The 112656-nt window shown below is 63.0% G+C and carries 113 protein-coding genes and 3 pseudogenes (1 of these 116 only partly in view); 51 read left to right on the top strand and 65 right to left on the bottom strand.

The window, feature by feature from the left end; translation table 11 throughout:
• The 4 genes in view from leuS to IVB22_RS40950 are tightly spaced (at most 5 nt apart) and all read left to right on the top strand, a layout consistent with a single transcriptional unit that may run on beyond the window.
• On the top strand, positions 1-564 hold the 3' portion of the coding sequence (gene leuS / locus IVB22_RS40965) for a leucine--tRNA ligase (protein ID WP_247522805.1). It extends 2073 nt beyond the left edge of the window; 564 of the gene's 2637 nt are visible here — the last part of the coding sequence; its start codon lies off the left edge, out of view; its stop codon occupies positions 562-564.
• Positions 551-1102, top strand: a complete 552-nt coding sequence (gene lptE / locus IVB22_RS40960; RefSeq protein ID WP_247522804.1) for an LPS assembly lipoprotein LptE — start codon at positions 551-553, stop codon at positions 1100-1102. The genes leuS and lptE overlap by 14 nt, the downstream gene beginning before the upstream one ends.
• A gap of 5 nt (positions 1103-1107) precedes the next feature.
• The gene (holA, locus tag IVB22_RS40955; protein ID WP_247522803.1) at positions 1108-2136 is read left to right on the top strand and encodes a DNA polymerase III subunit delta; all 1029 of its coding nucleotides are present in this window, start codon (positions 1108-1110) and stop codon (positions 2134-2136) included.
• A gap of 2 nt (positions 2137-2138) precedes the next feature.
• Complete coding sequence (locus IVB22_RS40950; protein ID WP_247522802.1) at positions 2139-2495, top strand: ADP-ribosylation/crystallin J1; 357 nt, start codon at positions 2139-2141, stop codon at positions 2493-2495.
• A 109-nt stretch (positions 2496-2604) separates the two neighbouring features.
• Here the strand turns inward: IVB22_RS40950 and IVB22_RS40945 are convergent, their stop codons facing one another.
• From IVB22_RS40945 to hemJ, 7 genes are all read right to left on the bottom strand, one after another.
• The gene (locus IVB22_RS40945) at positions 2605-3492 is read right to left on the bottom strand and encodes a ParB/RepB/Spo0J family partition protein (RefSeq protein WP_247522801.1); all 888 of its coding nucleotides are present in this window, start codon (positions 3490-3492) and stop codon (positions 2605-2607) included.
• 147 nt (positions 3493-3639) lie between these two features.
• Positions 3640-4491: a ParA family protein gene (locus tag IVB22_RS40940; RefSeq protein ID WP_247522800.1), complete on the bottom strand. Its 852-nt coding sequence runs from the start codon at positions 4489-4491 to the stop codon at positions 3640-3642.
• Entirely contained in the window at positions 4488-5186 is a 699-nt protein-coding gene (rsmG, locus tag IVB22_RS40935; RefSeq protein WP_247522799.1) for a 16S rRNA (guanine(527)-N(7))-methyltransferase RsmG, read from the bottom strand. The genes IVB22_RS40940 and rsmG overlap by 4 nt, the downstream gene beginning before the upstream one ends.
• 139 nt (positions 5187-5325) lie before the next feature.
• Positions 5326-7209: a tRNA uridine-5-carboxymethylaminomethyl(34) synthesis enzyme MnmG gene (gene mnmG, locus IVB22_RS40930; RefSeq protein ID WP_247522798.1), complete on the bottom strand. Its 1884-nt coding sequence runs from the start codon at positions 7207-7209 to the stop codon at positions 5326-5328.
• Between the two features lie 129 nt (positions 7210-7338).
• Entirely contained in the window at positions 7339-8664 is a 1326-nt protein-coding gene (mnmE, locus tag IVB22_RS40925; protein ID WP_247522797.1) for a tRNA uridine-5-carboxymethylaminomethyl(34) synthesis GTPase MnmE, read from the bottom strand.
• A gap of 299 nt (positions 8665-8963) precedes the next feature.
• A complete protein-coding gene (gene rho, locus IVB22_RS40920; RefSeq protein ID WP_108520089.1) occupies positions 8964-10229 on the bottom strand; it encodes a transcription termination factor Rho in 1266 nt (421 codons plus the stop codon).
• A gap of 259 nt (positions 10230-10488) precedes the next feature.
• A complete protein-coding gene (hemJ, locus tag IVB22_RS40915; RefSeq protein ID WP_247522796.1) occupies positions 10489-10935 on the bottom strand; it encodes a protoporphyrinogen oxidase HemJ in 447 nt (148 codons plus the stop codon).
• A gap of 453 nt (positions 10936-11388) precedes the next feature.
• Here hemJ and IVB22_RS40910 point away from each other — a divergent pair, with 453 nt between their 5' ends.
• From IVB22_RS40910 to dnaQ, 4 genes are read left to right on the top strand one after another with little or no spacing between them, the layout of a single operon-like run.
• Positions 11389-12228 (top strand): pyruvate, water dikinase regulatory protein, encoded by an 840-nt coding sequence (locus tag IVB22_RS40910; RefSeq protein WP_247522795.1) that lies wholly within the window; start codon positions 11389-11391, stop codon positions 12226-12228.
• A gap of 10 nt (positions 12229-12238) precedes the next feature.
• Positions 12239-12847 carry a nucleoside triphosphate pyrophosphatase gene (locus tag IVB22_RS40905; RefSeq protein ID WP_247522794.1) on the top strand — a complete coding sequence of 203 codons (609 nt, stop codon included), beginning with the start codon at positions 12239-12241 and terminating at the stop codon, positions 12845-12847.
• 18 nt (positions 12848-12865) lie between these two features.
• Positions 12866-13465 (top strand): dephospho-CoA kinase, encoded by a 600-nt coding sequence (coaE, locus tag IVB22_RS40900; RefSeq protein ID WP_247522793.1) that lies wholly within the window; start codon positions 12866-12868, stop codon positions 13463-13465.
• Positions 13466-13494: 29 nt separating this feature from the next.
• Entirely contained in the window at positions 13495-14193 is a 699-nt protein-coding gene (gene dnaQ, locus IVB22_RS40895; RefSeq protein ID WP_247522792.1) for a DNA polymerase III subunit epsilon, read from the top strand.
• A gap of 35 nt (positions 14194-14228) precedes the next feature.
• On the opposite strand, the gene secB is transcribed toward dnaQ, so the two are convergent.
• A complete protein-coding gene (gene secB / locus IVB22_RS40890; RefSeq protein ID WP_214488193.1) occupies positions 14229-14717 on the bottom strand; it encodes a protein-export chaperone SecB in 489 nt (162 codons plus the stop codon).
• Positions 14718-15154: 437 nt separating this feature from the next.
• Here secB and IVB22_RS40885 point away from each other — a divergent pair, with 437 nt between their 5' ends.
• The 3 genes from IVB22_RS40885 to IVB22_RS40875 are packed head-to-tail and all read left to right on the top strand — an operon-like array spanning position 15155 to position 18028.
• Positions 15155-15859: a Tim44/TimA family putative adaptor protein gene (locus IVB22_RS40885; protein ID WP_247522791.1), complete on the top strand. Its 705-nt coding sequence runs from the start codon at positions 15155-15157 to the stop codon at positions 15857-15859.
• Complete coding sequence (locus tag IVB22_RS40880; protein ID WP_374207863.1) at positions 15837-17438, top strand: murein transglycosylase A; 1602 nt, start codon at positions 15837-15839, stop codon at positions 17436-17438. Before IVB22_RS40885 ends, IVB22_RS40880 begins: the two co-directional genes overlap by 23 nt.
• The gene (locus tag IVB22_RS40875) at positions 17435-18028 is read left to right on the top strand and encodes a Smr/MutS family protein (RefSeq protein WP_247522789.1); all 594 of its coding nucleotides are present in this window, start codon (positions 17435-17437) and stop codon (positions 18026-18028) included. Before IVB22_RS40880 ends, IVB22_RS40875 begins: the two co-directional genes overlap by 4 nt.
• 5 nt (positions 18029-18033) lie before the next feature.
• Here IVB22_RS40875 and IVB22_RS40870 read toward each other — a convergent pair whose 3' ends face one another.
• The 6 genes from IVB22_RS40870 to hslV form a co-directional block, all read right to left on the bottom strand.
• The gene (locus IVB22_RS40870; RefSeq protein ID WP_247522788.1) at positions 18034-19158 is read right to left on the bottom strand and encodes a hypothetical protein; all 1125 of its coding nucleotides are present in this window, start codon (positions 19156-19158) and stop codon (positions 18034-18036) included.
• 146 nt (positions 19159-19304) lie between these two features.
• On the bottom strand, positions 19305-20606 hold the full coding sequence (gene hslU, locus IVB22_RS40865) for an ATP-dependent protease ATPase subunit HslU (protein ID WP_247522787.1): 1302 nt from the start codon (positions 20604-20606) through the stop codon (positions 19305-19307).
• Between the two features lie 53 nt (positions 20607-20659).
• Complete coding sequence (locus IVB22_RS40860) at positions 20660-21268, bottom strand: DUF2585 domain-containing protein (RefSeq protein WP_247522786.1); 609 nt, start codon at positions 21266-21268, stop codon at positions 20660-20662.
• Positions 21265-21774, bottom strand: a complete 510-nt coding sequence (locus IVB22_RS40855; protein ID WP_247522785.1) for a GNAT family N-acetyltransferase — start codon at positions 21772-21774, stop codon at positions 21265-21267. The genes IVB22_RS40860 and IVB22_RS40855 overlap by 4 nt, the downstream gene beginning before the upstream one ends.
• Positions 21767-22249 carry a GNAT family N-acetyltransferase gene (locus IVB22_RS40850; RefSeq protein WP_247522784.1) on the bottom strand — a complete coding sequence of 161 codons (483 nt, stop codon included), beginning with the start codon at positions 22247-22249 and terminating at the stop codon, positions 21767-21769. The genes IVB22_RS40855 and IVB22_RS40850 overlap by 8 nt, the downstream gene beginning before the upstream one ends.
• Before the next feature lie 9 nt (positions 22250-22258).
• Complete coding sequence (gene hslV, locus IVB22_RS40845) at positions 22259-22810, bottom strand: ATP-dependent protease subunit HslV (RefSeq protein WP_247522783.1); 552 nt, start codon at positions 22808-22810, stop codon at positions 22259-22261.
• 192 nt (positions 22811-23002) lie between these two features.
• Here hslV and hisB point away from each other — a divergent pair, with 192 nt between their 5' ends.
• From hisB to coaA, 7 genes are all read left to right on the top strand, one after another.
• Entirely contained in the window at positions 23003-23596 is a 594-nt protein-coding gene (gene hisB, locus IVB22_RS40840; RefSeq protein ID WP_028348312.1) for an imidazoleglycerol-phosphate dehydratase HisB, read from the top strand.
• Positions 23597-23635: 39 nt separating this feature from the next.
• Entirely contained in the window at positions 23636-24169 is a 534-nt protein-coding gene (locus IVB22_RS40835; RefSeq protein WP_247522782.1) for a DUF2628 domain-containing protein, read from the top strand.
• The gene (hisH, locus tag IVB22_RS40830) at positions 24166-24816 is read left to right on the top strand and encodes an imidazole glycerol phosphate synthase subunit HisH (RefSeq protein WP_247522781.1); all 651 of its coding nucleotides are present in this window, start codon (positions 24166-24168) and stop codon (positions 24814-24816) included. Before IVB22_RS40835 ends, hisH begins: the two co-directional genes overlap by 4 nt.
• Positions 24804-25553, top strand: a complete 750-nt coding sequence (hisA, locus tag IVB22_RS40825) for a 1-(5-phosphoribosyl)-5-[(5-phosphoribosylamino)methylideneamino]imidazole-4-carboxamide isomerase (protein ID WP_247522780.1) — start codon at positions 24804-24806, stop codon at positions 25551-25553. The genes hisH and hisA overlap by 13 nt, the downstream gene beginning before the upstream one ends.
• Positions 25554-25563: 10 nt before the next feature.
• Positions 25564-26340 (top strand): imidazole glycerol phosphate synthase subunit HisF, encoded by a 777-nt coding sequence (hisF, locus tag IVB22_RS40820; protein ID WP_108520051.1) that lies wholly within the window; start codon positions 25564-25566, stop codon positions 26338-26340.
• 83 nt (positions 26341-26423) lie between these two features.
• Entirely contained in the window at positions 26424-26747 is a 324-nt protein-coding gene (locus tag IVB22_RS40815; protein ID WP_247522779.1) for a phosphoribosyl-ATP diphosphatase, read from the top strand.
• A 15-nt stretch (positions 26748-26762) separates the two neighbouring features.
• Positions 26763-27719: a type I pantothenate kinase gene (gene coaA / locus IVB22_RS40810; protein WP_247522778.1), complete on the top strand. Its 957-nt coding sequence runs from the start codon at positions 26763-26765 to the stop codon at positions 27717-27719.
• Between the two features lie 124 nt (positions 27720-27843).
• On the opposite strand, the gene IVB22_RS40805 is transcribed toward coaA, so the two are convergent.
• The 9 genes and pseudogenes from IVB22_RS40805 to IVB22_RS40765 form a co-directional block, all read right to left on the bottom strand.
• Entirely contained in the window at positions 27844-30078 is a 2235-nt protein-coding gene (locus IVB22_RS40805; RefSeq protein WP_247522777.1) for a PAS domain-containing hybrid sensor histidine kinase/response regulator, read from the bottom strand.
• A 143-nt stretch (positions 30079-30221) separates the two neighbouring features.
• Positions 30222-30689: a hypothetical protein gene (locus IVB22_RS40800; protein WP_247522776.1), complete on the bottom strand. Its 468-nt coding sequence runs from the start codon at positions 30687-30689 to the stop codon at positions 30222-30224.
• Between the two features lie 462 nt (positions 30690-31151).
• Positions 31152-31844 carry a cytochrome c3 family protein gene (locus IVB22_RS40795; RefSeq protein ID WP_247522775.1) on the bottom strand — a complete coding sequence of 231 codons (693 nt, stop codon included), beginning with the start codon at positions 31842-31844 and terminating at the stop codon, positions 31152-31154.
• Positions 31845-31852: 8 nt separating this feature from the next.
• Complete coding sequence (locus IVB22_RS40790; RefSeq protein ID WP_247522774.1) at positions 31853-32350, bottom strand: nitrate reductase cytochrome c-type subunit; 498 nt, start codon at positions 32348-32350, stop codon at positions 31853-31855.
• Entirely contained in the window at positions 32323-34818 is a 2496-nt protein-coding gene (napA, locus tag IVB22_RS40785; RefSeq protein WP_247522773.1) for a periplasmic nitrate reductase subunit alpha, read from the bottom strand. The genes IVB22_RS40790 and napA overlap by 28 nt, the downstream gene beginning before the upstream one ends.
• A 3-nt stretch (positions 34819-34821) precedes the next feature.
• The gene (locus IVB22_RS40780) at positions 34822-35085 is read right to left on the bottom strand and encodes a chaperone NapD (RefSeq protein WP_247522772.1); all 264 of its coding nucleotides are present in this window, start codon (positions 35083-35085) and stop codon (positions 34822-34824) included.
• The gene (locus IVB22_RS40775; protein ID WP_247522771.1) at positions 35082-35363 is read right to left on the bottom strand and encodes a 4Fe-4S binding protein; all 282 of its coding nucleotides are present in this window, start codon (positions 35361-35363) and stop codon (positions 35082-35084) included. Before IVB22_RS40775 ends, IVB22_RS40780 begins: the two co-directional genes overlap by 4 nt.
• A gap of 4 nt (positions 35364-35367) precedes the next feature.
• Positions 35368-35559 carry a periplasmic nitrate reductase, NapE protein gene (gene napE, locus IVB22_RS40770; RefSeq protein WP_247522770.1) on the bottom strand — a complete coding sequence of 64 codons (192 nt, stop codon included), beginning with the start codon at positions 35557-35559 and terminating at the stop codon, positions 35368-35370.
• Positions 35560-35828: 269 nt separating this feature from the next.
• Positions 35829-37280: pseudogene (locus IVB22_RS40765) on the bottom strand (YifB family Mg chelatase-like AAA ATPase); the annotation flags it as partial.
• A gap of 278 nt (positions 37281-37558) precedes the next feature.
• On the opposite strand from IVB22_RS40765, the gene IVB22_RS40760 reads away from it, so the two are divergent.
• On the top strand, positions 37559-39193 hold the full coding sequence (locus IVB22_RS40760; protein WP_247522769.1) for a recombinase family protein: 1635 nt from the start codon (positions 37559-37561) through the stop codon (positions 39191-39193).
• Between the two features lies 1 nt (position 39194).
• Positions 39195-40097, top strand: a complete 903-nt coding sequence (locus tag IVB22_RS40755; protein ID WP_247522768.1) for a ParB/RepB/Spo0J family partition protein — start codon at positions 39195-39197, stop codon at positions 40095-40097.
• 151 nt (positions 40098-40248) lie between these two features.
• Here IVB22_RS40755 and IVB22_RS40750 read toward each other — a convergent pair whose 3' ends face one another.
• From IVB22_RS40750 to rsmI, 13 genes and pseudogenes are all read right to left on the bottom strand, one after another.
• Positions 40249-42510 (bottom strand): hypothetical protein, encoded by a 2262-nt coding sequence (locus tag IVB22_RS40750; RefSeq protein WP_247522767.1) that lies wholly within the window; start codon positions 42508-42510, stop codon positions 40249-40251.
• Between the two features lie 49 nt (positions 42511-42559).
• Entirely contained in the window at positions 42560-42949 is a 390-nt protein-coding gene (locus tag IVB22_RS42255) for a Rap1a/Tai family immunity protein (protein WP_374207864.1), read from the bottom strand.
• A 42-nt stretch (positions 42950-42991) separates the two neighbouring features.
• The gene (locus IVB22_RS40745; RefSeq protein WP_247522766.1) at positions 42992-43756 is read right to left on the bottom strand and encodes a hypothetical protein; all 765 of its coding nucleotides are present in this window, start codon (positions 43754-43756) and stop codon (positions 42992-42994) included.
• A gap of 6 nt (positions 43757-43762) precedes the next feature.
• Positions 43763-44503, bottom strand: coding sequence for a DUF4393 domain-containing protein (locus IVB22_RS40740; RefSeq protein WP_247522765.1), 741 nt, complete (start codon positions 44501-44503; stop codon positions 43763-43765).
• Positions 44504-44792: 289 nt separating this feature from the next.
• Positions 44793-45266 (bottom strand): tetratricopeptide repeat protein, encoded by a 474-nt coding sequence (locus IVB22_RS40735; RefSeq protein WP_247522764.1) that lies wholly within the window; start codon positions 45264-45266, stop codon positions 44793-44795.
• Positions 45267-45519: 253 nt separating this feature from the next.
• Positions 45520-45618 (bottom strand): annotated as a pseudogene (locus IVB22_RS42250) (ATP-binding protein); the annotation flags it as partial.
• A gap of 80 nt (positions 45619-45698) precedes the next feature.
• Positions 45699-46010 (bottom strand): hypothetical protein, encoded by a 312-nt coding sequence (locus IVB22_RS40730; RefSeq protein WP_247522763.1) that lies wholly within the window; start codon positions 46008-46010, stop codon positions 45699-45701.
• Positions 46011-46154: 144 nt separating this feature from the next.
• Positions 46155-46337 (bottom strand): hypothetical protein, encoded by a 183-nt coding sequence (locus IVB22_RS40725; RefSeq protein WP_247522762.1) that lies wholly within the window; start codon positions 46335-46337, stop codon positions 46155-46157.
• 263 nt (positions 46338-46600) lie between these two features.
• Complete coding sequence (locus tag IVB22_RS40720) at positions 46601-47572, bottom strand: MBL fold metallo-hydrolase (RefSeq protein ID WP_247522761.1); 972 nt, start codon at positions 47570-47572, stop codon at positions 46601-46603.
• A gap of 233 nt (positions 47573-47805) precedes the next feature.
• Positions 47806-48669: a hypothetical protein gene (locus IVB22_RS40715; protein WP_247522760.1), complete on the bottom strand. Its 864-nt coding sequence runs from the start codon at positions 48667-48669 to the stop codon at positions 47806-47808.
• A gap of 315 nt (positions 48670-48984) precedes the next feature.
• Entirely contained in the window at positions 48985-49932 is a 948-nt protein-coding gene (gshB, locus tag IVB22_RS40710; RefSeq protein WP_247522759.1) for a glutathione synthase, read from the bottom strand.
• Between the two features lie 32 nt (positions 49933-49964).
• The gene (locus IVB22_RS40705; RefSeq protein ID WP_247522758.1) at positions 49965-50378 is read right to left on the bottom strand and encodes a YraN family protein; all 414 of its coding nucleotides are present in this window, start codon (positions 50376-50378) and stop codon (positions 49965-49967) included.
• Positions 50365-51318: a 16S rRNA (cytidine(1402)-2'-O)-methyltransferase gene (gene rsmI / locus IVB22_RS40700; protein WP_247522757.1), complete on the bottom strand. Its 954-nt coding sequence runs from the start codon at positions 51316-51318 to the stop codon at positions 50365-50367. Before rsmI ends, IVB22_RS40705 begins: the two co-directional genes overlap by 14 nt.
• A 233-nt stretch (positions 51319-51551) precedes the next feature.
• On the opposite strand from rsmI, the gene IVB22_RS40695 reads away from it, so the two are divergent.
• Positions 51552-52760 (top strand): penicillin-binding protein activator, encoded by a 1209-nt coding sequence (locus tag IVB22_RS40695; protein WP_247522756.1) that lies wholly within the window; start codon positions 51552-51554, stop codon positions 52758-52760.
• A gap of 86 nt (positions 52761-52846) precedes the next feature.
• Here the strand turns inward: IVB22_RS40695 and IVB22_RS40690 are convergent, their stop codons facing one another.
• The 5 genes from IVB22_RS40690 to rph all read right to left on the bottom strand — a co-directional run bounded on the left by IVB22_RS40690 (position 52847) and on the right by rph (position 57553).
• A complete protein-coding gene (locus tag IVB22_RS40690) occupies positions 52847-53722 on the bottom strand; it encodes a hypothetical protein (RefSeq protein WP_247522755.1) in 876 nt (291 codons plus the stop codon).
• Positions 53719-54828, bottom strand: a complete 1110-nt coding sequence (locus IVB22_RS40685; RefSeq protein ID WP_247522754.1) for a hypothetical protein — start codon at positions 54826-54828, stop codon at positions 53719-53721. The genes IVB22_RS40690 and IVB22_RS40685 overlap by 4 nt, the downstream gene beginning before the upstream one ends.
• A gap of 208 nt (positions 54829-55036) precedes the next feature.
• Complete coding sequence (gene hemW, locus IVB22_RS40680) at positions 55037-56206, bottom strand: radical SAM family heme chaperone HemW (RefSeq protein ID WP_247522753.1); 1170 nt, start codon at positions 56204-56206, stop codon at positions 55037-55039.
• Positions 56199-56828, bottom strand: coding sequence for an RdgB/HAM1 family non-canonical purine NTP pyrophosphatase (gene rdgB / locus IVB22_RS40675; protein ID WP_247522752.1), 630 nt, complete (start codon positions 56826-56828; stop codon positions 56199-56201). The genes hemW and rdgB overlap by 8 nt, the downstream gene beginning before the upstream one ends.
• A gap of 11 nt (positions 56829-56839) precedes the next feature.
• Positions 56840-57553 carry a ribonuclease PH gene (rph, locus tag IVB22_RS40670; protein ID WP_247522751.1) on the bottom strand — a complete coding sequence of 238 codons (714 nt, stop codon included), beginning with the start codon at positions 57551-57553 and terminating at the stop codon, positions 56840-56842.
• Between the two features lie 258 nt (positions 57554-57811).
• On the opposite strand from rph, the gene hrcA reads away from it, so the two are divergent.
• Entirely contained in the window at positions 57812-58900 is a 1089-nt protein-coding gene (gene hrcA, locus IVB22_RS40665; protein ID WP_214488160.1) for a heat-inducible transcriptional repressor HrcA, read from the top strand.
• A gap of 118 nt (positions 58901-59018) precedes the next feature.
• On the top strand, positions 59019-59624 hold the full coding sequence (grpE, locus tag IVB22_RS40660; protein WP_247522750.1) for a nucleotide exchange factor GrpE: 606 nt from the start codon (positions 59019-59021) through the stop codon (positions 59622-59624).
• A 12-nt stretch (positions 59625-59636) separates the two neighbouring features.
• Here the strand turns inward: grpE and IVB22_RS40655 are convergent, their stop codons facing one another.
• The 3 genes from IVB22_RS40655 to IVB22_RS40645 form a co-directional block, all read right to left on the bottom strand.
• Complete coding sequence (locus IVB22_RS40655; RefSeq protein WP_247522832.1) at positions 59637-60020, bottom strand: VOC family protein; 384 nt, start codon at positions 60018-60020, stop codon at positions 59637-59639.
• Positions 60021-60144: 124 nt separating this feature from the next.
• Positions 60145-60996 carry an AraC family transcriptional regulator gene (locus IVB22_RS40650; RefSeq protein WP_247522749.1) on the bottom strand — a complete coding sequence of 284 codons (852 nt, stop codon included), beginning with the start codon at positions 60994-60996 and terminating at the stop codon, positions 60145-60147.
• 37 nt (positions 60997-61033) lie between these two features.
• Positions 61034-61984 carry a hypothetical protein gene (locus tag IVB22_RS40645; protein ID WP_247522748.1) on the bottom strand — a complete coding sequence of 317 codons (951 nt, stop codon included), beginning with the start codon at positions 61982-61984 and terminating at the stop codon, positions 61034-61036.
• Between the two features lie 593 nt (positions 61985-62577).
• On the opposite strand from IVB22_RS40645, the gene dnaK reads away from it, so the two are divergent.
• From dnaK to IVB22_RS40605, 8 genes are all read left to right on the top strand, one after another.
• Complete coding sequence (gene dnaK / locus IVB22_RS40640) at positions 62578-64479, top strand: molecular chaperone DnaK (protein ID WP_247522747.1); 1902 nt, start codon at positions 62578-62580, stop codon at positions 64477-64479.
• A gap of 142 nt (positions 64480-64621) precedes the next feature.
• Positions 64622-65755 (top strand): molecular chaperone DnaJ, encoded by a 1134-nt coding sequence (gene dnaJ, locus IVB22_RS40635; RefSeq protein WP_247522746.1) that lies wholly within the window; start codon positions 64622-64624, stop codon positions 65753-65755.
• 211 nt (positions 65756-65966) lie between these two features.
• Complete coding sequence (locus IVB22_RS40630) at positions 65967-66566, top strand: class I SAM-dependent methyltransferase (RefSeq protein WP_247522745.1); 600 nt, start codon at positions 65967-65969, stop codon at positions 66564-66566.
• A 52-nt stretch (positions 66567-66618) separates the two neighbouring features.
• The gene (locus IVB22_RS40625; protein ID WP_247522744.1) at positions 66619-67197 is read left to right on the top strand and encodes an NADPH-dependent FMN reductase; all 579 of its coding nucleotides are present in this window, start codon (positions 66619-66621) and stop codon (positions 67195-67197) included.
• A gap of 6 nt (positions 67198-67203) precedes the next feature.
• Positions 67204-67914 carry an orotidine-5'-phosphate decarboxylase gene (pyrF, locus tag IVB22_RS40620; RefSeq protein WP_247522743.1) on the top strand — a complete coding sequence of 237 codons (711 nt, stop codon included), beginning with the start codon at positions 67204-67206 and terminating at the stop codon, positions 67912-67914.
• A 32-nt stretch (positions 67915-67946) separates the two neighbouring features.
• Positions 67947-68249 carry a DUF1330 domain-containing protein gene (locus IVB22_RS40615; RefSeq protein WP_247522742.1) on the top strand — a complete coding sequence of 101 codons (303 nt, stop codon included), beginning with the start codon at positions 67947-67949 and terminating at the stop codon, positions 68247-68249.
• A 77-nt stretch (positions 68250-68326) separates the two neighbouring features.
• Positions 68327-69142: a 4-hydroxy-tetrahydrodipicolinate reductase gene (dapB, locus tag IVB22_RS40610; RefSeq protein WP_247522741.1), complete on the top strand. Its 816-nt coding sequence runs from the start codon at positions 68327-68329 to the stop codon at positions 69140-69142.
• Positions 69143-69175: 33 nt separating this feature from the next.
• Positions 69176-69799, top strand: coding sequence for a 2,3-bisphosphoglycerate-dependent phosphoglycerate mutase (locus IVB22_RS40605; RefSeq protein ID WP_247522740.1), 624 nt, complete (start codon positions 69176-69178; stop codon positions 69797-69799).
• 103 nt (positions 69800-69902) lie between these two features.
• On the opposite strand, the gene IVB22_RS40600 is transcribed toward IVB22_RS40605, so the two are convergent.
• The gene (locus tag IVB22_RS40600; RefSeq protein ID WP_247522831.1) at positions 69903-70799 is read right to left on the bottom strand and encodes a bifunctional helix-turn-helix domain-containing protein/methylated-DNA--[protein]-cysteine S-methyltransferase; all 897 of its coding nucleotides are present in this window, start codon (positions 70797-70799) and stop codon (positions 69903-69905) included.
• A gap of 55 nt (positions 70800-70854) precedes the next feature.
• Entirely contained in the window at positions 70855-71376 is a 522-nt protein-coding gene (locus IVB22_RS40595) for a DUF2244 domain-containing protein (RefSeq protein ID WP_247522739.1), read from the bottom strand.
• 22 nt (positions 71377-71398) lie between these two features.
• Between IVB22_RS40595 and nth the strand changes: the two genes are divergently transcribed.
• A complete protein-coding gene (gene nth / locus IVB22_RS40590) occupies positions 71399-72187 on the top strand; it encodes an endonuclease III (protein WP_247522830.1) in 789 nt (262 codons plus the stop codon).
• Positions 72188-72205: 18 nt separating this feature from the next.
• On the opposite strand, the gene IVB22_RS40585 is transcribed toward nth, so the two are convergent.
• Entirely contained in the window at positions 72206-72952 is a 747-nt protein-coding gene (locus IVB22_RS40585) for a sulfate transporter family protein (RefSeq protein ID WP_247522738.1), read from the bottom strand.
• A 241-nt stretch (positions 72953-73193) separates the two neighbouring features.
• On the opposite strand from IVB22_RS40585, the gene IVB22_RS40580 reads away from it, so the two are divergent.
• Positions 73194-74363 carry a CaiB/BaiF CoA-transferase family protein gene (locus IVB22_RS40580; RefSeq protein ID WP_247522737.1) on the top strand — a complete coding sequence of 390 codons (1170 nt, stop codon included), beginning with the start codon at positions 73194-73196 and terminating at the stop codon, positions 74361-74363.
• A gap of 7 nt (positions 74364-74370) precedes the next feature.
• The gene (locus IVB22_RS40575; RefSeq protein WP_247522736.1) at positions 74371-75315 is read left to right on the top strand and encodes a hydroxymethylglutaryl-CoA lyase; all 945 of its coding nucleotides are present in this window, start codon (positions 74371-74373) and stop codon (positions 75313-75315) included.
• A 2-nt stretch (positions 75316-75317) separates the two neighbouring features.
• Here the strand turns inward: IVB22_RS40575 and IVB22_RS40570 are convergent, their stop codons facing one another.
• Positions 75318-77705: a heavy metal translocating P-type ATPase gene (locus IVB22_RS40570; protein WP_308200517.1), complete on the bottom strand. Its 2388-nt coding sequence runs from the start codon at positions 77703-77705 to the stop codon at positions 75318-75320.
• A gap of 50 nt (positions 77706-77755) precedes the next feature.
• On the opposite strand from IVB22_RS40570, the gene IVB22_RS40565 reads away from it, so the two are divergent.
• Positions 77756-78031 carry a metal-sensitive transcriptional regulator gene (locus IVB22_RS40565; RefSeq protein ID WP_108512737.1) on the top strand — a complete coding sequence of 92 codons (276 nt, stop codon included), beginning with the start codon at positions 77756-77758 and terminating at the stop codon, positions 78029-78031.
• 132 nt (positions 78032-78163) lie between these two features.
• Here the strand turns inward: IVB22_RS40565 and nikR are convergent, their stop codons facing one another.
• A complete protein-coding gene (gene nikR / locus IVB22_RS40560; RefSeq protein WP_247522734.1) occupies positions 78164-78610 on the bottom strand; it encodes a nickel-responsive transcriptional regulator NikR in 447 nt (148 codons plus the stop codon).
• 125 nt (positions 78611-78735) lie between these two features.
• On the opposite strand from nikR, the gene IVB22_RS40555 reads away from it, so the two are divergent.
• Positions 78736-80946: a TonB-dependent receptor gene (locus tag IVB22_RS40555; RefSeq protein WP_374207862.1), complete on the top strand. Its 2211-nt coding sequence runs from the start codon at positions 78736-78738 to the stop codon at positions 80944-80946.
• A gap of 105 nt (positions 80947-81051) precedes the next feature.
• Here the strand turns inward: IVB22_RS40555 and IVB22_RS40550 are convergent, their stop codons facing one another.
• On the bottom strand, positions 81052-82056 hold the full coding sequence (locus tag IVB22_RS40550) for a YiiX/YebB-like N1pC/P60 family cysteine hydrolase (RefSeq protein ID WP_247522828.1): 1005 nt from the start codon (positions 82054-82056) through the stop codon (positions 81052-81054).
• 189 nt (positions 82057-82245) lie between these two features.
• Here IVB22_RS40550 and IVB22_RS40545 point away from each other — a divergent pair, with 189 nt between their 5' ends.
• The gene (locus IVB22_RS40545; RefSeq protein ID WP_247522733.1) at positions 82246-83640 is read left to right on the top strand and encodes an NAD(P)/FAD-dependent oxidoreductase; all 1395 of its coding nucleotides are present in this window, start codon (positions 82246-82248) and stop codon (positions 83638-83640) included.
• Positions 83640-84308, top strand: coding sequence for an adenine nucleotide alpha hydrolase (locus IVB22_RS40540; protein ID WP_247522732.1), 669 nt, complete (start codon positions 83640-83642; stop codon positions 84306-84308). The genes IVB22_RS40545 and IVB22_RS40540 overlap by 1 nt, the downstream gene beginning before the upstream one ends.
• A 106-nt stretch (positions 84309-84414) precedes the next feature.
• Here the strand turns inward: IVB22_RS40540 and IVB22_RS40535 are convergent, their stop codons facing one another.
• The 6 genes from IVB22_RS40535 to rpmI all read right to left on the bottom strand — a co-directional run bounded on the left by IVB22_RS40535 (position 84415) and on the right by rpmI (position 89922).
• A complete protein-coding gene (locus IVB22_RS40535; protein WP_247522731.1) occupies positions 84415-85185 on the bottom strand; it encodes a sulfite exporter TauE/SafE family protein in 771 nt (256 codons plus the stop codon).
• Between the two features lie 6 nt (positions 85186-85191).
• Positions 85192-87600 carry a phenylalanine--tRNA ligase subunit beta gene (pheT, locus tag IVB22_RS40530; RefSeq protein ID WP_247522730.1) on the bottom strand — a complete coding sequence of 803 codons (2409 nt, stop codon included), beginning with the start codon at positions 87598-87600 and terminating at the stop codon, positions 85192-85194.
• Positions 87601-87609: 9 nt separating this feature from the next.
• Positions 87610-87999: an ASCH domain-containing protein gene (locus IVB22_RS40525; RefSeq protein WP_247522729.1), complete on the bottom strand. Its 390-nt coding sequence runs from the start codon at positions 87997-87999 to the stop codon at positions 87610-87612.
• The gene (gene pheS / locus IVB22_RS40520; protein ID WP_247522728.1) at positions 87996-89078 is read right to left on the bottom strand and encodes a phenylalanine--tRNA ligase subunit alpha; all 1083 of its coding nucleotides are present in this window, start codon (positions 89076-89078) and stop codon (positions 87996-87998) included. Before pheS ends, IVB22_RS40525 begins: the two co-directional genes overlap by 4 nt.
• A 205-nt stretch (positions 89079-89283) precedes the next feature.
• The gene (rplT, locus tag IVB22_RS40515; RefSeq protein ID WP_108512729.1) at positions 89284-89643 is read right to left on the bottom strand and encodes a 50S ribosomal protein L20; all 360 of its coding nucleotides are present in this window, start codon (positions 89641-89643) and stop codon (positions 89284-89286) included.
• A gap of 78 nt (positions 89644-89721) precedes the next feature.
• Positions 89722-89922 (bottom strand): 50S ribosomal protein L35, encoded by a 201-nt coding sequence (gene rpmI / locus IVB22_RS40510; protein ID WP_008539890.1) that lies wholly within the window; start codon positions 89920-89922, stop codon positions 89722-89724.
• Positions 89923-90185: 263 nt separating this feature from the next.
• Between rpmI and IVB22_RS40505 the strand changes: the two genes are divergently transcribed.
• Entirely contained in the window at positions 90186-90617 is a 432-nt protein-coding gene (locus IVB22_RS40505; protein ID WP_374207861.1) for a hypothetical protein, read from the top strand.
• 160 nt (positions 90618-90777) lie between these two features.
• On the opposite strand, the gene infC is transcribed toward IVB22_RS40505, so the two are convergent.
• Positions 90778-91317, bottom strand: a complete 540-nt coding sequence (gene infC / locus IVB22_RS40500; protein ID WP_057849055.1) for a translation initiation factor IF-3 — start codon at positions 91315-91317, stop codon at positions 90778-90780.
• 222 nt (positions 91318-91539) lie between these two features.
• On the opposite strand from infC, the gene IVB22_RS40495 reads away from it, so the two are divergent.
• Together IVB22_RS40495 and IVB22_RS40490 are read left to right on the top strand one after the other, a co-directional pair.
• The gene (locus IVB22_RS40495; RefSeq protein ID WP_247522727.1) at positions 91540-92334 is read left to right on the top strand and encodes a carboxylesterase; all 795 of its coding nucleotides are present in this window, start codon (positions 91540-91542) and stop codon (positions 92332-92334) included.
• Between the two features lie 185 nt (positions 92335-92519).
• Positions 92520-92990, top strand: a complete 471-nt coding sequence (locus tag IVB22_RS40490) for a nuclear transport factor 2 family protein (RefSeq protein ID WP_247522726.1) — start codon at positions 92520-92522, stop codon at positions 92988-92990.
• Positions 92991-93094: 104 nt separating this feature from the next.
• Here the strand turns inward: IVB22_RS40490 and IVB22_RS40485 are convergent, their stop codons facing one another.
• From IVB22_RS40485 to IVB22_RS40475, 3 genes and pseudogenes are all read right to left on the bottom strand, one after another.
• A complete protein-coding gene (locus IVB22_RS40485; protein WP_247522725.1) occupies positions 93095-93901 on the bottom strand; it encodes an acyl-CoA thioesterase domain-containing protein in 807 nt (268 codons plus the stop codon).
• 107 nt (positions 93902-94008) lie between these two features.
• Positions 94009-94609 (bottom strand): annotated as a pseudogene (locus IVB22_RS40480) (PhoD-like phosphatase N-terminal domain-containing protein); the annotation flags it as partial.
• A 131-nt stretch (positions 94610-94740) separates the two neighbouring features.
• The gene (locus IVB22_RS40475) at positions 94741-96162 is read right to left on the bottom strand and encodes a TAXI family TRAP transporter solute-binding subunit (protein WP_247522724.1); all 1422 of its coding nucleotides are present in this window, start codon (positions 96160-96162) and stop codon (positions 94741-94743) included.
• Between the two features lie 217 nt (positions 96163-96379).
• Here IVB22_RS40475 and IVB22_RS40470 point away from each other — a divergent pair, with 217 nt between their 5' ends.
• On the top strand, positions 96380-96685 hold the full coding sequence (locus IVB22_RS40470) for a 4a-hydroxytetrahydrobiopterin dehydratase (RefSeq protein ID WP_247522723.1): 306 nt from the start codon (positions 96380-96382) through the stop codon (positions 96683-96685).
• 99 nt (positions 96686-96784) lie between these two features.
• Positions 96785-97171, top strand: a complete 387-nt coding sequence (locus IVB22_RS40465) for a YkvA family protein (protein ID WP_247522722.1) — start codon at positions 96785-96787, stop codon at positions 97169-97171.
• Positions 97172-97239: 68 nt separating this feature from the next.
• On the opposite strand, the gene IVB22_RS40460 is transcribed toward IVB22_RS40465, so the two are convergent.
• From IVB22_RS40460 to IVB22_RS40450, 3 genes are all read right to left on the bottom strand, one after another.
• On the bottom strand, positions 97240-98418 hold the full coding sequence (locus tag IVB22_RS40460; RefSeq protein WP_247522721.1) for a TAXI family TRAP transporter solute-binding subunit: 1179 nt from the start codon (positions 98416-98418) through the stop codon (positions 97240-97242).
• A 33-nt stretch (positions 98419-98451) separates the two neighbouring features.
• Positions 98452-99564, bottom strand: coding sequence for a hypothetical protein (locus tag IVB22_RS40455; RefSeq protein ID WP_247522720.1), 1113 nt, complete (start codon positions 99562-99564; stop codon positions 98452-98454).
• A gap of 352 nt (positions 99565-99916) precedes the next feature.
• Complete coding sequence (locus tag IVB22_RS40450; protein ID WP_247522719.1) at positions 99917-100891, bottom strand: NADPH:quinone oxidoreductase family protein; 975 nt, start codon at positions 100889-100891, stop codon at positions 99917-99919.
• A gap of 120 nt (positions 100892-101011) precedes the next feature.
• On the opposite strand from IVB22_RS40450, the gene IVB22_RS40445 reads away from it, so the two are divergent.
• The 7 genes from IVB22_RS40445 to IVB22_RS40415 all read left to right on the top strand — a co-directional run bounded on the left by IVB22_RS40445 (position 101012) and on the right by IVB22_RS40415 (position 109022).
• Positions 101012-101851 (top strand): SDR family oxidoreductase, encoded by an 840-nt coding sequence (locus IVB22_RS40445; RefSeq protein WP_247522718.1) that lies wholly within the window; start codon positions 101012-101014, stop codon positions 101849-101851.
• A gap of 186 nt (positions 101852-102037) precedes the next feature.
• Positions 102038-102670: an invasion associated locus B family protein gene (locus tag IVB22_RS40440; protein WP_247522717.1), complete on the top strand. Its 633-nt coding sequence runs from the start codon at positions 102038-102040 to the stop codon at positions 102668-102670.
• A gap of 172 nt (positions 102671-102842) precedes the next feature.
• Positions 102843-104042, top strand: a complete 1200-nt coding sequence (gene rlmN, locus IVB22_RS40435; RefSeq protein WP_247522716.1) for a 23S rRNA (adenine(2503)-C(2))-methyltransferase RlmN — start codon at positions 102843-102845, stop codon at positions 104040-104042.
• Between the two features lie 156 nt (positions 104043-104198).
• Positions 104199-104690 carry a hypothetical protein gene (locus IVB22_RS40430; protein ID WP_247522715.1) on the top strand — a complete coding sequence of 164 codons (492 nt, stop codon included), beginning with the start codon at positions 104199-104201 and terminating at the stop codon, positions 104688-104690.
• A gap of 210 nt (positions 104691-104900) precedes the next feature.
• A complete protein-coding gene (locus tag IVB22_RS40425) occupies positions 104901-105656 on the top strand; it encodes a phosphatase PAP2 family protein (RefSeq protein WP_247522714.1) in 756 nt (251 codons plus the stop codon).
• A gap of 122 nt (positions 105657-105778) precedes the next feature.
• Entirely contained in the window at positions 105779-107125 is a 1347-nt protein-coding gene (gene argG / locus IVB22_RS40420; protein ID WP_247522713.1) for an argininosuccinate synthase, read from the top strand.
• A gap of 136 nt (positions 107126-107261) precedes the next feature.
• Positions 107262-109022, top strand: coding sequence for an alkaline phosphatase (locus IVB22_RS40415; protein ID WP_247522712.1), 1761 nt, complete (start codon positions 107262-107264; stop codon positions 109020-109022).
• A gap of 22 nt (positions 109023-109044) precedes the next feature.
• Here IVB22_RS40415 and IVB22_RS40410 read toward each other — a convergent pair whose 3' ends face one another.
• Positions 109045-109665: a TetR/AcrR family transcriptional regulator gene (locus tag IVB22_RS40410; RefSeq protein WP_247522826.1), complete on the bottom strand. Its 621-nt coding sequence runs from the start codon at positions 109663-109665 to the stop codon at positions 109045-109047.
• Positions 109666-109893: 228 nt separating this feature from the next.
• Between IVB22_RS40410 and IVB22_RS40405 the strand changes: the two genes are divergently transcribed.
• Complete coding sequence (locus IVB22_RS40405) at positions 109894-110850, top strand: homocysteine S-methyltransferase family protein (protein WP_247522711.1); 957 nt, start codon at positions 109894-109896, stop codon at positions 110848-110850.
• Between the two features lie 179 nt (positions 110851-111029).
• On the opposite strand, the gene IVB22_RS40400 is transcribed toward IVB22_RS40405, so the two are convergent.
• Positions 111030-112656 (bottom strand): OmpA family protein (locus tag IVB22_RS40400; RefSeq protein WP_247522710.1); only part of this gene is annotated, 1627 nt, incomplete at its 5' end.

Below are 112656 nucleotides of genomic sequence, written 5' to 3'. Positions count from 1 at the left end.
GCAGACCTGCTGCCCAGTGTTCAGGCCCCCACCCAGCCATTCGGTCCGGATGCCACCCGAATAAGGAAAGTGGCCCATCGCGCTCTGGCCCGATACGGCGAGGACATCCGGCGCCTTCGTTTCAACGTCTGTGTCGCGAATATCTACGATCTGGTAAACAAGCTTGACGAGGAGCATCGGGCGGCCTTTGGCCCGAATGATGAAGGGCCAGATTTTGACGTCTCCACGGCCTTGGTTGAGGCCGCCGTCATCCTCGTTCAATTGTTCGCGCCGATGATGCCGCACCTGGCCGAGGAGTGCTGGCAGGTCCTGGGGCAGCCCGGGTTGATTTCGGAGGCCAACTGGCCCCAAATCGAACGCGATTTGCTGGTTGAAGACACCGTGACGCTGGTGGTCCAGGTCAATGGCAAAAAACGGGGTGATGTTACCGTGCCACGGGTCGCCCAAAATCCGGAAATTGAGGCTGCCGTTTTGGCGCTCGATGCGGTAAAACTCGCTCTCGGCGGCAAGGCCGTCCGCAAGGTAATCGTAGTTCCCATGAGGATCGTGAATGTCGTTGGCTAGGACCCGGATCGCCGTTCGGCTCATCGCCGTCGCCGCTCTGGCGGCGCTTACGGCCGGCTGCTTCCAGCCGATGTATGCCGAACGTAACGATGGCAAGCCCGGCCTGCGCGAAAAGCTGATGGGCGTGGAAATCCCGCCGGTGGACAAGCCCAATGCCTCCCGCGAGGCCCGGATCCAGGTGGAGATCCGCAACGCGCTGGCGTTCAAGCTCTACGGCAACGCCACCGGCATGCCGCCGACGCATCGGCTGGTGCTGCGCTTTACCAGTTCGCGCTCCTCGCTGATGCTCGATCCCGCCACGGCGCTGCCGTCGAGCGAGAATTACGGCATCGACGCGCAGTACAATCTGATCGACCTCGCAACCAACAAGTCGGTCATGACGGGCACGACCTTCTCCCGCGTGTCCTATGACATCCCCGGCCAGTTGCAGCGCTTCGCCCGCGCCCGCGCCTTCCGCGACGCCGAGGATCGCGCCGCCAACGAAATTGCGGAAAACATCCAGACCCGGCTGGCGTCCTACTTCTACGCCGGCACCTGATCCCGTTGGTCGCGCTCCGCGGAAAAGATATCGACGCTTTTCTCGCCCGGCCCGATGCCGGCCGCCCCATCATCCTGCTTTACGGCCCGGATGCCGGCCTGGTCCGCGAGCGCGCCGACGCGCTGATAGCTTCCGCCGTCGATGACCCCAACGATCCCTTTTCGCTGGTGCGGCTGGATGGCGATGAGCTGTCGGCCGAACCATCGCGGCTGGTCGACGAGGCCATGACGATCCCGATGTTCGGCGGCCGCCGCGCCATTCGTGTGCGCGCCGGCTCCCGCAGTTTTGCCAGCGGCGTCGACACGCTGGCTGATTCGCCGGTGAAGGATTGCCGCATCGTGATCGAGGCCGGCGAGCTGCGGCCGGAATCGCCGCTACGCAAGGCCTGCGAGCGCGCCAAGACCGCGGTCGCCATCGCCTGCTATCCCGACACCGAGCGCGACTTGGCCAGATTGATCGATGAGGAACTGCGGTCTTCCGATTTGCGCATCGCCGCTGACGCTCGCGCCGTGCTGATGTCATTGCTCGGCGGCGACCGCCAGGCCTCGCGCAACGAGCTTCGCAAGCTGGCACTCTACGCCCACGGCAAGGGCGAGATCGCGCTCGACGATGTCATGACCGTTGTGTCCGACGCGTCCGAGCTGAAGCTGGACCCGATCGTGGATGGCGCCTTTGCCGGCAAGCCGGATCTGGTCGAAAGCGAATTTGCCAAGGCGATGGTCGCCGGCACCTATCCCGGCGTGATCATCTCGGCCGCGCAGCGCCAGGCGGCGTGGCTGCACAAATCGGCGCTTGCGGTGGCCGAAGGTACGCCAGTCTCGACCTTGCTCGAAAGCGGATATCCGCGCCTGCATTTCTCGCGCAAGGGCGCCGTCGAAATCGCGCTGCGCAATTTCAGCGCGGCGCGACTTGTCGCCATCATCGATCAGCTCGGGACCGCCGCACTCGACATGCGCAAGCAGGCATCGCTGGCCTCCGCCATCGGGCTGCGCACCTTGCTGTCGATTGCCGCGAACGCGAAGCGGCGAGGGTGAGGATGCCGGGCGAGCCTGCAGACGTCGTAACTCTTTGGCGCCCGGTTGGACCGGTCGAGCTGGAATTGATCCGAAAGAGCGGAATGCGCGCATTCCCGCCACGGCTTCCGGAACAGCCGATCTTCTATCCTGTGCTGTCTGAAGAATATGCGGTGAAGATTGCCCGCGACTGGAACGTCCCGGCCAGCGGCTCCGGCTACGTCACCCGGTTTGAGGTCAGGCGCAATTTCCTGGAAAACTACCGCGTGCAAAAAGCCGGCGGCTCCACGCATTTGGAGTACTGGATTCCGGCCGAGGAAATGACTGCCTTCAACGAGGCCATCGTGGGCGAGATCGAGGTCGTCGCGGAGTTTCGTTGATGATTCGCTCTCTCTCAGCTCCCCTTCGCCAGACGGCTATCGCGCCGGTGCGCGGGGCGCGTCGGAAACAAAATCGCGAAAACAACCCCATGCAAAGTAGGTGCGCCCGTCAATTCCCCTTCGCCAGCCGCCGCATCACCTCGTCGAGTTGTTCGAGATTGCGATAGCTGATCTGGACGGAGCCGCCTGGGTCGCGATGATTGACGGTCACGGCAAGACCGAGTGCATCGCTGACACGCTTTTCCAGTGCGATCGTGTCGGGATCCTTGACCTTCCCGCCGCCGCCGCTACGCGCCTTCTGCGGCTTGCGTTCCGGGACGCCCTCCTCATGTGCCAGCGCTTCGGTCTGGCGCACGTTGAGGCCCTCCTCAACAATGCGTTTCGCCGCGGCCAGCGGATCGGGCACGCCGATCAGGGCGCGGGCGTGGCCTGCCGTCAATTGGCCGTTGGCGATAAAAGCCTGCACCTCCGCCGGCAATTTCGTCAGCCGCATCATGTTGGCGACGTGGCTGCGGCTCTTGCCGACTTCCTTGGCGATGTCTTCCTGGCTGCGTTTGAACTCGTCGGCCAGCGCGTGATAGCCCTGCGCCTCTTCCATCGCATTGAGATCTTCGCGCTGCACGTTCTCGATGATCATGATCTCGAGCGCGTCGCTGTCGCTGACCTCAATGGGGACGATCGGCACCTCGTGCAAACTGGCCAGTTGCGCGGCGCGCCAGCGGCGTTCACCGGCGATGATCTCGTAGCGATCCTGCGAACCCTTCACCGGCCGCACCACGATTGGCTGGATCACGCCGTGCTGCTTGACGGAACTGGCGAGCTCGCCGAGTTCGGTATCGGAAAAGGTCCGGCGCGGGTTGCGCGGATTTGGTTTCAAAAATTCGATCGGCACCTTGCGCTGATTGCGCGGCCGTTCGACATGCGCCGCCTCGCCGCCGACATCCCCGATCAGACTTGCGAGACCACGACCCAGTCGCGAACGCGTTTCGTCGGCCATCGCCGCCAACTCCCTAGGATTCACTTACGCTACTCCGGAACAAAATTCGGTTGCCTGTAGAATGGGCAAAGCCAAGCGTGCCCACCGATTTTCGCGACAGACATAATGGTGGGCGCGGCGAAGGCGCCTTTGCCCACCCTACGCCCGCTAATGCGTCCTCAGCTCGCGCTCGCGCTGGATCACTTCCGTCGCAAGCTTGAGATACGCTTCGCTGCCGACGCATTTGAGATCGTAGACCAGCACCGGCTTGCCGTAGGACGGCGCCTCGGAGATACGCACGTTGCGGGGGATCATGGTGTCGTAGACCTTGCCGCCCATGAACTGCCGCACGTCGGCGACAACCTGGTTCGACAAATTGTTGCGCGAGTCGAACATGGTCAGCACGATGCCGTGGATCGACAGGTTCGGATTGAGCGTCGAGCGCACCTGCTCCACCGTCTGCAGCAATTGCGACAGACCTTCGAGCGCGAAGAACTCGCATTGCAGCGGCACCAGGATCGCATCCGACGCCGCCATCGCGTTGACGGTGAGAAGGTTGAGCGAGGGCGGACAATCGATCAGCACATAGGTGTATTCGGTGTCCGGCGCCGCGTTCTTGTTCAGCGCGGCGATCGCATCGCGCAGGCGGAAGGCGCGGCCGGGCGTCGCGCCGAGCTCGAGCTCGAGGCCCGACAGGTCCATGGTCGAGGAGGCAATGTGCAGCCGCGGCACCGCGGTGGCGACTACGGCGTCGCGCAGCGGCGCTTCGCCGATCAGCACGTCGTAGGTCGAGCAGTTGCGGTTGCGGCGGTCGATGCCAAGACCGGTTGAAGCATTGCCCTGCGGATCGAGATCGACGATCAGCACGCGCTCGCCGATCGCGGCGAGTGCTGTGCCCAGATTGATCGCTGTGGTGGTCTTGCCGACGCCGCCCTTCTGGTTGGCCAGCGACAGGATACGCGGATGAGGCGGTGGAGTTGGCTCCCTATCCTCTTGATATAGCTCGTCTAATTCGCTCATGCCCGATCGCCATCTGTGATCGCGGAGGAGTTGCGCCGCTCGATCCGATCGAGTTCGACGATCCAGCCGTGCCCGCCCGTGCGGCTGGAATGGAGTCGCGGTTCAATATTCCAATATTTAGTGGCCTCGGTCAATTCGACCTCTACATCTTGACCCTTAAGAAACAACGCTTTCGCGCCGTTGCTCACAAACGGTTCCGCGAAACCGACAAGCTGATGTAACGGAGCCAGCGCCCGCGCAGTGACGCAATCGACGCGGCTACCGATTCTATCCACAATATCCCCGATCCCAGCCAAATGCACGGTCGCAGCCGCGGAAGTTACGCGGACTGCCTCACGCAGAAACGCCGCCTTCTTGGCGTTGCGCTCGACTAAATGGACATTGGCGCCCGGCGTCTCGGCCAAAGCGCAGGCCAGGACCACACCCGGAAAGCCGCCGCCGCTGCCGAGGTCGACCCAGATCTTCGCGGATGAGGCCAGACTCAGAAGCTGGAGCGAATCGGCAACGTGTCGGGTCCAGAGATGCGGAAGCGTCGACGGCGCGACGAGATTGGTCTTGGCTTGCCACTCCACGAGGAGGCCGACGTAGCGATCAAGCCGTGCCTCCGTTTCACGTGAAACGGGGGTGAGGGCCAAAGCAGCGGTCTTGTCGGATGGCATGGTCGGCGTGGTGGCTTGGCCGGCGGCTTTCGCCATGAGCGGTCTCGCTGTCCGTCGTCTTCGAATCGTAGGATGGGTGGAGCGAAGCGATACCCATCAACGCCCCGCACGTTTGGGCGATGGGTATCGCTTCGCTCAACCCATCCTACATCAACGTTTCACGTGAAACAGATTCTTAAGCCGTCGCCTTCGAAGTCTTCCGCCGCGCCTCACGACGCAAATACGCCGCCAGGATGCCCAGCGCTGCCGGTGTCAAACCATCAAGCCGTCCCGCCTGCCCCACCGTCCGCGGCCGCGCCGCCTCTAGCTTTGAGCGCGCCTCGTTGGAAAGACCGGGCACATCGGCATAGTCCATGTCGGTCAGGACCAGCCCCTCGTCGCGCCTGAAGGCATCGACGTCGGCGGTCTGACGCTTGAGATAGACATCGTACTTGGCGTCGATCTCGAGATGCACGGCGATGGATGGATCGACGGCCGACAGCTCCGGCCAAATGCCGCGCAGCACGTCCCATTCGATCTCGGGATAGGCCAGCAACTCAAACGCCGAACGCCGATGGCCATCCCGGTTCAGAGCCAGGCCATGCTTGGCTGCTTCGTTGGGAGTCATCGTCAGCGACTTTGCCAATGCCTTCGCCGCAGCTAGCGCGGCCATCTTCGTCGCGTGTCGCTGCGAGCGCGCCTGCCCGACGCAGCCCAAGGCGATCCCCTTATCGGTCAGACGCTGGTCGGCATTGTCGGCCCGCAAGGTCAGACGATACTCCGCCCGCGAGGTGAACATCCGGTACGGCTCTGATATCCCTCGGGTCACGAGGTCGTCGATCATCACGCCGAGATAGCCATCCGCCCGATCGAACACGATCGGGTCGGCGCCTCCTGCTGCCAATGCCGCGTTCAGGCCCGCGACTATTCCCTGAGCCGCCGCCTCCTCATATCCGGTAGTGCCGTTGATCTGTCCGGCCAGGAAGAGACCCGGCAGGCGCCTGGTCTGCAGCGTCGGCTCAAGTTCGCGCGGGTCGACATGGTCGTATTCGATGGCATAGCCCGGCCGAACCATCCTCACCTGCTCAAGTCCGGGAATGGTCGCGAGGATCGCGAGCTGAACTTCTTCCGGCAGCGAGGTCGAGATGCCGTTGGGATAGACCGTGGAGTCGTCGAGTCCCTCCGGCTCCAGGAAGATCTGGTGGCCGTCGCGATCGCCGAACCGGACGATCTTATCCTCTATCGAGGGACAGTAGCGCGGACCGCTGCTCTTGATCTGGCCGGAATACATCGGCGAACGGTGCACGTTGGCCCGGATGACTTCATGGGTCGCCGGCGTCGTCCGCGTGATCCCACACTGGATCTGCGGCGTCGTAATCCGATCGGTCATGACCGAGAACGGCTCCGGCGGATCGTCGCCGGGCTGCATTTCAACGGCGGACCAGTCGATGCTCGTGCCATCGAGCCGCGGCGGCGTGCCGGTCTTCAGACGGCCCAGCGTAAAACCGGCGCGTTCGAACGAGGCTGAAAGCCCCATCGCCGGCGCCTCCCCGACCCGTCCGGCCGGCCAGTTCTTCTCGCCGAGATGGATCAGACCACGCAGGAAGGTCCCGGTGGTGATCACCACCGCACCCGCATTCAACTGGCGGCCGTCGCCCAAGCGAATTCCGGTGACTCGGCCGTTCGAGACGATCAGATCATCCGCCTCGCCTTCGATCACACAGAGATTGGCGGTCTCCCGGATCGCGGCCTGCATGGCGGCGGCGTAAAGCTTGCGGTCCGCCTGGGCCCGTGGTCCGCGGACCGCCGGACCCTTGCGGCGGTTCAGCATCCGAAACTGAATCCCACCGGCATCAGCCACGCGGCCCATCAGGCCGTCCAAGGCATCGACCTCGCGGACCAGATGACCCTTGCCGAGACCTCCGATGGCGGGATTGCAGGACATGGCCCCGACGGTGGCGCACTTGTGAGTCACCAGCGCAGTCTTGGCACCCATCCGCGCAGCGGCACTCGCGGCTTCGCAGCCGGCATGGCCGCCGCCGATGACGATGACGTCGAAAGAGTCCGCTTGGGAAAGCATGCGGGGACTTCTATCCCGGAGTCGTTGGACCCGAAAGCAGAAGTTTGAGGAAAGTGTTTCACGTGAAACACGGGATTCGCCCGGGCCCTTGTTTCACGTGAAACATGGTTAGCAAAAGGTAAGCAAACGTCACTTACCTACGCAGAACTCCCGGAAGATGACGTCGAGAATGTCTTCGACATCCACGCGCCCGAGCAACCTTCCCAGCGAAAGTGTCGCCGTCCGGAGTTCTTCCGCCGCCAGCTCCTCGCCCTGCCCGACCACCGCGATACAGCGTTGTAGTGAAGCCGCCGTCTCCTGCAGCTGTTTCCGTTGACGGGTGCGGCTGATCAGTCCGGCCTCGGTGCCGCCAAAGTAGCGCTGGGCGAAACCGACCAACGCCGCGATCAGCTCCGGCACGCCATCGCCGCGACTCGCCGAAATCTGGAAGGCACGGCCTTCGGCCGACTCTGCCAATGGCCGACCGGCCATCTCGAGATCAATCTTGTTGCGCACCAGCCAGATCGGTGCGGTCCTCTCGGTCTCGACTCCTGACGAGTCCGCCAGCCACAGCACGAGGTCCGCATCAGCCGCCCGGACACGGGCGCGGCGAACACCCTCCTGCTCTACTGGGTCATCGGTCTCCCGAATGCCCGCGGTGTCGATCACCGTCACCGGATAACCATCGAGGTCGAGCTGTACCTCGATGACGTCGCGCGTGGTGCCGGCATGTGGCGACACGATCGCGACCTCACGGCGCGCGAGCTGATTCATCAGCGTCGACTTGCCTACATTCGGCGGGCCGGCGATCGCGACGACGAGACCATCGCGAAGCCGCTCACTCCGCCCCTGCCCCGCCAGGACTTCCTCGATCTCGGCCAGCAGCACTTTGACCTTCGCCATCGCCGGCGCGATCAATTCCGCCGGCACGTCGCCCTCGTCCGAAAAATCAATCCCGGCCTCGATCAACGCAGACGCTTCGATGATCCGCGCGCGCCAGTCGCGCGCTCGGTCGCCAAGCAGTCCCTTCAGTTGGCGCAGCGCCTGGCGCCGCTGCCGATCGGTGTCGGCATGAATGAGATCGTCGAGACCTTCGGCCTCCGTCAGATCGAGCTTGCCGTTCTCGAAAGCGCGCCGGGTAAATTCCCCAGGCTCGGCCGGTCGAACATCTTCCAATGCGGAGAGCGCGGCGAACAAGGTGGCCAACACCGCGCGTCCGCCATGGACGTGAAACTCCGCGACGTCTTCCCCGGTCGCGCTGGCCGGGCCTGGAAACCACAGCACCACCGCATCGTCGATCGGCCGCTGGCCGACATCCCGAAGCAGTGTGCGGGTGGCCATTCGCGGCGGCGGCAATTTGCCGGCCAGCGCCGTCACGATCTTTCCAGCCTGCGGTCCCGAGACGCGCACCAAGGCGATCGCGCTCGGTGGCCGGCCGGACGACAATGCGAAAATGGTCTGATCCCGCGGATGCATGGCCTATTTGTGCGGGAGGTTTTGAAAAGGCAACGCGATTCGATTCGAAGCCTGAACGCGCAGGCCATATCGCGGCTCTACCGCGGACCGGCGCGGCAAAAAATGCTGCAAAATCCGGAGAGGCGCCCTCCCCCGGACGCCGAGGTTCAAATAAAGAATATAAAATTCAGTATGTTAGATGGTTAACTAATCACTAAGGCAAATCATCCGTTGCTGCATTCGCTTCGCAGCGACGCTCGCAACATGAAAAAGGCGCCCCGCGGTGCGAGGCGCCCTCTCCCAAAGCCCAGCCTGGCGGCTCAGGTGTTCATCGAGTCGAAGAACTCCGAGTTGTTCTTGGTGTTGCGAAGCTTGTCGAGCAGGAAGTCGATCGCGTCCATGGTGCCCATCGGATTGAGGATCCGGCGCAGCACGTACATCTTTTTCAGGAGTTGCGGATCGGTGATGAGCTCTTCCTTGCGGGTGCCGGAGCGCGAGATGTCGATCGCCGGGAAGGTCCGCTTGTCCGAGACCTTGCGGTCGAGAATCAGTTCGGAGTTACCGGTGCCCTTGAATTCTTCGAAGATCACTTCGTCCATGCGGCTGCCGGTATCGACCAGCGCGGTTGCGATGATCGTAAGCGAACCGCCCTCCTCGATGTTTCGCGCGGCGCCGAAGAATCGTTTCGGCCGCTGCAGCGCGTTGGCGTCGACACCGCCGGTCAGCACCTTGCCGGATGACGGCACCACGGTGTTGTAGGCGCGGCCCAGACGGGTGATCGAGTCGAGAAGGATGACCACGTCGCGACCGTGCTCGACGAGCCGCTTGGCTTTCTCGATCACCATCTCGGCGACCTGGACGTGACGCACGGCGGGTTCGTCAAAGGTGGACGACACCACCTCGCCTTTCACCGAACGCTGCATGTCCGTGACTTCTTCCGGACGCTCGTCGATCAGCAGCACGATCAGATAGCATTCCGGATGATTGGCGGTGATGGAGTGCGCGATGTTCTGCATCAGCACCGTCTTGCCGGTGCGCGGCGGCGCCACGATCAGGGCGCGCTGGCCTTTGCCGATGGGCGCAACGATGTCGATCACCCTTGCAGAAAGGTCTTTTCGCGTCGGGTCCTCGAGCTCGAGGCGGAAGCGCTGATCCGGAAACAGCGGAGTCAAATTGTCGAAATTGACCTTGTGCTTGGATTTTTCCGGATCCTCGAAATTGAGGGTGTTGACCTTCAGCAGCGCGAAATAGCGTTCACCTTCTTTCGGGCTGCGGATATGGCCTTCGATGGTGTCGCCGGTGCGAAGACCGAAGCGGCGGATCTGCGACGGCGAGACGTAGATGTCGTCGGGGCCGGGCAGGTAGTTGGCGTCGGGCGAGCGCAGAAAGCCGAAGCCGTCGGAGAGAACCTCAACGACGCCTTCGCCGATAATATCGATTTCCTGGATCGCGAGCTGCTTGAGAATGGCGAACATCAGCTCCTGCTTGCGCATGGTGCTGGCATTTTCGACCCCGTTCTCTTCCGCGAACGAGACGAGCTCGGCCGGCGTTTTCGATTTGAGGTCCTGGAGTTTCATTTCCCGCATTGGGGTGGTCCTGTGGAGTGTTCTTTAGGGAAGGGGTGCGAGGTGGCTTGAAGAAAAAGCGGACACGAAAAAGGGAAGGTCCGCAGGTCTAAGCAAGGAAAGCGCCGGTGAGGCTTCAAACCTGATGCGGCGGCCGGTCCAATGAAGGAGCCGGAACGCAACCACATCCGCCTGCGTGGGGTGGGATTTCGACAATATAGAAAATCGCCCGGCGCTTCGCAAGCAGGTGGAAAACCGGATCATCGTGGAAAGCTCAAGCCTAGAACGGCTTTACGATCACCAGGATGACGATAAAAATCATCAGGACGGTAGGTACCTCATTGATAATACGATAGAATTTCTGACTTCTGGTATTCCGGTCGGCGGCGAAATCCTTGACCCAGCGGGAAAAAAAACCGTGGACACCCGACAGGACCAGCACCAGCGTCAGTTTGGCGTGAAACCAGCCGTATATGTACCAATCCCCACTCCAGGCCAGATAGAGCCCGGCCAGCCAGGTGATGATCATCGCGGGATTGATGATCGCCTTCAGCAATCGCCGTTCCATCACCTTGAAGGTCTCGGACTGCTTCGATCCGACCTCGGCCTCGCAGTGATAGACGAACAGCCGCGGCAGATAGAGCATGCCGGCCATCCAGGAGATGACGGCAATCACATGCAGCGCCTTGATCCAGGGATACGCCGTGAGGATGGTGAACTCGTACATTGCAGTCGCCAGGCCTTGCTCGTCTCTGGAACGTTCCGATCATCCCGACGTTGCGAAGAAGCGCTGCCAACGTGGGACGCAAGACATATCCGCAAAGCACCGCTTCTCTAAACTAATAATTTTAGAATCTTAGGTTTGAGTCTAAGTGACCGTGATTATGACTCACACAAAACGATCCCGCATGTTTGCGAGGCTTGTTCACAGCCGTCCCCAATTCCGGCCGGACATTGCATCATCCTGATAACGCCACGCGCATCAATTGCTTGCGCCGTTTCGTGGCCAGCTTATGAAGAGACAAATCCACACCTTCCCACTATCATGGCGATGAGCCGGTGGACTTGTCCTCTCGGGGAGCCCTGTGAAGAAAAGTCCGGGTTATCCCTGACGTGACGACCCAGGGCCAAATATCTTGGTCAAGCTCCACAGGGATTCACAGGATACACAGGGGTTCTGGTGCCCACGATCGGCAATTATTTTCATCTTCATCTGGTCTCCGACTCGACCGGCGAGACGCTGATCACGGTGGCGCGCGCGGTCGCCGCGCAATACGCCAACGTGACCGCGGTCGAACATGTCTATCCGTTGGTGCGCAGCCAGAAGCAGCTTGACCGCGTGCTCGACGAAATCGAGGAGGCGCCGGGCATCGTGCTCTTCACGCTGCTGGAAAAGGATCTGGTCGGCCGGCTGGAGGCCAAGTGCAGGGACATCAACATCCCGAGCCTGTCGATTATTGGCCCGGTGATGCAAATGTTCGAAGCCTATCTCGGCGCGGCGACGACGGGCAGGGTGGGGGCCCAGCACGTTCTGAACGCGGAATATTTCAAGCGCATCGACGCCTTGAACTACACCATGATCCATGACGACGGCCAGCACGTCGAAGGTCTGGAAGATGCCGACGTGGTTCTGGTCGGCGTGTCCCGTACCTCGAAGACGCCGACCTCGATTTATCTCGCCAACCGCGGCGTCCGCACCGCGAACGTGCCGCTGGTGCCGGGCATTCCGTTGCCGCACCAGCTGGAGACGTTGAAGAAGCCATTGGTCGTCAGCCTTCATGCGACGCCGGAGCGGTTGATCCAGGTCCGGCAAAACCGGTTGCTAAGCATGGGCGCCGATACCCCCAACGATGAATACATCGATCGTCAGGCGGTAACCGATGAAGTCGCCTACGCCCGGAAACTAAGTGCCAAATTCAGTTGGGCGCAGCTCGACGTGACGCGCCGCTCGATCGAGGAAACGGCTGCCGCCGTGCTGAAACTGTTCACCGATCGTCAGCGGCAGCGGCTTCCGGAATGATGTTTTCGCGATGACTATCTGGCGTGGAAAAGATCCGCTGATCCTGGCCTCGCAGAGCCGCGCGCGGCAGATGTTGCTTGCCAATGCCGGGATTTCCTTCGATGCCGTTCCGGCCGATATCGACGAACGCGCGTTGCAGAAGAATTCCGGCCTTTCCGCGCCGGGTGAAATCGCGGGCCTGCTGGCGCGCGAGAAGGCGGGCTTCGTATCGTCAAAAAATCCCGGCCGTTATATTGTCGGCGCCGATCAGACGCTGGCTTTGGGAAGCCGCCTGTTCAGCAAGCCTGCCGACCGCGCGCAGGCCGCAGAGCAACTGCGCCTGCTTGCCGGCCATACGCACGAACTGCACTCCGCCGTTGCGGTTGCCCGTGACGGCAAGATAGTGTTTTCCAATGTCGTCGTTGCCAGAATGACGATGCGGCGTTTGGACGAAAGCGAGATCGAAGCCTATCTGGATCAGGCCGGGCAGGCGGTCACGACCAGCGTCGGCGCCTATCAGCTCGAAGGGTTGGGCGTGCATTTGTTCGAACGCATAGAGGGCGACCACTTTACGATCCTCGGCCTGCCGCTACTGCCGCTGCTGGCGTTCCTGCGCGGTGAGGGCCTGCTCAATGTCTAGAATGGAAACGGCGATCTGATGCGCATTCTCGGACTGACCGGCTCTATCGGGATGGGAAAATCCACCACCGCAAAGCTGTTCACTGAGGCGGGCGTTCCGGTTTATGACGCCGATGCCGCCGTTCACAAAATCTATGAAGGCGAGGCGGCACCCGCGATCGAGGCGGCGTTTCCCGGAACGACCGTCGATGGCAAGGTCGATCGCGCCAAACTTTCCGCCAAAGTGGTGCATGATCAGGCCGCGATCAAACAGCTCGAGCAGATTGTTCACCCGATGCTCGGCGCCTCCCGCCAGAAATTCCTCGACGAGGCCGAACGGTCCGGCGCGCCGGTCGTGGTGATGGATATCCCGCTATTGTTCGAGACCGGCGGCGAGAAACGCGTCGATGCCGTCGTCGTGGTCTCTACCGATCCGGCGACGCAGCGCGAGCGGATTTTGGCGCGCGGCACCATGACGTCAGAGGCGCTCGACGGCATTCTGGCGCGGCAAATGCCCGACGCCGAAAAGCGCAAGCGTGCGGATTTCGTGGTGGATACGTCGCATGGATTGGACCCCGTGCGCACAGCAATCCGCGACATTCTGGCCGAAGTCGTTAAAATGCCGCAGCGGCGAACCTGATTCGCAACAAGCTCCGGTCTTTCACATCCATGCGCGAAATCGTTCTCGATACCGAAACCACTGGCCTCGACCCGCTGCGCGGCGATCGACTGGTCGAGATCGGCTGCATCGAAATCTACAACCGCATGCCGACGGGGCAGACCTTTCACCGCTACATCAATCCCGAGCGCGACATGCCGGCGGAAGCGTTTGCCGTGCATGGCCTGTCCAGCGAGTTTCTTTCCGGCAAGCCGCTGTTCACGGAAGTGGTCGAGGAGTTCCTGGAATTCATCGGCGACGCGCCGCTCGTCATCCACAACGCCTCATTCGACGTCAGCTTCATCAATGCCGAGCTTGACCGCATCAAACTGCAGCCGATTTTGCGCGACCGGCTGGTGGATACGCTGCTCCTGGCCCGCCGCAAGCATCCGGGCGTGTCGAACCGGCTGGACGATCTCTGCTCGCGCTATGCTATCGACAATTCCCGCCGCACCAAGCACGGCGCACTGCTCGACGCCGAGCTATTGGCCGAAGTCTATATCGACCTGATCGGGGCGCGGCAGTCGCAACTGATCCTGGCGTCGGAAACCCGCGTCACCATCAGCAACGGATTTGGCGAAACGCCGCGCCGGCAGCGCGAGGTGCCGCTGGCGCCGCGAATCACCGAGGCGGACCGCGACGCGCATCGCGCCTTCATCGCCACTTTGGGCGACAAACCGATCTGGAACGATTTTCTCGGGGCGGCCTAGCGGCGTTTGGCCGCTGGGCTGCCTTGAATTCGGCTTTAGCTCGGCTTCGCGCCGGAAGCGGCCTGTGCCGCAGCCTGCCGTTCCATATTCTGGCGGTACAGGCCGACGAAATCGACGGGATCGAGCATCAGGGGCGGGAAGCCGCCGTCGCGCACCGCGGTCGCGATGATTTCGCGCGCGAACGGGAACAACAGCCGCGGACACTCGATCATGACCAGCGGGTGCAGGTTTTCCTGCGGCACATTGACGATGCGGAACACGCCGGCATAGGCCAGCTCGAAGCTGAACATCACCTTGCCGGCATTTTCAGCCTTGCCTTCGATCGAAAGCGTCACTTCGAACTCGTTTTCCGAGAGATTATTCGCGGAAACGTTGATCTGGATGTTGATCGCCGGCTGCTGCTGTTGCGGTGCCAGCGAGGAGGGGGCGTTCGGATTCTCGAACGACAGGTCCTTGGTGTACTGGGCCAGCACGTTGAGCTGGGGAGGGGCCTGTTCGGGAGGTGCGCCGTTGCCGTTGGTCATGAAACTCTCTCCTGAAGCTGGCGAGCGGAGCCCGTTTTCGTCTGAATTCGCTCGATGGGCGGGATGCCTTTTCCGGGCGAGTGGCTATCATAGCCCCGCCTCGTTCCACAAGGACGACGGCCCGGCCGACTGGACCCTTGGCGAAATGTGGCAGATATGCCTAATACGGCCCCGCCGGCCACTCAATACGTACCCTAAATAATTGAATGTGCGTGATTTCCGGACAGGATCGGGTTTCCCCTCGCCCCCAAAACGCGCTACAATTCACCCGCGCCAAAACGCGCCATTGGCCGGGCGTAGTTTCATGCCTACATGCTGCAGTCTCAATCGATGATGTCTCTGCCGTTCTCAGGGAAAACTCGTAAGAGAGCTTCCCATCAGGGAACGCTCGACCGCCGGGCCCGTTGCCGGCGTTAGAACCAGAAAGCGAATACGACGTGGATATTTACACCATCATCTTCCTGGCGCTGGCGGTCTTCATCTTCCTGCGCCTGCGCAGCGTCCTCGGACAGCGCACCGGGAGCGAACGGCCGCCCTATGATCGCGCCGCGCCGAACGTCGTGCAGCGTACGCAGGACAACAACAATGTCGTTCCGATGCCCGGTGCGGTGATCGATCAGGCGCCGCTGGCGCCGACCGCCGATGTCGCGCCGGCCGATCGCTGGAAGGGCGTCGCCGAGCCGGGCACCCCGCTGGCTGCCGGCCTCGATGCCATTGCCGCCCAGGACTCCTCGTTCGATCCGCAGCATTTCATCTCCGGCGCGCGCGGCGCCTACGAGATGATCGTGCTGGCCTTCGCCAATGGCGACCGCCGCGCCCTGAAGGATCTTTTGTCCGGCGAGGTCTATGAAAGCTTCGAGGCCGTGATCAAGGATCGCGAGAAGCACGAGCAGAAAACCGAAACGCGGTTTGTTTCGATTGACAAGGCCGAGCTGGTGAGCGCGGAAGCCCGCGACCGCGCGGCGCAACTGACCGTTCGCTTCGTGTCGCAGATGATCTCGGTTACCCGCGACAAGACCGGCGCCATCGTCGATGGCAATTCCGATAAGGTCGCCGATATCACTGATGTCTGGACATTTGCCCGCGACTCGAGCTCTCGCGATCCGAACTGGAAGTTGGTTGGCACCGGAAGCGCTGCCTGAGACGCGACGCCTTGCGAGGCTCGCGTTTGGCGTGTTCGCTTTGGCGTGTTCGCTAGCTCCGGTAGATGCTCTTGCGGCACGTTATGCGCGTTCGCAAAAGCCTCCGCTTCCGCCATCAGTCCGACAGCTGCCATATCCAGAGCTTGAACTCCCGTTTCAGATTAACGGCGGCCAGTATGCACCGGTCGCCTGGTCCGAGATCGCGGGCTGGCGCGAGGACGATCATCTCGCCGCATACCAGGCGTTTAGAGTAAGCTGCAGGCCAATAGTGGCGCAGCAAAAGCCACCTTCCGATCCAAAGGCACTCGGTACCTCGCTGCGCGATCCCTGCCGTATCGCCAGGAGCATCGAACTATCCGATAGCACGAAGGCCAGGGCTTTCTTCGAAGAACACTTTCTGCCCTTGCGCATTTCGCGGCTCGGCGAAGGCGAGGGTTTTGTCACCGGCTATTACGAGCCCATTGTCGACGGCTCGCGGACGGAGAACGAGGTCTACAAGGTGCCGGTCTATCGCCGGCCGTCCAATCTGTTCGTCCGCGGCACCACACAGAGCTCGGCCGGCTTGCCCAACAAGGGCCAGGTGTTCCGCAAGATCGGCCGCCGCAAGCTGGTGCCCTATTATGATCGCGCCGAGATCGAGGATGGTGCGATTGCCGACCGCGGGCTCGAAATCTGCTGGCTGAAGGAACAGACCGACCTGCTGTTCTCGCAGATCCAGGGTTCGGCGCGGGTCAGCCTCGACGACGGATCGACCGTTCGTATCAATTACGACGCCCATAATGGCTATCCCTATACGCCGGTCGGCCGCATCCTGATCGAGCGCAACATCATCCCCAAGGATCAGATGTCGATGCAGAAGATCCGGGAGTGGATGGAGCAGAATCCTAATGAGGCCGACGAGCTGCGGCGGCAGAACAAGTCCTACGTCTTCTTCCGCGAGGTGCAGCTTTCCGACAAGGACGAGGCGGTCGGCGCCCAGGGCGTGCCGCTGACGCCGGGGCGCTCGATTGCGGTTGACAAATCGCTGCATGTCTATGGCACGCCGTTCTTCATCGAGGGCGAACTGCCGATCGAATCAGAACTGTCGAAGACGCCGTTTCGTCGCCTCATGATTGGGCAGGACACCGGCTCCGCCATCGTCGGTCCTGCACGCGCCGACCTTTATTTCGGCGCCGGTCTCGAAGCCGGCAAGGTTGCCGGCCGCCTCCGTCACAATGCGCGCTTCGTCATTCTGGTGCCGAAGAGCCTCGATCCGGTGGCGCGCGGCCGCAAGATGCCGGTGCCCGACGAGCGGCCGTCGGAGACGATCGCCAAACTGTTCCCGCAAACCGCGCCGTTGAAAGATCCGTCCAGGGAGCAGACGAACGCTGCGAGGCCGCCCGAGGTTACGGCGGCGACCAACACCAGGCCCGCCGGTCAGGCAGCACCGCCGTCGCCAGCAGCGGTGCCTTCGCAAACCCCGGCGATTCAGGCTGCGGTGGCGAAGCCGGTGCCGCTTCCCGAGCCGCGGCCCCAGGTTGAAGCGGTCTCTGTAAAGCCGCATCAGCGTCACCTGCGCCGCTATCGCCATCGTCGATGAAACGCCGGCGGTCGAGCTTGATTCCCGAACTGCCGGAGCCGCCACGACGCAAGCGCGGCCTGAGCGAAGAGGAGCGCGCTCTGTGGGAGAGCGTCGCCAAGCAGGTCAAGCCGTTGCGCAAGCGCCGCGCCTCGAAACCGTCGGTCGCCTCGACGGAAGACGATACCAAACTCGCGCCGAAACCCGCCGCTTCGCCGAGGCACGCCGCGAAGCAACGAATCGTTGCTCCTTCAAAGCCGGAGCCGCCGCCGCTGGCACCGATCGGCCGCCGCGAGCGGTCGCATCTGTCGCGCGGGCGAAAGGAGATCGATGCCCGGCTCGACCTGCACGGCATGACGCAGACGAGGGCGCATCGCGCGCTGTTCGGTTTCCTGCAGCGCGCCCATCATGACGGGCTGACCTTCGTGCTCATCATCACGGGCAAGGGCAAGATGGGTGCTGAGTCCGAGCGTGGTGTGTTGCGCCGTCAGGTGCCGCAATGGCTCGGCCTGCCGGAATTCCGCTCGCTGGTGGTCGGCTTCGAGGAAGCCCATATCGGCCATGGCGGCGAGGGCGCCCTGTATGTCCGGGTGCGAAGATCGAGAATTTAGGCCTGTCAGAACGGCCTCACGATTCCGACTCGCGGAATCAGCGTCACGATCCAGCCGGACGCCATTGTCTTCCGGTCATCGCCCGATATCGGCGGCACCTCCTTTGAAGCCGGCAGCGTCTTCACCGCGTGCAGGACCAGGAACAGACACACCGCCCAGTTCGAAATCCACCTCGAGTAATCGAAGATCATCGCGAACATGATGAGATAGCCGAGGCTGACGACGACGATCGCGGCCGTGACGATGCGGCGATGCGCTTCAATCGATAGCGCGGTGATCAGATTGCGGAAATATCGCCAGAGCGGCGCGTGCAGCCAGATCAGGAGCGCAAATACGGGAATGCCGAGGACGTTGTGCGGCAGGCGCTGCCAGGTATCCAGAACTTCCTTCGAGAGTGGCTGGTACCAGATATAACCAAAGCTCAGCAGCTTGGCTTGCGATGGATCCGCCATCCGGCTCTGCAGATAGGCGACGAGCTCCGGTTCCGGTACCGCCATCGTGCCGTAGAATTGCGCGGCGATGAAGAGCAGGCCTATGGCCGCGAGCGATGCGATGCCAACGGCGACGTTCTGCCGGGTCACGCCCTGCATCAGGTATTGCCGTAGCACCACGATGACGGCGATGGTTGGCACGTACATCAACATATGGATGTGGTGGATCAGGATTAAGACGGCCGAGAAAACCGCTGCGAGCAGCACGTAGCCAAGCGAACGTGCAGGGATCAGCAGCAGGCAGATCGCGAACAGGCATCCGTAAATATCGTAATGCCCGAGCGTGTGCATGAAATTCTTCAGGAAGAACGGCGAGCCGGCCATGAAGACGAACAGCGGCAGATGTTTTTCGTCAAACCCGAAGGTCCGCCGGAACAGTTGAACGAACAGGCCGGCGGTGATCAGCCACACCGTGCCGCCGAGCGCGAAGACCGCCCACACCGGCACCTTGGTGTCGAACAGCGATACGATCGCACCGATCAGCGCACGCTTGGTGAAGCCGAAATGATAATCGACCAGGAGATGGATGTAGGGGACGTAGGGCGGCAGCGCGATTTTGTGCAGGAATACCCCGAAGAATACGGCGACATTGACGGCAAGCATCAAGCGCCAGGGGTTTTCCCATAGCCGCAAATTCATTCGGCCCCCACCCGTCTTCCGTCGTCCCTGCGAACGCAGGGACCCATAACCACCGCAACGGGATAGCGGCCCCAGCGGATGCGTACAACCGACATTTGTGGCTATGGGTCCCTGCGTTCGCAGGGACGACGAATGGAGCAGTTTTACTACAATATAAACCGGCTCAAATCGGCATTCTTGGCGAGATCGCCGATGTGCTTCTGCACGTAGTCGGCATCGACCTTGATGGTCTCGCCATGACGGTCCGGCGCGGCGAACGAAATCTCGTCGAGCACCCGCTCCATCACCGTCTGCAGGCGCCGCGCGCCGATATTTTCCACCGTCGAATTGACGGCGACCGCGATGTCGGCCAGCGCGTCGATGGCGCCGTCGGTGATGTCGAGGGTCACGCCTTCGGTCTGCAGCAGCGCGACATATTGCTTGATCAGCGAGGCCTCCGGCTCCGTCAGGATGCGCCGCATGTCGTCGCGCGTCAGCGCTTCCAGCTCGACGCGGATCGGCAGGCGCCCCTGCAATTCCGGCAACAGATCCGAGGGCTTTGCGATATGGAACGCGCCGGACGCGATGAACAGGACGTGGTCGGTCTTGACCGCGCCATGCTTGGTCGAGACCGTGGTGCCTTCGATCAGCGGTAGCAAATCGCGCTGCACGCCCTCGCGCGAGACGTCGCCGCCAGTACGGCCGTCGCGTACGCAGATCTTGTCGATCTCGTCGAGAAACACGATGCCGTTGTTCTCGACCGCGTTGATGGCTTCCAGCACCAGCTGATCGCTATCCAGCAGCTTGTCGGATTCCTCGTTGACGAGAATCTCGTGCGAGCTTTCGACCGTCAGGCGGCGGGTCTTGGTTCGTCCGCCCATCTTTCCGAAGATATCGCCGATCGAAATCGCGCCCATCTGTGCGCCCGGCATGCCCGGGATTTCGAACATCGGCATGCCGCCGGACGATTGCGTCTCGATCTCGATTTCCTTGTCGTTGAGCTCGCCGGCGCGCAGCTTCTTGCGGAAGGAATCGCGGGTGGCGGGGCTCGACGCCGGTCCGACCAGCGCATCCAGCACACGCTCTTCGGCGGCCTGCTGCGCGCGGGCCTGCACGTCCTTGCGCTTGCGCTCGCGGACCTGCACGATCGCGACTTCGACGAGGTCGCGGATGATCTGCTCGACATCGCGGCCGACATAGCCGACTTCGGTGAACTTGGTGGCTTCGACCTTGATGAAGGGCGCGTTGGCAAGCTTCGCCAGCCGCCGCGCGATCTCGGTCTTGCCGACGCCGGTCGGCCCGATCATCAGGATGTTTTTCGGCAGCACCTCTTCGCGCAAGCTGCCGGTGAGCTGCAGCCGCCGCCAGCGGTTGCGCAGCGCGATCGATACCGCGCGCTTGGCGTCGGCCTGGCCGACGATGAAGCGGTCGAGTTCGGAGACGATTTCACGGGGGGAGAAGTCGGTCATGTTTCCTAGGTAGGTCTCCAATGTTGCGAGAGCAAGCCGTGCACGAGGGCAACTCAAATGATCGGCGGCCCGCCTTGCCAAGCCTTGATCGCCTCGAAGGGGTGAATCAGCATGATGATGTTGAGCGTCAGATTGTCGCGAATGTGAAGCGCCAGCACGAGTTCGAACAACAGTGCGAGCGCCACCGTAATGGCTACCGGAAGCTTTTTCGCCAGCAGGAAGCCGCCGATCATGGCAAACATGTCGGCGATCGAGTTCACGATGGTGTCGCCGAAATAATCCAGCGAGATCGTACCGGCGCGGTAGCGGTCGATAATCCAGCTGGAATTCTCGACCAGTTCCCAGCCGCCTTCGACCAGCATCGCGAGGATCAGGCGGCCCTGCCAGGTGAGGCGGGGGAAGGCGAGGAACGCGGCGCCGTAGAACAGGAAACCGTGCAGAATGTGCGACAGCGTGTACCAGTCGGCGATGTGCTGCGAATTCTCCGAGCTCAGCACCACGCCATGCCAGAGTTTTACATAGCCGCAGGCGCAGATCGGCAGCCGGCCCATCGCGTACAGAATGGCGGCCTGAAGTGCGACAATGCCGGCCGCGATCAGCATCCAATGCCAGGTTGTGACGCCAGTGGTCGGAGACTTTCCGGCGATGTTCTCGGCGGTCATGCGTTGCGTACCATCAATAGAGCGGGACCATCAGGTGTATCGACCATACCAGCTTCTTCAAATCCCGCCTTCTCATAGGCGCGAACGGCCCGGGTGTTTGCCGGATCCGGATCGGTGACGATGCGTGGCGCGCCATTCCGCAACCGGTCGTCGACGAAGGCGCGGATGAAAGCCGATCCATGGCCGCGTTCGATCATGCCGGGCTCGCCGATGAAAAGGTCGATGCCGCGGGTGCCGCCCGGATGTTCGCCAAATCCCGAATTCCAGGCGGTCAGGTCGTAGCACTGCAGATAGGCAAAATCGCTGCTTCCTGCCGAGACGATGAACTGATCCATCGCGGGTTCATCGAGATCGCCGCTGACGAGATCATATTGCTCGGCCGGATCGCCCCACCATTGCACGACATGCGGCTCCGCCAGCCAGCGCCGAACCAGCGGCAGATCTGCAGATGTCATCGAGCGAAACTGATAGGGATCATCCGGCATCGCCTGCCTTATATCACGCATCGCGCATCATCAGCAGCGCCGGGCCATCGGGCGTTTCCACCTCGCGCACGCGACGGCAGCCGGCTTTCTCATAGGCCCTGATCGCACGCGAATTGGTCGGGCTCGGATCGATCACGATCCGCGGTACGCCCTTCCTGATCAACCGTTCAATGAAAGAGCGGATGAACGCCGATCCGTGGCCGAGCGCAAGCTTGTCGGCTTCGCCGATAAACTGGTCGATTCCCCTTGTGCCGGCGGGCTGCGGTCCAAGGCTGCTGTGCCATTCGCCGATCTGGTAGCACTGCAGATAGCCGAGAGGACGATCATCCAGCGTCACAATGAACTGCGCTACGTCGGGATGGTCGAGATCGCCGCTGACGAACTCAAACGTCTCAGGATCATGCCACCATTCGGCGACATGCGGTTGCGCCAGCCAGTGCCGGATTAGTGGGAGGTCGGCCGGCGTCATCGGGCGGAAGGTATATTCCGGCGCCATGGGTACTTCCTACAGCGTTTCGATCGTGACGTTGCGGTTGGTGTAGACGCAGATGTCGGCGGCGATATCGAGCGCGCGGCGCACGATGGTCTCGGCATCCTTGTCGGTGTCGACCAGCGCCCGGGCGGCTGCCAGGGCGTAATTGCCGCCGGAGCCGATCGCCATCACGCCCGATTCCGGCTCCAGCACGTCGCCGGTGCCGGTCAGGACCAGCGACACGTCCTTGTCGGCGACGATCATCATCGCCTCCAGCCGGCGCAGATAGCGGTCGGTCCGCCAGTCCTTGGCGAGTTCGACGGCTGCCCGGGTCAATTGTCCCGGATATTGCTCCAGCTTGCTTTCCAGCCGCTCGAACAGGGTGAAGGCGTCGGCCGTGGCCCCGGCAAAGCCGCCGATCACGTCGCCCTTGCCGATCTTGCGGACTTTTTTGGCGTTGGCCTTGATGACGGTCTGGCCGATCGAAACCTGGCCGTCGCCGCCGATTACCACCTTGCCGCCCTTGCGGACCGTCAAAATCGTGGTGCCGTGCCAGACCGGCAGGTTGTTTTCAGATGCTTGCATGAATTGCCCTCGTTCCCATCAGATTTAGGGGCTGGCGGGGAGGGTTACAATCGCGGCATTTCGGCCGGGATTCCGGTCACCATGAGCCGAAGATCAGCCCTTTAAGCGTCATCCCGCAGTAGCGAAGGCGACATCCGCCTGTTAAAAGGGCCGCGTTTTCGGCCCCCGAGCGGCCCAAGGGAAGCAGTTTTCATGCGCACAGCGTCCATCAAGCGCAAGACCAAGGAAACCGACATCGAGGTCGCGGTAAACCTCGATGGTACGGGCGTGTCCAAGGTTTCGACCGGTATCGGCTTTTTCGACCATATGCTTGACCTGCTGGCCCGGCATTCCCGCATCGATATCACCGTAAAGGCCGATGGCGACCTCCACGTCGACCATCACCACACCACCGAGGACGTCGGCATCGCGCTGGGGCAGGCCGTGAAGCAGGCGCTCGGCACCATGGCCGGCATCACCCGCTATGCCTCGATCCACATGCCGATGGACGAGACGCTGTCGCGCGTCGTGATCGACATTTCGGGCCGGCCGGTGCTGGTGTTCAAGGTCGATTTTCCGCGCGACAAGGTAGGTCAATTCGACACCGAGCTGGTGCGCGAATGGTTCAATGCCTTCACCATCAACGCCGGCGTGACTTTGCACGTCGAGACCCTATATGGCGAGAACAGCCATCATATCGCCGAATCCTGTTTCAAGGGTCTGGCGAGGGCGCTTCGTGCCGCGGTTGCGATCGATCCGCGTGCGGCCGGCGAAGTGCCTTCCACCAAGGGTCAGCTCGGCGGCTGATTTCTTGTTTGCGTTTTTCGCTCGCGGCGGAGAGGTTCGATGCCGGTCTACACAGTGCATGCTCCCGTAGCCAACGGCGCCGATCTCGCCGCGTCCGACAGATTCGTCTTTGTCCGTGATGGCTTCCATTTCTGGGCTGCGGTCGCGAGCGTGATCTGGCTGTTGTGGCATCGGCTGTGGCTGGCGCTGATCGGCTGGATCGTTGTCATGATCGCCATCCAGTTCGGGATGTCGGCGCTGGGCGCCAGCCGCGGCACGATCTTCGTGGTCGACCTCCTGATTGCGATCCTGATGGGCTTCGAAGCAGCCAGCCTGCGGCGCTGGACGCTGTCGCGGCGCAAATGGCGCCAGCTCGATATCGTGGTCGCCGACGACGAGGAAACGGCCGAACGCCGATTCTTCGAGCGCTGGACGGCCCGGCAGCGTGGCCTGACCAACGACCAATGGGCGGTCGATCGCGGCGCACCGCCGCCGACCCGCAACATTCCGGGCCAGCCGTTCTCCAAACCGCCGCCGCCATTGCCGCAGGGCGGGATCATCGGCCTGTTTCCGGAACCGGGAGGGCCGCGATGACCGTTGCGATCGTCGATTACGGCTCCGGCAATCTTCACTCGGCGGCAAAGGCCTTCGAGCTGGCCTCGCGGAGCATGGAAGATCCGCAGAAGGTCATGGTGACGCGCGATCCGGACGCAGTCTTTCGCGCCGACCGCATTGTGCTGCCCGGCGTCGGCGCCTTCGCCGATTGCCGCAGGGGGCTTGATGCGGTGAACGGCATGCTGGAAGCGATGACCGAAGCGGTGCGCGTCAAGGCGCGGCCGTTCTTCGGCATCTGCGTCGGCATGCAGTTGATGGCCACGCGCGGCAAGGAGCATGTCGTAACCGAGGGCTTCAACTGGATCGAGGGCGACGTCGAGAAGATCGCGCCGCGCGAGGAGAATCTGAAAATTCCGCACATGGGCTGGAACACGCTCGACATGATCCGCGAGCACCCGGTGCTGGAGCGGCTGCCGCTCGGGCCGAAGGGACGCCACGCCTATTTCGTGCACTCCTATCATCTCAATGCCTCCAATGAGGCTGACGTGCTGGCGCGCGCCGATTACGGCGGGCCGGTGACGGCGATCGTGGGCAAGGACACCGCGATCGGCACGCAGTTTCACCCCGAGAAGAGCCAGCGCTTCGGACTGGCCCTGATCTCGAATTTCCTGAAGTGGAAGCCGTGATTCTCTTTCCCGCCGTCGACCTGAAAAACGGCCAGTGCGTGCGCCTTGAGCAGGGCGACATGGCGCGCGCGACCGTATTCAACCTCGATCCCGCGGCGCAGGCGCGGTCCTTCGCCGAGCAGGGGTTTGAATACCTGCATGTCGTCGATCTCGACGGCGCCTTTGCCGGCAAGCCGATGAATGCGCTTGCCGTCGAGGCGATGCTCAAGGCCGTCACCATGCCAGTGCAGCTCGGCGGCGGTATTCGCGATCTCAAGACCGTAGAATCCTGGCTCGACAAGGGCATTGCGCGCGTCATCATCGGCACTGCCGCGGTGCGTGATCCCGAACTGGTGAAGAGCGCCGCGAAGAAATTTCCGGGCCGTGTCGCTGTTGGCCTCGACGCCCGCGACGGCAAGGTTGCGGTGGAAGGCTGGGCCGAGACCTCGCAGGTGACCGCGCTCGAAATCGCAGAGCGCTTCGAGGATGCCGGCGTCGCCGCCATCATCTTCACCGACATCGCGCGCGACGGCCTGCTGAAGGGCCTCAACCTCGATGCGACGATTGCGCTGGCCGATCGCATCTCCATCCCCGTGATCGCTTCCGGCGGTTTTGCCTCGATCGAGGACGTCAAGGCGCTGCTGCAGCCGCGCGGCAAAAAGCTCGCCGGCGCCATTGCCGGCCGCGCGCTGTATGACGGCCGGCTCGATCCCGCCGCCGCGTTGACGCTGATCCGCAACGCGCGCGCCGCGGCCTAGGAGAATTCTTATGTTCAAGGTCCGCGTGATCCCCTGTCTTGATGTGAAGGACGGAAGGGTCGTCAAGGGCGTCAACTTCGTCGACCTGCGCGACGCCGGCGATCCCGTCGAAGCGGCGATTGCGTATGACGCCGCCGGCGCCGACGAATTGTGCTTCCTCGACATCACCGCCACCCATGAAAACCGTGGCACCATGCTGGATGTCGTCCGCCGCACGGCGGAAGCCTGCTTCATGCCGCTGACGGTCGGTGGCGGGGTCCGCACCATCGACGACATCAAGACGCTGCTGCGGTACGGCGCCGACAAGGTTTCGATCAACTCGGCCGCAGTCAGCAACCGCGAATTCGTCAAGCAGGCTGCTGAAAAATTCGGCGAGCAGTGCATCGTGGTCGCGATCGACGCCAAGCGGGTCAAGCGCGCCGGCGGCGGTGAGCGCTGGGAGATCTTCACCCATGGCGGGCGCAACTCCACCGGGATCGATGCGATCGAATACGCGCAGGAAGTGGTGTCGCTTGGCGCCGGCGAAATCCTGTTGACGTCAATGGACCGCGACGGTACCCGGCAGGGCTTCGACCTGCCGCTGACGCAGGCCATCGCCGACAGTGTCCCCGTACCGGTCATCGCCTCCGGCGGCGTCGGCAATCTCGACCATCTGGTCGACGGCATCCGCCAGGGCCATGCCACCGCGGTGCTGGCGGCCTCGATATTCCACTTCGGCGAATTTACCATACGCCAAGCCAAGGAGCACATGGTGCGCGCGGGCCTGCCGATGCGGCTCGATCCCTGACGACTCCCTGTCACAAAAGTGCTAAGTCCCTCTCTGGGACGGTGCCGCGGCCTTTGGCCGGGCGCGAGTGTTGAGTTCGGTTGATGTCGCGTTTCACGATCCATGATCTGGCCGCCACCATCGATGCAAGGGCCGCATCGGGAGGAGAGGCGTCCTACACCCGCAAATTGCTCGACAAGGGTGCGGAGCACTGCGCCAAGAAACTTGGTGAGGAGGCGGTCGAGACCGTGATCGCGGCCGTCGAGAACGATCGGGACCACCTGATCGCCGAAAGCGCCGACCTGCTGTTTCACCTGCTGGTGCTGTTGAAGGCGCGCGGCATCAAGCTCGACGAGGTCGAGGCCGCGCTGGCGCAGCGGACATCGATGTCCGGGCTCGAGGAAAAGGCGTCGCGCAAGCGCGACTGACCGAGAGGGCAGCTCATGGATATCCGGACCCCCGACCAGCAATACAATCCCTACCGTATCTTCACGCGCGAACAGTGGGCTCGGTTGCGCGACGATACACCGATGACGCTGGAGCCGGGCGAGTTCGAGCGGCTGCGTTCGATGCACGATCGCCTCGACATGCAGGAGGTCGAGGACATCTACCTGCCGCTGTCGCGCCTGTTGTCGATCTATGTCGACGCCACCGATCGGCTCTATCGGGCGCAGCGTCAGTTCCTCGATATCCGTGATCGCAAGGTGCCCTACATCATCGGCGTCGCCGGCTCGGTCGCGGTCGGCAAATCGACCACGGCGCGCGTGCTGCAGGCACTCCTGGCGCGCTGGTCGCCGCGGCCCAAGGTCCAAATGGTGACGACCGATGGTTTTCTGTTTCCCAATGCCGTGCTCGAGCGGCAGGGGCTCATGCAGAAAAAGGGCTTTCCCGAGAGCTACGATCTGCCGATGCTGCTGTCGTTTCTCTCCGACATCAAGGCCGGCCGCCGGCCGGTGCGCGCGCCGGTTTATTCGCATCTGGTCTACGACATCGTGCCGAACCAGTGGATCGAGGTCGATACGCCGGACATCCTGATCGTCGAGGGCGTCAACGTGCTGCAGACAGGCCGCCTACCGCGCGACGGCAAGGCGGTGCCCGTGGTGTCCGACTTCTTCGACTTCTCCGTCTATATAGATGCCGATGAGCCGGTGCTGCGCGAATGGTATGTGCGGCGCTTCCTCGCGCTCAGGGATACCGCGTTCACCGATCCCAAATCGTACTTCAATCGCTACGCAGTCTTGTCGGACGAGGAGGCCACGGCGACCGCGATCGCGATTTGGGAGCGCACCAACCTCGCCAATCTCGAGGACAACATCCTGCCGACCCGGCCGCGCGCGACGCTGATCCTGAAAAAACGCGCCGATCACCTGGTCGAGACGGTGGCGCTGCGGCGGCTGTAATTCGTTTGCGTAGGGTGGGCAAAGGCGCATCGCGCCGTGCCCACCATCTATCCTCACTCGCTGAATGGTGGGCACGCTGCGCTTTGCCCACCCTACGATTCTTTTCCCACCTTACAAATTCACTTCACGCCGCGATGTGTCGTGACGCGACGAGGCCAGCGAGCGCGTCGGCGAGCTTTTCGCGGTCGAGCGGCTTGATCAAAAATCCGTCCATGCCGGCCTCGAAGCAGGCGTAGCGGTCTTCCACCAGCGTGTTGGCGGTGAGTGCGAGGATCGGCGTCCGGCCTCCCGGCTCGCCGGCCTCGAGGGTGCGAATCCGCTTGGTGGTTTCGATGCCGTTGAGCTGCGGCATCTGGATGTCCATCAGGACGAGGTCGTAGGGGGTATCAGCGGATTTTGCCGACAGCCAGGACTCCAGCGCCTCGGCGCCGTTGGTGGTGATGACGGCGTGATGGCCGAGGCGGCCGAGCAGCGAGCGGATCAACAGCGCATTGATCTGGTTGTCCTCGGCCACCAGGATCGACAGGCCCTTGGCCGACGCCGCGGCTGATGTCTCAATCGGGTCGATGGCTGGCTCAAGGCTCGGCGCGGCCACTTCCGGCGCGGTCGTCAGCCGCGCCGCGAGCGAAGCCGCGCGGAGCGGCTTGACCAGATAGCCGGTGAGAGCGGAGGTGGCGGACGGCTGCAATTCCTGCCGCGTCGCCGGCGTGAACATTACGATACGCTGTGTGGCATGAAGGCGCGCAGCTTCGCCGAGCCGTTCGATATTGGCCAGCCCCAGCGCGTGATCGATCAGCACGGCGTGCCAGGGCCGCTCGGGCAGCAGGGCTTCGGCGACATCGGCGTCCGATACCATGCAGGTCTGTCCGCCCCAGCGCTGCAGTCGCCGCGTGGTCAGCGAGGCCTCGATGCTCTGTGGCGAGACCAGCATGATCGACTGGCCGGAGAGATCCGGCGCGGCGAAGGAGATTTGTTCGCCGTCGGCGGCGATGAGCGGGATCGACACTTCGAATGTCGAGCCGGCGCCCGGCTGGCTTTCCAGCGAGATGCGGCCGCCCATGCGCTTGACGATGCGATCGGAGATGCTCAAGCCAAGCCCGGTGCCGCCATAGCTGCGGGCGATCTTGTCGTCGGCCTGTTCGAACTCGCGGAAGATCCGCTCGCGCGCCTCGGGCGCGATGCCGATGCCGGTGTCGCGCACCAGGAAACTGATTTCATTGGGCCAGATGCCAGGCTCGACGATCAGCGCGACGCCGCCGGCCGAGGTGAACTTGATGGCATTGCCGGCGAGATTAAGCAGCACCTGCCTCAATCGCGCCGCGTCGCCGATCACGTGCATCGGTAGCCGCTCGTCGACATAGGCGGCGATCTCGATTTTCTTGGCCTCGGCGCGCGGCGCGAGCAATTCGGTGATGTCCTCGATCATGCCTGACAGCGCGAACGGGCGATGTTCAAGATCGATCTTGCCGGCCTCGATCTTGGAATAGTCCAGCAACTCCTCGATCAGCGAGAGCAGCGCGTCGCCGGAAGTCTTCACCGCCTTGACATAGGTCGTCTGTTCCGGCGTCAGCGGGGTATCCATCAACAGCCCGCTCATGCCGATGATGCCGTTCAGCGGCGTGCGGATTTCATGGCTCGCCATCGCGAGGAAGCGCGACTTGGCGCGGCTTGCCGCATCGGCCTGGTCGCGGGCTTCGGCCAGCGCGCGCTCGCTTTCGGTGCGATCGGTGACGTCGCGGCCGACGCTTTGCATTTCCGCCGGTCCCCCGGCGTCGTTGCGTACGAGACCCTCGCGCCACGCGATCCAGCGCGGACCGAGTGGACCCGCGACCTGCTGGTCGTGAACCCGGGTGCCGTTCGGTTCGAGCGCGGTGTCGCCCTGTTCGAGTACTTCAAGCGTGAAGCACGTGCCGATCAGCGCGCCGCGCGGCATTTGCGCGAGTTCGCAATAGGCATCGTTGGCATAGGTTATGTGGCCCTCGGCGTCGCGCAGCACGATCAGATCGCCCTGCGATTCGAACAGGCGGCGGGCGCGCTGCTCGGCTTCCTGCAATTCCCAGTTCCGGTCGGCCAGCGCTTCATTATGCAGAGCGACCTTGCGCATTTTCTTGCGTATCAGGCGGAGCCGGACGCTGAACGTGGCGAGCGCAACGCAGGCGATCGCAAACAGGAAGGCGACGCCGATCGCAAAGGCGTGCGGGTCATAGCCGGAAATTTCCGTCCGGCTTCCGACAATAAATCCATAGGCGCCGCCGAACACGATCGAGAAGATCATGAAGGAGCGAAGCGCGAAGGTCAGCCAGGGATGCCGGCGGCCGAAACGGCGAAAGCGAAGTTTGATCCGGAAGGTCCGTCCCATCGCCAATGACCCTGAGCTTGCTGCTTGAATTGAGTTGGCCCGACTAGCCGTGTGCTGGAAGCAGACGATGCGTCGCCGACATTGCAAAGTGCTTGAGGTTAACCGCGGTCGTCGGCCGCGATGAGAACATGGTGAATGAAGTGTTAAAGCGACGCCGCCTCGACGCGGTGGCGCTCGCCTCGGGCGCCGACGATCAGCGCGGCGGCGTCGAGCAGCGAAAAGTTCTTCGAGGAGACGAATATCCGGTAGTCGGCCGGTCCGTCCCTGGAAAGATAGATGACGGGGTCGGAGAGCGAGGGATTGCGGGAGATCGCGACCAGCCGCGACGGGGCGCTGCTCTGGCAGGCGCCGGCTTCGGCCGTATCGATGTCGTCGATCACGGTGAAGTCGGCCGCTTCCGCGTTGTCGGAAATCTGGACCCGCACTGTCGCGCGGGAGGGATCGTTGGTGAAACCGACGTACTGCTGCGCCTGCCAGGAGAGCGCGGCGATCTGGACGGACGTGCCTGCTATCTCGATGCAGGCCCGAGGTCCGGTTAAAAACTCGCCGCGCGCGAACAAAGCGACAATCGCCAGCGGAACCGCCGAGGCCAGGATCTTCAAACGCAACATGACACGCTACTCGCCAAGCCCGCGACAGGGGGCTTATGGTTGGCAGAGGGTAAAGGAAACTAGTTACCGCGGTGTTGACGCCAGTTGTTTTTGTGCGGCCCGGCATCCTCGTCGCGAGCGCGTCAATGAGCCGAGGCTGTAGCCGCACGGAAGGCCGTCATGTCCCGCGAAGGTAGTGTATCCGGCGAGTGGCCCATCCACGTCATTGCGAGCCAACGGGTCGGCGCCAAGCGCTGCCCGATGACAGGCTCCGTGAAGCAATCCATTCCTTCTTTATTGTCGCTACATGAAATTGCGCTTGCGCGGCAAGCAAATCAGTTCGCGATCCGTAGGATGGGCAAAGCGGAGCGTGCCCACCATCTATCTGGATCATCGCGTCGACAATGGTGGGCAGGCTACGCTTTGCCCATCCTACACTTCTTTGCTCGGCATCGCTCAATGCTTCAAACGCCCGAACGCGCACTACCGCTCCGATCCGGTCGCTGCGAGATACCGCACCAGCTCATCGCGGGGATCCTCTCGATAACTCTGGCGCTGCCTCAACTCGGGCGGCTCCCGCCAGCCCGGTTCGATGCCGGTCATGTCGGGAAGCTCATGCGCGATACCCTTGTGACAGTCGATGCAGGTTTTGTCCTTCGTGACGAGAAACTTGGCGTGGATTTCCGCGGCGCGCCGCGTCTGCTTGTTGAAGTCCATCGCCGCCGAGGAATGGCAGTTGCGACACTCAAGGGAATCGTTGGCCTTCAGCCTCGCCCATTCGTGCTTGGCGAGCTCGAGCCGATGATCCAGAAACTTTTGCCTGGTGTCGATCACGCCGAAGATCTTGCCCCAGACTTCCTTTGAAGCCTGCATCTTGCGGGCGATCTTGTCTGTCCACTCGTGTGGAACATGGCAGTCGGGGCACGTCGCACTGACTCCCGAGCGGTTCGTGAAATGGGGGGTGTGCTGCAACTCCTGAAACACGTTGGCGCGCATTTCGTGACAGGAGGTGCAGAACTTTTCGGTGTTGGTGATTTCCAGCGCAGTGTTGAAGGCGCCCCAGAACAGCACGCCGCAGACGAAGCCTCCGAGCGCGAGAAACCCCAGGCTCAAATGCGTGCTTGGACGGCTGGCTATCTGCCAGAACCAGATCAGGAGTGCCTTGAGCCGCTGCATCGATGCTCTCACTTCTTTCCGGGGTCGATGAGCAGCATGTCCTTGAACGTGCTCGGAACCAGCGGCTGAGCATCATTTTGCTGGACGTGGCACGCCGTGCAGAAGTATCGGCGAGGCGTCACATCGGCGAGAACCTGACCGTCGCGGTCCATGAAGTGGGTGACGCTGATCATCGGCGCACCCGAGCCTTCCGTGAATTGCCGGCGATGACAGTCGAGGCAACGATTGGTCTTCAGCGTGAGCTGGTAGTTATCGATGGAATGCGGAATGATCGGCGGCTGCTCCGGATAGTTGCGCATCAGCCGCTTGTCATCCGTGACCGGCCGCGCCAAAGGCGGCGCCGGCACATCTCCCATCGGCGCTGCGGCTCCGGTAACGCGCGGCACGATCTGCGGCGCGTTCTGTGCGTAGATCGCACCGCAGACGAATACCAGCATGCCGCCGAGCAGCGCGCCCGCTACGGAACTTCGAAATCTCTTCAGACCGGGATGATCTTGACCGCGCATTTCTTGAAGTCCGTCTGCTTGGAAATGGGATCGGTTGCGTCCAGCGTCACCTTGTTGATGAGCTGGCTGGCGTCGAACCACGGCACGAACACGACGCCGCGCGGCATCCGGTTGCGCCCCTTGGTATCCACCCGGCTCCTGATTTCGCCGCGCCGCGACACCACCCGCACCTCGGCGCCCTGATTGATGCCTCTGGCGTAAGCGTCCTCGGCATGCATGTAGACCCTGGCGCCGGGATACGCCTTGTAGAGCTCCGGCACCCGCATGGTCATCGACCCCGAGTGCCAATGTTCGAGCACGCGGCCGGTGACGAGCCAGACGTCGTATTCCCTGTCGGGAGGTTCCGCCGGCGGTTCGTAAGGGACGGCAATGATCCTCGCCTTGCCATCCTTGTTGCCGTAGAACTCGACGCCCTTGCCCGGCTTCACATAGGGATCCAGGCCTTCGCGATAGCGCCACTTGGTCTCCTTGCCGTTGACGACGGGCCATCGCAGCCCCCGCACTTCGTGAAGGGTGTCGAAAGCCGCCAGATCGTGGCCATGGCCACGGCCGAATTCGGCGTATTCCTCGAACAGGCCTTTCTGCACGTAGAATCCGAAGGCCTTCGCTTCGCGGTTCTCGTACTCGGCCGGAATTTCGGTCGCGGCAAACTTGTCGACCTTGCCGTTGCGAAAGAGAACATCGAACAGTGTCTTGCCGCGATAGTTGGGGTTTTCAGTCAGGATCTGCGCCGGCCACACCTCATCGGTGGTGAAGCGCTTGGAGAACTCCATGATCTGCCAGAGATCGGAGCGCGCCTCGCCGGGTGCATCGACGAGCTGCCGCCATACATGGGTGCGGCGTTCCGCGTTGCCGTAGGCGCCTTCTTTTTCGACCCACATCGCGGCGGGGAGAACGAGATCGGCGGCCATCGCTGTGACGGTCGGGTAGGCGTCAGAGACGACAATGAAATTGGCCGGATTCCGGTAACCGGGATAGGTCTCGCGGGAATTGTTCGGCGCGGCCTGCATGTTGTTGTTCACCTGAACCCAGTAGAAGTTCAGCTTGCCGTCGTGAAGCATCCGGTCCTGTTCGACCGCGTGGTAACCCGGCTTCTCCGGAATGATGCCGTGCGGGACGCGCCAGATTTCCTCGGCGTGCTTGCGGTGTTCCGGGTTGGTGACGACCATGTCGGCCGGCAAACGGTGCGCGAACGTGCCGACCTCGCGCGCGGTGCCGCATGCGGACGGCTGCCCCGTCAGCGAGAACGGCGAATTGCCGGGCTCGGAGATCTTTCCCGTCAGCAGGTGCAGATTATAAAGTAGCTGATTGGCCCATACGCCGCGAACGTGCTGGTTGAAGCCCATCGTCCAGAGCGACATCACTTTGCGCTTCGGATCGGCATAGAGCTCGGCGAGCTCCTGCAGGAAGCCGCGTTCGACTCCGGTCAGCTCCGATACCTTCTCGAGCGTGTAATCTTTCACGAAGGCGGCGTACGCGTCGAAGTCAATCGGCTGGGTCGCGCCGGGCGCGGCCGCGCCCTTGGCTTTGACTTCAAGCGGATGGTCCGCGCGCAAGCCGTATCCGATATCGACGGCGCCCTTCACGAAGGTGGTGTGGTTCTTGACGAAGTCCTGGTTGACCCGCCCGGTGGTGATGATGTGGTTGGCGATGTAGTTCAGGATCGCGAGATCCGTTCCCGGCTTGAAAACGATCGGGATGTCGGCGAGGTCGGAGCTGCGGTTCGTGAACGTCGAGAGAACCGCTACCTTCACATGCGGGTAGCTCAGGCGCCGGTCGGTGAGCCGTGTCCAGAGGATCGGATGCATCTCGGCCATGTTCGCGCCCCACAGCACGAACGCGTCCGCAGCCTCGAAGTCGTCATAGCAACCCATCGGCTCGTCCGCACCGAAGGTACGCATGAAGGCAACCGCCGCCGACGCCATGCAGTGGCGTGCATTCGGATCGAGGTTGTTCGAGCGAAAACCGGCCCGCATCAGTTTGGTGGCGGCGTAGCCTTCGTAGACCGTCCATTGCCCCGAGCCGAACATGCCGAGTGCAGTCGGGCCTTTGTCCTTCAGCACCGCCTTGGCGCGGGCGGCCATCACGTCGAACGCTTCATCCCAGCTTACCGGCGTCAGTTCGCCGTCCTTCGCGAAGACGCCGCCCTTCTTGCGCAGCAGCGGCGTGGTCAGGCGGTCGCCGCCATACATGATCTTGGAGAGGAAATAACCCTTGATGCAGTTCAGTCCGCGATTGACTTCGGCGAGCGTGTCGCCGTGGGTCGCGACGACCTTGCCGCCCTTGACGCCCACCATCACCCCGCATCCGGTGCCGCAGAAGCGACAGGGGGCCTTTGACCATTTGATCTCCAGCGATCCGACGCCGCCCGCCACCGGCTGCGCCACCGCGGGAACGGTGATGCCGGCAGCCGCGGCGGCGACGGCGGCGGCTTGCGCCTTCAACAGTTCGCGTCGCGAGAGTGACATGTTCTAGCCTCCGATATCGGCGAGCCGCTCGACCTGCTCGAACACCATGTTGGCCGACAGGACGCCTTGCCAGGATGCGATTTCAGCGAGACGGCTTCCGAGGATTCCACTCTCGGTCGCCTCCATCACGATCACGATCTTCGAGGTCTCGGCATGATGTATCTCAACGTCGGGCAGGGCGACGAGTGCGTGCAAAACTTCGTCCCGGCACTGCGGCAGCACCGATACCACCGCGCTCGAAATGTGAATGGTGGCTTCAGCCGTCATGAGGCGTCTCCGCGGCGCGCGGCGCCCAGCGTGATGGCCTCGCCTGGGCACGCACCGACGCATTCGCCGCATCCGGTGCAGGTAGTTTCATTGACGATGGCCTGCGGCGGCAGTCCGATGCGGGGGCGGAAACGAATGGCTGACTCAGGACAGGAATCGCCGCAGGAACGGCAGACGATGCCGGCTTCGACGAAGCAGTCGTCGCCGATTACGGCGACCGGCTTGGAGAGAAGCTGACCGCGAAACAATGCGCGGCGCGAGGGTCCCTGGGTTTCCATGGCCTCATCCTCCCGGAGGGCCGGGTGGTCCCAGGATCACCTGGGACATCCAGACGAGAAAGCCATATCCGCCGACCACGCCAACGGCGACCACAGGCCAGATGAAGGCGGCGATTACGGCGAATACGAAGAGCTCAGCACGCCGCCCATGTGCCTTGTTCGGCTGCGCAACATCTTTACCTGGCGCGTCGAGCATAAATCGACCTGTCGCTTCGCAATCGAAGATGATTGAGCCGGCTCCACGCTCCCGTGGGCGCCAACAATTCTCTTGTCTGCCATCGCCATCGGACGGAACGCACGGCCTCGCGTCTGCCCCGTTGCAGGATACGCCGCCGCGCGCGTAGCTAGCCTACCGGCGCCCGGGAAATCCTTCATTGATCTGGATCAAACAAAGAAGGACAAACGCTTGGATCATTTGATGATATTTCGGCGCGCCCTGCGTCAGGCAGGGACCGTGCGATGCACCTATGCCGCCCGGCGCAGATCTTCCGCCAGTGCGCGATAGGACAGCGCTTCGGCCAAATGAAGCCGGCCGATTTTTTCTGCGCCGTCGAGGTCGGCAAGCGTGCGCGCGACGCGGAGCACGCGGTGATAGCCGCGCGCGGTCAGCTTCATGGTTTCAGCGGCGTCGCGCAAAAGTTTTTGCCCGTGCGCATCGGGTTGCGCGATCGTTTCCAGCAGCGAAGCCGGAGCTTCGGCATTGGTGCGGATATGCGGCATGCCGGCGGCGGCATAGCGCGCGAGCTGGAGGTGGCGGGCGGCCGCGACGCGGGCGGCGACTTCCGCGGAGCCTTCGGAAGGCGGCGGCAGGATCAGGTCGGCGGCGGTCACCGCCGGCACCTCGATGCGCAGATCGATGCGGTCCATCAGCGGGCCGGAGATGCGCATCTGGTAATCTGATGTGCAGCGGTCGACCGGTGCGCGCCTGCAGGAATAGCCGGGATCATAGGCATGGCCGCAGCGGCAAGGGTTCATCGCCGCGACCAGCATGAAGCGGGCAGGGTAGGTGACGCGGTGATTGGCGCGGGACACCGAGACCTCGCCGTTCTCCAGCGGCTGGCGCAGCGAATCGAGCACGCGCGCATCGAACTCTGGCAATTCGTCGAGGAACAGTACGCCCTGGTGTGCGAGCGAGATTTCGCCGGGTTTGGCGCGCATGCCGCCGCCGGTCAGCGCAGCCATGCTGGCGGAATGATGGGGTGCGCGGAACGGCCGCCGTGCCGTCAATGCGCCGTCGCGGATCTCGCCCGCGACGGAGGCGATCATCGAGACTTCCAGCAACTCCGATGGCGACAGCGGCGGCAGGATCGACGGCAGCCGCGCCGCCAGCATCGATTTGCCCGCGCCGGGCGAGCCGATCATCAGCAAATGATGTCCGCCGGCCGCAGCGATCTCCAGCGCGCGTTTTGCACTTTCTTGGCCCTTGATGTCGTGCAAATCGAGATGCGTCGCCTCCGGCTCGTGCACTTTCGGCTGCGGGCGCGACAGCACCTGCGTGCCCTTGAAGTGGTTGGCGATCTGGATCAGCGATTTTGCCGCGATGATCTGGATATCGGGGCTCGCCCAGGCGGCTTCCGTGCCGCACGCCGCCGGACAGATCAGGCCTTCCTCGCGCGCATTCGCCCCGATCGCGGCCGGCAGCACGCCCGCCACGGGCGCGATCGATCCATCGAGCCCGAGTTCGCCGAGCACCGTAAAGCCGCTGAGCGCATCCGGCGGAATGGCGCCGATCGCGGCCATCAGGCCGAGCGCAATCGGCAGATCGTAATGGCTGCCTTCCTTCGGCAGATCGGCCGGCGCGAGGTTGACGATAATCCGCCGCGCCGGCAGCGCCAGCCCCGAGGCGATCAGCGCCGACCGCACCCGCTCGCGCGCCTCGGACACCGCTTTGTCGGGCAGGCCCACGATCGCCATTGCATGTTGTGAATGCCAAGTGCATTGAAGGGCGGTGTCCGCCTTTCCTTGGCTTTCACAAGGAAAAGCAATGACCCTCCCGCACACCATGATGATTTGGACATTGACGCAAGGCTTTCGCCTCGCTTGGGCGATGGCGCATGCAGCAAAGCGCCTTGGGGACGCGGGGGAGCGCCTTGAGGCCCGGCTGGACGGCATGGCGGTGGCGCGGGGCGTTGACATACTGGACGTGCTTGAGCCGCTGACGAGTCACCCCAGAGCAGCTGGGGAGGCCTGAGACCGTGAACCAGCCCGTGCTCGCTGTCACCAAAGCCTATTCCTACGTGCGCTTCTCTACGCCACAGCAGGCGTTGGGAGACAGTCTCCGCAGACAGACTGAGAAGGCGGAACGGTACGCCATTGAGCACGGGCTGACGCTCGACACAGACTTGAAGATGACTGACGCGGGCGTGTCTGCGTTCCGAGGGAAGAACGCGACCACAGGGGCACTTGGGGGGTTCCTGAGCGCGGTGGAGAGCGGCTATGTGTCCCCGGGAAGCTATCTGCTCATTGAGAACATCGATAGGCTCTCACGGGATCACGTGTTGGAGGCACAGACCCTGTTCGCCCGGCTGATCTTGGCGGGAATAATTATCGTCACTCTGACAAACGGTGAGGCCTATTCCAGACAGCGGCTCAATGAGGAACCGCATGCCATGCTCATGATCGTGCTGGAGCAGATCAGAGCGAACCAAGAGAACGTCCGTAAGTCGCAGTTGATTGGGGACGCCAAGGCACGAAAGAAACAGCAGCTCGCTGCGAACGGTTTGAACGGGAAGCCGTATACAAGGCAGACACCGGCTTGGATCACTTGGTCCGACGAGAGCAAGGCCTACGAGCTTCTGCCTGAGCGCGCCGCAATTGTCCGCGAGATATACGAGAGAACGGACGCGGGCGACGGTATTGACCGGATTGCAAAGGACCTCAACCAGCGCGGTGTTGAGACGTGGGGTGGTCGGCGGGGGCAACGCAAGGCCAATCACTGGAGGGGCAGCTACATGCGCAAGATACTGATGAGCAGCGCCCCGATTGGATCATTTACACCCCGTTATGTCGAACACGATGAGGTTACGCGCGCTCGGCGGGACATCCCAATGGACCCGATTGTGAACATGTTTCCTGCAGTGGTGGAGGAGGAACTGTACTGGCGCGTCAATCGCAGGTTCGCGACCACCGCACCGCGCGGGAAGAACGCACGCCATGATCCGAAGTCGATTGTCGCTGGGATCGTGCGGTGTGCAACATGCGGGAATGCGGTCACACGGGTCTCCAAGGGGGCCTATGTCTATCTGGTGTGCTCACGGGCCAACATGAGGGCGAAGGGCTGCAAGTACCTTGCTGTGCCCTACAGTGCCGTTGAGACAGCATTACGCGAGAACGTGGGATGGTTGATTGAGGAAGCTCCTCGGGGGAAGAACACAGCTGCGCTGGATCGCGAGATAGCCGGACTGGTCACGATGGTCGGCCACTATAGCGATGAGGCGTCGGACCTTGCTGATCTCGCAGCACAAGAGAAGACCCCAGTTGCCCGTAAGCGGCTACGCGAGAAGTCGCGAGAACTGGGGGAGGCTCAAGCGCTCTTGAGGACCATCACGGCGCAGCGCGACACGCTCACTACCGCGAGTGTGCGCGACAGACTTAGGGCTGTGAAGAAGGCGCTGGGGCCGGACACTGTGAACGTCGTGGGAGCCAATCAAGCGCTTAGGCAGGCCGTGGCGCGAATTATCCTAGACCCTGAGAACGCGCGGCTTGAGGTGTATTGGCATCACTCGCCCGGGGACGTGCAAGTCATCAATTTTCATACGCGGCACAAGCGGTGGGTCGAAGGCTCCCATGAGCTTAGTGACCACGCGCCCTCTGACGCGAAAGCAAGTTGAGATGGCAAAGAACCGGCCGCTGAAGGTGACCGCGCGCGTGGTGGAAGCAGCGTTGGCAAAGGCTGAGGAGGCGTTAGTTCGGCCCACTGGCAGGGATGCACCCTTTGTGGACCTGAAGCCTTCGGAGGTCGAAACTCGCACGGAGCTATTCCAGCCCCGGAAGTTCTCTGAGGGCCTCAGGGACGTCGATCCTAAGCATGTGAAGGACCTTGGCATTCGCATCGGAAAGAAGGGCGAGCTTGATCCCATCACCGTTGTGAAAATCGGCACGGGATGGGTCTGCGTGGACGGACACCACCGTCTGGCGGCATATGTTGCTCGGAAATGGACGGGGACTATTCGCTGCGAGTGGTTTCCGGGGAGCGCCACGGAGGCAAGGGATGCTGGCCTTCTCAAGAACGAAGTGGCGAAGCTCCCGATGCAGCAATCGGACAGATTTGAGGAGGCTTGGAAACGGGTCGTGATGCAGCAGGGGAGCAAGCGAGAGATAGTCCGCATCACGGGTGCGAGCGACGGGATGGTCGCATTGATGCGGCGAGTGGTGGCCAGCTACAGAGCGCAGGACCTTCCTGGCCAAAGGCTCAAGAAGCGGATCAATGACCTTGGCGCGGAGACGTGGAGCAGCACGAGGGCGGCGTGGGTAGGGCTTGAGGCTGGAGAGTTTGACGCTCAGGAGGAAGCTGCGAAGCTGGCGCGCATCCTCGCCAACAGGCTCACCAACAAGCTCTCGAAGAATGCCGAGGTCACCGCGAGAGCGCTGTGGATGTATGACCCTTTGCTGTGTGAACCGCTTTCGCGCGCCCTGATCAGCGTGATGGACGAGGATGCTGACCGCGAGGCCGTGGAGCGCATGGAGCGGCTTACGACACCTGAGGACGATGAGTTGGTCGAAAGCGGGACTTAAGAGCCCCTGAGACCGCCGCCGGGTGCAAGAAGGACCATGCCTATGCATGTGCATAAGGCCATTTGTTGCATTATTGTCACAGTCCAATGGGGGGCAGCCGCTTTGGTGCGACAGGTTCACAAGCTGCGTGCTCGTACTAGGTTCCGAATGCTCACGGTTGACGCGAGCGGTAAATGGCCACGGGCCCGTTTGACGGCTTCCCGATGAGACCCATGACACTGAAGGCCTGAGGGGGATGCTCCACATCAAATCCAACGACCAAACAATCATTGGTTCCAGCCATCTCCATCGCTTGCACTGCGTGAAGGAGCAGACGCTCACTCCGAGACTCTCGGGTGGGGCATCGGTACCACACGAACGCGATGGCCTCTTTTCGCTGCGGGGGGCCATTTGACAGTTGGCCTGACCAGCTTTCGCTTGGCGCCGGCGAACGTTTCACGGTCGAAATCGATGATTTGATGCTCCCCTCGATAGTGAGCTGATCACCCATTGCAACGTTCAAGAGCCGGTATGCTCTTTCCAACCAGCCCTCGCCCTTGCTCGCTTCAATGCCTGCGATGAGCCGCTTGAAGAGAGCGCTTCGCGCAGGAGCGCGAGGGGTTATCTTTTCCCCTTGGGCTCTCCTTTTATAAAGCGAATTTAGCTCATCGGAGCCGCCGTAGAGGTTCAAGTAAAGGCCGTTGAACTCCTCCTCACCTATGTTGAAGCCAGTGTCCAAATAGAACGCGAGCAAGTCTATCTCGTCTGCCTTGTAAAGGGCGTTCACTTCGAACGACGCCCTCCGCCTAAGATAGTGAACGATGGTCGATTGTTCATGAAGTACCTCACAAACAGTATCGAGGTCAGCGATGCTCATCGTTGGCACAGGTTCAAATGAACTCGCGATCAATCCGGCCTCGACAAGCTCCGGCCAGCGTGAGGATACGGCTCCAATCACGGAGAAAGTCACGTTGAGCCGGATGAACGTATCAATACGCGTGCTGTTGATTACTCGCTCGCCGTCGGGGGTGTCAAAGGTGTGCCGTCCTCGCACGTCGGTCAAATGGCGCAACAACCTTTGTGATTGTTGGGCAGGCTCTACCATGAGCTTCTCCACCTCTCGAAGTAGGCGTAGGTCGGCACCGCGTTTGGCTTCAGGTGCAACCTTTCCTGACTTTGCCTCGATCAAGATGGCCACTCTGTCGATCAAGATAACGAAATCGTTCTCATACTCTTGTCCATCGTCCCGGCTCACCCACTTCAAGTTCCGAAGTACTTCGCTAGCTGGAAAGGCCCGGGCCGCGAGCGTCCTGACTTCCTCTTCAAGCGCGACGGCCCGAGCATCTTCGTAAGCCACAAGCAGGCGAGCGTCGGACGACATGATCCGTTCGAACATTTCGAAGGCGAACGAGTGAAAAGATGCAGGGTTAGGCCAGAAATAGCGTCCATCTTCGAGAAGGATGAACGGACGCGCCCACACGGGATTGGCCATGTAGAGGTGGTCGATGGTGGCCTCCTCTAGAGCGCCGAACTCGATCGACCATTCTCGCATCAGGTTAAGCATTGCAGGCGCGTGCCCTTGCGGAGCCAAGGCAGCGATTTCTGCCTCACTGAAAGTGAATACCTCGGATACGTAGTTGTCGCTCTCCTCGTACAGAAAGAACCGCATCAATTCCGGAACTACATAGTTGTCCGCAGCGGCCTGCAGGATTGCAGCGCGGCGCCCTTCGGCTTCCGGAAAGTTGCTAAAGAACTCCTTGATTGCCTTTTCTGGCTTCCGTACCCGCATGATCCGACGGAGTTTTGTTAGGTGGGCATTCAACCTCGTTTCCAGCAGGCCGAATGTCGCTTGGAGGGTTGAAAGGACTGCGGTTGCCGCGATGCCATGCACCCGCAAGAACTCATGATCTATGCGCCGGAAAATCGAGCGCAGGTACTGGTCAAGTTGATGGCTGTGATAGTCTCCTCGAACAAACTGCGTCTCGCTTCGGAGGGCTTCCTGGACGTGCCCCAAGCTGCGTTTGGGATCATCCAAAGCGGAGCCGCTTACCCTACTCAAGCTAAATGTCGCGGTGTTCCGATCAAGCAGTTCGATCACTTTTTCAACGACCAAAGCTGCTCTACCGTCTACAACCCCTGTCCTACGAGGCGTACGCAGAGCAAAGGCGTGAAGCATTTCCAAATGGTGCTGATGGCCCGCAGGAACGTGCTGTTTCGCGTTCCACACACCATTGGCAACGAGAAAACGCAGGCCCATCCGTGATAGTATCGCGATGGCGTCGTTTGCTTCGAGCAGATCAACTAGCTTCTGTCGCGTCTCTGCGTGCATGGACCGCGACTTGGCCCCAATCGCCTCAAGAGCCGATAGTCTTTCCTCTCGGGTTAAATCATGGGTGCCAAAATTGACCTCTACGTACTTAGATTTCTTTGTCATGCCTTCACCGCCAACCACAGCACGCTCAGGATGCTCTCTCTGCGCCTACTTAGGACTTTCGACATGGAAACGCGGCCTGAAGGGCTTCGAGGGCGACCAAGCCAGCTCTTTGATGTAGGTCCTCGGGATGCTTTTGAGCATAAGACACGAAGACCCTTATGAGCTGAACTAACGAACTCTCTGCCGGTAGACAGGCGCGCGTAATTGGGATCTTTTCGCCATCGTGGCGAATGGCTGACAACTCCTGAAATGCGCCGAGGTATCCCCAGCATTCGAAAGCTGGCGGCTCATTTCTTGTCATGGAGACACGGTTTCCGTCTATCCGAGCTATCGCAAGGAAGCGCTCGCAACTGCTTAGAAGTTCGTTTGCGCTCTCAAGGCTGTGAGCGGGGGCGGCAAACGAAAGCGACGATGCCACAACAATCCAAACAGCGCGCATCTGCCAAGTCCTCAATTGGTTCAATCGAGCTTCCGCTTGTGATTACTCGTCCTCTGGCGGCTTTACCCGCCGTCTGCGGGGCGACTTTTCAACGGCGACGCCTCCGCCTGTTCTTCTCTGCAAAGTTTGCGGGCCTTGAATTGAAATCGGCTCGTCTGACTTCGGCAAAGTCAAGAGCCCTCTATTTTGCAGATCGGCGAGCTTGCGCGCTTCGTTAGCCGCCGCCACGAGATACTTCAGCGCGGATATGGGATTGCCCGTGATGTTAATGAGGGTGTTGCAAGTCTGCCCGTCGAACCCCAGCAGCTTGCCTGCTTCGTAGACTAGCTCGCGCGCATCATCGCTATTGTCTGCGAGTTCGTCGTCCATCTCGAACTTCTTGGCGGGACGGCGCAACGCCTTACGCTTGGCAAAGAACGCGTCGACTTTCTTCCACAGGTCAATACCAGCGCTTCCGGTAGCTATCCACGAGCGCGCTACCCGAGACAAAAGCAAGAGCACCATGAGGACCCCGGTCAATTCCATAATGCCGGGCGACGCGTAACGGAAAGACTTGAGTTTAAGGCCCTCATCGTTCGGGACGGATCGATAGAGCCTCTGGCCAAAGTGCCGAGTAGCAATGTCTCCAGACCAGAACTGCTTGCGTATTAGCTCCTGCAATCGTTCGCGAGTTGCCTCATCTTGGGCAAGCAGCGGGTAAAACAGCCCGTAAGTTTCGGAGAGGCTTTCCGAGAGCGCGCGGAGGTCTTCAATGTCCCACGCGCCGTCTACGGGGATCGTGATAATGCCTATCTGCGAGGTTGCCATTTTCCGCTAGTTGCGTTTCGCGTAGCGCTCGAACCCAGCTGCAGGGATAGCAGCTTTGACAAAGAGCTTCCCAAGGTCCGTGAGTTTCATCGAACTATCGCGTGTAACGCCAACCTGCACGTTTGCTGCGATGATAGGAGTCTGCTTCAATACCGGCCAAGCGACCAAGCCGAGTGCCTCTAAGTGCGCAAACGACAGCTCGAACTTGTCTCCCATAAAAAGTTCGTTGCTGGGAAGGGTGCTGCTCACGATGACCCTATTTAAAAACTGGTTCGTGGCGCGGTCGTAATCCAAACGATCGACCACAGCGAAGCTTGTTTCGCTCAGTCTGAAGAGGATCCACGCTTCGTCTCGGCTAAGCTGCGAGATGATTTGCGGAAACGCCGGGTGAACCTTTTCCTGACCATCCTTGTCAATTGAGTTGGTGAGGATTTCTTCGAACATTGCCGACAAGGGGCTGTCCTCATCGATAAACCGCAGGTGTTCAATTACGGGCCCAACGACCTGCGCAGGAGGATCGATACGGCGCTCCGGCGGTACATTCTTCGATATCCGCTCTATCATGGCGGCAAAACGATCCTGGGCGAGGGCAGCAAGCTGTAACGGAGCGAGCAGCAATCTCGCGGCCTTCATGGCGTCCTCGCCAAGCTTCCCTATCTGCTTCGCTGGGGCGGAAAGCGCGTCGTCATAGAGCTTGTTGAGCGCTTCCTTAGGCACAAGCTTCCCGAGATTTTCCATATCAATCATGCCAGCCTCGTAAGAGCGGGTGGGAATGCTTTTTCTCGCGCCATGACGGAAGGTGGATGAACTCGACGTAATTGAAGTTGCCGTCAAATTGGCATGCAGCTGGAAGCTGATCAAGTAACCAGTCTTGCGTATCCCCTGATCCGGCCTGAGACCCGTATGCTCAGAGCCGAGCAGCAGCGGGCCTTTACTCCGAACGCTTTGAAGCCATAGCCCGACCAAACATAAGGATTTCAGGGACGCTCATGGGACCCGCTATTGGCCCGGTCTGGGTCTTTCAATTGAAAGGGCCCTACTTTGGGCGCCACTCCCGAGCCAATGTCTGCGCTTGCGCTATCTGGGCCGCCGTCATTTCCTTCGCCAAATTATCACGCGCTTCCGCAGCTGCAGAATTCTCGGGATTTGAAGCGGCGAGGTTTAACCACATGTGTGCGAGCACTTTGTTCGCCTGAACGGCTTCACCATCTTTGTACATAAATCCGAGATTGCTTTGGGCATAAGAGTGGCCGCGATCAGCCGCCATGCGTAGCCATTTATAAGCCTCCTCAAAGTCCTGTGGCGCTCCCCATCCCACGCGGTAAAGAAAGCCAAGCGTGAACTGAACCTTAGCATCGCTGTGTTTTGCAATTGGACGCCATAGCCTAATGGCTGTTCGAAAGTCCTTCGATGCAAACGCGTTCCAACCAGCTTCAATGTCTCCACCTGCGAAGCAGGCAGAGCTCGCGAGGGACCAGAGCAATACCGTGAGCGGCGCGAGCCGTCGCATTCCCATTCCACCCGGTTACCTATCGAAGTTTCGTTATACACAGGGGGGCTCGCTCGCAAGAACCATCTGGCAAGGACGCGCCCCAGTCCTCAGCCGAGCAGCAGCGGCCTAAAGGGTCCAAGATTTTGAAGCCCGCATACGGGAAGGCTTGGGGATTTTAGGCTCCGAAAGGGGACCCATTCACGCGGTGCGCCGGCATACCTCGAACATCCTGACCGGCTGAAACGCATAGCTTTTGTCATTGACGCATCGCAATGGCAAACGCCGGCAATCCAGGCGCGACCTGCACCTGGACGTCGACCGCGCGGGCCTCGATCCCCTCAAAGGCTACGGTAGAAACCCGCGCAACCATCCCTGCCCCTCGTTCCGCAATCGAAGGTAGCGGGGAACCGGAGGGTAAGTCAAGAACATTAAGGGAACAGAAGAGGGCGCTTAATTCAGCTTTCCTGCCGCGATCGCCGCCGCGCTGGCTTGCGGTTGCTCCAGCATCTTCAATGCCGCATCGAGGCCATTGCGCAGATTGGTGGCGGCGTTCGCGCTGCAGCGGAGGCGGCCGGAGGAGATGAATTTGACCTCCGTCGATCCGTCAGGCTTCGGCACCAGAATGCGGGTCGCCAGCTCGACCTCGACCGAACCGTTCATGGTGCCGTAGGCGCCGACGATATCGAAATAGACCAACGGCGCCGCGGCCCCGGTGTCCTCGTAAATCAGGTCGGACGGTTTGGCGGGCGGCTGGTCGGTCAATGGGCTTCTCCGGGATCGCATAGGTCATGATTCGCTGACCAAGACTTACGCTAAACGGAGTTCGCTCCCTAGCGCTGCAGGGCGGCTTCCGGGGCGGGCCAAACCGGCCGCCGGATCGTCGAGGCATTGTCGCCTCGCTCCTGCTTAGCGCTCCGTCCGCATGTACGGGTTCTTCTCGGAGACAAGCTTCTGCGCCGGATCGCCGGCGAGAATGCGCGCCTCCTGCGTCTCCGCAGGTCTCGCGTTCTGCGGGTTACCCCACAAGCTCCACACTCCCAGCCCCACGACGAGCATGCCAGCGCCAATAGCTACGAAGTCTTTGGTCATTTGCTGGGCCTCCATACCGGCTGCCAAGCTGTCGAGATTCGGGCTGCATTATTTGGGCAGCGCGCACAGGATCACGACGAGTTTCATGCTGCTTTCTCGCTCAGGCAAAACAAATTTCGGCGATCCACGATTGTTCCTAAGGCAGGCCCTTTCGATAGAATCCTCTGAAGAGACGTCCAAGCGGCGCACACGAGCGCTTCCGGCGGCGCATTGCCCGATCAGGGGGCCGGCCGTGTCGATCAGCCCCCCGGGACGTCGGCTCCCTAGAGCTGCATGTTCATCGGCTCGGGATAGTAATGGAAGCCGTCGCCCGCCTTGGCGACGTGGCCGTAGCCGGGCCAGGCGAAGTGATAGGACATGACCGGGATCTTCTGGGCAGCCAACATGTCCAGCATCTTCACCCGCGAGGAGGCCGCCTGCTTCGGATCGCTGTCGTAGGAGAATTCCATCCGCGGCTTCTCCAAAAGCAGCACGGCGTGATGGGAGAGGTCGCCGAGGAAGCAGAAGGATTTGCCCTTCGAGCTCACCATGAAGATGGTGTGGCCGACGGTGTGGCCGGGGGCGGCGAGCGCGGTGACGCCGGGCAAAAATTCCTGGTTGTCCTTGATGAACACGATGCGGTCGCGCACCGGCATCAGGTTCTTGCGGGCGTGGAGGATGAAGTCCTTCAGCGGGCTGCCGAGCTTGCCTTCATCGGTCCAGAAATCAAAATCGCTCTGGGCGATGTAGACCTGCGCGTTCGGGAACAGTGGCTTGTCGTCGGCCCCCACAAGACCGCCGATGTGGTCGATATGCGCGTGTGAGCACACCACCGCGTCGATATCGGAGGCCTTGATGCCGGCTGCCGCCATGTTCTTCTGCTGCTGGCCTGTGGTCGGGCCGAACGCTTTCGAGGTGCCCATGCCGGTGTCGAACAGGACCAGTCTGTCGCCGGTGTTCACGATCGGCGAGTTCTGCTCCAGCACGACATTGTCCGGATTGAGGAAGTTGTCGGAGAGCATCTTCTTCACTTCCTCCTTCGGCACGCCGGTGAAGGTGCCGGAGGGATCGCCAAGCGGCAGCGGGCCGTCGGAGACCACGGTCACTTCGGCGTCGCCGAGGATGAAGCGGTGCCAGTAGGGCGTCTGCGTTCCGAGTTTTGGCGCCTTGGCCAGCGCGCTGCCGCCGAGAAAGGTCGAGGCGCCCAAACCGGCGCCAAGCGCAAGCAAAGACCGTCGCGAAACGTTCATCGTCATACGTCTTCCTCCACTGTTTTTATGAATTGCAGCATGCTGCCCGGACGGATTCATCCGCGGCTACAGGCTGCTCCCGCTTCCCGAAATTGGCAAGTAGGGTGAGAGAGCACGACAGGAATGTAAAAATGCGATGGCTGCAGCGCAGCGTTATTGCGTGCCGCGCTTCTTCTCGATGGCATCCCGGATATTTGCCGCGACGGCCGCGCCGTTGTGGCGAGCGATGCAGATGATGGCTACCAATCGTCGTACATCCACTCCCGTGGGTATCGAGGTCGCGCTCGCGCCTGCGGCCGCTCGGGCTTGCGCAGCGTTGGGGTCGGCGGCGATGGAGACTGCGAAGTCTTGGGCGGGTTCTGCTCGGAAACCTTCGCGAGCACGCGCTTTATCTCTTCCTGGCTCGCCTTGAGCTCCCCAATGGCTTTTGAACTGTCGCTGGCTATTTGCTGCTGGTTCGCTTTGAGCTGTTCGATGCTTCGCTCCAGATTCGCGAGGTCGCGAGCCATCGTTTGCAGCAACTGTGTGTGATCGGGAAGCGCCGCGGGTGCTGCCGGCGCAGCGCCTTGCGGTGCGGCTTGTGCCAAGGTTGTTGCTTGCGGTGGTGTTGCTTGCGCTGGCGCTGACTCCGCCGCGGCCACCTGGAAGGTAGATGGAGCGGGTGGCGCGGGAGACGGCAGATTTTCCAGCGGCAATGATGGCGTTGAAACGGGCTGCGGCGCCCAACGGGCGACAATCAGCGTGGGCCCGTCGCCATAAGATAACAGCAAAACCACAAGGGCAACGACAGTGATGCACGCCGCCAGGGACAAGCCGACGAGGGTCAGGAGCGCCGGCCTTCCTCCTGGTGGTGGTTGCGGGCCAGGTTCGTGCGAGCCAAGTCCTTGCGAGCCAAGTCCTTGCGAGTCAGGTCCTTCCGAGCCAGGTCCGGCCGCGGGTGGACGCGCGTCATCGCGCTCCATTCTTGCAAGCTGTTCAGTCAGACGCGTGAGTTGTTCGTCCGCGCGCTTGATCTGTTCGTGGGCGTGCGCGAGCCCTTCATCGGCGGGCGCGATGGGGGCATCGTCGGGTTTGTTTTCTTTCGGATCAGGTGTGGAGTTCATTGGCGCTTTCCGTTTTTCGTCCAATGTCATCCGAAGGTGGCGGTCGACACTCCGTCAGGTCGACCGGCCGCCGGCACTGTGCCCAGTCTTGTCCAAAGAATGGCCGAATGATGGAAGAATATAGGATGACATGGCGCTGGCGTCCTGGAATTCGGCGGGCCACTGCCGGCGGCGCAGTCGAACGACACGGCGACTCTCCGATTCGGCTCCATTTTAGCCGGCAGCAGGCGCCCGCACATCATGCCGTCAAGTTAGGTCGCAGCGAACCAGTCGGCTGAAGACGTCACTTCATGTGCACGATAGTTGCGAGGGAAATTATTTTCCGCTGCGCTTCTTCTCGATGGTATCCCATATCTTTGCTGCCACGTCCGGGCCGTTGAGCCGCTGGATCGCGCGGATGCCCGTCGGCGACGTCACGTTGATCTCGGTGAGGTTGCCGTCGATCACGTCGATGCCGACGAACAATAATCCCAGCTCGCGCAGTGCCGGGCCCAGCGTGTCGCAAATCTCGCGTTCGCGCGGGGAGAGCTCGGTCGCCTGCGCGGCGCCGCCGCGAACCATGTTGGAGCGCAGATCATCGGGGGCCGGCACGCGGTTGACGGCGCCGGCGAATTCGCCGTCGACCAAAATGATGCGCTTGTCGCCGTGCTTCACCTCGGGGAGGAAGCGCTGGATCACCCAAGGCTCGCGGAAGGTAACCGAGAACATGTCGAACAGCGAGCCGAAATTCATGTCCTGCGGCATCACACGAAACACCGCCGCGCCGCCATGGCCGTGCAGCGGTTTCATGACAACGGCGCCGTGTTCATCCCTGAATGAATTGATCTCATCCAGATCGCGCGAGATCAGCGTCGGCGGCATCAGATGCGGAAAGTTCATCACGAACAGCTTTTCGGGCGCGTTGCGCACCGAGGCCGGGTCGTTCACCACCAGCGTCTTGGGGTGGATTCGCTCGAGGAAGTGCGTCGAGGTGATGTAGGCGAGGTCGAAGGGCGGGTCCTGGCGCAGCAGGATGACGTCGAAATTGGTCAGCGGCTCACGCTTCGCTTCGCCCAAGGTAAAATGGTCGCCGATCTCGTCGCGCACCGTAAGCTTTTGCACCGGCGCCGCCAGCTCCTCGCCGCGCAGCGAGAGCTTGTCCGGCGTGTAGTAGGAAATGCTGTGGCCGCGCTTCTGCGCTTCCAGGAGCAGCGCGAAGGTCGAATCGCCGCGGATGTTGATACGCGCGATGGGATCCATCTGGACGGCGACATTCAGTTTCATAGGGAGGGTCCGGGTCTCTGGAGGAATTCTTATTAAGGGCTGGCGTCGAATGCCGCTAACAGATGGCGTGGCAGACGCCGCGGCGCAATCAGGACGGCGTCAAATCGCAGCTCAAATTCGGCATGCTCGGGATGCGCCATCAGCCAGGCCTGGGCGGCATCGATGATGCGCCCCTGCTGGCGCGGCGTCACGGCGTAGGCGGCGTCGTCAAGGCTGGCGCGGGCCTTGACCTCGACGAAGGCAACCAGATTGCGCTTCCTCGCCACCAGGTCGATCTCGCCATAGGGCGTACGGAAGCGCTTTGCCAAAATGCGGTAGCCTTTGGCCATCAGAAAGGCGGCGGCGCGGCTTTCGGCGGAAAGTCCGGTGCGGAAGGCCGCGACCCGCTCGGGCGCGGCGAGCTTTGCCGCAGCGTCCGGCGGTAACGTGCCGTCAGTCTTCACCATGCTCGCCTCTGGTTTCTTTTGCGAGTTCAAGCGCGCGGGCGTAGACCTCGCGGCGCGGCCGCCCGGAAAGCTCGACCGCATGCGCCACGCTATCCTTGACGCTGTCGCGCGCAAGCGATGCACGCAAGAGGTCGTCGAGATCGTGCTGCGTCATGACCCCTTCGTCGGCGCGCGGCGGGCCGACCACGAGGACGAACTCGCCGCGCGTCTCCAGCGCGTCGGCGGCTTTCGCAAGATCGGCGATCGGGGCGCGCGTGATGTCCTCGTGCAGTTTTGTGAGTTCGCGGCAGATCGCGGCGTCGCGCCCGCCCATGATGTCGGAAAGATCGGCCAGCGTGTCCTGCACGCGGTTGCCGGATTCGAACATCACCAGCGTGGCGTCGATCCGGGCAAGCTCCGTGAGCCGCGTCCGCCGCGAGACCTCCTTGGCCGGCAAGAATCCCTCGAAGAAAAACCGGTCGGTGGGGAGTGCTGCGACCGAAAGCGCCGTCAGCACCGAGGACGCGCCCGGCACCGCGATCACGGCATGGCCGGCGGTGCAGACCTCGCGCACCAACTTGAAGCCGGGGTCCGATATCAAGGGCGTGCCGGCATCCGACACCAGCGCGATCGAGGCGCCCTGCGCCAGCTTTTCCAGGATTTTCGGCCGCACCATCGCCGCGTTGTGCTCGTGATACGGCTTGAGCTCCGCCGAGATCGCATAGCGCTCGGTCAGGCGGCGGGTGATGCGGGTGTCCTCGCAGGCGATGATGTCGACGCCGGCCAATGTCTCCAGCGCGCGCAAGGTAATGTCGCCGAGATTGCCGATCGGGGTTGCCACCAGATAGAGGCCGGGAACCGGCTTCGGGGCATTCAGGATGTGGTCGCCAATCAAAAATGTTCTGTTGGCCGAACCCGGTTCGGTGTCAGGCCCGTAGTTGGAACTGGGTTTTGCGCGCATAATGGCAATCTAGAGGGGTCTTGGTGCAAGCGCCATATCCGGCGGGCGCGGAGGCAAGGCGGAAGTTCCACGCAACTTGCGAATGGCCGACGGCGGCGTAATCCTTTTGTTTTGGTTAACTAATCCTCGACAATATTGCAGAATCCCGTGTGTGGGTTCAGTAGCGGTTCAGGTGCCTCGGCCCAGAAAGCCGGAATCCTGGCCGACGGCGGTCGGTCAAGAGAAGAGACAAGATGGTAGGCCCGCTCAATCCCAAGCCTGGATCCCCGGATGCTCGGCTGTCAGGACCGACCCGGCGGACGGCGGTCGGACTTATTCTCGGCGCGCCGCTGCTCGGCGCCTGCTCCGGCAGCCAGATTTCCAACCCGTTCGGCCCCTCTCAGCCCGAGGGGCCCCCAGGTCCGCAGCAACAGCCGCTTGCGATCGGCACCGGTCAGGTCAAGGTCGGCCTGATTCTGCCGCTGTCGGCCGCCGGCAATGCCGGCGTCGCCGCGCAATCGATGAAGAACGCGGCCGAGATGGCGCTGGCGGAATTCCAGGATCCGAACATCCAGCTTCTGATCAAGGATGACGGCGGCACCCCGCAAGGCGCCCAGCAGGTCACCCAGCAGGCGCTCGGCGAGGGCGCGGAAATCATTCTGGGGCCGCTGTTTGCAGCCTCGGTGCCGGCGACCGCGCAACTGACGCGCGCGCGCGGCGTTTCGGTGATCGCGTTCTCAACCGACTCGAGCGTCGCCGGACGCGGCGTCTATCTGCTCAGCTTCCTGCCCGAATCCGACGTCAACCGGATCGTCGATTATTCCGCCGGCATCGGAAAGAAATCTTTCGCGGCGCTCTTGCCCGACAACGCCTACGGCAATGTGGTGGAAGCAGCCTTCAAGCAGGCAGTCGGCCGCAAGGGACGCCTCGTCGCCTTCGAGAAATATAGCGTCGATCGCTCGGCCGCGGCGCGGACGGTGGCGCAGTCGCTCGGCTCGGCGGATGCGCTGTTTATCGCCGACGACGGCGAATCCGTCGTGGCGACGGCGGATGCGCTGACGGCGGCAGGTGCGAACTTGCGCAACATCCAGTTGCTCGGCACCGGGCTGTGGGACAATCCGCGCGTCTATGCTAGTCCCGTGCTGCAGGGCGGGCTCTATGCCGCGCCGGATCCGTCGGGCTTCCGCGCCTTCTCCGGCCGCTACCGCGCCAAATATGGCGCCGACCCCGTGCGCACCGCAACGCTGGCCTATGACGCGGTCGCGCTCGTCGCCGCGCTATCGAAGCAGGGCGGCCAACGTTTTGCGCCGGAGACGCTGACCAACGCGTCGGGCTTTGCCGGCACCGACGGCCTGTTCCGCTTCCGCTCCGACGGCAGCAATGAGCGCGGGCTTGCGGTGATGAAGGCCGCCAGCGGCGGCAGCACGCCGGTTGCGGGATCGCCGAAAAGCTTTGGGGCGTAATTTTTTCGTAGCCCGGAGGGAGCCAACGGGTCGCGCGAATGCGCGCCCGATGACAGGCTCCGCGTAATCCGGGACCGCTGGTAGATTTACCCCGGATAGCGCGTCGCTCCATCCGGGCTACGCATCTTCGTCGCGGTCGCGAATTCGGCTTCGTAGCGACGTCGGTTGCTCCAGTAGATATTTGCGAACAGCGCCGCTTCCTGACGATAGGGGATGTGATCGTCTGCGTCCTGCGCCGCTTGCGCCTCGATCCATGCGGCGTGCTGCTGGATGGCGCCTGAGCGGTCGCCTTGCAACGCGCGGATCTGAAATTCGAACATGTGCTGCTCGATCTCGCCGTAGCGATCGTACCAGCACGTCGACCACTGACGGTTCTGCAGCGCAAAGCGCCGGATCCAGCGCTCGGTCAGATCCATTTCATGCTCGGGCTTCGAGAACATCACGTCGCGCCGCGCTTCCTGCAGCGTCTCGATCGCGACCGGCTTGTTCTTATGCCAGAGCGTCTGCATCGACGCATCGGACAGGAAACGGTCGGCGTAGATCGGATACGGAAAGGCGATTTCGCGCAAATGCGGCAGTTCGAAATAGACCCGGATCTCCGAACAGACGCTGGCCTTCAGCTCGTTGTCTTCCATCTTGCGGTGGAAAGCGTCGAAGCCGATGCCGGGAAAATAGGGCATGAAGGCCGCGTGGAACATCTCGTGCAGGCGATAGAGATCCTCGATGGCCGGATTGTCGTAGGTGCGATTCATGGTGACGCCCCACCACGAGCAGAAATGGGCGCGCTCGAGCCGGTCGTCGGTCGAGTTGCAGAACAGCCGCGGCAGGCTAGCGAACTGTTCGACGATGTCGTGAATGAAACCGCCCTCGGCGTGCGAGGCGCTAATCGGCGCGCTGCGCCAGAGCCCGTGCGCGTGCCGGTGAATCTCATCACGGCTCGTCAGGATGATCGGGTTCTTCACGGCGTGGCTCCGGGAGTAGCGATCGGCCCGGCCGTGTCGATCATTTCGGCCATGGTCGGCGTCAGGCAGAGCCGCAGCGATGCATTGGTATCGCCGACCGGCCGGCGCAGAAATGCGGCGAGTTCGCGGTCGGTGGTCGCGTGAGCCTCCGCCTGCGCCAGCACGCTCACATCGCTCGTCGATAACTTCAGCCCGAGACGGTGGCCAATGCGCGCGGCGGCCTCGCGCTGCACGGATTTGTAACGGCGGGGCAGGTCGAACACGTCGTGACGATCGAGCAGCGCTGTGCCTAGCTGCAGCGACGTCAGGTTCTTGAACCATTGATTGCCGAACAGGCTCGGCATCGCCTTGCGGCACAGCACGCCGCCGATACGGTCGTAGTAAACCCCGAACGGTTTTGACAGGCTGAACGCCAGCGACTGCACGGATGGGCTGTCGGCGGCAATGCGGACAGACGGTGTCTCGGCGATCGACCCGACATAGGTGACGTCGAGCAGCACGCGGGGTTGCTCGCTTGCGGCAGCGAGCAGAGAAAGAAATTCGTTGGCCTCCGGCCACATATTGCCGTCGATTGCGGACGGCTGGCTCAGACAGAACAGCGCGGTTGCGGGAAGCGTCCGGCCGATCGTTCGCCAGTCGGCGCGGGGATGTTCGACCACGGCGATGCCGCAAGCTTCGGCATAGGCCTTGTAGCCTTCATACTCGCCGGCCAAGACATGAACTTCCGGATTGAAGCGCTCGCCGCGGGCGCGGTTGCCGTAGGCTGCGATCACATGAAACAGCGCTTCGCTGCCGCCGGCGGTCGGGTAACGCCATGCGAAACCTCCCGCATCGATGGCGACAACAGGTGCTGCCCATGCCATCCAGCGCTCGATAAAGGCTTCATGCGAGGCGTACTGTTTGCCGGTCCACGCGTCGCGGAATTGCTCAAGATGGTGACGGCGAGCCGCATCGGGTCCATCCACCGCATTGCCGAGGATGAAATTCTTCGCCGCTTCCGTCTCTGGTGTGACGAGGGCGTAAACGGTCTTGCTCGCGCCGGCGTCCTTGACGCGGCGGTCGAGGTCGGGATCATGGATCGGGGGAGCTATGGTCCGGTCGTTCACGATCATCGTTCGGGCAGGGCGGGGCAATCGGAACCGATCTACCACACTCTGTCAGGCAATGCCCGAAGTCCCTGCGCGTTGGCTTATCAAAGCCTTTATGCCGCCAAGCTTGTAGCCCGGTGGAGCGAAGCGTAACCCGGGGACGGTCTCGCAAGCGGATATACTTGTCCCGGATTGCGCTGCGCTCCATCCGGGCTACGGTTTCTTGCTACGCCGCGAGGTCCGCCACCACGGCGTCGAGCACCGGGAATCCGTCCTTTGTCACGCGTAGTCTTCCGTCGGCGTCGACGATGATCGCGCCTTCCTCGCGGAGCACGGCGATCCGGCTCGGGTCGAGTGCGCGGCCGGACAAGGCCGCATAGCGTTTGGGGTCGATGCCCTCGGCAAGCCGCAATCCCATCAGCAGGAATTCATCGGCGCGCTCTTCGCTGTTGAGAAAATCGTCGGTCACAACGCCGTGGCCGTTGGCCTCGACGCGCATCAGCCAGGCCTCTGGACGCTTTTCGGTCGCGATCGCGTGCCTGATACCATCGATGTCGAGGCGGCCATGCGCGCCCGGGCCGATGCCGGCATATTCGTCGCCCCGCCAGTAGACCAGATTGTGCTGGCATGCGGCGCCTGCGCGCGCGTGGTTGGAAATCTCGTAGGCCGGCAAGCCGTGATGCGCGCAGACTTCCTGCGTTACATCGTAGAGCGCGCGGGCAACCGCCTCGTCCGGCGTCTTCAATTTGCCCGCCGCATGCAGGCCGAAGAACGGCGTGCCTTCCTCGATCGTGAGCTGGTAGAGCGAGAGATGTTCGGCGGCCTCGGAAATCGCGAGCTTCAATTCGTCCGCCCACATCTGCGGGGTCTGGTCAGGGCGGGCGTAGATCAGGTCGAACGAGTAACGGTCGAATGCGGCGCGCGCGATCGCGACCGCGTCCAGCGCTTCGCGCGCGCTGTGCAATCGTCCGAGCGCCTTCAGCGAGGCGTCATCGAGCGCTTGCACGCCGAGCGAGACACGGTTGACACCGGCGGTGCGATAGCCGCGAAACCGGGTCGCTTCGACGCTGGTCGGATTGGCCTCTAATGTCACCTCGACATTGTCGGCGACGCGCCAATGCTTGCCGATCGAATCCAGGATGGCGCCTACGGTTTGCGGCTGCATCAGCGACGGCGTGCCGCCGCCGAGAAAGATCGACGTGACGGTGCGTCCCGGCGCGCGCGCTGCTGACGTTTCGATCTCGCGCGCAAACGCACGGGCAAATCTTTCTTCGTCGATCGGCGCGTGGCGGACGTGGCTGTTGAAATCGCAATACGGGCATTTCGACAGGCAGAACGGCCAGTGCACGTAGACGCCGAAGGCTTCTTTGGGGCGGGGTCGCTCGCGACTAGCCAAGACAGATCTCCGCCAGTTTGACGAAGGCGCGCGCCCGGTGCGACAGGCCGAGGCCGATCGGCGGCAGGCCGTGTTTCTCGATCGAGGTCATCTCGCCAAAGGTCCTGACGTGCCCGTCGGGCTGGAACGCCGGATCATAGCCGAATCCGGCGGTGCCGCGCGGCGGCCAGACCAAAGTTCCATCGGCGCGGGCCTCGACCTCTTCGAGATGACCGTCGGGCCAGGCGACGCACAGCGCAGACACGAAATGCGCCTTTCGCTTGTCGGGCGTGGTCGCCCCGCGTTCCTGCAGCAGCCGCTCGATCCGCGTCATCGCCGCCATGAAATCCTTGCCCTCGCCGGCCCAGCGCGCCGAGTAGATGCCGGGCGCACCGTCCAGCGCATCGACCACGAGGCCGGAATCGTCGGCAAAGGCCGGCAGTTGGGCAGCTTGGGCGGCCGCGATCGCCTTGATCGCCGCATTGGCGCGAAACGTCTGGCCGGTTTCCTCGGGCTCGCCGAGGCCGAGTTCACCCGCGGAAACGGCCTCGACGCCATGGGGCGCCAGCAATTCCCGCATCTCGGCGAGCTTGCCGGGATTGTGGGTCGCGATCACGAGGGCGCCGGTGATTCGACGGTGCATATGCGATCAGACTACGCGACGGCCAGCTTCTGCAAGTCCACCAGACGCGCAACACCCTTGCGTGCCAGTTCCATCAGCGCCAGGAACTCGTCCTGCGAGAACGGCGTCTTCTCAGCGGTGCCCTGCACCTCGATGATGCGGCCGTCGCCGGTCATGACGAAATTGGCGTCGGTCTCGGCCTCGGAATCCTCGGCATAGTCGAGGTCGAGCACCGGCGTGCCCTGATAGATGCCGCAGGAGATCGCGGCGACATTGTCGCGCAGCACGTTAGCCTTGATCATGTTGCGGCTCTTCATCCACGCGATGCAGTCCGCCAGCGCCACCCAGGCGCCGGTGATCGAGGCGGTGCGCGTGCCGCCGTCGGCCTGGATCACGTCGCAATCTACCGTGATCTGGCGCTCGCCCAGCGCTTCGAGGTCGACGGCTGCGCGCAAGCTGCGGCCGATCAGCCGCTGAATCTCGACCGTGCGCCCGCCCTGCTTGCCGGCGGCGGCCTCGCGGCGGGTGCGTTCCAGCGTCGCGCGCGGCAGCATGCCGTATTCGGCCGTGACCCAGCCGCGGCCCTGGCCCTTCAGCCAGGGCGGCAGCCGCTCTTCCAGTGTTGCCGTGACCAGCACATGGGTGTCGCCGAATTTCACCATGCAGGAACCTTCGGCATATTTGACCACGCCGCGTTCCAGCGACACGGGGCGCAGCTGATCGGGCGCACGGCGGCTTGGCCGCATGGGAAGTCCTTTCGAAATCGAGCGAAAAACCGTTTGCGGTGCTTGTAGGTGGGGGCGTCCGCAGCGGCAAGGGCTTTTGGCCCCGTTTCGGGGACTAGAGCCTTTCCTGTTTCGATGGAAGCGAAACGGGGCTCTAGATTCTTGATTTGACGCGTTTTCTCGACGCGAACCGGTTTCCACTTCGCTTGAAAACGCTCCAATGCATGCTTGTCATCGGCCCTCCGGAGCGACAGATTAGGGGGTGTGAGGAGTTAAATGGTGGCCCACCACGATCCGATTGGCCTGATCGCGCCGCATGCCGGGCTCGCCCAGCTCAACGAGCGATCACGCGACATTTTTCGTCAAATCGTCGAGAGTTATCTGGCGACGGGCGAACCTGTCGGTTCGCGCAATATTTCCCGCCTGATCGCGGTGCCGCTATCGCCAGCCTCGGTCCGCAACGTGATGTCGGACCTCGAGCACCTCGGGCTGATCTACGCGCCACATACCTCGGCCGGGCGGCTGCCGACCGAACTCGGCCTGAGGTTCTTCGTCGACGCCCTGATGCAGATCGGCGACCTTACTGAACCGGAACGGGAATCCATCCAGAGCCAGCTTGCTTCTGTCGGGCGCGCGCAATCGGTCGAGGCGGCGCTCGGCGAGGCGCTGACGCGGCTGTCCGGCCTGACCCGGGCCGCCGCCGTGGTGCTGACCGCCAAATCCAATTCGCGGCTGAAGCATATCGAATTCGTCCGGCTGGAGCCGGAACGCGCGCTGGTGGTGCTGGTCGGCGAAGACGGCCAGGTGGAAAACCGCGTGCTGGCGCTGCCGCCCGGCGTTCCCTCGTCCGCGCTGACGGAAGCGACCAACTTCCTCAATTCGCGGATTCGCGGCCGCACGCTTGCGGAAGCGCGGCTTGAACTCGAAACCGCGCTGACGCAGAGCCGCGTCGAACTCGATCAGCTGACGCAAAAGGTGATCGCGGCCGGCATTGCAAGCTGGTCGGGCGGCGACAACGACGACCGGCAATTGATCGTGCGCGGGCATGCCAATCTGCTGGAAGATCTCCACGCGCTGGAGGATCTCGAACGCGTCAAGTCGCTGTTCGACGATCTCGAAACCAAGCGCGGCGTGATCGATCTGTTGGGCCGGGCCGAGCGCGCCGAAGGCGTGAGGATTTTCATCGGATCGGAGAACAAGCTGTTCTCGCTGTCCGGCTCCTCCACCATCATCGCCCCCTATAGCGACGCCGCGGGCCGTATCGTCGGCGTTCTCGGCGTGATCGGGCCGACGCGGCTGAACTATGCAAGGGTGATTCCGACGGTGGATTACGCCGCCCGGATCGTCAGCCGGATGCTGGGCGGCTAATCGGCCCCAAATTGACCCCAATCCGGTGTGGTTGCGCTTGATTTTCGGCCATTAAAGCACGATATCCCGCCCAGAAAATCCCCATCGAACCCAATACGTTTTTTGAGAAGGCAGTCTTATGACCGATCCGAACCGGCCGAGTGATGATGCGGTGAAACCGGCCCAGACCGGCGAGCCCGTGGTCTCAAAACCCTACATCATGCCCGACGATCCCGAGGAAGGATCGAATGAGGCACTGACCAGGGAACTGGCCGAGGCGCGCGACAAGATGCTGCGCACGCTGGCGGAAATGGAAAACCTGCGCCAGCGCACCAGGCGCGAGGTTGCCGATTCCAAGATGTACGGCATCACCGGTTTCGCGCGCGACATTCTCGATATCGCCGACAATCTGCAGCGCGCGCTCGACGCCATTCCGGCCGAGGCCCGGGAGACCGCCGATCCCGGCATCAAGGCCTTCATCGAGGGTGTCGAGCTGACCGAGCGTTCGCTGCTCAACACGCTGGAGAAGAACGGCGTCAAGAAGTTCGATCCGTCGGGCGAGAAGTTCGATCCCAACTTCCAGCAGGCGATGTACGAAGTGCCTGACCCGTCCGTTCCGTCCGGGACGGTGGTTCAGGTCGTGCAGGCCGGCTTCATGATCGGCGAACGCGTGCTGCGCCCGGCGCTGGTCGCCGTCTCCAAGGGCGGCGCGAAGGCCGCGCCGGCCGCCGACGTCACGAACTGATCCGGCCCGAGCCTACAGCGGTTTCTCGGTCGTCTTTGGCCAGTAGGTGCCAAAGCTCCAGAGGTTGCCTTCCGGATCTCGGCAGGCAAAGTCGCGGCTGCCATAATCGGTGTTGTGCAATTCCATCTCGATGCTGGCGCCCGATGCCTTGATCCTGGCGTGCAGTGCGTCCGGATCGTCGACCGCGACATAGAGCGAATCCGTCCGGCGGCCGCCGATGTCACCGACAAGCTTGCCGTATTCGTCGTCGCGGCTCTGGCCGAGCATCAGCAGCGAGGAGCCGTAGGCAAGTTCGGCATGCTGGACCGCGCCGTCCTTGCGGTAAACGACGTACTCGGTGAAGCCAATCACGTCCTTCAACCAGCGGATCATGGCCTCGGCATCGCGACAGCGCATCGTCGGATAAAGGCGCGGCGCTTCGATCTTGCTTTGCTCGGTCACGGAAAACTCCTCCCTCATGGCTGTTGCGCCAATATGCGCGGACGCGTCAGCACAGGCTTGAAGATTTGTTACCGGACCGTCAGGCGTCGAGCCCGTCCAGCGGGCGCAACAGGCGGAGGTCGGTGAAAGCTAGCCGGCGAGCCCAGGCTGTCGGGGTTTCACCGGCAAGAGTTGAAAATTCGCGGGCGAGATGCGCCTGGTCGGCATAGCCGCTTTCAGCCGCAATCGCTGCCCAGCCGCGCGCTTCTCCTGTATGTGCGAGCCGACAGGCTCGATGGAAACGCATGATGCGGGCAACCGGCTTCGGCGCGAGACCGAGTTCGGATCGAAAACGGTTCACCAGGTGCTTGCGGCTCCAGCCGATCTCTTTCGCCAGCGCTGTGATCCGCGTGCCGCCAGCACTGCGCGCCAGCCGGCGATAGGCAAATTCGATCTCGGGTGAGGGCAGATGGTTGGCGCGACCGTCGACAAAATCCTCGACCAGATCGAAGCGGCTCTGCCAGCCGGATGCAGCCCCGAGCCGTTCGCGCAGCGCCCGGCCTTCGCGGCCCAGCACGTCGCCGATGTCGACCATGCGCGCGGCGAGATCGACGACGGCGCTGCCAAAGAAGCGGTAGGCGCCGAGCGGCGTGAAATCCACCTGCACGCATTCGGCGCCGCCATCGGATTCGATAAAGACCGGGCCGGCATGAAGCCCGGCGGCAAAGCTCGGCTGCCGGTCGGCGGCGTCGGGCTCGCGGTCGAGCGCGATCAGGAACGGCGTGCCGAAGCTGATGATGAGCGGCACCACCATGCCTGCGGGCTCGCGCTGGAAAAACCGGCCACGCGCCGTTTCACGGTAACCGGTCATTCCGGAGATGAGACCAGCCGTGCGCTGTGACGGCGCACGACGGGTCAACTCGAACGCGACCGGAGCCGTCACATCGGACATCCCTGACCTCTGCGAGAGGATACGGCGTTAAGTCGCTTCAGCCGCGCGGATGAATTCCGTCGCGCACCGCGCGGAAGCGCGGAAAGGCCTTGGTCCAGTCGTCGCGCGGCGAAGAGCCGATGATACGCATCGAGCTCTGGGAGCCGAACCGCAGCCATTGCACGATGGTAACGGGGGTATTGTCCTTGCCGCTGGTGGCGTCGATCCGCGTCTCGTAGCCGGGCTGGCCATCGATGCGGACCGGCTCCGACATCGTGATCCTGCCGTCGCGCACGCCGGGAATCGTGGTCGCGATCTGCTGGGCAAAGCGGCCGCGATCGTCGGGCGAAGCTGCCGTCGAGCCGATCAGGCCGATGATCATGAAGGGCGCGATTTCGAAGCCGGTCTTTTCGTCACCGTCGGAGAGAATGAGGGCCGCGCCCGGCGCCAGCATGCGGATGTTCTTGAAGCTCGAGAGCTCGCTGACCTTGAACGGCATCAGCCCGAGCTGCTCCTCGACCGGCACCTCGGTGCGGATCACGGCGGAAGCGAACATCTGGCGGATGGCGTCGTCGGTATAGATCCTGGAAGCATTTTCGGGCACCTGCACGGCGACATAGCCGGAGAAGGTGGGGCCGGGCAGGATCATCGAATAGCGGCGCACATTGGTGGCGCCGTCTTTGCCGTTTTCGACGGTGTAGTAGGCGAGCCCTGCGGCGGTCTCGATGCTCTCCGGTTTGATGCCGCCGGTGCCGCCCGGGTTGGCCTTGAAGGCATTGGAGACTTCGCCATAGGCGGCCTCCGGCAGGTCAGCGATCAGGACCTTGACCCCCTGATCCTCGGTCTCGAAGCCGACGAATGTTCTGGCCTTGCTGAGGCCGACCAGTGGCGTCATGCCCACCCTGGCGCCCGGCGGGAAGACCGGGTCGGCGGCGAACGCGGAGGAGAAGACGGTAGAATTGGCGGCAACGATCAGGGCAACCGCAGCGAAGTATCGAAGGAGCTTCATGGTGGATCTACCGGGTTTGCATGGGGGCCGTACAGTGGTCCGACGATGCAGCTTGCGAATCTCTAGTGGAATCATCGAGCCTTGCGGGCACGACAGGGGTCGTTCCAGTCGGCCCGCTTTTAGCGGTTTTGATGTCCCTGCAACAGGGCAGGGTGGGCGTCCGTTCCACCGTTACGTTCCGATATGTCGGCCATTTTGCGGGATTTTGCCCGGTATCCGAGCTCTTTTTGGGGCGCTTCCAGCGGCCAAATACCGCTCCCCCTTCCGCAATGGTTGGGCCCCTCGATGGGGAGGATGCCGCATTGCTGCGCAGCGCTCCGGCGGTGCGATCGAGGAGCGGCCTTCGATCAGCGGCCTTGCCGATTTCTTAACGCCGCTCCAGCCACTGATGCGCCCCCGCCCCGGGCTGACACAATCTTTCAAACGTCAGCCTTTTCAGGCCCTAAGCTTGCGTTCGGTCCTTGCAGGCCAGACCCCCCCTCCTATATGAGGCTCACCGTCGCAATATCGCGAGTATTTGATCGTTGGGGGTTCGGTTAGGTGCGCCGTCCAGGGCCCAGCCAACCTGCCGCAACAAGAAGGATATGAGGACCATGGGAAAGGTCATTGGGATCGATCTCGGCACCACGAATTCGTGCGTCGCCGTAATGGATGGCAAGACTGCAAAAGTCATCGAGAACGCGGAAGGCATGCGCACGACGCCTTCGATCGTTGCCGTCACCGATGACGGCGAGCGCCTCGTCGGCCAGCCCGCCAAGCGCCAGGCGGTGACCAATCCCGAGCGGACGTTCTTTGCGGTGAAGCGCCTGATCGGCCGCCGCTATGACGACCCGATGGTCGAGAAGGACAAGAAGCTCGTCCCCTACAAGATCGTCAAGGCATCGAACGGCGACGCCTGGGTCGAAGCCGACGGCAAGACCTATTCGCCCTCGCAGGTCTCCGCCTTCATCCTGCAGAAGATGAAGGAGACCGCGGAAGCCCATCTCGGCCAGAAGGTCGAGCAGGCGGTCATCACGGTTCCCGCCTACTTCAACGACGCGCAGCGTCAGGCCACCAAGGACGCCGGCAAGATCGCCGGCCTCGAAGTGCTGCGCATCATCAACGAGCCGACGGCGGCCGCGCTCGCCTATGGTCTCGACAAATCGAAAACCGGCACGATCGCGGTCTACGACCTCGGCGGCGGCACCTTCGACGTCTCCATTCTTGAAATCGGCGACGGCGTGTTCGAGGTGAAGTCCACCAATGGCGACACCTTCCTCGGTGGTGAAGACTTCGACATGCGGCTCGTCAGCTATCTGGCCGATGAGTTCCAGAAGGAGCAGGGCATCAACCTGCGCAACGACAAGCTTGCCCTGCAGCGCCTGAAAGAGGCCGCCGAAAAGGCCAAGATCGAATTGTCCTCGACCACGCAGACCGAAATCAATCTGCCCTTCATCACGGCCGACCAGGCCGGGCCGAAGCATCTGACGATGAAGCTGACCCGCGCCAAGTTCGAGGCGCTGGTCGACGATCTCGTCCAGAAGACCATCGAGCCGTGCCGCAAGGCGCTGAAGGATGCAGGCCTCACCGCCGCCGAAATCGGCGAAGTGGTGCTGGTCGGCGGCATGACCCGCATGCCGAAGGTCCAGGAAGTGGTGAAGCAGTTGTTCGGCAAGGAGCCGCACAAGGGCGTCAACCCGGATGAAGTCGTTGCCATAGGCGCGGCGATCCAGGCCGGCGTGCTGCAGGGCGACGTCAAGGACGTGCTGCTGCTCGACGTGACTCCTCTTTCGCTGGGCATCGAGACGCTGGGCGGCGTGTTCACCCGTATCATCGACCGCAATACCACGATCCCGACCAAGAAGAGCCAGGTGTTCTCGACCGCCGAGGATAACCAGAACGCCGTCACCATCCGCGTCTTCCAGGGCGAGCGCGAAATGGCCGCTGACAACAAGGTGCTAGGCCAGTTCGACCTGATGGGCATTCCGCCGTCGCCGCGCGGCATGCCGCAGATCGAGGTGACGTTCGACATCGACGCCAACGGCATCGTCAACGTGTCAGCCAAGGACAAGGCGACCGGCAAGGAGCAGCAGATCCGGATTCAGGCATCCGGCGGCCTGTCGGAAGCCGACATCCAGAAGATGGTCAAGGATGCCGAGGCCAACGCGGCCGAGGACAAGAAGCGCCGCGAGGCGGTCGACGCCAAGAACCATGCCGACGCGCTGGTGCATTCCACCGAGAAGGCGCTGGCCGAACACGGTTCGAAGGTCGAAGAGTCCGAGCGCCGGGCCATCGAGGATGCCGTCAGCGATCTGAAGGAAGCGCTGAAGGGCGACGATGCCGAGGCCATCAAGGCCAAGACCAACACGGTGGCGCAGGCTTCGATGAAGCTCGGCGAGGCCATGTACAAGCAGCAGGCCGAGGCGGACGCCAAGCGCGACGCTGCCAAGGATGACGTGGTCGACGCGGAGTTCACCGAGGTCGACGACGACAAGAACAACAAGAAGTCGGCATAAGCGGGCTTTCGATCATGACCCTCATCCGATAGAGCGCGCGGCTTGCGTTCGATGGGTGGGGGTCATTTTTCGTTAAGCCGATGGCTGCATCTTTCGAGAAGCACCCTTCGGCGTGAAGACGAACTTCGGGCGGGTTTGACTGATGTCCACCAAGCGCTGCTATTACGAAACCCTGGAAGTCGAACGGAACGCGGACGAGTCCAAGCTCAAGGCGGCGTTCCGCAAGCTCGCGATGAAATGGCATCCGGACAAGAATCCGGGCGATGCCACCAGCGAAGTCCGCTTCAAGGAAATCAACGAAGCCTACGAGGTCCTGAAAGACGGCGAGAAGCGCGCCGCCTATGACCGCTACGGCCATGCCGCGTTCGAGCAGGGCATGGGCGGCGGCGGTCCCGGTTTCGGCGCCGGCTTCGCCTCGTCATTCTCCGATATTTTCGAAGACCTGTTCGGCATGGCCGGGCAGCGCGGGCGCGGTGGCGGACGCGAGCGCGGCGCCGACCTGCGCTACAATATGGAAATCACGCTGGAAGAGGCTTTTCAGGGCAAGACCGCGCAGATCGAGATCCCGGTCTCGGTCACCTGCGAACCCTGTTCGGGCACCGGCGCCAAGGCCGGCACCAAGCCGAAGACCTGTTCGATGTGCGGCGGCGCGGGCCGGGTGCGGCAGGCGCAGGGCTTCTTCACGCTGGAGCGGACCTGCCCCGGCTGTCAGGGCCGCGGCCAGATGATCGAGGACGCCTGCCCGAACTGCGCAGGGTCAGGACGGGTGACGCGCGACCGGACGCTGTCGGTCAACATCCCCCAGGGCGTCGAGGACGGCACCCGCATCCGCCTTGCCGGCGAGGGCGAGGCCGGCGTCCGCGGCGGGCCACCCGGCGATCTCTATATTTTCCTGTCGCTGGCCACTCACGAATTCTTCCAGCGCGACGGCGCCGATTTGCATTGCCGGGTTCCGATCTCGATGGTTGCAGCCGCGCTCGGCGGCGAATTCGAGGTCCCGACCATCGACAAGGGCAAGACCAAGGTGAAAGTGCCGGCGGGTACGCAGTCCGGCCGCCGTTTCCGCATTGCATCAAAGGGCATGCCGGTGCTCCGCTCGCGCCAGACCGGCGACATGTATGTCCAGGTCATGGTCGAAACGCCGCAGAATCTGACCAAGAAGCAGCAGGAACTGCTCGCCGAGTTCGAAAAATTGTCATCCGGCGCGACCCAGCCGGAAGCGGCGGGCTTCTTCACCAAGGTCAAGGACTTCTTCGGCAGCCGCGCGGGCTCCTGACCCGCGCGAACGCGAGCTGGGCGAAGCGCAGGTTCTCGCCGCGCAGTCATGATTCATTCAGCTTGCACAGGGTCTTATTGCCAGCTCGCGGGCACTTTGGCACGTCTGACGTGTTACCGTTTGGCTTGACCACATCCCCGTCGATCTATACGTGTTTATGACCGTTTTCTGACATCCCCTGCCTTCTTGCGGGGCCCCGCCTGGTAGCGACATGCCTCTGCAATCGTCCGTGCGTGCGTTGAAGAAGCCTCGTCTCGATGATGAGGTCCGCTTCCTTCGTTCATGGATCGAAAAGCCGCTGCACATGGGCGCGGTGATGCCGTCGAGCAAATTGCTTGCGCGGACCATGGCGGAATATGTCGACGTCCACGCGCAAGGGCCGGTCGTCGAACTTGGGCCCGGGACCGGCGCGATCACCAACGCACTGATCGAACACGGCGTCGATCAAAAGCGGCTCGTGCTGGTCGAGTATAATCCGGGCTTCTGCGCACTGCTGCGCGACCGCTATCCGCAGGCCAAAGTGGTGCAGGGCGACGCCTATGCGCTGCGCTCCTCACTAAAGGACGTGCTGGACGCGCCGGCCTCGGCCGTGGTTTCCGGCCTGCCGCTGGTCACCAAACCGATGCTGACGCGCCTGAAACTAATCCGCGACGCCTTCACGGCGCTCGCGCCCGGCGCCCCCTTCGTGCAATTCACCTATTCGGTTGCGCCGCCGATCCCGAAATCGCTGCCGGGCGTGTCCACAGAAGCTTCCGAGCGGATCTGGATGAACCTTCCGCCCGCGCGGGTCTGGGTGTATCGCAAGGGCTGATACCTGCTACGTATTCGCGTTGGCAGGTGCTGCCCCGAATACGAATTCAAATATGTCCGCGCTCAAAATCCTCGTGATCCCGGGATCGCTACGATCAGGCTCGCTCAATGCGAAGCTGGCGGCCGTTGCCGCGCATGCGCTGGCGCAGCAAGGCGCCGAAATCACCCGGATCTCACTCGGCGATTTTCCGCTGCCGATCTATGACGGCGACCTGCAGGCGAAGTCCGGCGTGCCGAAGCACGCGGTCAACCTGAAGCGGATGATGGCGGCCCATCATGGCGTGCTGATCGTGACGCCGGAGTACAATTCCTCGGTGCCGGCGCTGGTGAAAAACACCATCGACTGGGTGAGCCGGGTGCAGGATGCGCACGAGACCCGCGGGCAGGTGTTTCGCGAGCGGGTGTTTGCGATTGCGTCGGCCTCCGGCGGGCGGCTCGGCGGCGCCCGCGCGCTGGCCGCGTTGCGGCTGATCCTGTCGGCCTGCCATGCCCAGGTGATCCCGAACCAGTTCGCGCTGTCGTTTGCCGACGACGCCTATGACGAGATGGACCGCCTGAGGAATGCCGCCGACAGCGACGCGCTGAAAGCGCTGGTGCGGCAGTTGATCGATGTTTCCCAACGCATGATGTGAGGTGACATGCAGCCAGCCGATATCGCTCCGAAGGACCGCCTGATCGTTGCGCTCGACCTGCCCGGGGTTGCCGAGGCGGAAGCGATGATTGCGCGGCTCGGCGACAGTGTGAGCTTCTACAAGATCGGCTATCAACTGGCTTATGCCGGCGGATTGCCGCTGGCGCAGCAATTGGCCAAGTCAGGCAAGAAGGTTTTCGTCGATCTCAAGCTGCACGACATCGGCAACACGGTGGCGCGCGGCGTCGAAAGCGTAGCAAAACTCGGCGCGACCTTCCTTACGGTACACGCCTATCCGCAGACCATGAAGGCGGCGGTCGAGGCGCGCGCCGGATCGGGCCTGAAGATTCTCGCCGTCACCGTGCTGACCTCGTATGACGACGGCGATCTGCATGCCGCGGGCTATCGGCTCAACGTCTCCGACCTGGTGGAAGCGCGCGCGCAGCAGGCGCAGGTGCTCGGCGTCGATGGGCTCGTCAGTTCGCCGGAAGAGGCGGCGGCGCTGCGCAAGATCATCGGCCACCAGATGAACCTGGTGACGCCAGGCATCCGTCCTGCGGGAGCCGCGACCGGCGACCAGAAGCGCATCATGACGCCGGCGCGTGCGATCGCCGCCGGCGCGGACTATCTGGTGGTCGGGCGGCCGATCACGGAAGCCGCCGATCCCAAGGCGGCGGCGGACGCCGTTCAGGCGGAAATCAAGCAGCCGTTGGTATAGTCGATTAGCGAAACAAGAAACGGGAGAGTGAGATGGCCAAGGGATACTGGATCGCGCGCGTCGACGTTCACAATGACGAAGGTTACAAAGCCTATGCGGCGGCCAACCCGGCCATCTTCAAGAAATTCGGCGGTCGCTTCGTCGTGCGTGCCGGCAAGTTCACGGCCATCGAGGGCGAAAGCCGCTCACGCAATGTGGTGATCGAATTTCCGGACTATGAGACGGCGCTGGCCTGCTATCACTCGCCGGAATACCAGGAAAACATGAAGGTGCGGCAGCCGCATTCGATCGCCGACCTCATCATCATCGAAGGCTATGACGGCCCGCAGCCCTGAGGGGCCGGATGAGTGGCGGGCCCTGATTGGTTGCCGTAATCGCCTGCCCCGGCTATACCCCGTTCAGAGGTAAAGCCATGGCCGATATGCGATTGATCGTTGCGGGGGCCGGCGGCCGGATGGGCCGCGCGCTGGTGCGCGTCATTTCGGAGACGCCGGGCGCGGTTCTGGCCGGCGCGCTGGAAGCGCCGGGATCGGAACTGCTGGGCAAAGATGCCGGCGTGCTCGCCGGCCTGCCGGAGAATGGCGTCAAACTCTCTGCCGACCTGTGGGCGCTGTCGGCGAACGCGGACGGCATTCTCGATTTCACCATCCCCGGCGCCACCATCGCCAATGTCGCAATCGCCGCCGAGCGCGGGCTGGTCCATGTCATCGGCACCACCGGCCTGTCGGCGTCGGACGATGCCGTCATCAAGAGCGTCACCTCGCGTGCGATCGTGGTGAAGTCAGGCAATATGAGCCTCGGCGTCAACCTGCTGGCGGCGCTGGTGAAGAGGGTCGCGCAATCGCTCGACCAGAGTTTCGATATCGAGATTCTCGAAATGCATCACAAGGCCAAGATCGACGCGCCGTCGGGCACGGCCTTGATGCTGGGCGAGGCTGCCGCCGCCGGCCGCGGCGTCGATCTCTATACCCATTCGGCGCGTGGCCGCGACGGCGAGACCGGAGCGCGCCGTCCCGGCGACATCGGCTTTGCCGCGCTGCGCGGCGGCACTGTCACCGGCGATCACAGCGTGATCTTCGCCGGTGCCATGGAGCGGATCGAACTGACCCACCGCGCCGAGGACCGGACGATGTTTGCCCAGGGCGCCGTCAAGGCGGCGCTGTGGGCGCGGGGCAAGACGCCCGGCTTCTATACGATGACCGATGTGCTCGGGCTTGCCGACTTCTAATCCAATCCGAAACGAAAAACGGAAATCCTTTCAATGAGCGACCGTCTTCTCGTGCTCGTGCGGCACGGCCAGAGCGAATGGAATCTGAAAAATCTGTTCACCGGCTGGAAGGACCCTGATCTCACCGAACAGGGCATCACCGAAGCCAAGGAGGCCGGCCGCAAATTGAAGGCACAAGGCCTGACGTTCGACGTCGCCTTCACCTCGGACCTGACGCGCGCCCAGCATACGCTGAAGTTGATGCTCGCCGAGATCGGCCAGACCGGGCTGCCGACGACGAAGGATCTCGCGCTCAACGAACGCGATTACGGCGATCTCTCCGGCCTCAACAAGGACGACGCCCGCAAGAAATGGGGCGAGGACCAGGTGCTGGTCTGGCGCCGCTCCTACGACGTACCGCCGCCCGGCGGCGAAAGCCTGAAGGATACGCTGGCGCGCGCGCTGCCCTACTACGTGCAGGAGATCTTGCCCGGCGTGCTGCGCGGACAGCGCACGCTGGTCGCCGCCCACGGCAATTCGCTGCGCGCGCTGATCATGGTGCTGGAGAAGCTCACGCCCGAGCAGATATTGAAACGCGAGCTCGCAACCGGCGTGCCGGTGATCTACCGGCTGAATGCGGATTCGACCGTGGCGACGAAGGTCGATCTGGCGGCGTGAGATGGATTCGTAGGGCGGGCAAAGCGTAGCGTGCCCACCATTCAGTCGTCATCGGGGATGGATGGTGGGCACGGCGCGATGCGCCTTTGCCCACCCTACGAAATCAATGCAATCCCACCTGCCCCGCTTCCCAGCCGAGCATCGCCTGCTTGCGCGTGATGCCCCAGTGATAGCCGGTCAGTGTGCCGCCCTTGCCGAGCGCGCGGTGGCAGGGCACCACGAACGATACCGGATTTCTTCCGACCGCGGCGCCGACGGCACGCGAGGCCTTCGGGTTCTTGATCTTGTTGGCGATGTCGGAATAGCAGACCGCGCGGCCCATCGGGATCTTCAGCAGCGTCTCCCACACCCGCACCTCGAAATCGGTGCCGATCAGGACCACGCGGAGCGGCTGGTCCGGCCGCCACAGCCGCGTATCGAAGATGCGTTGCGCGAGGCCAACGGTGCCGTCATGGTCCTCGACATAGGTCGCGTTCGGCCAGCGCCGCTTCATGTCGGCAAACGCCGTCGGCTCCTCGCCGGAATCGGCGAAGGCGAGCCCCGCCAGCCCGCGGTCGCTCGCGATCACGATCGCGGTGCCGAACGGGCAAGCGTGGAAGCCGTAGCGCAGCGTCATGCCGGCGCCGCCGTTCTTCCATTCGCCCGGCGACATCGCCTCATGGGTGACGAACAGGTCATGCAGCCGGCCCGGGCCCGAGAGGCCTGAGTCGAGCGCGGCATCGAGCACGCTGGCGGAATCGCGCAGCAGGCCCTTGGCGTGATCCAGCGTCAGCGCCTGCATAAAAGCCTTTGGCGTGAGCGAAGCCCAGCGGCGGAACAGATGGTGCAGCTCATCCGGCGTCACGGCGGCGGCATCCGCCATCGCTTCGATGGTCGGCTGCGTGCGCCAGTGCTCGGAGATGAAGGCGATGGCGCGGCGCACCGAGTCGTAGTCGCGTAGCGCGGCGGCCTGGTGGCCCGGCTTGGCCAGGCGCTGGTCATGTATGGCTGATATCATCATGGGGTCTGATTTAGGGCTCATGCGCGGTCCAAACCACCCGATTTCCGACAAGCAATCAGGTGACGGGATTGTAGGTAATGCCGCGCTTGGCGGTCTGTAGTGCTGCCAATAAGGCATTGTAAAAGCTTGCTTTTTCGTCAGGTCCCAGAACGTGGCCGATCGAGACCCGGCGACCGCGGGAGACCAGATAGAGGCGCTCGATGCCGAATTCGGGGTCGCCGGTCTGTTCGAGTTGCACCCAGAGCGGATTGAACGACCATTCGATCAGATGGCCGCGATGGCTAACGCGCCGCACGCGCAATTCCGACGGCGTCACCACGATGTCCTCGGTGGCGTCAGCGCTGCGGAAGTTGATCCGGAACGCCCAATAGATCACCAGCGCGTCGAGGCCGAAAAAGCCCAACACCGGCCAGGCGCCCATCAGCAAAAATGCGATGCCGGCGACAAAGCTGACCGCGCAGATGAACGTCATCAGCACCAAAAAGCCGGTACGATTGAGCGAGCGATGCGGCGTCACCCGCGCCGAAAACAGCGTCGGCTGGTCAAGCGCCGGATCAAAGTCGTTGCCTGCGGTCATCGCGTATCAGTATATCCCGATCATGGCCAAAATCATCCGTTCTATCGGCGCCAAAAAATCCAGCGTTCCATCCGTGCCGAACAAACCGGCAAAGAAGGCAGACAAAGCGCCGTCCAGACCGGCGAAGAAATCGGCCAAGCCAAAGTCCCCAACGCCGAAATCCCCAAAGCAAAAGCCCTGGACAGCGGCCGAGGTCCACGAGGCCTTCAGCCGCTTTCGCAAAGCCAATCCGGAGCCGAAGGGCGAACTCGAGCATCTCAACCCCTACACGCTATTGGTGGCCGTGGTCCTGTCGGCGCAGGCTACCGACGCCGGCGTCAACAAGGCGACGCGGGCGCTGTTTGCGGTCGCCGATACGCCGCAAAAGATGCTGGAGCTCGGCGAAGAGAAAGTGCGCGAGTACATCAAGACCATCGGGCTCTATCGCAACAAGGCCAGGAACGTCATCGCGCTGTCGGAAAAACTGATCGCAGAGTTCGGCGGGGAAGTGCCGCGCACCCGCGCCGAGATCGAGACGCTGCCCGGCGCCGGACGCAAGACCGCCAATGTCGTGCTCAACATGGCCTATGGCGAGCACACGATGGCGGTGGACACCCATGTGTTCCGCGTCGGCAACCGCACGGGGCTGGCGCCCGGCAACACGCCGCTCGAGGTCGAACTGGGGCTGGAAAAAGTGATCCCGCCCGAGTTCATGCTGCATGCCCATCACTGGCTGATCCTGCACGGGCGCTACACCTGCCTCGCCCGCAAGCCGCGCTGCGAGGTGTGCTTGATCAATGATCTCTGCCGCTGGCCGGAAAAGACGGTGTGAGGACGAGACCCAACGCCGTCAAGCCACCGGCATCTTCCGCGCCGGCTCGATCAGTTCGGGCCTTGGGCCGGAGAGACGCTTGTGCATGTGGACCATGAAGGCCATGCCGAACAACGGCGTCGCCAGATTGACGATCGGTATCGACACGAAGGCCGCAATGAACAGGCCCGCAGTGAATACGGTGGCCGCATTGTCCTTGCGCATCGCCTTGGCTTCGGCCGGTGATCGGAAACGCATTGCCGCGAGTTCGAAATATTCACGGCCGAGCAGCCAGGCGGTAGCGACAAAGAAAATGATGAAGCCTGCACCTGCGAACAGCACGAAGGGCAGCGCGATCAAATAGACCAGGATCGTCAGCAGCGCCGTCTTGATGCCCTCGGGGATCGAGACGCCAAGCGGCAGCGCGTCGCCGGGGCGCTCCGCCGGATAATGCTCGCGCTCGACATGCTCGGCGACGTCGTCGACGAACACGCTCGCGATCAGCGAGGTGACCGCCGGCATCAGGAAAATGCCGCCCAGCACGACGCCGAGACCCGCCGCGATCGAGAGGACCCAGGAAAGGATGTTGAGCGTCGTGTGGAAGCCCGGCCCCAGCATTGCCTCGGCCCAGACTTCGCCGTACTCGGCGAACCAGCTCAACGCGCGCTGCAAGCCGATGGCCAGCACCGCAACCAGTACCAGCGCCAGCCCGATCGAGCGCCACAGGATGGTGCGCATCGGCGGCGACAGGATCTGCGAAATCGCCTTGACGGCGGCGTCCAACATGGCGGTTCAACCCCTCGTGATAACCTTCGCGAGAGGTAGATATACGCGAGCCCTTCGGCAAGAGGGCGGTGCGAGGACCCCCGGGCGCGAGCGGCTTGTCGCGGACCGCATTACAGGCACTCGCCCATGGCGGTTGCGTTCCAGAACGGTGAATGCAGTATTTGAAGGATTGTAAGGTTTGATGGCGGGCGAACGCCTAACCAGGGCGACAAAAAGGGCCCACCAGCAGGGAGGCGTCGCAATGACCGGGACGGGACTGCCGCTTGACGGCGTGAGGGTCGTCGAGATGACCCATATGGTGATGGGTCCGACCTGCGGCATGATCCTCGCGCAACTGGGCGCCGAGGTGATCAAGGTCGAGCCGCCGGTGGGCGACAAGACCCGCTCGCTTGGCGGCATGGGAACCTCGTTCTTTCCGCTGTTCAACCGGGGCAAGCGCAGCGTGGTGCTCGATTTCGCGCAGGCCGAAGACCGCGAGACCATGCATCGGCTGCTCGAAAGCGCCGACGTCTTTCTGGAAAATTTTCGCGATGGGCAGTTGGAAAAGCAGGGGCTCGGCTCGGAAGAGCTGCGGTGCAAGCATCCTCATCTGATCGTCGCGGGTCACAAGGGTTTTCTCTCCGGTCCTTACGAGCATCGACCGGCGCTCGACGAGGTCGTGCAGATGATGTCGGGGCTTGCCGCGATGACCGGGACCCGCGACAAGCCGCAGCGGGTCGGCTCTTCCGCCAACGACATCATGGGCGGCATGTTCGGCGCGATTGCTATCCTTGCTGCGCTTTACGAGAAGCGGGGCGGCAAAAGGGACGGCGCTGACATCCGCATAGGGCTGTTCGAGAACTGCCTGTTTCTGGTCGCCCAGCACATGGTCGAGTATGAAATGACCGGCAGGAAACCGCGCTCGATGCCGGAGCGCGAGCATGCCTGGCCGATCTACGACATCTTCGATACCGCGGACGGCGAGCGCATCTTTATCGGTGTCGTCACCGAGGGCCACTGGTGGAGCTTTTGCGGGGAGTTCGCCCTGCAGGAATTCGCCGACGATCCGAGGTTGCGCAACACTACCGACCGGATTCTGGCGCGCGGAAGAATCATTCCACGCGTCGCCGAAGTGATCAAGGGCTGGAAGATCGCCGATCTCTCAGAAAAACTCGATGCGCTGAACATCGCCTATTCGCCGATCAACCGCCCCGAGGATCTGCTGCAAGATCCGCACGTCCTGCGCCCCGGTGGCCTCGTGCAGAATTTCAACGCCGACGGCGAGCCGTTCCGCGTTCCGGCGTTGCCGGTGGAGTGGAACGGCGGCAACATCGGCGAAGGGCTGAACGTGCCGGTGCTTGGCGCCGATACCGAGTCCGTTCGCGCTGAACTCGACAAGCAAAACGCGTCTTCCAAAAACAACGCCGCATGAGGTTGCCATGACCCGCGTCCAGGAACTCTATCCCGACAGCAAAATCATTCTGCGCGAGGTGGGCCTGCGCGACGGTCTGCAGCTCGTGAAGACATTTCCATCGACCGCGGCGAAGCAGCGCTGGATGCGCGACGAGTATGCCGCGGGCGTACGGCACTTCGAGGTCGGCTCGTTCCTGCCGGCAAAGACCTTTCCGCAATTCGCCGATGTGCGCGACATCATCGGGACCGTGGCCTCGCTGCCCGGCGCCTACAGCATCGCGCTGACGCTGAACGAGCGCGGGGTCAACGAGGCGCTGGCCTCCGGCGTCGCCGAAGTGGCGACGGTGGTCTCGGCCACCGAAGAGCACAGCCAGGCCAATGCCAACCGCTCGCGCGAGTCAGCCATTGCAAACGTGAAGCGGCTCTGCGAGCTCCGCGACGCCAGCGCGCACAGACCGGTGGTGAACTCCGCGATCTCGATGGCGCTGGGCTGCTCGATCGTCGGGGCCGTTGATCCCAAAGAAGTGCTGCGGCTGACGGAAAAACTATTCGAGGCCGGCGTCGACATGGTCGCGATTGCCGACACCGTTGGCTATGCCGGGCCGAAGCAGGTCGGGGAACTGACGGCAGCGGCGGTGAAGATCGCGGGCTCAAAGCCGATCTGCATTCACCTGCATGACACGAGGGGCATGGGCATCGCCAACGCCTCCGCCGCGCTCGATGCCGGCGCGCGCGTGCTGGATGGATCGCTGGGCGGCCTCGGCGGCTGCCCGTTTGCGCCGGGCGCGACTGGGAACGTCGTGTTCGAGGATCTGGCGTTCTTGTGCGAGAGTAAGGGATTTGCCACGGGTATCGATATCGAGAAGCTGGTCGCGGTGCGCGCGATATTGAAATCGGAAATGCCCGGCGAAGCGCTCTACGGCGGGCTGGCGCGGGCTGGACTGCCGCGTGGGACCGCGAGAGCGGCGTGAAACTACAGCCGGGTCATCCTTAGCCGCAGCGCATTCCCGACGACGCTCACCGACGATAGCGCCATCGCAGCCGCCGCGATGATCGGCGACAGCAGCAGTCCGAACGCGGGATAAAGAATGCCTGCGGCGATCGGAATTCCTGCCGCGTTGTAGATGAAGGCGAAGAACAGGTTCTGGCGGATGTTGCTCATGGTCGCCTGCGACAGGCGGCGGGCGCGGACGATGCCGACGAGATCGCCCTTCAACAGCGTAACTCCCGCGCTTTCCATCGCAACGTCGGTGCCCGTTCCCATGGCAATGCCGACTTCGGCCGCCGCAAGCGCTGGCGCGTCGTTGACGCCGTCGCCGGCCATCGCGACGATCCGTCCGGCCTTCTGCAGTTTTGCGACCACCGCGCTCTTCTGGTCGGGCAGCACTTCCGCCTCGACGTCCGCGATGCCAAGGCTGCGTGCGACGGCGTTGGCCGTGGTCCTGTTGTCGCCCGTGAGCATGATGACCTTGATGCCATCAGCCGCCAGCGCCTTCAGCGCTTCCGGCGTCGAAGCTTTCACGGGGTCAGCAATGGCAAAGAGCCCTGCGAGCTTGCCATCGATGGCGATGTTGATGACGGTGGCGCCATCGCCGCGCAGACGTTCGCCCTGTTCGTCGAGCGAGCCGGTTTCGACGCCGAGCGATTGCAGGAAGTTCGCGTTGCCGAGAGCAATGGTCTTGCCATCGACCTTGCCGGTGGCGCCCTTGCCGGTCGGCGAGTCGAAACCCTCGACCTTTCCGAGATCGAGATTGCGCTCTTTGGCCGCCCGCACGATGGCATCGGCCAGCGGATGCTCGCTGGCGCGCTCGACGCTCGCGGCCAACCGCAGAATGTCGGCTTCGTCAAATCCGTCTGCCGGCACGATGGCGACCACCTTCGGCTTGCCTTCGGTCAAAGTGCCCGTCTTGTCGACCACCAGCGTGTCGACCTTCTCCATGCGCTCCAGCGCTTCGGCGTTCCTGATCAGCACGCCGGCCTGCGCGCCGCGCCCGACGCCGACCATGATCGACATCGGCGTGGCGAGGCCGAGCGCGCAGGGGCAGGCAATGATGAGCACGCTGACAGCCGCCACCAACCCGAACGCCATGCGCGGCTCGGGTCCGAACCAGGTCCAGGCGGCAAACGCGATCAACGCCACGACGATGACAACAGGCACGAACCAGCCGGAAACCCGATCGGCAAGCCGCTGGATCGGCGCGCGCGAACGCTGGGCGTCCGCCACCATCTTCACGATCTGGGAAAGCAGCGTGTCGCGTCCGACCTTCTCGGCGCGCATCACGAAGCCGCCGGATTGATTGAGGGTACCAGCGATGACATTGCTGCCGGCCTCCTTGGTGACCGGCATGGATTCGCCCGTCACCAGCGCTTCATCGAGCGAAGAGCGGCCTTCGAGGATGATGCCGTCCACCGGCACCTTTTCGCCCGGCCGCACCCGCAGATGATCGCCGACGGCAAGCGTGTCGATCTCGACCTCATGGTCGGCGCCATCGTCGCCGATTCGGCGCGCGGTTTTTGGTGCGAGTTGCAGCAGCGCCTTGATCGCGCCTGACGTTGCTTCGCGTGCACGGAGTTCGAGAACCTGACCGAGCAAGACCAGCACGGTGATAACGGCCGCGGATTCGAAATAGACGGCGACCGCACCGCCATGGCCGCGGAGGGTGGCTGGGAAGATTCCCGGCGCGACCGTGCCGATGATGCTGTAGATATAGGCAACGCCGGTGCCGACAGCGATCAGCGTGAACATGTTGAGATTGCGCGTCACCAGCGACTGCCAGCCGCGCACGAAGAACGGCCAGCCGGCCCAGAGCACGACGGGCGTGGCGAAGGCGAACTGGATCCAGTTCGACAGCGTCTGATCGATCCAGCCGTGTCCGCCGACGAGGTGCCCGCCCATTTCGAGGACGACCGCCGGCAGCGCGAGCACGAGGCCGACCCAGAAGCGGCGCGTCATATCAGCAAGTTCCGGATTGGGCGGCGCATCGAGGCTCGCGACCTCCGGCTCCAGCGCCATGCCGCAGATCGGGCAACTTCCCGGACCGACCTGGCGGATCTCGGGATGCATCGGGCAGGTGTAGATCGTGCCTTCCGGCACCGCGGCTTTCGGCCGGCTGTCTTTCTCGAGATAAGCGACGGGGTCGGCGGCGAATTTTGTGCGGCAGCCGGCCGAGCAGAAGTGAAAAGTCTCGCCGTTGTAGTCGAAGCGATGCTTGCTGGTCGCGGGATCCACGGTCATCCCGCAGACGGGGTCCCGGACGGTTGCAGCGGTGTGAGCGTGATGGCTGTGACTGGCGTGGTCGTGGCCGCCGCAGCAGGCACTTTTGGATGCGCCGTTTCGGTCGGCGCTTTCATTCTCGTTCATCATCCGCTCCGGCACTTGAAACTTATACCCTATGGGGGTATATAGGCCGCATGCGAAAAGACATCAAGGCATCCTGTCAAAAACGCCTCAGCCGGATCGAGGGCCAGGTCCGCGGCCTCTCAAAGATGGTCGAGGAGGATCGCTACTGCATCGACATCGTGACGCAGATATCGGCCGTGCGGGCCGCGCTGCGGCGCGTGGAGGAGGAGGTGCTGCGGGATCACGTGTCGCATTGCGTCGAACATGCGATCACCAGCGGCAACAAGGCCGATCAGCGGGAAAAGATCGCGGAGTTGATGGCCGTGATTGGCCGCTCCGACAGGTAGCGCGTATCCGTAGCCCGGATGAAGCCAACGGGTCGCGCGAATGCGCGCCCGATGACAGGCTCCGCGCAATCCGGATCTGTGGATCCCTCGAGAGTGTTCCCGGATTGCGCTTCGCTCCATCCGGGCTACGCCCTAGTCGTGGCGATGGCCGTGCTTGCGCGCCTTCGGCTTCTTGTCGGATGCCGTCGGGATCATCACGACGCGGCCGTAGCGCACGCCGCGCTCGGCAATGATGTGGTCGGCGAAGTGCCGGACCTCGCCGCTGGCGCCCTTCAGCGCCGTCACCTCCATGCAACTGTCGTCATCGAGGTGGACGTGCAGCGTCGCCAGCGATAGATCGTGGTGGCCGTGGAAATTCTGCACCAGCCGCTTGGAGAGGTCGCGCGCGGCGTGATCGTAGACATACACCAGCGCGGCGACGCATTGTCCTGACGGAGCTGCATCCTCGGCGCCCTGCTGCAGCCCGGCGCGGGCGAGATCACGAATGATCTCGGAGCGATTCTGATAGCCGCGCGCTTCCGCTGCCGCATCGATCTCGGCGAGCAAGTCGTCTTCGATGGTGATGGTGATCCGTTGCATCCCAAATTTCCGTCCTGACGCAGTATGATATTTCGATTGTATCGTCATACCGCGCTTGCTAGAGTGAGGCGCCGGATTAAGTCGATACGGTCGCATGCCGACTGTAGCAATTATCGTGCGAGGGCATGGCGGTGCGTAGGGTCTTGTTGCGGATATTTTCCGCCACGGCTTCTTCTGCCGTTCTGATGCTCCCCGCCGAGGGGCAGGAGCGGACGGCGTCTCCGCTTGGCCAGCTTCCGCCGGTGACCATCACCGCTCCCGACGCAACGCCGCCCAGGCAGGTCGCTCGCCCAAAACCGTCGCAAAATCGTGGTGCGCGGAGCAGAACCGCCGTTCGCTCGAACCAGCCGGTCACCGCGGGCGCCGGCGGCGTCACGCCCGGCACTTCATCCGATGGCGCCGCCGTCCTGCAGCCCACCGCCGCCAGTGCGATAAGCTTCACCGGCGAGCAGGTGAACGCAGTGCCGTTCGTGCGTGTCGGCGAGGCGCTGGAAGTCGTGCCCGGCCTGATCGTCACCCAGCATTCCGGAGAAGGTAAAGCCAATCAGTATTTCCTGCGCGGCTTCAACCTCGACCACGGCACCGATCTCTCCATCAAGGTCGACGGCATGCCCGTGAACATGCCAACACATGGCCACGGGCAGGGCTACGCCGATATCAACTTCCTGATCCCTGAGCTGATTCAATCGGTGAATGTCCGCAAGGGTCCGTACTACGCCGATGTGGGCGACTTCAGCTCCGCCGGGTCCGTCGCGATCGACTACCTTAACAAGCTGCCGAAAAATCTAGCCGAGGTCACGTTTGGCAGCTTCGGTTACCGGCGCGGCGTGGCGGCCGGATCGACCGCGGTCGGCGCGGGCACGATGCTCGCGGCGGTCGAGGGCATCAAATACGATGGGCCGTGGGACGTTCCGGACAATGTGCGGAAAATAAACGGCGTGCTGCGCTACAGCCAGGGCACCGCGACCGATGGGCTTACGCTGACCGCCATGGCCTATTCCAACGGCTGGAACTCGACCGACCAGGTGGCGCAGCGCGCCATCGATCAGGGCATCATCGGCCGCTTTGGCTCGCTTGATCCCACCGATGGCGGGACGGCCAGCCGCTTCAGCCTGTCCGGCAATTGGGCGCAATCGAGCGAGTACGGCCAGAGCAGGATCAGCGCCTACGTCGTGCGCTCCGACCTGCAGCTCTTCAACAACTTCACCTATTTCCTCGATAATCCCGTCAATGGCGACCAGTTCAACCAGCTCGATCGCCGCACCCTTGGTGGCTTCGACGCGCGGCATGCCTTCGATTGGCGGTTTGGCGGCTTCGAGACACAAACCCGCGTCGGAATGCAGAGCCGCTACGACGACATCCATGTCGGTCTGTTCAAGACGGAGCAGCGTGCGGTGCTTTCGACCGTGCGCGAGGACCGCGTGCAGGAAGGCAATGTCGGCATCTGGACCGACACGACTACGCGCTGGAACGACTGGTTGCGCACCAACGTTGGCATCCGCGAGGACGTTTTCGCCGGCCGCGTCCTCAGCGACACGCCGGAAAATTCAGGCAATGCCCAAGCGACGATAACGAGCCCGAAGGCCGGCATCGTGCTTGGCCCCTGGTACAAGACTGAGTTCTTCGGCAATGCCGGCTACGGCCTGCACAGCAATGACATCCGCGGCGCGACGATCACGGTCGACCCGATCGACAAGGTGACGCCGCAGGATCGGGTGCCGCTGCTGGTTCGGTCCAAAGGCGCCGAACTCGGCATTCGCACGAAAGCGATCGAGGGACTCACAAGCTCGGTCGCTGTCTTTATGCTCGATTTCGACTCCGAACTGCTGTTCGTGGGCGACGCCGGCACCACTGAGGCCAGCCGGCCGAGCCGCCGGGTTGGCGTGGAGTGGGTGAACCAATACAAGCCGAAGCCGTGGCTATCATTCGATCTGGACGTTGCCTATACCCGCGCGCGCTTCACCGATTTCGATGCCGCCGGCAATTTCATCCCGGGCGCGCCGGCGTGGATCGCGAGCGGCGCAATCACCTTAGGTAGCGAGACGGGTTGGTTTGGTGCACTGAAGGCGCGCTATTTCGGCCCGCGTCCGCTGATTGAGGACGATAGCGTCCGTTCGCTGACGTCGCTGATCTTCAACGCGCGCGCCGGCTACCGCTTCGACAATGGTCTGAAACTGCAGCTCGACGTGCTCAATCTCTTCAACGCGCGAACCAACCAGATCGAATATTATTATTTGTCGCGGTTGCCGGGCGAGCCGATTGGCGGCGTCGCTGATCGTCATGTCCATCCGGCAGAGCCGCTGACGGTGCGGCTGACGCTGGCGGGGAGGTTCTAGCATTGTAGGGTGGGCAAAGGCGCATCGCGCCGTGCCCACCATCTATCTGGAATGCTGGCTTGAAATGGTGGGCACGCTTCGCTTTGCCCACCCTACGATCTGTGCTTACACGACTACTTCATGTGCCGTGCCTCGCGGGCGGGCGCGGCGCTCCGGCGGGCGGACCGGGACGTATTCGACGGCGAGATAATGTTCCGACACGGTGACGCGTTCGATGATCGTCGTTTCGACGGTCACTTCATCAACCGTCACTTCTTCAGCCGCAACCGGAAGCGGCGTCTCTTCGTCAATCTCTTCAGGAGCAAGCGGCGGCGATTTGACCTCTGGAAACACACCGAATTCGCCCGCTACCTCCTGGAGCGGCTTCTGCTTGTCGGCCCAGTGCAAGGCCGTGTAGTCGAAGCCGTGCACGATGGTGGGTTTGACGATTTCGAAATAGGGCGAGATGTCGAAATCGCGTGGCATGTAGAGCGAGGAATCGCGGATGTGCAGGATCTCGCGCCGGGCCTTGCGTGAGGCGGCGCGGGTGATCTTGGGCAGGATCGGGTAGCGCACCGCGTCGAACGCCTGCGCGATCAGCGCCGAGCAGATGATTTTTGTGGGATCGCCGGAGCCGAACGCGATCATGCGCCGGCGCCAGCGCTGCGGCACCGGCAGCGGGATCAGGAAGCGCATCAGGTCGACGATGTTCTTGGTGTCGTAGCCAAAGCCGATGCGGTTGATGGCGTAGCGGCACACCGTGGTGCGGTCCTCGTAGGACAGGCCGATCGGGCGGCAGAGCCGGGTGTGATAGGGATAATACTTCGACAGCGGCGCCGAGGTCACGCCTTCGCCGATATTGGCCTCGATCAGCACATGCGGCTCGCCGTCGGGTTCAAACGCGCCGTCGACCGGGCCGACGTAAAGCGCACCGTGCGACCAGGTGGATTGCGTCAGGTATTTGATGATGCCGGAAATGCGGTTGTTGCCTTCGACCAGCAGCACATCGCCAGGCTCGATGACGCCGCGCAGATGCTCGGGGTCGCTGGGTGTGAACGGCTCATAGCCCGGGACTTCCTTCTGCAGGTAGCCCGCAATCACCTGGCCGATCGTATCGAGCATTACGCCCATGAAACTCCCCCAGAGCGGCTTTTCTCCCGCTTTTTTTGTTTCCATATCATGGTCGCAAGCCGTTTCAATTTAGTTCATGCGCCAACCGGATCAATCATGATTGATTTACCATGAGTGTTGCTGCGTCACGTGAGATGCGGCACAGTTCGCTAGCTGTTCTCGCTTCCTTCAGGCCCCGGAAACCATGACATGACAATGACCCGCCGCACCTTCCTGTCGGCGTCCGCAGGTCTGGCAGCGGTTCCGGTTTTTTGCGGGGTGCGTGCGGGGGCCGCGCCATTGCCGCGGGAAGCTGACATCGTCGTGATCGGCGCGGGTGCGGCCGGCATTGCTGCGGCGCGGCGGATCATGGCGGCGAACCGCAAGGTGATCGTGGTGGAGGCGTCAAACCAGATCGGCGGCCGCTGCCAGACCGACACCGCGAGCTTCGAGGTGCCGTTCGATCGCGGTGCGCGCTGGATGCACAATCCCGAGACTAATCCGATGATCAAGCTGGCGCGCGCCGCAGGCCTCGAGATCACGACCGCGCCCTCGGGACAGAAGATGCGCATCGGCCGCCGCAACGCCCGCGCCGGCGAGACCGAGCAATTTCTCGCCGCGCTCGTGCGCGCCAACCGCGCCATCGACGAAGCCGCGCGGCGGTTCGATGTCTCCTGCGCCTCGGTGCTGCCAAAGGATCTCGGCGATTGGGCCGGCACGGCGGAGTTCGTGCTGGGGGCCAGTTTTTCGGGCAAGGATTTGAAAGATGTCTCCGTCGGCGACAAGTCGCGCGCGCAGGATCGCAACATCGCGATCGGCTGTCGTCAGGGATTGGGCACGCTGATCGCAAAGCTTGGCGAGCAGGTGCCGCTGTCGCTGTCGACACCGGCCAACCGCATTGTCTGGAGCAACCGCGATGTCAGCGTGGAAACGCCGGAGGGTAGGATCACCGCGCGTGCCGCCGTGGTCACCGTGTCGAGCAATGTGCTGGCCGCCGGCAATATCAAATTCGCGCCTGACATCCCAAAGCGCATGCTGGACGCAGTTTCGAAACTGAGCCTCGGCAGCTACGACCGGATCGCCCTGCAGATGGCGGGCAATCCGTTGGGGCTGGCGCGCGATGACGTCGTCATCGAGCAGAGCAATTCGACGAAGACGGCGCTGATATCAGCCAATATCGGCGGGTCGTCTCTCTGCACCCTCGATGTCGGCGGCTCGTTCGGCCGCGATCTTTCCGCGCAGGGCGAGAAGGCGATGGTGGCGTTTGCGGTGGAATGGCTGACGAAGCTGTACGGCAGCGAGGTGGCGGCCGCGGTGAAGAAATCGAGCGCGACGCGCTGGAACGCCGCGCCGTTCGCGCTCGGCGCGATGTCGGCGGCCGGTCCCGGCGGGCAGTCCTCGCGAAAGGTTCTGACCGAGCCGTTCGGCTGCATCTATCTCGCCGGCGAGGCGACCCACGAAACGCTATGGGGAACGATTGACGGCGCCTGGGAAAGCGGTGAACGCGCAGCGGAAGCAGCGTTGCGGCGGATCGGTGCATTGAAGGACCCGGAGCCGGAAGCACGGCCGGCGAAGCAGCGCCGGCGCGGGTCCTCGACCAACTGATGGCACGTCCCAAGGCACTGATCTCCTGGTCGAGCGGCAAGGATTCGGCCTTTGCGTTGCATGAGGTTGCGCGCGCAGGGCAGTTCGAAGTCGTTGGCGCGCTGACCACGGTGACCGAGACGTTCGGCCGGGTGTCGATCCACGGCGTACGGCAGGAGATATTGCAGGCGCAATGCGAGGCTGCTCGTTTGCCGCAGCGGATAGTGCCGATCCCCTATCCCTGTCCGAACGAGATTTACGAGGCGCGGATGGGCGAAGCGGTCGCGCAGGCCGTTGCCGATGGGATCACGCACATGATCTTCGGCGATCTGTTTTTGGCTGATATCCGCGCCTATCGCGAACAGAAGCTGGCAGGCACCGGCATCACGCCGGTGTTTCCACTGTGGGAGCGGCCGACGGCCGAACTGGCGCAGGCCATGATCGCTAGCGGGCTCGAAGCGCATATCGCTACCGTCGATCTGAAGAAGTTGCCGCCCGATTTTGCCGGCCGCACATTCGATGCAGCGCTGTTGGCCGATTTGCCCGAAGGCGTCGACGCTTGCGGCGAGAACGGCGAGTTTCACACCTGCGTGGTGGCAGGGCCGATGTTTTCACGGCGGCTGATGGTCATGGCAGGCGAACGCGTCGAGCGCGACGGTTATGCGTATTGCGATCTGGTGATGGGCTAGCGCAGGACTCGTAGGGTGGGCAAAGGCGCACTTGCGCCGTGCCCACCACAATGCGCACCGCGCACGGAAGGGTGGGCACGCTTCGCTTTGCCCACCCAAAGCGGCGTCAGCGCAGCACGCCGTCCAGCGCCGGCAGGCCGAAGATCACCGCGGCTGCGATCAGCGCGTAGCAGATCGAACGGAATACGGCTTCGCTGGCTTTGCCGAACAGTGACGCGCCGAACCAGACGCCGATGCCGTAGACGGGGCCGACCACCACTGCGAACTTGATCGCATCCATCGTGATCAATCCGGCCGCGGCGTAGCTGACGGCGGAAAAGAAATCCGACGCGCCGAAGAACAGCACGATATTGGCGCGTGCAATGACGGGGGCGATGGGCCGGCCGAGCCAGTAGCCGACGATCGGCGGGCCGCCGGTCTGGGCCAGTCCGCTGCAAAAGCCGGAGAGCCCGCCGATGCCGATCGCGACGGCTGCGTGGTCCTTGCCGCGATAGCGCCAACCGGAGAGCAGAAGCAGCAGCAATGAGAACACGAAGACCGAAATGATCCAGCGTGTTGTTACTGGCTCTAGCCGGCTAAGGAAGTATGTTCCGATGGGTACACCGATCAGTGCGCCGAGCACGATGATCGCGGTCGCCTTGCGGTCGGCCTTTTCCCACGCGCTCGGCAGCAGCGGCGCGGCGGCGACGAAATCGATGATCAGGAGCAGCGCCGCGACCAGTCGCGGGTCGGCGATGGAGCTTGCGAGCGGCATGAAGATCAGCGCTGAGCCGAACCCGGAAAATCCCCGCGCCGTACCCGAGACGAAGGCGACCGCGCAGATCGCGATCGCCGCGTTGATGCCGACGTCAGCCGGAATGAGCGCAGCGGGGTTCATGCGGCATCATGCCCGCAAGGTGCCGCCGGTCTTCTTCGTCACCTCGGCCACGATCTTCGCCGCTACTGCGTCTATCTCCTGGTCCGTCAGGGTTTTCTCCCGCGGCTGGATCGTCACGGCGATGGCGATCGATTTCTTGTTCGGATCGATGCCCTTGCCTTCATAGACGTCGAACACGCTCACGTCCGTGATCAGCTTTTTATCCACGCCCTGCGCTGATCGCACGATGTCGCCAGCCTTCACGCCGCGATCGACGATGAACGCAAAGTCGCGCGACACCGGCTGGAACGCGGAGAGTTCGAGCACGGGCTTGGCACGGGTGGCCTTTTTCTTGGCGTCGGGAATGCGGTCGAGGATCACCTCGAACGCCATCAAGGGCCCGTCGGCGCCGAGCGCTTCCAGCGTGCGCGGATGCAGCTCGCCGAAATAGCCCAGCACGTTCTGCGGCCCGATCTGGATGGTGCCGGAACGCCCCGGATGCAGCCAGCTTGCGCCGCCTTGCACGATCTGCAGAGCCTGCATTGGCGCGCCGGCGGCCGCGAGCACGGCAAACGCATCGGCCTTGGCATCGAGCGCATCTGATATGGCAGAGCCCGACCAGTGCCGGCCCATGCCCTTCGAGGACGCAAAGCCGTGGCGCACGCCTGAGGCCGCGACGAACTGGTTCTCGGGCTTGTCGCCCCTGAAGATCTGGCCGACCTCGAACAGCGCGACGTCCTGATAGCCGCGGTTGGCGTTGGCCTGCGCCGCCGCGACGAGGCCCGGCAACAGGCTCGGCCGCATGTCCGACAGGTCGGAGGCGATCGGGTTGGCGAGCGCGAGTTCGGCCTGGCCGCCGCCGAACAATTCAGCATGCGGCTTGGAAATGAACGACCAGGTCACCGCTTCCACCATGCCGCGCGCGGCCAGCGCGCGCTTGGCGCGGCGGTTGCGGAGCTGGATCGTGGTCAGGACCGGCTTGCGGGCGTCGTCGCCGCGCTCGAACGGCGTCATCGGCACCTTGTCGACGCCGACGATACGCACGACCTCCTCGACGATATCGGCCTTGCCGTGCACATCGCTGCGCCAGGAGGGGACAGCGACCTTCACCACCGGGCCGCTGCCGGCGACCATGAAGCCGAGATGGGCGAGAATGCGCCGCATCTCCACCAGCGGCACTTCGATTCCCGCCAGACGTTTGACCTCGCTCAGCGGGAAATCGATGATGCGGTCGTCGCCGAAGGACTTGCCGACGACGACCGTGTCCGACGGCGTGCCGCCGCAGAACTCCATGACGAGTTTCGTCGCGAGCTCCAGCCCCGGCACCATGAAGGCGGGATCGACGCCGCGCTCGAACCGATAACGCGCATCCGAATTGATGCCGAGCTTGCGGCCGGTCTGCGCGATGTTGATCTCGTTCCACAGCGCGGATTCGATCAGCACATCTGTCGTGTTCTCGTCGCAGCCGGAAGTCTCGCCGCCCATGATGCCGGCCAGCGATTCGACGCCGTGCTCGTCCGATATCACGCAGATCGAGGGATCGAGCGTGTAGGTGCGGCCGTCGAGCGCCAGCAGGCTTTCGCCGTCTTTGGCGCGGCGCACGGTGAGATTGCCGTTCACCTTCCTGGCGTCGAACACATGCAGCGGCCGGGCGCGGTCGTAGGTCATGAAGTTGGTGATGTCGACCAGCGCATTGATGGGCCGCAGCCCGATCGACGTTAGCCGCTTCTGCAGCCACTCAGGGGAGGGGCCGTTCTTGACGCCGCGCACCAGCCGCAGCGCAAAGCCCGGACACAGCGTGGCGTCTTCCACCGTCACCTTCACCGGACAGGGGAATTCGCCCTTGACCGGCTTGATGCCGGGATCGATGAGCTTGCCCATGTCGGCGGCGGAGAGGTCGCGCGCGATGCCGTGCACGCCGGTGCAGTCCTGGCGGTTCGGCGTCAAATTGATTTCGAGCACGGGATCGCCGAGGCCTGCCCATTCGGCATAGCCCTTGCCGATCGGCGCATCGGCCGGCAGTTCCATGATGCCGTCGTGATCCTCGGAAATCTCGAGTTCGGCCGCCGAGCACAGCATGCCGCGGCTCTCGACGCCCCTGATGGTGCCGACGCCGAGCGTGATGTTCTTGCCGGGGATGAACGTGCCGGGGGCTGAGAACACGCTGACGAGGCCAGCGCGCGCATTAGGCGCCCCGCAAACTACCTGCACCGGCGCAGCCCCGTTGCCGGTATCGACCATGCACACCCGCAGGCGATCCGCATTCGGATGCTGCTCGGCCGAGATTACCCGTGCGATGGAGAACGGTGCCAAGGCCTTCGCCTTGTCCTCGATGTTCTCGACCTCGAGCCCGATCATGGTGAGCTTGTCGGCAAGCTTGTCCAGTGGCTCGTCGGTGTCGAGATGTTCCTTCAGCCAGGAGAGCGTGAATTTCATGGTACGGTCCTAGAAAACTTCAACCAGACGAAAGCGTTCGCACATCAGCATCATGTCTTCGCGAAACTTGCCTTGCCGGTCGAAATAAGTGCGGTGCGCGCTGCGCCAGTAGTCGAGACTGCGATCGCCTTCGCCTTCTTCATAAGCAAAGGCGGCATCCACTTCGGGAAAGCGGCGATAGGTCACTTCGGTTGTTTCGATCACGCAAGCCGGCGTGCCACGTCCATCCAGCACGATCCACTGTTCGCCCGGCGTCGACGTGTTCGGCTCGTCCTCGGTCGAGCAAGTTGCGGTCTTGGCGCCCTTGATCACTAGGCCGAGCAACTCGTCGGCCAACCCCGGCCCGTCGCCGAAGGCGAACGAGCGCAAACCCTGATATTTCGCAGGGACAGCACTCACGTGCTCAATCCCCCGGCAAGCGTCGGGACATCGAGCGGCTTGAAGCCATAATGCGAGAGCCAGCGCACGTCGTTCTCGAACAATTGCCGCAGGTCGGCGATGCCGTATTTCAGCATCGCGATGCGGTCGATACCCATGCCCCAGGCAAAGCCCTGATAGACGTCGGGATCGATGTCGCAGGCGCGCAGCACGTTCGGATGCACCATGCCGCAGCCGAGAATTTCGAGCCAGTCCTCGCCTTCGCCGAAACGGATCTCGCCCTTGTCGCGCCGGCACTGGATGTCGACTTCGAGCGAAGGCTCGGTGAACGGGAAGAACGACGGGCGGAACCGCATGTTGATGTGGTCGACCTCGAAGAACGCCTTGCAGAACTCGTGCAGGATCCATTTGAGGTGGCCGAGATGCGACCCCTTGTCGATGACGAGGCCCTCGACCTGATGGAACTGCGGCGTATGCGTCGCATCGGAATCGATGCGATAGGTGCGGCCCGGGCAGACCACGCGGATCGGCGGCTTCTGCGACAGCATCGTCCGCACCTGCACCGGCGACGTATGCGTGCGCAACAGCATGCGCGAACCGTCTTCCCCTGGGTTGAAGAAGAAGGTGTCATGCATCTCCCGCGCCGGATGTCCCTCGGGGAAATTCAGTTTTGTGAAGTTGTAATCGTCGGTCTCGATGTCGGGACCTTCGGCGATCGCAAAGCCCATGTCGGCGAAGATCGTGTTGACCTCCTCGAAGACCTGGCTCAGCGGATGGATGCGGCCGGCTTCCGCGGGTGCCTCGCGCAGCTGCAGCGTGACGTCGATGGTCTCGGAGGCAAGCCGGGCATCGAGCGCCGCCGATTTCAGGATGTCGCGGCGCGCGGAAAGCGCCTGGGTGACCTTGTCCTTGGCGACATTGATCGCGGCGCCTTGCGTCTTGCGCTCGTCCGGCGACATCTTGCCGAGCGTGGCCAGCAATGCGGAGATCGAGCCTTTCTTGCCCAGTGCTGCGACGCGCACGGCTTCGAGCGCGGCTTCGTCGCCGGCGGCTGCGATATCAGCGAGGATGGTTTGTTCGAGTGTGGCGAGGTCGGTCATGGCAATCCTTGTTGACTAGGATGCTAAGCCGGCGCTCCTAGCCCGTCATGCCCGGGCTTGTCCCGGGCATCCACGTCTTACAGCGTTTGCGAAAGGGAAGACGTGGATGGCCGGAACATCTAGTGCGAAGACGCGCTTCGCGCTCTTGCCCGGCCATCACGACTTCAAAAACATCGCAGAAGAACCAACGCGGCCGTCGGTGCCTTTAGGCCGCCAGTGCGGCCTTGGCCTTCTCGGCGATCGCCTGGAACGCCGCGGGCTCGGTGATGGCGAGATCCGACAGCACCTTGCGGTCCACCGTGATGCCCGACTTCGAAAGGCCGTTGATAAAGACGCTGTAGGTCATGCCGAACGGACGTACCGCGGCATTGATGCGCTGGATCCAGAGCGCGCGGAACGTGCGCTTCTTGCGCTTGCGGTCACGGAAGGCATATTGGCCGGCCTTCTCGACCGCAGCCTTCGCGGCGCGGATGGTGTTCTTGCGGCGGCCACGGAAACCCTTGGCGGCCTTGTAGACTTTCTTGTGCCTGGCGTGAGAGGTCACACCGCGTTTGACGCGAGACATGACTGCTATCCTTGAATTTTAAATCGGTGATGGATCGCCGCGCGGACGCGGCCGGCTTTAGCGGGAATGCGAGCGCGATCAGGCGTTCGGCAAGAAGTACTTCTTGACGTTGTCGCCGTCGGTCTTGAACAGCACGCGGGTGCCGCGGAGCTGACGAATCTGCTTCTTGGTCCGCTTGATCATGCCGTGGCGCTTGCCGCGCTGGGCGTGCATCACTTTGCCGGTGGCAGTCACCTTGAAGCGCTTTTTAGCGCCTGACTTGGTCTTCAGCTTGGGCATTTGGCTCTCCTATGGGCCACAGAAAAATGCGCCCGAGGGGCGCTTTTGCGGCTTAAAATGCTCGTTAGAGCGTTGAAAGTGCTCAGGTTTTTTCGAAAACGAACCAACCCGCACGGACATCGACACGGCAGCCCTTGATCAGCCGGGCGATGAAGGTCGGGCTTATGGCAGATGAAGCGCCAATTGGCAACGATGAACCGCGGGGGGCGGTGCCGCTACCTACGCGATGATGTCGTTAACATCCCGGTCCGGAGCAGGAAGAAATGAGCCGTTTTCAGCGATCGACTGCCTATTCTAACGCTTTTCCCCGCCTGCGTACCCTGCGCTGGCTTCCCGTGTTCGCCGCGCTGGCCGCCATGGCCGCGCCTGATATCGTTGAGGCTGCGCCGAGGGGCGGCAAGGCCCTCAGAGCCTATGACGGCACCTGGAATGTGGTCTTCGCCACCACGCGGGGCAATTGCAGTTCCGGCTACAGCGTGCCCTTCACGGTTACCGGCAGCCGCGTTTCATCGGCCGGCGGTGGCAGGGTTTCCGGATCGGTCAATCGCGCCGGCGCGGTTGCGGTCCATGTTTCGGTTGGCGCCTCCAAGGCGAGCGGCGGAGGCCGGCTCGCCGGCACCTACGGCGCGGGCGCATGGCACGGCATCATCACCGGCGATCGCTGCAGCGGCACCTGGCAGGCCAGGCGGAGCTGAGCGCGTGAGCCCGTAGCCCGGATGTAGCGCAGCGAAATCCGGGGCCACCGTATCAGCGGATCGACCTGTCTCGGATTGCGCTTCGCTCCATCCGGGCTACGAGAAACGAAGACGGCCCGCCGGATGTCCGACGGGCCGCTTCACATCTAGCCAATTCAAATCAGCGCGGCGCCAGCACCATCACGACCTGGCGGCCTTCGAAACGCGCGTCCTGCTCGACCTTGGCGAACTCGGCGACGTCGGCCTTGACCTTGTCGAGAAGCTTGGTGCCGATCTCCTGGTGCGCCATTTCGCGGCCACGGTAGCGCAAGGTGATCTTGACCTTGTCGCCTTCCTCGAAGAACCGCTGCATCGCGCGCATCTTCACGTCGTAATCGTGATCGTCGATCATCGGCCGCAGCTTGATCTCCTTGATCTCGACGATCTTCTGCTTCTTGCGGGCCTCGGCGGCTTTCTTCTGTGCCGAATACTTGAACTTCCCGTAGTCCATAATTTTGCAAACGGGAGGATTGTTGTTCGGCGAAATCTCGACGAGATCCATGCCCGCCTCGAGGGCCATCTTGATGGCGACCACGGTCTCGACTGTTCCGTGGTTGAGGCCGGTCTGATCGATCAGCTGGATCTGCGCATTGCGGATATCATCATTGGTGCGCGGCCCGTCTTTGGTTGCAGCGGGCGGGGCTCTGTTGGGACGGCGAATGGGTAACTCTCCAAAGTTGTGAAAGGAAGGGCCGTAGTTTGAAGCAATACGCTGATAACAGCAAGCGAACTCACGGTCTGCGCCCGAAAACCGTCAAATGCGAGGCATTTCGGTCACTTCAGGCAAATATAGCTCGGCGGCCTGATGCGCAAGCAAAGTCCGGCCGCGCTTGACCGATGAAGCGGGCTCGCGGACAAAGCGGGGGGCGAGAGTGACAGATCCATGACCAATTCAGCACCAATCGACCAGGAACCGACCTTTATTGAGGTGGGGGAGGGCGATGGCCGCCGTCGGATCGCCGTGCGGGCCCGTGCCGGCAGCGGGCCCGGGCTGTTCTGGCTGGGCGGCTTCAATTCCGACATGCGGGGCACCAAGGCGCTGGCGCTGGACGCCTGGGCCGCGGAACATGGCCGCGCCTGTATCAGGTTCGATTATTCCGGCCATGGCGAATCGGGCGGCGCTTTCGTCGACGGCACCATCGGACGCTGGCTGGACGAGGCCATCGCCGTGTTCGAGCAGTTCTGCCGGGGGCCGCAGGTCGTGATCGGCTCGTCGATGGGCGGCTGGATGGCGCTGCTGCTGACGCGGGCGATCGCCAGGCGCGAGGCGGCGGGCGCGACACTCGCCGGGTTGGTGCTGATCGCGCCGGCGCCCGACTTCACCGAGCAATTGATGTGGAACAACTTCTCCGACGAGGTCCGCGAGGAGATCAGGACCAAGGGCGTGTGGATGCGGCCGTCGGAGTATGGCGACGGCGCGCCCTATCCGATCACACGCGCGCTGATCGAGGAGGGCCGCAACCATCTCCTGCTCGGCAGCGCCATCGAAGTCGGATGCCCGGTTCGCATCCTGCAGGGCGCTCAGGATCCCGACGTGCCCTGGCAGCACGCGTTTGCGCTGGCGCACCGCCTGCCGGCCGAGGACGTGGTGCTGACCATGATCCAGGACGGCGACCACCGCCTGTCGCGCCCACAGGATATTGCGAGGATTATGGCGGCGGTGGCGGAGATGGGGTGAGGTTTCTCTTCCTTCTCCCCTTGTGGGAGAAGGTGGATCGCTGACGCGAAGCGGCGGCGAGCCGGATGAGGGGTCTCTATCCGCGGAGACAGACCCCTCACCCGTCTCAATCGTGCTTCGTACGATTGATCCACCCTCTCCCACAAGGGGAGAGGGGAAGAGACAACGACTTCGGGAGAAAGCTGATGAACCCATCCACCATGCTCCGCGCCTTCTGCGACGCCGTCGAGCAGCGCAACGGCAAGGCTTTCTCGGAACTGTTCACCGAGGACGGCGTCTATCACGACGTGTTCTACGGCGCGTTCGAAGGCCGCGCCAAAATCGCCGGGATGATCGACGACTGGTTCTATCGCACGGCGACCGATTTCCGCTGGGACATGCATGACCCCGTCAGCGACGGCCATACGCTGTACGCGCGCTACACCTTCAGCTACCGCTCGACGCTGCCGGAAGCGAAAGGGGCGCGCGCGATGTTCGAGGGCGTCGCGATCATGCGGCTGCGCGACGGCAAGATCACGGAGTACCACGAGGTCGCCAACACCGCGCCGGCCTTCGTCGACATCAAGTTTGCGCCGGAGCGGATCGCCAGGATCGTTGCGAAACAGGGCGCGGCGCTGAAGGCGCGGCCGGAGATGAAGCGGCATTTGGCGGAGTGATCTGTCTCCACACCGTCATTGCGAGCGGAGCGAAGCAATCCATCTCGCGGCATAAAGAAAGATGGATTGCTTCGTCGCTTCGCTCCTCGCAATGACGGATGCGCCTACGGCGGCGGCACGTTGGTCATCGGCTTGCGCTGCGCGAGCGCCGCGACCGTCGACGTTCCGATCGGTCCCTGCTCGTCATAGAGCCAGCATTCGCCGATCGCGATGCCGTCGGTGGCGTGATGGTTGACCACGTCGAAGCCGACCCATGGCGTGACCGGAAGCCGGTGCAGATAGAGCGTGACGTCGCTGTTGATGTAGCCGAGCCCCTGATCGCCCGCATTGGCGAAGGGACTGGCGAAATCCGCACCTGTCGCGACATGCACGAAGGGCGACATCGGCACGCCCTCGACGAGTTCGCGCACCTCGCTCATCCACAATCGCCGCGGCCCGAGCGAACCCATGTGACCCGTGATTGGCCGCGTGGTCCATTTGCCGTTCATGCCGAGCCGGGGATCGGTGGGCTTTGGAATGTCCGCCGGCTTCGGCACTTCCCAGTTCGGCGGCGACCAGACGTTGCCCGGCGCGTTTTCCGTCTTGCGCAATAACTGGCAGGAGGCGCGCGCCATGCGGGTGCCGCCACTGATGAACTCGGCTTCCGCCACCTTGATGCGCAGGCCCTCGCGCACGAGCTTTGTCGTGACCTCGATCGGCGTCGTGGTGTTCGGCAGGCGGAACATGTCGACGGTGAGCCGCGCCGGTACGAAATCCTCGGAGCCGTGGCGCTGCTCGATCACATGCGCGAGCAGGCCGACAACGACGCGGCCGTGCAGGGAATTGGGGTCCCACGGACCATTGGAGACGGGCGTGGGCATGAAGGTGTCGCTGTCGCGATGATGCGTGAAGAAAGGCTGATTTTTTGTCATGGCGGGCGACCATGGCGGATTTTGCTCTGCCTGTCATCGTCCGCCTTGTGCGCAATTGCGCACTGGGGCGGACGGTCCAGTGCGCCCCCGGCATATCAGTTCATCCGAGATATCTGTCCGCTGGCGCCGTCGATCCTGACGTGGCCGAAGAACTGCATGCCGGCGGATGGCGGCAGGTTCTGGTTGCCTGGCCCTGGCGCCTTGATGAACTTCACTTCGGGACCGAAGGTGTTGTCGAGTTCGTTCGGACCGAACGTGCGTGCAGCGGCCCGGCGACGAACTCCCAAAATGGGTCGAGCTCCCCAAATTGCGCCCTGTCGGGATTGTAGTAGTGCGCGGCCGCATAGTGCACATCCGCCGTCAGCCACACCGTGTTGACGATATGCGCGAGGTCGCGAAACCGGACGCGGTAGAAGATCTCCTGCCCGGCAGGCAGGTTCTCCAGCAGCATTTTCGCGGCGAAGTCGCTTTCGGGCAGCGCCGCGATCGGCGGCAGCGTCCTCGCATTGGCAAAGGATTCCGACGTGGCGACCTCGACTAGCATTTGCGATGGACGGTCGGCGCGCGCCCACACCACGCCGCCGTCAGCGCCGACATCGCCGGATTGCACAGCAGACGTCACGATCGGCGGTCGGCGGCGCGGCTGAGATAAGGCATTGCCGTGACGCCGACGGCGCCAGTGCCCGCGAGGAAACGACGCCGGGAAATTGCGCGGAGACTCTGCGAGCAATCCTGAACGTCATATGCGAGCCTCTGTCCGGATCTGGCGCGCGGGTGCAGATGATAGCACCGGCAGACCTAGAAAGAATTGATGACGGTTCGATTACCGGAGGTGCCGATCAGGCGTTGCCGGCCGCGCGGAATTGGGCGCTCGCCCGTTGCAGGTTTTGCGGCATGCTCATCAGGAGCGCCTTGCGATCGGCCACCGCGTTGTGGAACTGCTCGATCGCGATGTTGAAGGCGGTCAACGTGCCTTCCTCGATCGTCCCGTGCTCGTAGCATAGCAGCGTGTGGCGCAGAATAGCGTCCGCTTCCGACTGCATCTGGTCGAGCTCTTCCATGGAATCGCATTGGCGCGCGGCGGCGAGCATATCGAGGAGCCGGTCGCGCTGCGAGGTGTTGACGTTGCGCTCATCCTTCTTGAGATAGCCGGCGAACCAGGCGCCGGCGGAGCCCATCGCCGACAGCGCCATCAAGGCCCACCAGATGTAATCGCTGTAGCGGTCGAGGAAGGTTTTTTCCTCGCCGTCGACAAAGGCGGCGGCGCCGGGATGAACGGGGATCGTGGCGTCCTTGTCGGTATCGGGCGTCTCTATCTTGGCGGCTAGTGGAAATTCGTTCTTCAGCGCCTGGCGGATCGCAAACAACTGCCGCGTAAAGATCGCGATGGTCGATTCCGCAATACCCCTGCGCGCCACAATGTGGTGCGAGAAGCTGATCGTCTTGACCTCTTCCTCGGGCCGGCCCGGCGCGCCGCCAAATGTTCCGGCCGGGATATCGGAGGCCTCGTAGGCGGGATGGTTCTGCGCAATCGCCTCAGCCGAATCGATCGCGAGGAATTTCGGTGTGCCGCCGTCGCGCGCGGAGGCTGTGATCGCGTCAGCCGTGATCTTGCTGTTGACCGGGCCGGCGGCGAGGTAGGCGTCCGCCTTCTGGTTACGAATGGCCTCGGCAGCCTCGTTGGCGGGGAACTGGACGATCTCGACCTTTGCCGGATCGACGCCGTACTGCCGCAGAATCACCTTGAGCAGATTGGCGTTGGCCTGTGTGCGGCCGACCACGCCGATGCGGCGCCCAGCGAGCTGGCCGATTTTCGTGATGGCGGGCGCGGCCTTCTTTCCCTTGGTCTTGGCGGCAGGCGGCACCCACAGCACCACGACGTTCTTGCGCAGCGTCGCCACGGCCTGCGCATTCTTCGGCACATCGAGGTCGCCCCTGATGATGGCGAGATCGGCCTTGCCTTCTCCGAGCAGATTGGCGCTCGCCAGCGCGCCATCGGTCTGCACCGGGCGTAACCGGACCACGCTGTTTCGCTGGTTGTTGAAGGCCTGTGTCAGGTTCTGAACGACTTTGAGATCGTCGCTGTTGGCCGGGCCGACGGCGATCCGCAGGGTCACTGGCCGCATGGCAAAGTAATAGCCGGCGGCCAGCGCGCCGACGATGGCCAGCACGCCGGCCAGCGTGACGAAGGTCAGCCGTCGTTTCGCTGAGCGAGGCGAGGGCAGGGCCGGCGTTTCCGAAAGGAGGGGGCCGTCGCTCATCAATCCCCGGATAGTAGCTGGAGGTGCAATTTCATGCCGCCGGCACGCTTACATCGCTATCCTAGCAAATTTCCCCGTTTAACCATTGTTACATATCCGTCATGGTTACCGGCGCCCCCAGGGCGCCATTGGAGGCCGGTTGCGGTCTATTCCGGGCAGGGGATCCCTGATGCGGGCTTCGGTGTTAGGTAGAGGCGGTCAGAAACGGGAGGCGATCATGGCGGAACGGCTGTCGGCGGAGGCGCGGAAATCGGCGCTGGCGGAACTTCCCGGCTGGTCCGAGGTGCCGGGCCGCGAGGCGATCGGCCGGACCTTCACCTTCAGGGATTTCAACGAAGCCTTCGGGTTCATGTCCCGCGCCGCCCTGGTGGCGGAAAAGAACGACCATCATCCGGAATGGAAGAACGTCTACAAGACGGTGGAAGTGGTGCTGGCGACCCACGACGCCGGCGGCGTCACCCGGCTCGACATCGATCTGGCCAAGGCGATGAATGCGATCGCCAGGCAATTGGGCGTCACCTGAGCACCCACGATCTTGCGGGGCGGGGCGGACATCCCCAATTCTTGAATCATACGAGGCGGCCGCGGCGATCTGCCGCGCCGGGTTCCGAGGAGCGCCGCGATGGCATCGTTCGATCACACCGCAGGTTTCGAACCGGCCGACCGGCTGGCGCAGGACCGTGAAAGCGTGCGTCGGCGCTTCTGGGTCAAGTTCAAGCAGGCGGTCGCGCAGCTTCCCTTCGCCGAAGACCTGCTCGCCGCCTATTACTGTGCGTTCGACAAGGAGACGCCGCGTCACGTGCAGGCGGCGCTGCTCGGCGCCGTCGCCTATTTCATCCTGCCGTTCGATTTCATGCCGGACATGCTGCCGTTGCTCGGCTTTACCGACGACGCTGCCGTCCTGGCCACCGCCATCCGCATGGTCGCGGGCCACATCACGCAGGAGCATCGCGATGCCGCCTGCGCCGCGCTGAAGCGCGGGATCGACACCGCTGAAGCGACGGATTGAATAGCGAAGAGCCCCGCTCCGATGTGAATCGGAACGGGGCTCTGGATTTTTGATTCGACGCGTTTTCTCTAGCGTTGTGCCGGCGACTGAGCCTGCGCTCTGGCGCTTCGCTCGGCTTCCCAGGCCTGGAATTGCTTGAACAGGGTCTCCTTGTCCGCGTCATTCTTGACGTTTGCCGCGGTCGCCGGGCTCTGTTTCAGGAATTCATCGAACCTTGCGCGCGACACGGCCTCGACGTTGTTTCTCTTAAGCCATTGCTCGGCGACCGGCAGTCGCTGCCAATCGGGCAACGGCGCCGACAGCGAGACCTCCTTCCACTTCGGGTGGAACGGCGGGTTCTGGAACGTCGGAAACTTCGTGAAGAAGGCGTCCACGAATTGGGCCAGCTTGCGATAGCGGTCGGTGTTGGGCGCCCAATTGTAGGCGGCGAGCACCGCAGGCACGGCGATGGTATCGACCTTGCCCCCTTCCGCGATCAGATTGGGATAATCCTTCGACGTAAGGGTCGCCGGCAGATAGTCGGTCTGCAGCGGCTTCGAATAGTCGACCGGAACCAGATGGAAGCGGTCGTCCTTGAACCCTGCGACGGACTTGTACGGTTTGCCGCCGACGGCAATCACGGCGTCGATCTCGCCGGCCCGCATCTTCTCCATCGCGATACGCTGCTCGAGATAGAGGAAGTTGGGCTTGATGCCGAGCCGCTCGAACACGATCGCCGCGGTGACGAAGGTGCCGCCATTGGGAAGATCGACACTGACCTTCTTGCCGTTGAGCTGGCTGATGTTGGTGACCGATTTCGAGGCGAGGACGTACATCTCCTCATTGTAAAGCTTGGTCACATAGGTGAACTGCTTCTTGATGTCCTTCGCGAAGCCCTTCTTCTCGAGATAGTCGAGCGTGTCTGCGCGCACGATGCCGAGGTCGACGCCCTGCAGGAACAGGATGTCGGCCACGCTCTGGACAGAACCGCGCCCGACGATCGGAAGTACGCGTAACTTGTTTCCGTCGTCGAGCACGGATGCGAGGTCGGCACCGAACTGCACGTAGGTGCCGCCGATCGTTCCCGAGATCAGTGTGACTGTGTTTGCGTTCAGCGCCTGCTTGGTCGCGACTGAGCCGAACTGAAAAATGGCCTTCAGGCTTTCGCTGACCTTGGCCGGATCGTATTCCGTGTCAGCGGCCTTGGCCGCCGTATTGCCGCATGCCACTGTCATGGCAAGCAATGCCATTCCCAGTAAGTGTCGCATTGGGTTCCTTTTGCGCTGGTCTTGAGTAATTAACTAGTTCTGCAATTGGCCGAGCCGCCGTTTCGCGTCGGCCGAACCGAGCTGGGCCGCCTTCTGGTACCAAACCCGCGCCGCCGCCGGATCGGCCGTAACGCTCCGCAAATCCTGGCTGCCCAGCACCTGCGGATCATACGTTCCCGCCAGCATCAGCGCCGCTTCCGCCTCCTGCGCGTCCGCGGCCCGTTCGAGCAGCAGTCGGGCGGAGGTGATGTCGCCGATCGCGAGCAGGTTCTTCGCCCGCTTCAGCAGCACCGCAAGCTCGTCCGGATCGATGCGTCTTGCCGGAACCGCCTCACGCGTCACCGGAACGGGCTCACGAACCGCCGGTGCGGCCGCAACAACCGGCGCCGCCGGGTTAATCGCAGCGACGACTTCGCGGGACGCTTCGCGCGCCATCGGCTCAGGCACCGCGACCTTGCCCTTGAGCGCGCTCTGGTAGGCGGCGGCAATTTCGTCGCGCGACGGCGATGCGGATGCCAGCGCGCTGGGCGGCGTGCGGCGCGCGGCCGCAACTTCCGCGCCGGTCGGTTCGGCGGCCAGCGGCGGCGCGGCAATGCGCGGCGGCTGTGCAGGCTCCGGCACCGCCGCGGCGAGCTCGGCAGCCGGTGGGCTGCCACCGCCGCCACCGCCGCCAAGCGAGGCGTTGAAGATGACGGCACGCGTCGAGTCGATGGAAAACAGTGCGAGAACGGCCGCAATCGCCGACACCACCACGACGCCGGTTACGATGCGACCCGCGCGCGCTTTCTTCAGCCCGCCGCTGCCGAACCTTCGATCGCCGCCCGCGAAAGCATATTCGGAAAGCTGCTGATGGTGCTCCTCCTCGTAGTTGGAGAGGAAAAGCGGCACCGGCTCATGCGGCGGCAGCTCCTCCGGCAGCACATCCGTCCGCTCAAACGACGCATCCCTCCGATCGAACGACAGCGCAAAGGGCTGCTCGTAGTGAGGCTGCTCATGCCGGGGCTGCTCATATTGCGGCTGCGGCTCATATCGTAGCTGCTCGTATCGAGATTGATCAGCTTCGTACAACCGAGGATCGCTGATGGCTTCGTCGAACCTGTCGAACGGATCTCTCGGCTGTGTCGGCAGCCTGGTATTCTCCGCCATGGATGATGCTCCCCACTACTGAACGCAACTACGGGCGTCCCCTGCACCTACTTCTTGCTCTTGTTGACGTACAGGAGCCCCTTAACTGATGGTTAAAGTCGCACACGGAATGGGCTCAAAAAACGACGGCGGCCGGGGCGAATGGGGAGATATCTTGGTAAGATTGAGGCAAAGAAGCGGCATAAGGGGGTTTTGGAACACGCATTGTTACCGAGAAACGATCTCGGTGACATGACATGGAGGCATGCGTCACATAGCGACACACCTCTGCGGCCCGCACATCGCACGGCCGTTTGCACTTCTTCAAGCGGGCGACAATTCAACAATTGAACGGATGATCCGGCATCTCCACTCAGGGATGCAGGATCACCTTGCCCATCGCCTTGCGGCCGGCGAGCACCTTCAGCGCTTCGGCGGTTTGCGCCAGCGGAAAGGTGCGATCGACATGCGAGGAGATCTTGCCTTCCGCGGTCCACTTCACGAGCTTTTCCAGGTTGGCGCGGTTCTTCTCCGGGTTGACCCTGGTCCACGCGCCCCAGAACACGCCGCGGATATCGCAGCCCTTGAGCAGCGCGAGGTTGAGCGGCATCTTCGGAATGTCGCCCGCGGCAAAGCCGATTACCAGGAAACGACCTTCCCAGGCGATCGAGCGCAATGCGGCTTCGGCGTAAGTGCCGCCGACCGGATCGAAGATGATGTCGACGCCCTTGCCTCCCGTGAGCCGGCGCAAGCCCTCCTTCAGGTCCTCCTTGCTGTAGTTCAGCGTGAGCTCGGCGCCATGCGCCTTGGCAAACTCGAGCTTCTCATCCGACGACGCGCAGGCGATCACCTTCAACCCCATCAGCTTGCCGAGCTCGCAGGCCGCAAGTCCGGTGCCGCCGGCAGCGCCCAGCACCGCAAGCGTCTCACCGGGCTTCGGGCTGGCGCGATCTTCCAGCGCGTGCAGCGCCGTGCCGTAGATGATGATGATGCCTGCGGCGCGATCGAAATCCAGATTGTCGGGAATCTTCACGATGGAACTTGCAGGAAGCGCGATCTTTTCGCGCGCGCCGTTATGACCGCATGACGCCACCACGCGGTCGCCGACCTTCAGGTCGGTGACCCCTGCGCCGATGCTTTCGATCACGCCGGCAACCTCGGCGGCCGGCGAAAACGGGAATGGCGGCTTGATCTGGTACTTGCCCTGGATCATCAGGATGTCGAAGAAATTTAGCGCCGCGGCCTTGATCGCAATCACGGCCTGTCCCGGTTCGGCCACCGGATCGGGGACGTCGGCCAGCACGAGGTCGTCGGGTTGGCAATATTGCGAGCAGAGAATGGCTTTCATGGGCGCACCTGATTTTCGAAACCGGAAAGAAGAGGCTGGATGCTTCTTGCCGGATTTGAAGGCAGGCTACAATCCGATTCAGGCGCCATGGCTTTATGGTGATCGAGGGGGATTCAAACGATGTTTGAAAAGGGCTTGCTGGCGGAAAAGCGAATACTGGTCACCGGTGGCGGTTCGGGGCTCGGGGCTGCGATGGGGCGCCGCTTCGTCGAGCTCGGCGCGGAGCTGATCATTTGCGGCCGCCGGCTCGAATTGCTGGAGGCGACGGCAGCAAAGATGCGGAGCGAACTCGGCGGCAAGGTGGGCGTGATCGGCTGCGATATCCGCGACGCCGCCGCGGTCGATGCCATGATGGAAGAGATATGGCGCCAGGCGCCGATCGATGTGCTGGTCAATAATGCCGCCGCCACCTTCATCGCGCAGACCGAACATCTGTCGTCGCGGGCGGCGGACGCGATCCTGGCGCCGACGCTGCACGGCGCGATGTATTGCACGCTCGCCGCAGGCAGGCGCTGGATCGACGGCAAGCATAGGGGCGTGGTGCTGAGCATCCTCTCGACCTCGACGATCACCGGCCGCGCTTTCACGGTGCCTTCGGCGATGGCGAAATCCGCTGTGCTCGCGATGACCAAAAGCCTTGCGGTGGAATGGGGACCCAAGGGTGTGCGCACGGTCGCGATCGCGCCCGGCGCGTTTCCGACACCAGGCGCTTCGGGGCAGCTCCGCCCTGAGGGCCGCGATGAAAGCTGGGCGCAACGCAATCCGCTCGGCCGCGCCGGCGAACATGGCGAGCTTGCTGACCTGGCGAGTTTTCTGATTTCGGATCAGGCCGGTTATATCAATGGCGAGATGGTGGTGCAGGATGGCGGCGCCCATTTGCGCAGTTCCGGCGCCGAGGATCTGTTGCAATGGACCGACGCGCAGTGGCAAAAGCAGCGCGAGCGGCGCCCCAGGGGCTGAAACCAAGGCTCGCGTTTTTGATTCGCCAAAGGGACCGTCAAAGGATCCTGGGACGAAGCGTCGCCACGGCGGTGAGCAACGTCGTAACTGCCTTCCCAAAAAAGCATTTCCCGGCTATCCATCCCCGGCGACGCGATGCGCTCTCGGGCCATCTTCCAGTCACAATAATGAGGGAACCAGTTGTCCGTGTTGCGAATACTGACATTTCTGGTTGCGATTGCGGCGTTGTGTGGGACGACATCCCTCGCGCAAGCACAGAGCACTGCTCCGAAAGGCGCCAAGGACTCGGCGAAGGAAGCGCCCAAGCCGGCGCCTGCACCCGCGGCAAAGCCTGGGGCCAAACCTGCGGAACCGGCTGCTGCTGGCGGTGCGGAGCCCACCTTGATCGGTCAGTACGGCACCTGGGGCGCCTACACGGCGACGCCGGCCGGCCGGAAGGTCTGCTTCGCGTTGGCGAAGCCATCGTCATCCAAAACCAATCCGCCGAATCGTCCGCGCGACCCAGCCTACGCTTTCGTCTCGACGCGTCCGGCGGAAAAAGTCGTCAACGAAGTTTCGATCATGATCGGATACGCGCTGAAGCCGGGCTCGGAATCCTCGCTCGAGGTCGGCGGTTCGTCCTTTGCGATGTATACCCAGGGCGACGGGCTCTGGATCAAGAACGCCGCGGAGGAAGAGCAGATGGTCAGCGCCATGCGCAAATCCGCCGAAGTCACCGTCAGGGGCGTTTCGGCCAAGGGCACCGAGACCACGGACGTCTTCTCGCTGAAGGGGCTGTCCCAGGCGCTCGACCGGCTGGCGCAGGACTGCAAGCGTTAAGCTGCTTTTAAGCCCAGAATGACGTTGTTTAGAGGCCTTGGAAGGCCTATTTGAGTGTCCTCGTAGGGTGGGCAAAGGCGCGCAAGCGCCGTGCCCACCATTAACGTTTGTGGTGGGCACGCTACGCTTTGCCCACCCTACGCACCCGCTTCAACCTCTCGTGTGAATTTTAATGTCGCTTTCATCTTCCGTGGCGCCGCTGGAGAAGGTTCCGCTCGAAACCTACGTGCCGCCGGCAAAACCCTCGCTGATCGGCCTGTCGCGCGCCGAGATCGCCGACCGGCTGGGCGAGATCGGCGTTGCGCCCGCGCAGCGCAAGATGCGCACGCAGCAGCTCTGGCACTGGATGTATGTCCGCGGCGCCAAGGCGTTCGACGAGATGACCAGCATTTCGAAGGAAATGCGTGCACAGCTGGAGCAGCATTTTACCGTCGATCGCCCCGAAGTGGTGGCCGAGCAGGTTTCCAACGACGGGACCCGCAAATGGCTATTGCGCCTGCCGAGCGGGGATGCGTTCCAGAAAGCGCACGAGGTCGAGTGCGTCTACATTCCGGAAACCGATCGCGGCACCCTGTGCGTTTCCTCGCAGGTCGGCTGCACGCTGAACTGCTCGTTCTGCCACACCGGCACGCAACGGCTGGTGCGCAACCTCACCGCGGGCGAAATCGTCGGCCAGATCATGGTGGCGCGCGACCGCCTCAATGACTGGGCCGACCGCGAGACGCCGACCGGCAGCCGCCTCGTCACCAATGTCGTCATGATGGGCATGGGCGAGCCGCTCTATAATTTCGACGCGGTGCGCGATGCGTTGCTGATTGTTGCAGATAACGAAGGCATCGGCATTTCCCGCCGGCGCATCACGCTATCGACCTCGGGCGTGGTGCCGAACATCATTCGCACCGGCGACGAAATCGGCGTCATGCTGGCGATCTCGCTGCATGCGGTGCGCGACGAGCTGCGCAACGAGCTGGTGCCGCTGAATCGCAAATATCCGATCGCCGAATTGCTGCAGGCCTGCCGCGATTATCCGGGCTCGTCGAACGCGCGGCGCATCACCTTCGAATATGTGATGCTCAAGGGCATCAATGATTCCATGGATGACGCCAAACTGCTGGTGAAGCTGCTCAAGGGCATTCCGGCCAAGATCAATTTGATTCCGTTCAACCCGTGGCCGGGCACCAAGTATGAGTGCTCGGACTGGGAGCAGATCGAAAAATTCTCCGAATATATCTTCAATGCCGGCTACTCCTCGCCGGTCCGCACGCCGCGCGGTCGCGACATCCTCGCCGCCTGCGGCCAGTTGAAGTCGGAGACCGAAAAACTGTCCGCGCGCGAGCGCCAGGCGCTGCGCGCGATGGCGATGACGGATTGATCTGATGCGAGCCTCTACACTCGTCATGGCCGGGCTTGTCCCGGCCATCCACGTCTTTGTTCAATCTCGACAAAGGAAGACGTGGATGCCCGGGACAAGCCCGGGCATGATGGTGGAGAGGGCGGCGCTATTTATTTTCGACGACGGAATTGCTTCATGGCGCTGATCGGCCGCCTCTTCGTCGTTTTCTTCGCCTTCCTCGCCGCCTGCCTTGTGGCGGGGATGATCGTGGTCGGCGCGGTGCTGTATCCTGAGTTCAGCGATCTCGGCGGCGGGCCGATCGACCAGAGCGCGATCAATGTCGTGCTCGGCTTCGGCTTCATCTTCCTGTCCGGCTTTGCGCTGCTGCCGGCGCTGATCGTGGTTTTGATCACCGAGGCCTTCTATATCCGCAGCGTGCTCGCCTACGCTATCGGCGGCGCGATCGTCGGGGCGGCCTGCTATCTCGGCCTTATTCCGTTTGATCCGGAGACGCTGCGTTTCGATGGCATCGTGCGCCGCCACCTCGAAATCATGACCGGCGCGGGCATAGTGGCCGGCCTGATCTACTGGATGATCGCGGGCCGATCCGCCGGCGCCTGGCGCGAACCGCGGCCTCCCCTGCGGCCACCGCCGCCATTGCCCTCGCACTCGCGGCCGCAGGCGTGACGCTAGGCGTAACCCTTTTCTTCCCTTCTCCCCTTGTGGGAGAAGGTGCCTTCGCGAAAGCGAAGGCGGAGGAGGGGTCTCTATCCGCGGAGACAGACCCCTCTCACCCGTCACAATCGCGCAAAAGCGCGATTGATCCACCCTCTCCCACAAGGGGAGAGGGAAGCGTGAGCCTTTTCATCGCCAACCGCCTCGGCTAAACCCCGCGCCATGAACCGGACCGGACTTGTTATCGCGTTGGGCATATCGCTCGTCATCGGACTGCTGTTCGGGATTTTCCCCGAACTCGACCTCAAGCTGGCGGCGTTGTTCTACGATTCCGCGAGCACATCGTTTCCGCTCAAGCAGAACGAGCTCGCCGAATTCGCGCGCGACGCCGCGATGTGGATCGCCTGGGCGCTGGCGCTGCCGTCGCTGATCGCCATCGTCGCCAAAGTGCTGCGGCCGGACCGCCCGATGCTGGTTCCGGGACGCGCGGCGGTGTTTCTGCTGGTCACCATCCTGCTCTCCGCCGTCGTGCTGACCAATCTCACCTTCAAGAGCTACTGGGGGCGGCCGCGGCCGGTGATGGTGACGGAGTTCAACGGCCCCTGGCAGTTCGTGCCGTGGTGGGACCCGCGCGGGGAGTGCGGGCGTAACTGCTCGTTCTTCTCCGGCGAGGGCGCCACCGCGTTCTGGGCCTACGCACCCGCGGCGCTGACACCGCCGACGTGGCGGCCTTTGGCCTATGCGGCGGCGACCCTGTTTGGGGTCGCGACCTCCGTGCTGCGGATGGCGTTCGGGGGGCATTTCTTCACCGACGTTGCGGCCGCGGGCCTCGTGAGCTTCTTCGTGATCTGGCTGGCCTATGCCTGGCTTTACCGCTGGCCATCGACAAGGCGTTCGGATGCGCAGATCGAGGCCGCGCTGGCGCGCTGGGGCTGGCCCGGCTACCGGCTGCTGCAGCGCTGGCGCGAGGCGGGGTAATCCGATCCCAGCCAACAGCTACACGCCAGGAGCTATTAAACGCGTGCCCATCAGCGCGAAATTTGATATTCGCGCACTCAAGCCGCAAACGGCATCCGCCATTTCGACCGATTGGAAGCTCGATGAGTACGATTCTGAAAAGCCTGCCCAAGGGGGAAAAAGTCGGCATCGCTTTCTCGGGTGGTCTCGATACCAGCGCGGCGCTGCTGTGGATGCAGCAAAAGGGCGCGCGCGTCTTTGCCTATACCGCCAATCTCGGTCAGCCTGACGAGGCCGACTACGACGAGATTCCGCGCAAAGCGCTGGAGTTCGGCGGCGAAAAAGCCCGGCTGGTGGATTGCCGCACCCAACTGGTCCACGAAGGTATCGCCGCCATCCAGTCCGGCGCCTTCCACATCTCGACCGGCGGGATCGCCTACTTCAACACCACGCCGCTCGGCCGCGCCGTGACCGGCACCATGCTGGTCGCGGCAATGCAGGAGGACGGCGTCAATATCTGGGGCGATGGCTCCACCTACAAGGGCAACGATATCGAGCGGTTCTACCGCTACGGCCTGCTGACCAATCCGAGCTTGCGGATCTACAAGCCCTGGCTCGACCAACTGTTCATCGACGAACTGGGCGGCCGCGCGGAAATGTCGGCGTTCATGACGGCCAATGGATTCGCCTACAAGATGAGCGCGGAAAAGGCCTACTCGACCGACAGCAATCTGCTCGGCGCAACCCACGAGGCCAAGGATCTCGAGCATCTCGACAGCGGCATCAAGATCGTCAATCCGATCATGGGCGTGCCGTTCTGGCGCGACGACTGTAGCGTCAAGGCCGAAAAGGTCGCCGTGCGTTTCGAGGAGGGCCAGCCCGTCGCGCTGAACGGCCAGACGTTCACTGACCCGGTCGCGCTGTTCCTTGAGGCCAACGCCATCGGCGGCCGGCATGGCCTTGGCATGAGCGACCAGATCGAGAACCGGATCATCGAGGCGAAGAGTCGCGGCATCTACGAAGCGCCCGGCATGGCGCTGCTGCACATCGCCTATGAACGCCTCGTCACCGGCATCCACAACGAGGATACCATCGAGCAATACCGGATCAGCGGCATGCGCCTTGGCCGATTGCTCTATCAGGGGCGGTGGTTCGATTCCCAGGCCCTGATGCTGCGCGAAACCGCCCAGCGCTGGGTGGCGCGCGCCGTCACCGGCGAGGTGACGCTCGAGCTGCGCCGTGGCAACGACTATTCGATCCTGAACACCGAGAGCCCCAATCTGACCTATCAGCCGGAGCGGCTGAGCATGGAGAAGGTGGAGGATGCAGCATTCACCCCGGCTGACCGTATCGGCCAGCTGACCATGCGCAACCTCGACGTCGCCGATACCCGCGCCAAACTGGATATTTACGGAAAGACGGGCTTGCTCTCGAGCAGGGAAGGCGCCGATATCTTCAAGCTTGAGAGCGACAAGAGCGGCAAGGGCTGAACCGCGCGGGCGTACCCGGCATGGATTGTAACGGGGACGTCATTCGGGAGCGGTAGGATATAGAGTGGCGCATGCCTTGCCTCCGGAGCCGATGGCTGCCGCGCGGGCGCGCCTTACTCCGACCCGGTGCATGCTCATGATCAAGACCTTCGCCGCCGCGACCCTGATTGTCCTGCTATCGGGGCACCAGACCGTTGCGCAGACCATCTACCCGATCGACCGCGCGGCGATTCTCGCCGGTGCGCGCTTCGACTTCAAAGTCGAATTTCCGGATCGCGTCGATCCATCGAAGCTGAAAGTGACGGTCAACGGCGAGGACCACGCCGCCGCCTTCGGCCAGTCCGGAACGTTCGTCGAGCGCGAAGACGACAAGGATCAGTCCGCGCTGATGCTTCGCGGCGTCACCCTGACCAAGCCGGGCAACGTCACGGTGGAAGTCAGCGATGGCGTGCGCAGCCGCACCGTCGCCTGGACGGTCTACGATACGCCGCCGCGCAAGGCGAAGAACGTCATCCTGTTCATCGGCGACGGGCTGTCGCCGGCGCACCGCACGGCCGCCCGTCTGCTCTCCAAAGGCATCGCAGAAGGCAAGAGCCTCGGCAAGCTTGCGATCGACGACATGCCGCATATGGCGTTGGTGGCGACCGCAGGCTCGGATTCGATCATCACCGATTCTGCGAACGCCGCCAGCGCCTACGCCACCGGCCACAAGACCGCGGTCAATGCCATGGGCGTCTATGCCGACCGCACCGCAAGCCCGTTCGATGATCCGAAGGTGGAGACCATTGCGAGTCTGGCGAAGCGGCGGAACGGGATGGGCATCGGCATTGTCACCAACACCGAAGTCGAGGACGCCACGCCGGCCGCGATGGTGGCGCATACCCGACGCCGTGCAGCTTATGACGAGATCGTCGAGCAGTTTTTTGCGGCCAAGCCCGACGTGTTGATGGGCGGCGGAGCCGCGAATTTCCTTCCACAAGCCGCCCCCGGGTCCAAGCGCAAGGACGACATCGATTATGTCGCCAGATTTCGCGACGCCGGCTATTCGGTTGCGACGACAAAGACCGAACTCGATGCGGTGAACGCCAAATCCGACGCGCGCCAATTGCTTGGCCTGTTCGCCACGGGAAATATGGACGGCGCGCTGGACCGCAAGTTTCTCAAGGGCGGCGGCGTCAAGAAATTTCCCGACCAGCCTGATTTGACTGAGCAAGTGCAGGCCGCGCTGAACGTCCTGTCGAAGAACGATGCCGGCTTTTTCCTGATGGTAGAGTCCGGCCTGATCGACAAATACGCGCATGTGCTGGACATGGAGCGCGCGGTTTACGACACCATCATGCTCGACAATGCGGTTGGCCTTGCGCGCAAATGGGCGCAGGCGCGCGGCGACGATACGCTGATCCTGGTGCTCGCGGACCATAATCATCCCAACAGCCTTGTCGGGACCATCAGCGACGACATGACTACGACGCCCAACGTGCCGCTGCGCGAGCGCGTGGGCGTGTATGAAAAAGCTGGATTCCCCAACTATCCGGCTCCCGATGCGGATGGCTATCCATCGCGCGTGGATGTCAGCCGCCGGCTCGCGATCTTTTCTGCCAGCCTTCCGGACCATTACGAAACCTTCCGCCCGAAGCTCGACAACCCCAACGAGCCGACCGTGAAGGGTGACGACCCCGGCACATTCAAGGCCAATGACAAATACAAGGATGTCCCCGGCGTGGTGCTGCGCTTCGGCAATCTGCCGGCGATGATGGGCGCCAGCGTGCATTCGGGAGAGGATGTCATACTGACGGGGACCGGGCCGGGCAGCGAGCGGATTCGTGGCTCGATGGACAATACCGATGTGTTCCGCATCATGGCGGACGCGCTCGGCCTCGCGGTTGCGGGGCAATAGTCTCGCGCAAGCGTTGCTTGCGTCAGGGGAGCGATGGCGCGGCAAACATCAGTTTGATGCAGCTTCGAAAGATCAGGATCTGCCGTTCGAGACGGCTCGGATCGTTCAGCGTCTTCGACATGATGATGGCGCCGTCGACGACGCAGGATAGCATGTCGGCGACATCGTCGAGATCGACCGGCTCCCTCGGCGGATAGACCGCGGCGATGCCGTCGAGGATCTTGCGGAAGCGCGCATTCCAATCTCGTACCGATCGCGCGGTGAGTTCGCGTACCTCGCGATCGAACTGCCTCTCCTGATAGCAGATGCTGGCGATCAGGCAGCCGGGATGGCCGTTCGGCAGGTCGGCCATCGTCTCGGCAAGCAGCTTCAGCGAAATGAGGAAAGCCTGCAGCGGGTCGTCGGATAGCTGGTGACCGCGCGCGAAGATGTCGTCGAAGAGCTGATCGTTGGTCGCGACATATCGGCGGAGCATTTCATGGGCCAGCGCATTCTTGTCCTTGAAGTGGTAGAAGAAGCCGCTTTTGGTGAGCCCGGCCTCGGCGATCACTTCGTCGATCGAGGTCGCGCCAAATCCCTTCGCAAGCACGGCCGCTTCCGCGATCTCCAAAATTCGCTCGCGCGTCGCTTCGCCCTTGCCCATCCGCTTCTCCAAAACTGTACTCACGGTACGGTTTCTCCATTGCCGATGGTGCGGCGGTTTTGCGCCTCAGCCCGCAAACCATTTGAATTCATATCATTTTGCAGCTTCGAGTTCACCCGCACCGCGAGCCGCCTAGGAAGCCGCGACACTATGAGGCACCAACATCGACGGACCCAAGCCGGGGCGGGAGAGACCTAACCGACGGCAACCAAATCCGGAGATATTGAGATGGCCAAATACCGAGACGATCTTCCGCAACGGCGCGGCGGCATTTTCCTTACCGATGGCGGCATGGAAACGACGTTGATCTTTCAAGAAGGAATCGAACTGCCGCATTTCGCCGCCTTCGTGTTGCTCGACAGCGCGGAAGGCCGGCAGCAGTTGAAGCAGTATTACGCCAGCTATCTTGCGGTCGCGCGCGATCATGGCACAGGCTTTGTGCTCGACAGCCCGACCTGGCGCGCCAATCCGGATTGGGGGGCCAAGCTCGGTTACGACGCGTCCGCTCTCAAGGCGATCAATGTCCGTTCGATTGCGTTCCTGGAGGAACTGCGAGCGGGCTGGGAACGGCCAGGCGCGTCCTGCGTCATCAGCGGCGCCATCGGCCCGCGCGGTGACGGCTACAAGGCGGGCAACATGGAGGCTGCAGAAGCCGAGGCCTACCATCGGGCGCAGATCGCCGCCTTCGTCGAGGGCGGCGCCGACATGGTCACCGCCTATACGCTCACCAGCATTAACGAAGCCATCGGCGTCGCACGCGCAGCCAGGTCGCTGGGGATACCAGCAGCCATCTCGTTTACCGTGGAGACCAACGGCCGCCTGGTGAAGGGTGAAACGTTGCGGGAGGCGATCGAGACCGTCGATCGCGAGACGGATGGTTCGCCCGAATACTTCCTGATCAACTGCGCCCATCCGACGCATTTCGAAGATGCCTTGAAGGCGGGCGAAGCCTGGACGGCGCGTATCCATGGCGTCAGAGCCAACGCCTCGACGAAGAGCCATGCCGAGCTCGACGAATCCGTAACTTTGGATTCGGGAGATCCGTCTGACCTCGGGCGGCGTTACCTCAATCTCAGAGGTGCGTTCCCGAAAATGCGCATTCTCGGCGGCTGCTGCGGCACCGATCACCGGCACGCCGCGGCCATTTGCGATGCTTGCGTGCCGCCGCGGGCGCTTAGCGCCTGATAGCGTTTTCGAGCGAAAGCCTGCCCCGCACTTGATCCGGGGTGGATACCGGTTCGCATAGCAATCAAGCTTGCGCAGATTGCGTAGACTTATCTGCGGTAGAAAACGCGTCAAAATAGAGGCTCAATAGAAAAATAGCCGGGATTGCTCCCGGCCATTTTCATTTGCGATGACCTGTCTTATCGGCGCGGCGGCGCGGTGCCGGGCGGGGGCGGCGGCAGCGACGCCTGTCCGCCGTTGAGCAGCGGCGTGATGTTGCGGATGGTGACGCGCCGGTTGATCGGGCTCGGCCCGTCGATCTGCTCCTTCAGATACTGCTCGCCATAGCCTTGCGAGGTCAGGTTCTCCGCCGGAACGTTGAACTGCTGCGTCAGCAAGGTGGCCGCGGATTCGGCGCGACGGTCCGACAGCGACAGATTGTCGACGTCGTTTCCGACCGCGTCGGTGTGGCCCTCGATCAGGAACACCGCGCGCGGATTTTCCTGGATCGCCCGGTTGAGGCCGTCGGCGATCGCCTGCAGCTTCGCCGCCTGATCGGGCGGAACTTCCCACGATCCGAGTTCGAAGTTGATGGTGTTGACGTCGATGCTCGGCATCCGCTGACGTACGGTGGGACTGTAGCGGATTTCGTCCAGCGAGTAACGCCGTTCGATCCGTTCCACCGGCGGCGCCATCATGGTCTCGTAGAGCAGATCCGGCGACGCTTCCTCGGAATCGACAATATAGCGATTGTAGGGAATGCGGACCACGGGCGGCGCGAGGGCGACAAAGAAGCCGCCGTCGCCCCCGCGCGGACCGCGGTAGCTGTTGTCGATGATGATGATCTCGCGGCCGCGCTGATCGCGCCGGATACGGCGCATCAATTGACCGTCGCGGCCGGTCACGGTGATCACCTGCGTTCCATCGGGCCTGATCACGACGGTGCGGGTCTCGCCACCGACGGTCTGGGTCTGGATGTCACGCGCGCCGTAGCGGAAGCGGTCCACCTCGCTGTGACGGACATATTGCTGTCCGCCGGGATCGCGAATGATGATCCGGCCCGGCTCGGTGATGATCGTGCGACCGCCCTGCTGCGACTCGCGGCGCTGGCCGCGGAAGTCGTCGAGGCGTCGCGGCCCCGAAGGTGCCGCGCCCGGGGCGATTACCCGCAGTCCCTCTTGCGGCGGAGGCGGCGGCGGCAATGCGGTGGTCACCTGAGGTGCCTGGCGGAAAGCCGGCGCGACGGTCGGCGGCGCGTTCTGTGCCCGGCCGGCCGGTGGCGTGGCGTTCGGCGCACCCGGCACGGCGGTTGGCGCCGTGGTGGCCGCGCCTCCCGGAGCCGTAGGAGCAGCCGTCGGCGGCGTTGCGCCGGGAGCGACGGGAGTGCCAGCGCTCGGCGCGGCAGCCGGCGGCGCTCCGGGTCGTCCCGGTGGTGCGGTTGTCGGCGCGGTCGTGGGGGCACCCGCGCTCGGAGGCGTCGTCGGTGCTCCGGGTCGTCCCGGCGGTGTAGTCGGCGTTGTAGTCGGGGCGCCCGCACTCGGGGGCGTCGTCGGTGCGCCGGGACGCGGCGGTGGCGCCGTCGTCGTACCTCCGCCAGGCGGAGGGGCGGCCGTCGGCGGCGCTGTCGGAGCCGGTGTGGTGGCAGGCGCCGGCGGCTGCTTGGCGCCGGACGGCGGGGGCGGTACAGGGGATGGCGTCGCCTTCTGAGATGAAGGCGGCGGCGGTGGTGGCGTAGTCGGTGCGGCGGGTTGCTTCGGCGCCGCAGGCGCGGCTGCCGGTGGAGGAGGCGGCGGTGCCGTTGGGCGCGAAGGTGCAGCCGCAGGGGGC

Origin of the sequence: Bradyrhizobium sp. 190 (assembly GCF_023073415.1) — a bacterium.
Classification (GTDB): domain Bacteria; phylum Pseudomonadota; class Alphaproteobacteria; order Rhizobiales; family Xanthobacteraceae; genus Bradyrhizobium.
This window is presented reverse-complemented; position numbering and strand designations above follow the sequence as displayed.

Coding starts and splice junctions, on each gene's coding strand:
- lptE (WP_247522804.1), top strand. CDS start 551: ATGTCGTTGGCTAGGACCCGGATCGCCGTTCGGCTCATCGCCGTCGCC.
- IVB22_RS40950 (WP_247522802.1), top strand. CDS start 2,139: ATGCCGGGCGAGCCTGCAGACGTCGTAACTCTTTGGCGCCCGGTTGGA.
- IVB22_RS40945 (WP_247522801.1), bottom strand. CDS start 3,492: ATGGCCGACGAAACGCGTTCGCGACTGGGTCGTGGTCTCGCAAGTCTG.
- IVB22_RS40940 (WP_247522800.1), bottom strand. CDS start 4,491: ATGAGCGAATTAGACGAGCTATATCAAGAGGATAGGGAGCCAACTCCA.
- rsmG (WP_247522799.1), bottom strand. CDS start 5,186: ATGGCGAAAGCCGCCGGCCAAGCCACCACGCCGACCATGCCATCCGAC.
- mnmG (WP_247522798.1), bottom strand. CDS start 7,209: ATGCTTTCCCAAGCGGACTCTTTCGACGTCATCGTCATCGGCGGCGGC.
- mnmE (WP_247522797.1), bottom strand. CDS start 8,664: ATGCATCCGCGGGATCAGACCATTTTCGCATTGTCGTCCGGCCGGCCA.
- rho (WP_108520089.1), bottom strand. CDS start 10,229: ATGCGGGAAATGAAACTCCAGGACCTCAAATCGAAAACGCCGGCCGAG.
- hemJ (WP_247522796.1), bottom strand. CDS start 10,935: ATGTACGAGTTCACCATCCTCACGGCGTATCCCTGGATCAAGGCGCTG.
- IVB22_RS40905 (WP_247522794.1), top strand. CDS start 12,239: ATGACTATCTGGCGTGGAAAAGATCCGCTGATCCTGGCCTCGCAGAGC.
- coaE (WP_247522793.1), top strand. CDS start 12,866: ATGCGCATTCTCGGACTGACCGGCTCTATCGGGATGGGAAAATCCACC.
- dnaQ (WP_247522792.1), top strand. CDS start 13,495: ATGCGCGAAATCGTTCTCGATACCGAAACCACTGGCCTCGACCCGCTG.
- secB (WP_214488193.1), bottom strand. CDS start 14,717: ATGACCAACGGCAACGGCGCACCTCCCGAACAGGCCCCTCCCCAGCTC.
- IVB22_RS40875 (WP_247522789.1), top strand. CDS start 17,435: ATGAAACGCCGGCGGTCGAGCTTGATTCCCGAACTGCCGGAGCCGCCA.
- IVB22_RS40870 (WP_247522788.1), bottom strand. CDS start 19,158: ATGAATTTGCGGCTATGGGAAAACCCCTGGCGCTTGATGCTTGCCGTC.
- hslU (WP_247522787.1), bottom strand. CDS start 20,606: ATGACCGACTTCTCCCCCCGTGAAATCGTCTCCGAACTCGACCGCTTC.
- IVB22_RS40860 (WP_247522786.1), bottom strand. CDS start 21,268: ATGACCGCCGAGAACATCGCCGGAAAGTCTCCGACCACTGGCGTCACA.
- IVB22_RS40855 (WP_247522785.1), bottom strand. CDS start 21,774: ATGCGTGATATAAGGCAGGCGATGCCGGATGATCCCTATCAGTTTCGC.
- IVB22_RS40850 (WP_247522784.1), bottom strand. CDS start 22,249: ATGGCGCCGGAATATACCTTCCGCCCGATGACGCCGGCCGACCTCCCA.
- hslV (WP_247522783.1), bottom strand. CDS start 22,810: ATGCAAGCATCTGAAAACAACCTGCCGGTCTGGCACGGCACCACGATT.
- hisB (WP_028348312.1), top strand. CDS start 23,003: ATGCGCACAGCGTCCATCAAGCGCAAGACCAAGGAAACCGACATCGAG.
- IVB22_RS40835 (WP_247522782.1), top strand. CDS start 23,636: ATGCCGGTCTACACAGTGCATGCTCCCGTAGCCAACGGCGCCGATCTC.
- hisH (WP_247522781.1), top strand. CDS start 24,166: ATGACCGTTGCGATCGTCGATTACGGCTCCGGCAATCTTCACTCGGCG.
- hisF (WP_108520051.1), top strand. CDS start 25,564: ATGTTCAAGGTCCGCGTGATCCCCTGTCTTGATGTGAAGGACGGAAGG.
- IVB22_RS40815 (WP_247522779.1), top strand. CDS start 26,424: ATGTCGCGTTTCACGATCCATGATCTGGCCGCCACCATCGATGCAAGG.
- coaA (WP_247522778.1), top strand. CDS start 26,763: ATGGATATCCGGACCCCCGACCAGCAATACAATCCCTACCGTATCTTC.
- IVB22_RS40805 (WP_247522777.1), bottom strand. CDS start 30,078: ATGGGACGGACCTTCCGGATCAAACTTCGCTTTCGCCGTTTCGGCCGC.
- IVB22_RS40800 (WP_247522776.1), bottom strand. CDS start 30,689: ATGTTGCGTTTGAAGATCCTGGCCTCGGCGGTTCCGCTGGCGATTGTC.
- IVB22_RS40795 (WP_247522775.1), bottom strand. CDS start 31,844: ATGCAGCGGCTCAAGGCACTCCTGATCTGGTTCTGGCAGATAGCCAGC.
- IVB22_RS40790 (WP_247522774.1), bottom strand. CDS start 32,350: ATGCGCGGTCAAGATCATCCCGGTCTGAAGAGATTTCGAAGTTCCGTA.
- napA (WP_247522773.1), bottom strand. CDS start 34,818: ATGTCACTCTCGCGACGCGAACTGTTGAAGGCGCAAGCCGCCGCCGTC.
- IVB22_RS40780 (WP_247522772.1), bottom strand. CDS start 35,085: ATGACGGCTGAAGCCACCATTCACATTTCGAGCGCGGTGGTATCGGTG.
- IVB22_RS40775 (WP_247522771.1), bottom strand. CDS start 35,363: ATGGAAACCCAGGGACCCTCGCGCCGCGCATTGTTTCGCGGTCAGCTT.
- napE (WP_247522770.1), bottom strand. CDS start 35,559: ATGCTCGACGCGCCAGGTAAAGATGTTGCGCAGCCGAACAAGGCACAT.
- IVB22_RS40755 (WP_247522768.1), top strand. CDS start 39,195: ATGGCAAAGAACCGGCCGCTGAAGGTGACCGCGCGCGTGGTGGAAGCA.
- IVB22_RS40750 (WP_247522767.1), bottom strand. CDS start 42,510: ATGACAAAGAAATCTAAGTACGTAGAGGTCAATTTTGGCACCCATGAT.
- IVB22_RS42255 (WP_374207864.1), bottom strand. CDS start 42,949: ATGCGCGCTGTTTGGATTGTTGTGGCATCGTCGCTTTCGTTTGCCGCC.
- IVB22_RS40745 (WP_247522766.1), bottom strand. CDS start 43,756: ATGGCAACCTCGCAGATAGGCATTATCACGATCCCCGTAGACGGCGCG.
- IVB22_RS40740 (WP_247522765.1), bottom strand. CDS start 44,503: ATGATTGATATGGAAAATCTCGGGAAGCTTGTGCCTAAGGAAGCGCTC.
- IVB22_RS40735 (WP_247522764.1), bottom strand. CDS start 45,266: ATGCGACGGCTCGCGCCGCTCACGGTATTGCTCTGGTCCCTCGCGAGC.
- IVB22_RS40725 (WP_247522762.1), bottom strand. CDS start 46,337: ATGACCAAAGACTTCGTAGCTATTGGCGCTGGCATGCTCGTCGTGGGG.
- IVB22_RS40720 (WP_247522761.1), bottom strand. CDS start 47,572: ATGACGATGAACGTTTCGCGACGGTCTTTGCTTGCGCTTGGCGCCGGT.
- IVB22_RS40715 (WP_247522760.1), bottom strand. CDS start 48,669: ATGAACTCCACACCTGATCCGAAAGAAAACAAACCCGACGATGCCCCC.
- gshB (WP_247522759.1), bottom strand. CDS start 49,932: ATGAAACTGAATGTCGCCGTCCAGATGGATCCCATCGCGCGTATCAAC.
- IVB22_RS40705 (WP_247522758.1), bottom strand. CDS start 50,378: ATGGTGAAGACTGACGGCACGTTACCGCCGGACGCTGCGGCAAAGCTC.
- rsmI (WP_247522757.1), bottom strand. CDS start 51,318: ATGCGCGCAAAACCCAGTTCCAACTACGGGCCTGACACCGAACCGGGT.
- IVB22_RS40695 (WP_247522756.1), top strand. CDS start 51,552: ATGGTAGGCCCGCTCAATCCCAAGCCTGGATCCCCGGATGCTCGGCTG.
- rdgB (WP_247522752.1), bottom strand. CDS start 56,828: ATGCACCGTCGAATCACCGGCGCCCTCGTGATCGCGACCCACAATCCC.
- rph (WP_247522751.1), bottom strand. CDS start 57,553: ATGCGGCCAAGCCGCCGTGCGCCCGATCAGCTGCGCCCCGTGTCGCTG.
- grpE (WP_247522750.1), top strand. CDS start 59,019: ATGACCGATCCGAACCGGCCGAGTGATGATGCGGTGAAACCGGCCCAG.
- IVB22_RS40655 (WP_247522832.1), bottom strand. CDS start 60,020: ATGCGCTGTCGCGATGCCGAGGCCATGATCCGCTGGTTGAAGGACGTG.
- IVB22_RS40650 (WP_247522749.1), bottom strand. CDS start 60,996: ATGTCCGATGTGACGGCTCCGGTCGCGTTCGAGTTGACCCGTCGTGCG.
- IVB22_RS40645 (WP_247522748.1), bottom strand. CDS start 61,984: ATGAAGCTCCTTCGATACTTCGCTGCGGTTGCCCTGATCGTTGCCGCC.
- dnaK (WP_247522747.1), top strand. CDS start 62,578: ATGGGAAAGGTCATTGGGATCGATCTCGGCACCACGAATTCGTGCGTC.
- dnaJ (WP_247522746.1), top strand. CDS start 64,622: ATGTCCACCAAGCGCTGCTATTACGAAACCCTGGAAGTCGAACGGAAC.
- IVB22_RS40630 (WP_247522745.1), top strand. CDS start 65,967: ATGCCTCTGCAATCGTCCGTGCGTGCGTTGAAGAAGCCTCGTCTCGAT.
- IVB22_RS40625 (WP_247522744.1), top strand. CDS start 66,619: ATGTCCGCGCTCAAAATCCTCGTGATCCCGGGATCGCTACGATCAGGC.
- pyrF (WP_247522743.1), top strand. CDS start 67,204: ATGCAGCCAGCCGATATCGCTCCGAAGGACCGCCTGATCGTTGCGCTC.
- IVB22_RS40615 (WP_247522742.1), top strand. CDS start 67,947: ATGGCCAAGGGATACTGGATCGCGCGCGTCGACGTTCACAATGACGAA.
- dapB (WP_247522741.1), top strand. CDS start 68,327: ATGGCCGATATGCGATTGATCGTTGCGGGGGCCGGCGGCCGGATGGGC.
- IVB22_RS40605 (WP_247522740.1), top strand. CDS start 69,176: ATGAGCGACCGTCTTCTCGTGCTCGTGCGGCACGGCCAGAGCGAATGG.
- IVB22_RS40600 (WP_247522831.1), bottom strand. CDS start 70,799: ATGATGATATCAGCCATACATGACCAGCGCCTGGCCAAGCCGGGCCAC.
- IVB22_RS40595 (WP_247522739.1), bottom strand. CDS start 71,376: ATGACCGCAGGCAACGACTTTGATCCGGCGCTTGACCAGCCGACGCTG.
- nth (WP_247522830.1), top strand. CDS start 71,399: ATGGCCAAAATCATCCGTTCTATCGGCGCCAAAAAATCCAGCGTTCCA.
- IVB22_RS40585 (WP_247522738.1), bottom strand. CDS start 72,952: ATGTTGGACGCCGCCGTCAAGGCGATTTCGCAGATCCTGTCGCCGCCG.
- IVB22_RS40580 (WP_247522737.1), top strand. CDS start 73,194: ATGACCGGGACGGGACTGCCGCTTGACGGCGTGAGGGTCGTCGAGATG.
- IVB22_RS40575 (WP_247522736.1), top strand. CDS start 74,371: ATGACCCGCGTCCAGGAACTCTATCCCGACAGCAAAATCATTCTGCGC.
- IVB22_RS40570 (WP_308200517.1), bottom strand. CDS start 77,705: ATGAACGAGAATGAAAGCGCCGACCGAAACGGCGCATCCAAAAGTGCC.
- IVB22_RS40565 (WP_108512737.1), top strand. CDS start 77,756: ATGCGAAAAGACATCAAGGCATCCTGTCAAAAACGCCTCAGCCGGATC.
- nikR (WP_247522734.1), bottom strand. CDS start 78,610: ATGCAACGGATCACCATCACCATCGAAGACGACTTGCTCGCCGAGATC.
- IVB22_RS40555 (WP_374207862.1), top strand. CDS start 78,736: ATGGCGGTGCGTAGGGTCTTGTTGCGGATATTTTCCGCCACGGCTTCT.
- IVB22_RS40550 (WP_247522828.1), bottom strand. CDS start 82,056: ATGGGCGTAATGCTCGATACGATCGGCCAGGTGATTGCGGGCTACCTG.
- IVB22_RS40545 (WP_247522733.1), top strand. CDS start 82,246: ATGACAATGACCCGCCGCACCTTCCTGTCGGCGTCCGCAGGTCTGGCA.
- IVB22_RS40540 (WP_247522732.1), top strand. CDS start 83,640: ATGGCACGTCCCAAGGCACTGATCTCCTGGTCGAGCGGCAAGGATTCG.
- IVB22_RS40535 (WP_247522731.1), bottom strand. CDS start 85,185: ATGAACCCCGCTGCGCTCATTCCGGCTGACGTCGGCATCAACGCGGCG.
- pheT (WP_247522730.1), bottom strand. CDS start 87,600: ATGAAATTCACGCTCTCCTGGCTGAAGGAACATCTCGACACCGACGAG.
- pheS (WP_247522728.1), bottom strand. CDS start 89,078: ATGACCGACCTCGCCACACTCGAACAAACCATCCTCGCTGATATCGCA.
- rplT (WP_108512729.1), bottom strand. CDS start 89,643: ATGTCTCGCGTCAAACGCGGTGTGACCTCTCACGCCAGGCACAAGAAA.
- rpmI (WP_008539890.1), bottom strand. CDS start 89,922: ATGCCCAAGCTGAAGACCAAGTCAGGCGCTAAAAAGCGCTTCAAGGTG.
- IVB22_RS40505 (WP_374207861.1), top strand. CDS start 90,186: ATGAGCCGTTTTCAGCGATCGACTGCCTATTCTAACGCTTTTCCCCGC.
- IVB22_RS40495 (WP_247522727.1), top strand. CDS start 91,540: ATGACCAATTCAGCACCAATCGACCAGGAACCGACCTTTATTGAGGTG.
- IVB22_RS40490 (WP_247522726.1), top strand. CDS start 92,520: ATGAACCCATCCACCATGCTCCGCGCCTTCTGCGACGCCGTCGAGCAG.
- IVB22_RS40485 (WP_247522725.1), bottom strand. CDS start 93,901: ATGACAAAAAATCAGCCTTTCTTCACGCATCATCGCGACAGCGACACC.
- IVB22_RS40475 (WP_247522724.1), bottom strand. CDS start 96,162: ATGAGCGACGGCCCCCTCCTTTCGGAAACGCCGGCCCTGCCCTCGCCT.
- IVB22_RS40470 (WP_247522723.1), top strand. CDS start 96,380: ATGGCGGAACGGCTGTCGGCGGAGGCGCGGAAATCGGCGCTGGCGGAA.
- IVB22_RS40465 (WP_247522722.1), top strand. CDS start 96,785: ATGGCATCGTTCGATCACACCGCAGGTTTCGAACCGGCCGACCGGCTG.
- IVB22_RS40460 (WP_247522721.1), bottom strand. CDS start 98,418: ATGCGACACTTACTGGGAATGGCATTGCTTGCCATGACAGTGGCATGC.
- IVB22_RS40455 (WP_247522720.1), bottom strand. CDS start 99,564: ATGGCGGAGAATACCAGGCTGCCGACACAGCCGAGAGATCCGTTCGAC.
- IVB22_RS40450 (WP_247522719.1), bottom strand. CDS start 100,891: ATGAAAGCCATTCTCTGCTCGCAATATTGCCAACCCGACGACCTCGTG.
- IVB22_RS40445 (WP_247522718.1), top strand. CDS start 101,012: ATGTTTGAAAAGGGCTTGCTGGCGGAAAAGCGAATACTGGTCACCGGT.
- rlmN (WP_247522716.1), top strand. CDS start 102,843: ATGTCGCTTTCATCTTCCGTGGCGCCGCTGGAGAAGGTTCCGCTCGAA.
- IVB22_RS40430 (WP_247522715.1), top strand. CDS start 104,199: ATGGCGCTGATCGGCCGCCTCTTCGTCGTTTTCTTCGCCTTCCTCGCC.
- IVB22_RS40425 (WP_247522714.1), top strand. CDS start 104,901: ATGAACCGGACCGGACTTGTTATCGCGTTGGGCATATCGCTCGTCATC.
- argG (WP_247522713.1), top strand. CDS start 105,779: ATGAGTACGATTCTGAAAAGCCTGCCCAAGGGGGAAAAAGTCGGCATC.
- IVB22_RS40415 (WP_247522712.1), top strand. CDS start 107,262: ATGATCAAGACCTTCGCCGCCGCGACCCTGATTGTCCTGCTATCGGGG.
- IVB22_RS40410 (WP_247522826.1), bottom strand. CDS start 109,665: ATGGGCAAGGGCGAAGCGACGCGCGAGCGAATTTTGGAGATCGCGGAA.
- IVB22_RS40405 (WP_247522711.1), top strand. CDS start 109,894: ATGGCCAAATACCGAGACGATCTTCCGCAACGGCGCGGCGGCATTTTC.